This window comes from Perlabentimonas gracilis (assembly GCF_011174675.1).
GTDB classification, from domain to species: Bacteria; Bacteroidota; Bacteroidia; order Bacteroidales; family Tenuifilaceae; genus Perlabentimonas; species Perlabentimonas gracilis.
Window position 1 is genome coordinate 1 of the sequence record NZ_JAANIG010000014.1, and the last position, 90847, is coordinate 90847.

Genomic DNA, 90847 nt, shown 5'->3' on the forward strand with positions numbered 1-90847 from the left:
TCTCATTCACCCCGTTTTCGGAAGCTTCCTTGATAATTCGCAGCTTCTCTTCCTTGGTAAAACTTCGTTTTTTCATCATCATAAAAGTACAGATTTTAATCTATATCCTCGTCCGATGATTTAAGGGGCTAATACAATAGTTACTAGAAATAAATCCGACTTTTTGAATTCAGGTTTAGAAATTCTGACCCCCAAAGAATTAATTGATAATCAGAATTAAAAACGTGCTACACCCACAGCCGGTAAAAGCACTAACTAAACGACATTGAATTATAAATGCTTACATATTTTTCTTAATCAGCTTGTCCCGATTTATCGGGAGGGGTAAACCCAGATAAGCCATTAGCTTGCAGAACTCTAAAGTTTAATCTGGGTTAAATATGATTTTGAAAAACCACCAGCGGACCAGGCTCAAACTCCAACTCAAAGTATTCGCCCAAGCTCTCGTTCAGCGTCCCCATCCAGGGTTCGGGTAATGGACTATCGGCTATAGGATACTTTAGGTTGTGGGTTGTAATTCTAGTTGCATTGTTGAACGAAAAGATGGAGACCTGTTGCCCCTCATAGCTCTCGAGCCGTGCGCTGGTGAGCAGTGGTATAAACGTACCAAAATCCGTTACCATTTTCACATAGAGGCCCATTCTGCGGTAGCGGGTTAGCAGCCCTATGTTGCCAATGGTGTGGTCGTCGCGCTTGCCCGTGCCGGCCAGTATGGTAATGTTTTTAAAGTCTCTCTCGTTGCACCAATAAATGGCTTTGGTGAGGTCGTTAGTGTTCTGATCGGGGTTGAAAAAAATTCTATCGGCATACTTCTGCTTAAGATTTTCGGGAACTGAATCTAAGTCGCCAACAATAGCTGTGGGCTTTAACCCGAAGTTTTCTAGCTGCTCCACCGAGCCGTCGCAGCAAATAATGCGCAAGGCGTCCCTAAGCACCCCAAGCGGAATGGGGTGGGAGGGAAATCGACCGTTGGCGAGTATTACCGTTGACATTTTAAGTTAGTTCAGTTGTGTTTTGTTGCTGGTAGTGTAACTCCTCATAGTTCTTTTCCATTGTACATATCCAACAATACTCATAGCAAAGTTGAATATAAACAGCACCGATGTTGGATATAGCCCCTTGTATATGTATAGTCCAAAGGCTACACCATTTGCCAAAATCCAAAGCCACCACATTTCCAGTATTTTGCGGGCAAGCATCCAGGTTGCTACAATGCTAAGTGCTGTGGTAAACGAGTCGCCAATGGGAACGGGCGAGTCGGTGAAGTTCTTCAGCACGTAAATCAACCCCACAAATATAGCAATTGTTGCCAACGATAAATTTAATACTTGCGCTGAGGTGATGTGGGTAACCGGTAGCGAGTTCGTTTCCTCCTTTTTGCCACCGTAAAGCCAGTGCCACCATCCGTAAAGGCTGATGCCTAGGTAGTAGAATTGAAGTCCCATATCGGCATAAAACTTTGAGGTGTAAAAGATGTAGATATAAAATGCCGATGTGATGAACCCCACAGGCCACAGCCAAATCTTTTGCTTAATCTCGAGGTAAAGGTAGATTATACCCGTAACTGCGCCAATAACCTCGATGTAATTTTTTAGTAACCAGTCAATCATTGTTTGTTGATTTGTTAGAAGACAGAAGACAGAAGACGCCTGCCTCGTAAACCGACTCTTTTTGGAGGTTGACGAGGGAAGACCGAAGTTGGACTTTTCTTTTCTTCCCGCTTCGGTCTTCAAACTTCAGACTTCAACCTAAAACTCCAGCGCTATGCGCCCCATAAAGTTTATGCCCGCTTGTGGAAAGAATCCATCCTCGCGGTACTCGGGGCTGCCATCGTTAAACTCGGCTCGCCAAACCCAACCATTGGCAATATAATCGTTATTGAATATATTGTTGACAAAGAGCTGTAGGTTGATGGCCTTAAAACCTTTAGGTTTAAATGTGTAATCAACCTTAAGGTTGTTTACTAGATATGCATCTAGCATACGCTCCTTGCTGCTGGTGTTATCGATATACTGCGCCCCAACATACTTGGTGATAAAGGTAACGCCAAGCCCTGTCAGTGGCTCAACCCTAATTTGGCTTGAGGCCACCACGGGTGGGGAGAACGATATGTCGGTTGTGCCCAGCTCGTACTTGTTTTGCCCAACGTAGTCCCAGTTGGCATCGTACAGATCAACGTATGATACAAAGTTCTCAATTTTGTTCTGGCTAAGGGTTAGGTTGGCATCCCACCTAAGCCACTGGGTTGGCATTAGCCCCGTGGCTAGCTCAATACCCCTGCGGTAGCTTTTGTCCACGTTGGCCATAAGTGGATATCCAACCTCGCTAAGCTTACCCGTAAGTACCAGCTGATCCTCAAAATCCATATAGAAAAGATTTATACCCAAGGCAAAACTTTGCGACTTGAAATTGTAGCCCAGCTCGTAATCAATAAGTTTTTCTTCGCGTGGCGTATTGTTGGTGCCATACTTCATGGCATCCTTTATATCGGCACGGCTAGGCTCGCGATGCGCCACGGCAACCGAGAAAAACGCCTCCTGATTGGCCGATAGTTGATAGAAAACACCTCCCTTGGGGTTAAAGAATTTCCAATCATGCTTCTGTTTTAGGCTTTGTAAGTCATCGTCGTATCCATCCAGCTCATAGTCAATTTCTCTATACTGTAAGTCGCCAAATAGCGAGAGGTTGTCAATTACCTCGTATGTGGCTTTTAAAAAGATATTGTAATCGGTTTTAAGCCCACTATTTCTGTACCACTCGTAATTTCTGGGGATACCGATATTGGTTTTGGTCCAAAGCACATTGCCAAAGTGGTGGTTGTCGTACTGGTTCCAACCTCCACCCAGTATGGCGTTTAGGTTGTTCTCTGTGTACGATAGCGAGTAGGTAAAACCATATAAATCGTTATCGAGCCACTTTTGGCGTACCATATCCACCCGCGAGACGGTCTCCTCGCCAATAACAAATGGGGTTAGGCCATAGTCGGTTAGCTTCCTATTGCGCTTGTACTGCTCGTAAAACCCTTCGCCCGCAATCCAGTAACCAGCAAGGTTTAGCGATAGTTTTTTACTTAGCTCATGGCTAAAAATAAGATGGTAGTGTGTTTGCGTGTAGTTGTCGGACTCGTTAGGGTAGAATAGTTCCACGCCATCGCCATCAGTTCCCATATATCCAGCGGGGTTATACCGTCGGTTTTGGTCGAGCATATAGCTTGGGGTGCCTTCCCAGGTGATTCCGGTATGCTGTTCACCGTGGATAAGGTTAAACCTTAGTAGGCTACGCTCGCTATGCCAAGCCCCCGTGATAAATAGCGATTCATGGTCGGACCAACCCCGCTCAATGTAACCATCCGATTTAACCCGCGAGTATCGTGTTTCGAAGCTAAACATATCGTTTACTAGCCCCGTACCTGCTTTAATAGAGGTACGTAGCGTATTGAACGAGCCAGCCATGGCCTCGGCCTGAGCAAAGGGTTCGGGCGTGAGGGTGCTGGTTTGGAAATTTACGGTTGCACCAAATGCACCAGCCCCGTGGGTCGATGTGCCAACGCCCCGTTGAACCTGAATATTCTCCACGGAGTTGGCAAAGTCGGGCATATTTACCCAGTATACACCCTGCGATTCGGGGTCGTTTAGCGGTATACCGTTTACGGTAACGTTAATGCGGGTCATATCGGTTCCGCGGATGCGGAATGTTGTGTTGCCCACCCCTGTTCCTCCTTCGGAAACAGCCACAACCGATGGCACCATCTCCAGAAGGTAGGGGATATCAAACCCCGATTTTTGCCTCTCCAGCTCCTCAGCATTGATATTGGTTTGGGCTATGGGCATTCTGCTGCTAGCGCGGGTTGCGCTTACAATTACAGCTTCGCTCATAATGCTTTCGGGTACAAGGGAGAACTCAACAGTGATATCAGCATCAACGTAAATTTCCTTTACGGCTTTTCCGTACCCCATGAATGAGGCGAAAATTTGGTAGTTTCCACTCCTGCGGAGGGTTAGGCTAAACCTACCATCGGCAGTAGACGATGTCCCCAGCATTGAGTTTTCGATGGCAACAACGGCTCCGGCAAGGGGGTTTCCCTGCTCATCGATTACACGCCCAGTTACCTTAAAAATCCCCTCGCCTTCGGTTGGCATTCCGTTGGTAATCCATCCAATCGGCAGTAAAAAAAGTAACAATACAATTTTTTTCATCTCAAAAAGATCCTTTTAATGGTTAATGAATATCCTGCTCAAACACCATGTGATAGGGAAAGGGTGTGCACCGTCCGCTTACCATCATACACAAGGCATTCAGCAACCAGAAAAAGGGGTTTAATACGTGTAGGTTGAATTAAGAAGACTCTTTTTCCCTTCGCCGGTACTACCCAGATCAGGTTCCAAGGGTGTGATCTCAGCCCGTTGTATTAAGGCACCCCTAAAAGTTTACGCTGCAAAGATAGGGTTAATAGTTCTGATTTTGCAAATCAAAAGGGATAATTCGGAACGTAGGGCTGGGTGTTATGGGGCATTAAACCTTGGTAAAACGCATATCTATAACTTGTTGTGCTCAAGTTTTGGGAAGTTGTATTTTACAAAGAAGATGTAGCTTGTGCCTGCCAGTACAATGAAAATAAGTCCGGCAATTATAATTGCTCCACCAAGGCTAAATGCATCGGTATACCAGCCGTAGAAAGGCCCCCACAGGGCAAATATAATGCGGATTACAAAGTTACGTACCGACAGGATTGTTGCTCTGATATCGGAAGTGGTGATGCGGTTTATGTAGTCTTTTAGAACGGGAGTGGCAATCCCTCTAGCTAGGTAAAAGATAAGCAAGAATAATAGCCCCCAGTAGCTTTCTAGTATAGCTGCTCCCATAAAACCTAATGCCAGCGATATGGTAATTACAACAACTGTGGTTCTGGCGCCAAAGAGTCGTTCGAATTTGTATGCAAAAAGTGCCGATATACCCACCGATAGGTTTAGTAGAGTCCAAAGCACCCCAAACATTGTAACGGGTAGTTCTGCCCTTATAAACCATGGTTGAACAAACCAGGCCATGGTAAGGGTAGAGGCACCTACTATTGATGAGTAGAGGATATTTGAACGTAACTTTTTATTCTCGATAAGCGCATACTTTACAACCCCCACAATTTTGCCAAAGGTCATCTTTACCATTTCCCCATATACCTTGGGCTCGTATAGGGTTAATGAGGCAGGCACAGCCATAAAGGCTATGACCGTTTGAAAGTAGTAGGGGTAGCGAAGGCTAATGGCTGCTAGCAATCCGCCGGCAACGCCAGCCAGGGCCTCGGCAAAGTTTCCTGCAGATATCATGCGCCCCTCATGCTTCATGTAGTCCTTTTCGCGCTTGCTTTGCAGAAGGGTATCGTAAAGCAGGGCCGAGTCGGCACCCGAAATAAGGCTTTGACCAAAACCCAACACCACCTCGGCAACTAAAAATCCCCAGAAACCAAATGAGAAGGAGTACACTAGGTAGCCCAGGAAACCTAAAACACTACCAATAATAAGCGTGTTTTTACGTCCCAGGGCATCGGCAAAGTATCCCGATGGTATTTCGAGCACCACAATGGAGATGGAGTAGATGGCCTGCAGGATAAATACCTCCTTCATCCCCAGTCCATTCTCCTGATAAAAAAGGACAACAATGGGCATGATTAGCATGAACCATTTGGCTGCTTTAATGATGTATAGCCTTATGATATTGTGAAGTGGATTTTCTGCCATGGCGGCGCAAAGATAAGGTTTTAGATGTTTTTCGAATTGTAAAACAGGTGAATTTAGAGTTCAATTTAAAAAAAACAACCCGTTCTGCAAAAACCAGAACGGGCTGAATATTTAGGCTAAGGTGCTAATTAAGAAACACCTTGGAGCGGATTGCTATCTACTGTTTAACCATTTTCTTTACCTCTACAACGCCACGGTCGTTTTTAAAGGTTACAAGATATACACCGCTTGTTAGCTTATCTGTAGCAATGGTTTCAGTGTTCAATCCGTTTAGTTGAATTTCCATTACCTTTTGCCCAATCAAGTTGTTAATGACAATGTATTTAACAGCTGAAGCATTTTCGATAGTAATGCTAGTTGTGAATGGGTTGGGGTAGGCTTTTACGGTTGAAAGTGGTTCTGTTTCAATACCTGTTGTATTGATTGCAACATCTATAGCAACATCTTGGCCAGCTACGGTAAAGTCGTCGGCATACTTTTCGTATCCATCCTTAGCTACAGTGAACGAGTAGTTTCCATTTATCAATTCAATGGTAGCAGTACCCGAAGCATCGGTGGTTAAGTTGTGCGTTTCGTTAATTACAATCTCTGCACCTTCAACAGGCTCTTCGCTTTGGCTGGTTACAGCGAAACTTACGGTGTAAGTTGTTAGAACCATAGTGACATTTTCGGTAACATTGGCATTACCAACCGTTACTGATCCGGTAGCATTGTTGTAACCAGCAGCTGTTACGGTGTAGGCCATTGCTGCCTCTGGAAGCACATCTACAAAGATGGCGATACCGGTTGCATCAGTAGTTTGAGTCCCGTAGCCTGTAAGGGCTACTTCAGCTCCGCTGATTGGGTCGGTTCCATCGGTAACGGTGAAGGTCACATTGTAGGTGGTCAGCACCATGGTAACACCTTCGGCCACATCTGCATCAACCACGGTAACGGTTCCGCTTGCATCATCGTAATCAGCTGCGGTAACGGTGTAGGCCATTGCTGCCTCTGGAAGCACATCTGCAAAGATGGCGATACCGGTTGCGTCAGTGGTTTGAGTCCCGTAACCCGTGAGGGCTACTTCAGCTCCGCTGATTGGGTCGGTACCATCGGTAACATTAAAGGTAACTGCATAAGTCTCAAGCGATATACCCGAAACCGCCACCAACTTGGTAGTTGCGCCAGTGCTTAAATGCTCAATATCAGCAACGTATGTATCAAGGGCACTAGGCGTAAACTTCACAAATACTGTTGAGGTTGGTACAATACCATCCGCTGGAGTATAAGACAAGGTATTTCCAAAATCACCACCTGAGGTGTTGGAGATAACAAATCCATCAGGAGCAGTAACGATAAGATCTTCCGCTAAACCACTGGCAGAGATGTTGTAAGTTTGCTCTGCCGACTGGTAGTTCACAAACACATCGTCAAAGGTTAATGTTTGAACAGATGTGTAAATATTCGGAGAAACAATTCCATTCCCTGTAACGGCTACATCCTTCTGTGCAGCACCAGCACTTACGTGGCTAACTAGTTCACTATAGGCTTTTCGAGCCGTTGGTGCAAAACGAACATAAATGATTCTCTCCGTTACAACACCACCAACCTGAACTAAAGACATTGAATTAACAAAGTCTCCGCCACTATTCACTGAGATCTGGAACCCGTAGGGTACCGAAATTGCTATATCTTCAGTTAAATTAGCACCCGAAACGGTGAACTGCTGAACTGCTGAAACCTCTCCAAGGTAAACATCACCAAAATTAAGTGGGTTAGCAATTACTTGAACAATTGGAGTACCAGCAGATAAAGCCTCACCAACCAGAGCAACCGTTTGCTCCGCATCGTTACTTGTAATTGTTAGCGTTCCTGTATGCTCACCTTCAGTAACTGGTGAATATGTTACAGTTACAACCTCCGTATTTCCAGGAGTCACTGTGAAAACGGTGCCGCTGATGGTAAATATTGCATTATCACTCTCAATATTAGTAACCTCAAGATCAGCACACCCATTGTTTGATATCTCGATATCGATCTGGTAGCTATCACCATCATTTACCTGTCCAAAGTCCAAAGCTATTGGAGACACAACAATCGCTGGAGTTCCTTCAACTGTAAGTGAAACCGGAATGGAAACTGATGGGTTAGCGGGATCGTTAGACCCAATCACAATGTTTGAAGAGTATACACCTGTAATTAGACCAGCAGCATCAATTAGTAACTCTATTTCAATTGAACCGCTTGCATTTACTGTTCCAACATAACTTGACATGGTTAACCAAGTGGGGATGCCAGCAACTGGATCAACTTCCCAGTTAAGATCGCTTACCCCAATATTCGAGATTGTTAACGTTTCAGCAATTTGCTCATCGCAATTAACAGCTGTAAGGGTAAAGCTGGCAGGAACTGCTGAAATTTCTGGAGCACCTATTCCTGATCCAGTAAGCGTTATCACCTGCTCAACGTCATCATTAACAATTGTAAGTGTTCCGTTGTAAGTAAGCACATCGACTGGAGTAAAGGTTACCTCAACTTCAACTGTCTCATCGGGTAGTATAGTAAATACCGTGTTATTAACCGTAAACTCAGCAGCCGAGCTAACAATATCGGTAATGTTAAGCTCTTTGCAACCCGTATTAGTTATTACCAGTGTTTTTGTAGAGGGTTGATCTTTAATTACCTCACCAAAATCGAATGCCTCATCAGACATAAGTATCTCGGGTTTGCCAACAACAGTAACGGAAACAGGAATTTCGATTATTGGATTGGCTGGGTCGTTAGATTTCAAGAAGTAACTATTTAAATCAGTACCATCGCCGTAGTCTTTTGAGTTAAAAGTAAAGGATACTTCTTGAGAACCACTTGCCGCTATTGTTCCACTTATAGAACTGGAATAGATTGGATAAATATTTGAAATCTTAATGGCCAAGTTGTTTTCCAAATAGTCCTGATAGGAGGCAATTTGCAGCCCCTCAGTACCATCACTGTTTTCAATTCCAACGGTTGACTCATTTAAAGTTCCATTTAAATTTTGATAGTAAAAATATATTTCACCATTAGCATACAAATGAATTTGGAAATCGTATGTGCCAGAACCATTTCGATTCGGCCAATCAGAATACTGAACTATAAAGCGAGCTTTGGGTGAGTCGTAATAGTAATAGTTTGTTCCGTCTCCATCTCCTTCTAAATCATCCCACAAAGGAGCAATATAGTCATTAGGAATATTGGTATTTGGAATATCCTCGTTTGAATATTCAGTACCATCTCCACCAAATGTCACATAACCATTTGTTGAAACTAGCATAGAGTTCTTATCCTGCCCATAGAAATTAAAAGTGAAAGGCAGATCAACCACAACAAAGTTATCATCACCCTGCAGATTGGTAAAAGTCCCTATTTCAGAAATATCAAACCATTCAAAAACAGGACCATCTGGCTGTTTGCTATCCTTCCAGTAATAGTCTTGGAAAGCCACCAACTCCCAGTTTAGGTCTCCAGTACCACTATTAATTATACTCATAGATTGCACTTGAATATCATCACATCCTTCGAGTGTAACAGCAAGAGAAACAGGATCAACTTCTGCTTTAGGAGAAGGTAATCCCACCCCAATAACCTCGATTAATTCTTCAGAATCATCGTTCACAATTGTCAAGGTGCCATTATAGCTGATGTTTGATAGTGGAGAAAATGTAACCTCAACATCTCTTGACTCGTCAGGTAGTAGGGAGAAGTTAGTGATATCCACTGTAAATTCAGGAAGTGTGCTTGTAATATCAGTTACATTTAGCGTTTCACATCCATCGTTGGTGATTGTAAATTTCTCAACACTCTGATCGTTGGCCAGCACATCACCAAAATTAATGCTGGTGGGCGAAACGGTAATGTCGGGTAATCCGTTTACCGTAAGAGTGTACGATACTGCAATGGACGGGTTGGCTGGATCGTTGGAGTTTACGTACAATGTGTAATTGTAATCACCCGAGTTTAGCCCCGTGGCATCAACCTCAATATTCTCAATTACACTTCCACTAGGGGCAACTGTTCCTGAGTGAAGAGTAACTAATTCGCCACCTTGGTTTTGAACAATTTCGTAGTTCAGATTGGCTAATCCAGTAGTGTTGGAGATTGTTAATGGATAAGTCTGAGCCTCGTCACAAATATCTGAAGTTACTGCAAACGAGTTTTCTGATAAAGTTATAGCTGGTGCCTCGGCTACTCCTTCGCCCGAGAGGGTTACAACCTTCTCCTCATCGTTATTGGTTATTGTTAGGGTTCCCTCGTAAACCAGTTCATCTGCAGGAGTAAAAGTTACCACAATTTCAATAGATTCATTGGGTTCGAGGGTAAATGGTAATACAGCATCCGTTGTAAATTCAGCTAATAAACTTGTAATTGCTGTAACCTCAAGGGTTTCGCATCCAATATTTCTAATAGCAAGGGTTTTGTAATGTTCATCTCCTGTCACAACATTCAAGAAATCAATGCTTGCTTTGGATAGTTCAATTGTTGGGGTTTTTATAACTGTAAATGAGATAGGTACTTCTACTATAGGATTGACAGGATCGTTAGACTTTAGGTAGTAACTACTTAGATCTGTACCAGCTATTTCGTTTTTGGAATCAAAAGTTAAAGTTACTTCTTGAGAACCACCCGCTGCAATTGAACCACTACTTGGATTGGAATCGAATGGATAAAGATTTGAAATCTTAATGGCCAAGTTGTTTTCCAAATAGTCCTGATTATAAGCAATCTTTAGACCCTCAGTACCATCAGCATTCTCTATTCCAATTGTTGAACCATTTAGAGTTCCATTTAAATTTTGGTAGTAAAAATAGATCTCTCCATTGGCATATAAATGAATTTGAAAATCGTACGTACCTGAACCATTAAGATTAGGCCAATCAGAATACTGAACTATAAAGCGAGCATTGGGTGTGTCGTGATAGTAATAGTTTTTACCAACTCCAACCCCTTCTAAATCATCCCACAAAGGGGCAATATAGTCATTAGGAATATTGGTATTTGGAATATCCTCGTTTGAATATTCAGTACCATCTCCACCAAATGTCACATAACCATTTGTTGAGACTAGCATAGAGTTCTTATCCTGCCCATAGAAATTAAAAGTGAAAGGCAGTTCAACCGCAACAGAGTTATCATCACCCTGCAGATAGGTAAAAGTCCCTATTTCAGAAATATCAAACCAGCTGAAAACAGGACCATCTGGCTGTTTGCTATCCTTCCAGTAATAGTCTTGGAAAGTTATCAACTCCCAGTTTAGGTCTCCTTTACCACTATTACTTATTGTTAATGTTTCGCTTTGTATCACATCACAACCTGTTATAGTAACATCAAAAAATGTAGGATCAATAGAAACTTCAGGCGCAGCAATTCCATTTCCCGAAAGGGCTATTGTAATCACATTCTCATCGGCATCATCGGAGTTTATTGTAAGCGTACCGGTGTATTCCTTAACTTCGGTAGGATTAAAGCTAACTATTACCTTTTGGGCAGAGCTTGGTTCAATTATGAAAGAAGATAGATTTGCTTCAAAAGCAGCCTCATCCGAAACAATGCTTGCGATATTTAGCACATCGGTACCTGTGTTCTCAATGTTAAGTTCGTAGGTTGAGTTGCCATTAACAAATACATCGCCAAAATTGATAGCGGTTTCCGCAATGTTAATTTCGGGCTCGCCAACAACCGTTAGCAAAACAGGTATTGATGCTATAGGGGCCTCCGGATCGTTTGTGTAGAACTGTATCTGTGAGTGGTGTTCGCCAGCAACTAAATTGCTGGCATCAAAGGTAACATTCACCACCTGGCTGGCACCAGAGGCAATTGAGCCCAACTGTACCGAGGTAGTAATCCACGGTGCTTGCGCAAGGGTGTAATCCAAGCTAAATCCGCCACCATTACCACCCTGGGTCCAGGAACTGAAAACAATATCAAAATAGATGTCAGTATCAATAATATGCATTGACAAATCTTTTCCAACTTGCGCTGGGGGATTATTGTTAATTGCTTCGACCCAAACCTGATAATCACCCATCGAAATTTCATGGGATAGTCCATAAGACCATAGTGTCCCTATAGGCGAAGCGTAGTTATAGCCAGTTTCCTGAGCAATGTTAAACAATCCCTGGCTATTCTTTCTAGTGATCGACACCTCGTTGGTAAGCCAAAGCTGATTTTCTTCCAACTCCCAATCGGCATGGTTTGCTTTGGTGAACGATTTGGCCGACCTCTCCCATGCTAGAACTCCACCACCAATGTTTGATATTGTAAATGTTTTATTTACAACACTTCCCGCCTCAACCTCTTCGATGAAAGTTGCTGGGTTAACCCAAACCTTTGCATCTTGCGATATTTTAATATCATCAATTTGAATAATTGTTGTAGCCGACGGATCGCCACCAGTGTATTTGAATGCAATACATACATTTAATCCGGCATAGCTTTCGAGGTTTACCCCCGATGCTTGCCAGTTGCCAAACGAGGTACCATCGTCGGTGGGCTTGCTAAATGATAGTTCAGCCCAAGTGGCTGCGCTAACATCGTCCGAAAAATTGGACGATATCCAAAGGCTCAGCGCATCGGCATTGGTAAAACCCGATTTGCTCCGGAAGTTAAGCACATAACCCGGGGTTATGTAAACCGAAGGAGTAACAAGCCAGGCTATATTACTGGTTTCGCCTGAGCCAGATGCAGATATCTGCATATAGGTGTTGTCGTCAGTATCAGAGTATTTACCCTGAAAGACAACCGTCCCTTCTTCGGCAAAATTGGTCCAACCAATTTTACTAAAGTTCTCGTTAGTTAACGCCGAACTAAAATCCTCATAGAGAATTTGTCCGAACGAAAAGCTAACCCAAAGAAGCGATACAATAAGTAACGAGTACTTTTTCATCATAGATTTTGATTTTAAGTTAAAATGTAAGGTTGAGTGTAGCTGGGGATAAATTGTTTTCCCACTTAAAAAAATGTAACATGGCTGATAAATAAATGGTTGTGTTGTGAAAAGTTACTTTTTTGAGGTATTTGAACCTATACATAAAGTTATAGTTTTTTTATATTCGAGTTGTAGGTTAATGGAAATTTGTCGTACTTTTTTACAAATAAGCTAAAAAACTAGGCGATGAATTTATTATCATTCACATAATAACTTTATGATGCTAACAATGGAGTGTGTTTGGTAAGCCCATTATTACTTGTGAAAGTTCTTTTTTTGGATATGGTAATTGAAGTAATTCTGAGTTTAATTAATCGATGTCAGTAACTGTTTAAGAACATAAAAAAAGCCCTACTCTTTACGAATAGGGCTTTTTGGTTTGTTTAGGTTATCACTACATTGGGATGTAAAGCGGTCCGTCGGGGCCAAGAGGTATACCTAGTAGCATCCATAGAACTAGCAGAAGTATCCAACCTATAGTAAGCATTACCGTGTAGGGGAGCATGGTGGAAATAATGGTTCCTATGCCATACTTCTCGTCGTATTTCTGTGCAAAGGTTACAATCAGTGCAAAGTAGCTCATCATGGGGGTGATAAGGTTGGTAACCGAGTCGCCAATACGGAATGCGGCCTGTGTTAAGCCAGGGTGGTAGGGCGGATCAATAAGCATAAGCATGGGGATGAAAACTGGCGCCATGATGGCCCACTTGGCCGAGGCACTACCCATAAACATATTGATAAATGCCGAGAGTAGCACAAAGGCAACAATTAGCGTTACTCCGGTAAGCCCAATGCTTTGTAGCGTGGTTGCACCCTTAATGGCGAATATAATCCCCAGGTTGCTGTAGTTGAAGAAGTATACAAACTGCGCTGCAAAAAATACCAGCACTATGTAGCTACCCATTCCGCTCATCGACTGGCCAAGGTATTTGGCAACCTCCTTATCGTTCTTAATGGTGCCAACAATAATACCGTATACCAAGCCTGGGATAAAGAACATCAGCAGGATGGCGATGATAATTCCATTGAAAAAAGGTGAGTGAAGAACCGAACCAGTGTCTGGATCTCTGAAAATTCCATTCTCGGGAATCACGGTGTAAGCCAGCAAACCCAAGGTGATTAGTAGAGCAATACCCGCCCAACGTAATCCTTTTTTCTCCTTTGGCGTTAGCTGCACAATGGGCAGTTTCTCGGCTGTTCCTTCGTATTTACCTAAGCGAGGCTCTACAATTTTCTCGGTTACCCATGTACCTACTATGATTACCAAGAAACTTGAGATGAACATGAAGTAGTAGTTAACCGCAGGGTTAACCGTCATGTCGGGCATAATCATTTGTGCTGCCGACTCCGAAATACCTGCAAGAATTGGGTCGATGGAGCCAACAAAGAAGTTGGAGCCAAATCCACCGCTTACTCCGCAGAATGCTGCTGCCAGACCTGCCATAGGGTGTCTGCCCAAGGCATGAAAGATCATAGCACCCAGAGGAATAAGAATAACATAACCCGCTTCTGAAGCTAGGTGCGAAAGGATACCGGCCAGTACAATAGCTCCTGTAACCAGCTTGGGGGGAGCGCTTAGTACAAGTGATCTGATTAGCGTGGTGAAGAGTCCCGACCCTTCGGCCACACCAATACCAATCATTACAACCAGCACGTAGCCCAAGGGTGGGAAGCGCAGGAAGTTGTTAATTAGATTGGTGTACATCCAGCGAATTCCATCGCCGCTAAGCAGGTTTTTTGCCTCAATAAGGCTACCATCCACCGGATGGGTTGCCTGTGCTCCTAGGGTATGGCCAAGCCATGATAGGAGTGCAACAATAACTGCAAGCAAAAAGAATAGCGTTGCTGGGTGCGGTAGCTTGTTGCCGATAATTTCAACATAGTCGAGCGAGCGAACAAACGCTTTTGATGACCACTCGCGAATCTTGCCAAATATCCTTTTCATTGTGTGTAAGGTTGTTTATTTTGTTTTTACTGATTAGGCTGTAGGAATTTATCTCCCGTTTCCTCAATAATGGTTTTCTTCCAGCTGTCGGGGTACTCCGGATGCCTTGGGCTTAGCGGGAATCCCCATGGGTTGCGGAGAAACTCTCCATTCTCCTCCTGCTTAACATTACCATCGAGGTATTTTACCAGTAGGAAGTTTCCAAGGTCGCGCCACTCGTTTACGGTATTGATGGCCGTATTGTGCGAGAATTCTTTTAAGAATTGCGTGGCTAGCTTGGGATCCTGCTCGTAAAGCATCATTGCTGCTTTATCGATAGCTGGGATAAAGGCTTCGAACTTATCGCGAAGCTCGTTTTGCTTCTTACGGATATCAACAATGGCTCTGTCGTAGAAAAGGTAGGTGAAATGCGACACCCTTTGGAATACCCAGAATGCCGATGTTTCGCTGTACGATAGTATATCGCCATTACTCTCGGAGTGGGTGTAGGGTACGCTCTCCATTCCAATGTAGAATGGCACATGAAGCGATAGGTTGGCATCGTCGAGACCATACCATAAAATACCTCCAATGGGGTTTGGCATATCTTTACGTACCTGAGCTACCCATGAGAAAGCGGTTTGCTGCGTGGCGGTGGTGCGCTCGTGGAAATACTTCTTGCCTTGGTATTCCCAGGTCATTGGGCGCCAGCGGTAGGGCATTCCTTGGGGGCCCGCGCCAACATCCTTGCTCATATCGAGTTTAGTTCCCTCAAGGTGATTGCCCTTGAATTCCATCAAATCGCGGGGCGTAAGCTTCTTGCTAGGCTTTATCCAAAGGGGCATACGTGGCCCTTGCGCCATTCCGGTTGCGTAATCCCAGTACTGTCCCATATCGTCGCTTACCTGATCGAACATAGCCCAAACTCGAAGCTCGCAAAAACGAGCCGATCCGAAATCGAGGGGTGCGTAAGTGTCGGAGAAGCTAAAGTCCGTACCATCGCCGTTGTAGTATCCCTTTGCGCGGGCAAAATCAACCACATCGTGCGAGTATACCACCTCCACCTCGGGGTTAGTAATTTTTTCAAGATTTTTTGAGTTGATTGACTTTACGCCATCCTCCTTGGGGAAAGTGGTGATGCGAGCGTGGTTGGCGTGCGCACTGATATAACCATCGGGAACTCGCATAGCAACCCATACAGCTCCCTTATTGGCGTTGTAGGTTTTTTTAGAACGGCGTTCGGTTTTAATATCCATCCCTTTGCCAATAATTTCGAGTATCCAAACCTCGTTGGGATCGGCAATGGAGTAGGACTGTCCTGAACTATAGTAGCCGTGCTCTTCAACTAGTTCAACCATAGCCTTAATGGCCTCGCGGGCAGTTTTGCCCCTCTCAAGGCCAAGAAACATGATACTACCCCAGTCGATTATGCCAGTGGTGTCCACAAGTTCCCTGCGGCCTCCAAAGGTACTCTCGCCAATGGCCACCTGATGCTCGTTCATGAAGCCAATCACCTGGTAGGTTTCCCTAGGGTAGGGGATTTGCCCTAGTGCGCGATTCGAACTACGATCGTAAATAGTTTGCATGGCACCCTCGGGCCAAATGGCTCTAGGACGGTAGTACAGCTGTCCGTAGCGAATGTGCGAGTCGCCAGCGTAGGAAATCATATTGGATCCATCGGCTGAGGCACCGTTGGTAACCAAGTAGCTGGTGCATGCACTGGCCTCTATGGTGGCCAATACTAGCAATGCAAATAGAGATAAAACTAATTTTCTCATAGTATAATATATTTTGATTTTCAATAGGAATTGGCAAATATATGATAATTGCCTAAAAAACTAATGGAATACCAACAAGTTGTAGGGCATAGTTTGATGTATTGTTTGTTCTTTCACAGATATTGCCATATGTTTTTCCAGTAATTTTAAGCAGTATACATAGCAAAAAGCCTTGTGGAAAACCACAAGGCTTTTTTGAAAGTCAGCAGGCATTGCTATATGGATTCGGGTAACTTCATAGGCTCACCATTAACCAGTACGTTCTCAACATTAAAGTCTTTCACGTGGTTTATTCTATCCTCCTTTTTTACGTTGTTAAATGAGGAGTTTTTGATGGTTATACCCTTAACAGGAGCACGCTCGTAGGCATTTATAAACACAGCCCTATCGCTACTTTGGCTCGTTACGTTTTCGATATTGATATTGCGAACAATTGGGGTAAATGTTCCGGCATCACCCTCTTCGTAGTCAAAGTCGATATGTAGGATGGCTTGCCTTACTTTTCCCACATTTATATTGCGGACAAAGATATTTTCAATTGTTCCGCCTCGTAGCGAGTTGGTTTTAATCCTGATGATTCTGTCGAGATTTGGGCTATCCATAATACAATCCTCGGCAAATACGTTGCGTACATTCCCAGAGATCTCACTACCCATTACCACTCCACCATGGCCATCGCGCATGGTGCATCGGCGAACGATTATATTTTCGGCAGGTACGTTAAGCCGACGGCCATCGGCATTACGACCCGACTTTATGGCAATACAATCGTCTCCTGTATCGAAGTAGCAGTCCTGAATTAGAATGTTTCTGCTCGATTCGGGGTTGCAACCATCGTTGTTGGGGCCATGGCTTTTTACCGATACGTTGGAGATGGTGATGTTCTCCGAGAGTACAGGATGAATAACCCACATGGGTGAGTTAATGATTGTTATTCCATCCATAAGGATGTTTTTACACCTGTAGAATTGCACGAACTTAGGGCGCAGGTAGTGCCCCGGGCCAAAAACACGCTCCTCAACCGGCACGTTATCTTCAGCCATCTGTCTAAGCATGGCTACAGCATCTGCTTGATTTTCGGGACCAACCTCCCATGTTTTTCGGCTCCACTCACCCTTCCAGTGCCACCAGTTTGCCGAGTCGGAATTTCCATCCAACGTTCCACTACCTGTTATGGCCACGTTCTCCTGCTCAAAGGCGTAAATGAATGGGGAGTAGTTGTAGCACTCCGTTCCTTCCCAACGGGTAAAAACCATGGGGAGATAATCGGAATCGTTTCGGCTAAACCTAAGGGTTGCCTCTTCAGCAAGGTGGAGGTTCACGTTTGACTTCAGGTGAATTGCTCCCGTAAGATACACCCCTTTGGGGATTAGCACCGTACCACCCCCTGCCTCAGAGCACTCTACAATGGCAGTGTTAATAGCCACTGTTGATTTTGTATTTCCCGTATTGTCTGCACCGTAATCGATAACATCAAAGGTTCGCTCGGGAAAGGTTGGGGCGGAGATTTGGGAAAGAATCTGTTGCATATACTCCCAGCCTACCTCCCCCTCACCTTTGCTAGGGGCTGTACTGCACGCCCCTAGCGAAAGGATAAAGGATATAGCTGCGAGTATGAACAGACCAAAGATTGATCGTTTTGTCATACTATGTGGTTTTGGACCCACTTGGGTCTGGTTTATATTAAGAATTCAATAGAAACCTACTGCTTAATAAATATCTTCCTGTCGCGCTTACCTTGGGTTTCTATTTGGATAATGTATGTACCTTGAGTTAAATTGCTGATGTCAATAACCTCTTTGGTACTATTGAGCTGTATCTGCATTATAACCCTACCAGTGATACCAATTATTTTTACCTGCGTACCAAGAGCAATGTCATCAATACTAACATTTATATAGCTGGTTGCTGGGTTGGGGTAAACGTTAAACTTTTGGCTTTCGGTTATTCCAACGCTGGTTGCAATGGTAAAGTTAACCACATACTCTAGGGTGGTTTCGTCATCCTCCGCGGTAACGGTTACAGTTGCTGTACCGGGTAGTGCGTCGGCCTGCGCTATTTCAACCTCAGCATTCTCATCGGTTGCCACGGCAGTTACGGTTGGGATTGTTACTGTGCCGTATGGCAGCTCAATGTCGTACGCAAGAACCTCTGGGTCGAAATCGTCAACAGGAATCCCATCTACAATCAGGTTCTCAAGAGTTGCATCTGTAGAAACCAATCTGAAAATTACGGAGTAGGTAATGGTGGTAAACCCATTTAGTGCTGTTACCTCAACAAATGCTGTGTCGGGGAGGGTAGTGGTTGCCTGAATAATATCGATGATAGCATCCTCGTTGTTTGCTACTGCTGAAACTACAGGTATTGTTGTAGGCTCTTCGGTGTATAGCACTTGGTATTCAGTAACCTCAGGATCGAATCCTTCAATTAGTACATCATCAAGCTTAAGCTCAGCAAGGGTTGCATCCCAATTTGTAGTTTCAACCTTAGAGGGGATAAATAGTCCCTCACCTGGGGCATACGCACCAGTTTCGTCCCAAACTATCCAATCGATAAGGGCAGCAATGTTGTGAGAACTGTTACCACCTCCAAATCGGAAGTATTGGTTTGTTGTTGTGGTGGCAGTTGTACCTGTGGCAATTGGCTCAGGATTCTCGTTGAGATAGAGATTTATTGATCCCTCCTCTTTGGTTATCCTATAAATGTTCCAATCGCTAAATAATACTCCCTCAGGTGCTACTATTTCTCCGCCATCTCCACCTCCGATACCTTCGTTCAGTCGAACTCTGTTATCTTCACGATTGATATACATTCTTTCGCGTATTCCATTATGATGTATATCAAATTCAAGAACCCTTCTTGCTTCATCGTTAGCCGCTTTTACCTTGAAAACAAATGTAACTGCAGGGGTTTCGGCTTGTAATGGAGTGCTCCACATAAAGGTAGTTCCAACAGTTTCAGTAATTAGTTCAAGGAAACTATTTGATTCATCCTCGTCATCGGTGATGATAGTGTTTGAATGGGCTGTGCCGTTAACGTTACTTGTGCTAAATTTTGGCTCTTGTGCATCGGGGAGCACGCTAGCATCATAGTATCTCCAGTTGTAATCGGCCTCAACAAACTCTATGGTGTAGGTAAGCTCTGTAACCTCATCCTCAGCAGTAACCAGTATCAAAGTTTGGCCCGGGATTTCGGCTGCAGGGGTAATGTCAACAGTTGCCAGTGCATCGGCAGCAGCTGCAGTTACCTCAGGAACTACTACGCTATTGATAGGCATATTAATGGTGTAACTTGTTACTTCAGGGTCGAACCCAATTAATGGTGCTCCATTAATATGTAGCTCTTCTAGCTTGGTGTTATCGGATTTATACCTAAATGCAACGGAGTATACAAGTTTAGTAAAACTATCCTCGGCTGTAACCGTTACTGTGGTAACACCAGGTATTTCTGTAGCTTCAACAATGGCAACTGTTGCGTTTTCATGGTTTGCTTCGGCTGTTACAACAGGGATATCGGTTTCGCCAGTAGGTATTATGACCTCGTACTCGGTTACCTCTGGGTCAAACCCACCGATGGTCACTCCGTCCAGCATCAAGTCGCTCAAAGTAGCGTCATCATCTCCTTGAAGGAAAGTGACAGAGTATGTATTTTCGGTAACTCCATCCTCTGCAGTAACCACAACGGTTGCTTCGCCTGGAATATCCGCTGCTTGCGTAATCTCCATTGATGCCAGCTCAGTATTGAGAACAGCAGTAACTGTTGGAGGAGTAGTGGCCTCAGCTGGAAGTAAAACGAAGTACTCCAATTCTTCGGGATCAAAACCATCAACTGTAACACCGTCAATAAGCAGGTCGGATAGGGTGGCATCTACTGAAATCAATTCAAAATTAACCGTGTAGGTTAGTTCAGTAGTGCCATCCTCAGCAGTAACTAGAATTGTTGCCTCACCATCTATCTCAGTTGCTTGGGTGATGTCGACTACCGCATTTTTATGTGTTGCTGTTGCTGTAACTTCTGCAGCTTGCTCGGTTGTCTCAAGGGGCAAAAACACAGTATAGCTTAGTGTTTCTGGGTCGAAGTCGGCAATTGGGTCGCCATTAACTGAAATGCTCGTTAGGGTAGCGTCCTCAGAAACCTCCCTAAACAGAATAGAGTAGGTTTTTGTACTGATACCGTTCTCGGCAGTAACTTGTACCTCTGTAGTTCCTGGGATTTCTGTGGCTGGGGTGATATCAACTTTAGCCTCAGAATCGTCAGAAACAGCTGTTACGGTTGGCACAATTGTGGTACCCTTTGGAAGCACAACCTCATAGTTAAGGGTGCTTGCTGAGAAGCCTTCGATTAGGGAGCCATCAACATTCAGCTCTGCCAGGTCGGCATTCCAGCTGGGGGTAACCACTGGGTCGGGAATTGCAGCACCCTCACCGGGGGCATAGGCACCGGTTATATCCCAAATAATCCAGTCCATTGTGTAACCTACGCTTCTATTACTGTCGCCGTTGCCAAACCTGAAGTAGTTGTTTGAACCTGAAGCTGGGGTAGCCTCAATAAATGGAGTGGCCGACTCATTGAGGTAAACCTTCACGGTTTTGGGTTCAGCATCGTTATCAATCACAAAGCGGAAGGTGTTCCATTCTGTTAAATCAAATTCTGTAGGTAAGTCATGGGTTACGTCGGTACCACGTCTAACCCTAATTTGATCTGAATTCATAATAAAGAACTGCTCTCTTGCTCCCCCAAAATCAATGTCAAGATCGAGGGTCCAGTCTAAATTTTCATAATCAAATGCTTTAATCCTTGTAACAAGAGTTAGCTTTGATGTTCCCGAAGGAATGTTTGAACGCCACATTCCACGTTGAGCAGCAGCATCATCATTGAACTGTAAAAGGAAATTACTTCCATCCTCAGGATCAACAATAATCGTACTCCAGGAGTCAAAAACCTCATTGGTAACACCCGAAACGTTAGATCGGGAGAATTGAGGAAGTCCATTTTCAATTGGATGAGTACTCCCATCATAAATTGTCCATTCCTGCGCCTGCAGGTTCCCGGCAAATAGAACCATCAGTACGATGGTCGATAGGTACCTGCAAATTCGTTGTAGTGTAGATTTTTTCCTCATAGTGATTTGTTTTTAAGGGTTTGTAATTAGGTGTTTATTGGGTATTATGTAAGAACCTATTTCTGCTTGGTAAGGTTTATACCAGCCTTATCCATCTCCATACTGAGGAGGATGAACGGCCCAACGCCTTTGGGGTCGTTGCTGCGGATAATCTCGTTGATGTAGTACTCGTAGGAACCATCGCGATAGGGATTGCCCCCCAGGCCTGCAACACCGCACACCTGATTAAGGTTTATATTTCCCTCCCCATCGTAGCTAATTAAGTGGTCTAGAATTCCTTGAAATGCCTTTTGTGCCTTTTCGGCATAGCTATCGTTGAGGTACTGGTTGTTTACTCCCTTTATCATGGTGTAGGCAAACATGCACGATGCCGATGCCTCGAGGTAGTTACCCTCTCGATCCATCTGATCGACTACTTGGTACCACAACCCTGTTTCTGCATCCTGATAGTTTGAGATGGCTTCCATTAGCCTGTTCAATATTTCAACAATCTGATTTCGGCCAGCATGATCAGTAGGGAAGTAATCGAGAACATCAACCAACGCCATGGCGTACCAGCCCATTGCCCTGCCCCAAAAATGCGGCGAATGCCCTGTTTCTGGGTCACTCCAAGCCTGTTCGCGGCTATCGTCGTATGCATGGTAAAGGAGGCCTGTAGCTTCGTCGCGGGTTTTCTGCTCCACCAGAGTAACCTGTAACAGCACGTCATCAAAATTCTCGGGCTGGTTGAATATCTTTCCATACCGAGTGTAGAATGGTGTATTCATATATACACCATCGAGCCAAAGTTGGTGGGGGTATACCTTTTTGTGCCAGAACCCTCCCTCGGGGATTCGTGGGTGCGATTCGAGCTGCTCACGAAGGGTTTCCAGTGCTGTAAGATATCGCTTATCCTTTGTGTGCTCGTACAGATCGAAAAGGTTTATCCCTGGCTTAATATGATCGATATTGTAGTTGGGTAGGTTGTAGTTAAACATAATTTTCCCATCGCTATCAATCATGGTGTCGTAGTACCCCTTGATGTAATCGAAATACTTTTGCTCACCGGTTTGTTCCCACACCTTTCTGATTGCCATTAGCATAAGCCCATGGGTGTAGTTCCATTTTGGTTTTTTCTCAAAGTCGAACATCCAAGCCTCGGGATTTCGTTTCATCTCCGATTCGACCATTTGCATATGCCATGAAGTTTGTTCCTTTTCGGACGTGCGGCAAAAGGTTAGCGTAAGGGCAAGTACCACCACAAATATGGGTATGCTTACTGCTATCTGTTTTCTTACTGATTTTGGGTTGTACGGTGTCATATTGGTAATAAATTTGGCCCAACTGAAATGGGCGATTCTACTGAACTAATAATCTTCGGGTGATGCTTTTGCCTTTGAATTCAATTTGAACAATGTAGATTCCTGAACGGAGGTCGCCCCTTTGGAGCTGTATCTCATTTTGGCCGGCGGGGTAAGTACCGTGTGTTACAACCTGTGTAACCTGCCCAATAAGATTGTATAGCTTAACTGTAGCAGTTCCCGATGTGGGGAGGGTGAACACAATATTGGTGTAATGAACCAAGGGGTTGGGATAACATTTAAGATCGATAGCTAAGCTATTGAACATTGGATTCGCAGAGTTAACCGGGTTGTCGTATGTTCCTGCATTGGCCATTACAAATTCTTTAACCGCTTCAGCATCATCAAGGGAGTACTCGTAGTAATCGGAAGGATCCCACTCTATACCTTCGGGTTTTGTCGATATGTCACCGCTTTCAACAGTTACACTTCCAATGTCAACAATATATCCAGGCTGCGATGTGTTATCGTAAAACTGAACCGGGTAAACTACCTTCTCGAAGTAGTTGTGCTCTGAGTAGATTTTTGCGCTAGCACCAACTCCAACGCCATAGCCATTGCTAATAGCGTAGTCCATTTCGCGGCCATAGCCGCCCATATTGTAGTAGTAGTTGTTGAAAAGATGCACCATGCCAAACCTTACCCTTGGGTGCCGTTGGGTGGTTTCGTTGAACCAGTTGTGGTGCATGGTAACCTTGTAGCTCTCGGTGTAGGTATCGGAGTCGCTACTCCCAATTAGGCTGGCCTTATTGTTTTGCCCAAATAGGCAGTTCGATACGGTAACGTAGCTTGCACCATTGGTAATATCAACAGCCCCATCGCCCTGGCGAAGGAAGGTGCAATGATCGACCCATATGTGGCTACATGTTCCCTTAATTTGAATGCCATCCCAGTCTTGCTCCTTACCATCCCAGTCGCCTTCAAGGAAAGTGTCTGAAATAACTAAGTTTTTGAAGATTATGTTTTTAACATTGTTGCCAACGGAAAAGCCTCCTTCAACAATACCCGATTGTGCATTGAGCCCAATAATAGTTTTGTTGGAGCCCACGGAAATATGCCGCCCCTTTGGCGTAATGGTAATTAGCCCATCTATTTGTATGATATAGGGTTGTGGGTCGGTGCTGTATATCATAAGGTCGGTCATATTATCAACTGTAACTACATTACCGCCTGCCCCTCCAGTTGTTCCATCTTGGCCATCGGCATTAACCGAAGCCCAACCAATAGGGCCAGTTTGCCCCATGGCGTATACAGCAAATAAAGTAAGTATTGTAAAGTGTGTAAAAAGTTTTCTCATATAGTGTATTTATTTGTAAGGCATATTTTCAGGCTCCAATTAGCTGGCTAATACTTTGTGGTTACTTGGTTAAAACCTGAAGCATTGCTGGGGAAATACCCCAGCAATACTAGGTTGTGTGCTTACTGTAACCAGCGTGGATCGCCAATCTCGTAAAGAATTAGCTCCTCATTGGTTACTTTAAAGTTCCCTGCCTCAGGGTTAATAAACCCTGGATTGTAGGTAGTGTAGTTTCCGCTATCGTATACAGTAAGTTCAGGGTTGGTAAGCACCGGAGCGTTAAAGTAGTTGTTACTGCTCATCTCCACCACTGTAGTGGCCGACTGGTTTGAGTAGCTGCCCAGTGTTTCCACAAAAATGTTTCGGTTTACATGAATTTCATGCGATGCCAACCTGATGTAAAGAATTCGTCGAGTAGTACCTTCTGTTGATATGATATTATAGAAGGTATTGTTCTCAATGGTTATCACCACGTGGTGATCTTCAGAGAAGGTAACAGCATTATCTAACCTGAAAAGATCTCGATTATTGGCGCTGTTGTATACCGTATTATTAATAAAATCGAATTTCTTGGGCATACCGCTGCGGAAGTCGATGAAATCACCACCATCGCAAATTACGTTATGAATAATATTGCCCTTATAGGTAACCGATTCAACCAGCACCGCATTGCTTCCGTACACAATACCCTTGGTGTAGTGCCTTATAATACAGTCCTCAACAAGCAAATCGCCATAGGTTTCGCCTGCCGCTATTACCTCGTTGTAAACCACGGTTTGATTCCCATCCGAAGTGGTTCCATCTAGAATTAAATCTTTAAGCCTTAGTCCTGCACCAGCGTTTAGCCTAATTACAGCGCCATTAATAACAGGCCTATCGTAAGGTAGTGCACCAATAATCTCAACTGTAGCAGGAATTAGTATGCTCGATGCCACGTTGTACTCGCCCGGCATAACGGCAAAGCGTTGGTTTGCAGTAGCTGCTTCCAGAAGGCTAACAATATCGTCAGTAGGCCTAACCACAATGGCGTTGCTAATGTCGATGTATGTGGTGAAAACTGCTGTTCCTCTCGTTTTACCGTTGTATATAAGCTTTGCAGTATACTCGGTTTCTCCATCTAGCCCATCAATTACAACTATACCATTCTGAATTTCGCTACCCAAAAGGGTGCGAGTGATATCACCGGGTGTGATGACAACTTTTGTGGCAGGTTCGCCAGCTGGCCATCGAAGGGTTACACCGGTGTTGGTTATATCCTCAAGGGCAACAGGGAAGAATATCTGTTCAGGGCGTGTTTTGGTTACAATGGCTGTCCATTTCGACTCATCAATTTGTTCGCCAAATGCCTTTACCCTTATGGAGTAAAAGGTTTCGCCTGCAAAGCCGGGGATAGTGAGAGGAAGGTCGTCAATTGAAACTCCCGTTAGCTCTCTTACTAGTTCACCATCGAATGTGGGCTCTAGGTCGTCAAGAGAGGCCTCCTGATCCTGAACAGCATTTTCAAAAATCTCTACTTTATAGTGTTCGGCATTTTTTACCGGCTTCCAGCTAAGCCTTATAGAGGTTTGATTTACTATCATTGCCTCAATATCGGTGGGGGAGAACAAGCGACTAACTTCGAGTTCGGTAATCTCAACAAGTTCGTCTTTGCATCCAGCAGTAAACAGAACCGCCGCAATGCCTGCTATGTATAGAATGTGCTTGAATATCTTTTTCATTGTTGTAGTTTTTTTTGATTTCTAACAGACAATTAAATCACTAGTTGTTGGTTAATTGACCATTGCTTGAATCGATGAATACCTGCCAAATGGGCCAGTACTGTTGCGAGTTGGGATCGTTTACATAAAGTGCATCCCAGAATGTAGATGTTTCGGATGATGAGGTGATGACCCACCCCTTATCCTCTGGGTATCCAAGGCCAGCGCCAATAGCATCCGTATCGCCGTAGTTAAGTCCGTATATTATCACTGTTTCGCCATCCTCAGCAGTGGTGTAATAAATCCTTTCAGGTAGGTCAGCATATTTCCCAGCTCTATTCTCAAGCTGAATTAGCTTTATTCTTGCCTCGTTTAGCTTCTCGCTAAGAAGGTTCCAGCGGATTAGGTCGCCTTTACGGAGCATTTCGCCAGTAAACTCTAATGCACGCTCATCAACTATGGCATTAAAGAAGTCTTCCTGGCTAGCAATGGCTTGGGCCATGAAGGCATCAACCTTAGCTGTGTTGCTAGGGAACGCTCTTTCGCGAACCTCCCGAAGGTATGGTGCAGCAGCTGCAGGTCCATCCAGCTCGTTAATGGCCTCAGCAGCCATAAGTAGAACGTCGGAGTAGCGCATGTATACCCAGTTTAACCCATCGTCGTTGGTTGAGGTTACCCTGCGACCAGCTTCTTCGAAAAGCCACTCGTAACGATACTTGCCGAATTGCCATCTACCATTGTTGGTTGGCACCTGAACACCATCAATCCATTCGTAGGGAACGCAGGTAACATCGCGGCGCTCATCGTCAATATCATATTCGTAAAACATTATAGGGTTGGGACCATTGGTTCCACCCTTGGCCTGCCCAGTGTACTTGTCAACCGTGGTATGCCTTACACCAAGGTCGAAAATTACGCGGCCACGTCCCTCGCTAAAGGGGATTTCCCAAAGAATTTCCTGACCAGCAATTAGCTTCTCGCCGTGTAATGCCCTGAAAACCTCTTCAAATCCTTGAAGACGTGCGGTACCGCTGTTGATAATATCTAAGCATTCATTCTTGGCAATGGTATACATTTCGGTGCGATCGAGGGTTTGGCTAAGCCTAATCTCTCCATCCATACGTTGCGCATATCCGCCAGCAGCAAGTGCAATTCGGGCACGCAAACCCTTTACAAAGCCCTTGTTAATTCGTTCTGTCGTTTTGGTGTAATCGGACTCTCCCGGCCAGGCCACAAGCTCGGCGGCCTCTTCAAGGTCGTTGAGTAGCTGTTGGTAAATAACATCACGGTCGGCACGAGGGAGGTATGCCGTTTCGTTGGTAACCGGTTCAAAGCGGGCAGGAACATCGCCCCAACCTTTAATTAGATCGTGGTAAACCACAGCCCTAAGCGTTAGCACTTCGCCCAAGATATGAGCAAGCTGTGGGTTATTCTCCACATCGCCCCAGTTACGCAGGCCTCTAATAGCTATGTTGGCTCTCTCTATTCCCTCGTAAAATTTTGCCCAAGCATTATTCTCCGAGTTCATTTGGGTGTTATTAGCATTGGTGTTGTAGTTCGACAGCAATGCCTTGTCGTCATTCACATTCCGAAGTGAGTTGAAAACTTCAGTGTCTGTGTTAATGCCGTAGTACACAAGGTATCTGCCTCGGTACGAATTGGTCTCGCAAAATGACTGGATGATACCGGCAATGGCTCCTTCGGCCAGCGATGGGTTGGAGAAAACCACAGACTCATCGAGTGACGATTTCTCTGGTGCGTCCAGTAAATCTTCGCAAGAACTTATTGCGCCGGTTAGCAATAAGGCAAAAAAGATATAGAGTATTTTTTTCATAACAAGCATTTTAATGCATTAGAAACTAAAGTTTAAACCAAACACAATCGAACGGCTCCTTGGGTAAGCGGAGTAGTCGACCCCTGGGGTTAGTGGGGTGCTACGACGAGTAGAAACCTCTGGGTCGAACCCCGAGTAATTGGTCCATAGGAACACGTTGTATCCACTAACATAAACCCTTAAATTATCGATACTTACCCTACTCAGTAATTCTTTGGGAATGGTGTATCCAAGGGTTAGCGTGTTTAGGCGGAGGAATGACCCATCCTCTACAGCCCAATCGGTAAATACAAAGCGCGACATGAATGGCGACCACATCGTAGTGTTGGCATTCATTGCCGTTAGCTCTTCGGGGTCGTTGCTTATGGTTCCATCCTCGCGCAGGTTATTCCAGCGCTCACCGCTCTCCATAATGGTAAGCATATTCCGTGAGTGGTACTTACTGGTTGAGGTGTACTCAATTTTATTGGCATTGTAAATATCGTTGCCATAGCTCCAGTTTAGGGCAGCCAAAAAGTCAAATCCAAATGCACGGGCGTTGATGGTAAAACCACCTGTATGCAAAGGGTTGGCATCACCAATTATAACACGGTCATCAGCATTTACCAAATTATCTTCATCCGTCATGTTTCTCAGCTTTAATGAACCCGGGCGAAGCGTTCCAACAACGGGCGAAGAGTCTACAACACCATCCTTAAGGATCCAGTTGGTTCCATCAAACGATTCAAAATCGGATACCTCGTAACGGCCATCATTAATGTAGCCATACATCTTACCTACTGAACCACCCGTGGCTATCAGAAAGTCGGCACCAACTTCGGTTGAGGCCCAACCAGATGTTGCTGTAAAGTCATCCATTAGTCCAAGGGAGATTATCTCGTTTTGGTTAAAGCCTATGTTTCCACTAATGGTTAGGCCGTACTTGGGTTTGTCTATAGCGATCCATGTTACCATGGCCTCAATACCACGGTTTTGAGTTTCGCCCATATTGCGATACTGGTAATCGTATCCAGTACCTGGTGTTGGGAAACGGATCAATAGATCATTCGTGTTGTTGATGTAACCTTCCAAGGAGCCTGTTAAACGCCCCCTTAGGGCAGTAAAATCGAGCCCTATGTTTCGTGTAACGGTGGTTTCCCATTTCAGGTCGGGGTTGGCCATGGTTTTGGTGGCAGCCCAGTAGCTATCGAAGTCGTTCACCCATGTGGTGTTGCTAACCTGTAGGGCTTGCACCAACTGACCAGTGGGTATATTGTTATTTCCGGCGGTTCCGTAGCTTAAGCGTAGCTTAATATCATTGAACCATCTACGGGTGAACTCCATGAAGCTCTCGTCGGAAAGACGCCATGCAAAGGCTGCCGATGGGAAGTAACCCCAGCGATTTCCTTCGGAGAATTTTGAGGATCCGTCGGCTCTAAATGTTGCACTGAAAAGATATCTACTCTGAAAATCATAGTTAGCACGCCCGAAGAACGAGAGGAGAATCTCGTCGGGGGAAAAGAAGTTATCAACAGAGTTGGCCACAGCATTGGCCGATAGGCTTCTTGCATCCTGAAAGTTAAACCCAGAGTTAATGCCATGCACAGTAGATGTTAGCCTTTCCTGCTGCCGGAGAATGTATTCTTGACCTACCAGGAGGTTCAGGCTATGGTTAGGCGATAGGATGTTCCTGAAATTGTAGGCTACCGTGTTAGTGTTCCGGTATGTTTCGCGGGCTGTTTTACTTAGTATAAGTGCAGGTTTCCCTTGGTTATCGCCCGATGGAATATTGTTGATGTAGTAGGTTGTTAACCCATAGAAACGATCGTTATTGTACCGGTAATCATCCATCCCAACATCGGAGCGCAGGCGAAGGTTGTCAATTGCCTCCCAAGTGATGCTGGCATTTAGGTTGTATGTAATCCGTTTTTGGAATCGATCGTTATCGGCCAATGAGACAAGCGGGTTTCGGAGGTTAAATTCTTGATCAGTTTCCGATGCATCTGTAAGCCCGCTTACAGGAATTGATGGGTAAATCATGGCATCCTTTAGGCGCGAGTCGGCCGATGAGACCTCGTTCTGCTCGTTGGCACCACCTCCCTCAATCTGGGTGTTTGAGTAGCGTAATGCAAAATCGAGGGTAACCCTTTTGTGGGGCTTATTGGTTAGGTTTAGGTTGATGTTATCGCGCCTAAAGCCCGACATCTGCATAATGGCCTTGTCGGTAATATTGCTGTAGCTGAACGAGTACCTGTTTATTTCAGTTCCACCAGAGATGTTAAGGTTGTGGTTAAAAGTGGTACCAATTCGACCAAAGGTAAGCTCTTGCCAATCGTTACCCGTAAGATCGCGGTAAAGATCAATGTCCTGATAGTTGCCAAAAAAATCGGTATACTTATTTGGCTGGTTGGCTAGGAGCGAGCGTTCATATTGCCAAGTGGCGTAATCGTAAAGCGACAGCACCTCCAACTTATTGGCCAGCTTTTTAAAGCTGGTGTAGGCATCGTACCGAACAGATACTTTGCCTTCGGCACCGCGCTTGGTGGTTACAATAATTACCCCATTAGCGCCTCTAGAACCATAAATAGCTGTTGATGATGCATCCTTTAGCACATCAATGGACTCGATGTCGGTGGGGGCAATGTCGGAGATTGACTCCACAGGGAATCCATCAACGATGAATAGGGGGGTGTTATAGCCAGTGATTGAACCACCACCACGCACTCTAATCTTTACCTCAGCATCGGGCGAACCCTCGGTGGTTAGAATTTGCACTCCGGCCAGCTTCCCGGTAAGCGCCTCGTTGATGTTCGATACGGGTAGCGCTTGGATATCATCGCCTCGAACCGAGGCAACCGAACCTGTAATATCTCTACGCTGCTGAGTGCCGTAACCAATAACCACTACTTCGTCGAGCCCCAGCATATCCGATTCGAGCTCAACATTAATTTCTCGCCTACTATCAACGGGCACAGTCAGCGTTTTGTACCCTATGAAGGAGAAAACCAAACTGCCTGAGGCGGGGACATCAATTACATAGCTTCCGTTTTCATCGGTAACAGTACCAGTTTGAGTTCCCTGAATGATCACGTTCACTCCGGGCAACTGCTCGCCAAACTCATCAATTACAACTCCTCTAACGCTTATGGTTTGAGCCCATAAGCTGAAACTCGAGAAAAGCATTGCAATGAGCAATGGTGTTAGCCTAGCGGCCTTTTTAAGGTCAAGTAATTTCATATTGCAACTTTTTTGTTAGTACACTGTAAATGTTTGTAGTTTAGGTTTTAAAAAGTATTTAGCTATTAAATAGAATCAACAAGAGAATTCAAGTACACTTCTAAGTTGGTGTATGACCCATCAAGAGAAGTTGAATTACCATCTTTTGGGTTATTTGGATTTAATCCGTGGTTCAATTCCCACTCATCTGGAATGCCATCGCCATCGGAATCGAGAAGGGGCGGCAAACTCTCAAGAGCAGGCCACCCCTCGGTGTCGTTTTGGCTATCGATAATACCCATATTACCGTAGGTAAATGAGCGGTTTGTAATGTTGTTAATAATTCGTTGGTCAACCGCATCGCGCCTATGACTAACTCCTGCGCGCTTTAGCAACAGGTTGTATGCTGTTTCTGAATCCATGGCATTGGTTGAGATGTTTAAGCAGAAAGGTATAGCTGTTAAATGCTTAGTATATTCCTCGTTGGGAAGACTTATGTTTTTTTCTGATGCATTGTACCATCCTTCTGTACCCCAAATTTGGTTACCATCCATATGAAATTGGCCATATGGTTTGTATGGTTCTAGTATCTCAACTATTTTATCATCGGGAGAGGCAGGGCCTGGTATAAATAGGTTGTTAATTAAGTTGTATCTGCCATTCTCGCCACCATAAATGGCCTTGCTGCCCCAGTTGTATATTATGTTATTGACTATCTCAGCCTTTTCCATTCCGTCTTCAAGTTGGTAACGAGTGCCCTGCAGGCGTGGGTTTCGGCTGGAGTGGTGTGCGAGGATATTATTGATGAAGGATGCATTTTTGCCACCCCATATTCCACCATAGCCGTGTGCCCCTTTACTATGAACGGAATTGTTAAGGCTTTCGCTAATTATTGACCATTGAAGGGTAAAGTTCTCATTATCGTAAAGGGATACCGTTTCGTCGGTTGACCAGCTAAAGCTGCAGTGATCGATAATGATATCGCGGTTTCGCATTCCTGTAAGGGCATCGTACTCAGTGTTGGCAATATCACCAGGTCTGAAGCGGAGGTAACGAATTATAACATTATTTGCGTTGATGCGTACCTCATGACCTTTAATACAAATGCCATCGCCAGGTGCGGTTTGGCCGGCAATGGTAATATGGTCGTTATTTATTGCAAGTTGTGATTTTAGCTCAATGGTGCCGGAGATATCAAAAACAATGGTTCTTGATCCCTTTGCCTTAATCGCTTTTCTGAGGCTGCCAGGGCCATCGTCGTTAAGGTTGGTAACCTTAATAACTTTGCCACCACGACCGCCTGTGGTGTACTTTCCTCCTCCCATGGCGCCAGGAAAAGCAGTAATATCATCTTTTTGTTGGGCCGATACTGTGGGCACGCAGTGAAGAAGGCATACCAATGTACAAAGAATGAATGGTTTAATTCCTTTGAAGCTAATCGAAATATTTTGTGCAAAAGCCATATTTAAATCGTTTTCGATAATATTCCAATTGCTAATTACGGCTAATTAGGATACACCGAATATTCAAAATGTGCTTTTATGCAAACAAAAAGTGACCTAGCTTAAGTTTTGTGAAATGTACTCGGTGGGCGACATGCTGTGGTGTTTCTTAAACGCTCTGGTAAAGGAGTTTGGGTGGTCGAACCCAACCATATAGGCTACCTCCGATATGGAAATTTTTTGCTGAAGAAGGATTTGACCCGCCCTTTTTAGTCGGAATGAGTCGATAATTTCTTTGGGGTTGAGGCCTGTGAGCTGCTTAATTTTGCGAGAGAAATGAAAACGGCTTAGGCAGAAAAGTTGGCTCATAGTTTCCACATCAAAATCGGAGTTGGAAATATTCTCCTCAAGGACCTCCCTTATTCTGCTTAGCATCTTGTCGTCCTCGGAGTGAACCTTAATCTCTTCGGGTTGGGTTGTTAGCTCGCGCAGAATCTTTTCGCGTGTTTTGTCCTTGGCCAGCAGCAAGTTGTTAATCCTGATTTTTAGGTACTCCCTGTTGAAGGGCTTCTCGATATAGGCATCGGCACCAACTTGGTACCCCTCTAGCTTATGCTCTGGAGCCGTTCGGGCGGTTAGTATGATAACCGGGATATGGTTGGTTATTAAATTTTTCTTAAGCATTCCACACAGCTCAATGCCATTCATCTGGGGCATCATAACATCGCTAATAATTATATCGGGTTGGAACTTGAGTGCTTGGTTGTACCCATCAGCCCCATTCACCGCCTCAATAACCTCAAAATCTTCGTTTAGTATGTCACGTAGGAATTTTCGGAATTCAAATTCATCCTCAACAATGAGTGCTGAGAGCTTATCGCCCTGTAAACAATTTTCTTCATTGCTGGTCCTAGTTTCTTCTTCAATTGGTTTTTGCTGAGCAAGGGTAATGTTAATACTTTCAATCTCATGGCGTATGCTATCGGTAATTTTCTCCGATGGGGAAAGAACGGGTTGTTCTTGTTCCACCTGATTGGAATCTGTAGGCAGGGTAACTGGAATGAAGAAGGTAAATGTGCTACCTATCCCCATTTCGCTTTCTACATAGATGTTCCCGTTGTGAGTAGTAACAAGATCCTTGACGTATGATAGTCCAATACCAGAGCTGTCTTGATTCTGTTGGCTATAGTTTTCTTTCAGCTGATAGAACCGATCGAAGATATGCTCAACGAATTGTTTTGGTATGCCTTTCCCTGTGTCTACAACCTTAATGTAAATAGCATCACTATTGGTATTGGGCTCGACCCTTTGCTCAACCGAAACTTCAATCCGTCCGTTTGGTGGAGTGAATTTGAATGCGTTGGAAACCAGGTTGGAGACAATCTTTTCAATGATATCGGGATCGAACATCACCTCAAGGTTATTATCTTTGCTGTTAAACAATAGATTGATGCTGTACTTGCTAGCTAAATCGTTGAACAGCGAAACGATATCCTTTGTAAAAGAAACAATATCACCCCGATGCATCCTAAGCTGTAGCTTTCCCAGCTCAATTTTGCGTACCTCTAGAATTTGGTTGATAAGCCTTAGGATTCGCCTTGAGTTTCGTTGAATAATTTCATAAGCTTGGGTTAGCTTAGCCTTCTCGGTGCGTGCTGGAGAGTTTATGAGCTGCTCGATGGAGCCAAGGATAAGCGTTAGGGGAGTTCTAAACTCATGCGATATGTTTGTGAAGAAGCGTTGCTTAACATTCGAGAGCTCCTCAACCTTTTCAATCATCTCCTGTAGCCTGTCGCGTTGCTGAACTATCTCCTCATTCTTTTCCTCAAGAACAAGGTTTTTCTTTTCAAGCTCTTCCTTCTGTTCCTGAATTTGTTCCTTCTGTAGTTCAATCTTTTGCTTTCTGCTCTCCAGCTTTTCGAATGCTTCCTTAAGCGACTCGTTCAGCTTAAATAAGCTTCTGTTTCGGTTTATCAGTTTGGCTTCGTAGTAGCCTATGGTGATTAGAAATGATAGCACAAGAGCAATGAACCAGGGTTGTTTCCATATTGGGGGCTTAACCGAGAAGTCAATTTGGGCAGAAACCTTTTCGATGTTGTGATCCAGATCTCTTGCCCTTACCCTAAAGGTGTGCTTACCGCTTTTTAGGTTGGTGAGCACCACGCTGGTTTCGGTTGTAAAATCGGACCACTCCTCGTCGTTTAGCTTGTAGGAGTACGTTAGCCTTTTGGTGGGGGTAACCTCCCAGTGGTCAACCCCAGTCCACCCAATCAGCGTGTTGCCAGACTGGTCTACCCGCTCTGTAAATACATTTATTTTGGTGATAGGCGGCATGGTGTCGCACTGGTATCGTACGGTCCAAAAGTCCTCGAACGATTCGGGTGATGCAACGCTAAAGGGGAATGCCCTTCGTTTCCATTCGCGTAGCGACTTGTTTATCCAAATGGTGCCATCGCTGGTGCCTGTAATTTCACCTCCCTCGCGGGGAATTTTAAACTCTTCGTTGAACAGCCCCGATACCCAATTCTTACCATCGTACCAAGCTATATCTTTATCGGTAATAACCCACACCTTGTTGGGCTCTTCTTCGTAGATGCTGATGATTGTATTGCTAGGTAATCCGCTGTTCTTAGTGAATTGTACCCATTTTTCTCCATCGTAGCGGAATAATCCGTAGTATCTCGATCCTACCCATAGGTTGTGCCTACTGTAAACTATGTCGACAAATTCATTAAAATGTTCAATGCCTGTAACAACTTGCCATCGTGGTGGTTTGTGCATCAGTAGGTTAGTGCCACCAGCCCAAATCTTTCCATCGCTCGATTGTCCAATGCCATACACATTGTGCTGGACAATACCATCGGCTTGGGTATGATGCTTCCACTCCAGTGAGTCAGAATCGGGGTTGAATAGCTGGAGTATCCCTGAAATTTGCCCCAAATTATCTTGCCTGTCAACACTGGCTCCAAACCAGAGGGAACCATCCTTGTCCTGAAATACCGAGCGAGGGTCGATACCCCATGATACCTTAGGATGGAGTTGCTTAATCCACTTTCCTTCTTTAAGGTAGGCTGTTGCTGCAATTCCATTGTGGCTGCCCGCAATCCATATTCTACCATTCTTGGTGGCGACTAATCGTACTGGTGAGTCAATAACACCATCACTAGCCGAATAGGAGTACCATTCATCATCATGATTGAATACTATTTGGCTGTTGGCTGAGATGAACCAATTTTGTCCCTCTGAATCCTGAGTTTGGAAGTTAAGACCATTTATTCGGAGCCATTTGTCCTGCTGGTATACAACCCTAAACACATCGCCCTGGATACCTGCTATCCAAATGTTTCCATCGGCTGCTTCATGGAAAATGATTCGAGACGAAGGAATGGGCAGGTTGGGTGCCGTGTAAATATTCCATACTTTGTTCTTATAAACAAAGAATTTACCCAAACCACCAATCCATAGCGAGCCATCAGAAACCTCCATGATATCAGTATGAAGCTCGTCGCCCCCGAAGTTATCGCTAAGCTTAATTTGTTTCCAAGCCTTACCGTCGTGCTTAAAAATTCCACGTTTATAAAATCCATTAATTATCCACTTCTCACCCTTTTGCGTTTCGATCATCTGGTTTCGATTGGCCAATTTTACTCCTGCCAACTCCTGCGTAATTTTGTGCTTGGTAAGCAGACCGTTAAGAGTATCGCTGGGGTTAAACCGAAGTAGCTTGCCATCGTTATTTCTCGATATGAAAAGCCACACCTCTTCATTGTTTATGAAAATTTCATCGACTCGTCCAAAGTTACGTTGAAGCAGAATTTCGTCGGGTAGTACAACAATTGTTGCTTGGGGATGTGCCTCTTTAAAAGAGCGAGTTCGTGACAGAACAGTGTAAATGGTGTGCTTTCCATCTTGTAAACGCAACAACCCATTCTGAATGCCAACCCAAAGGTCGCCATTGTTTGATTCTGTGATTGATGTTACCGCAATCTTTAATGAATCGTCAGATGGAAATATTTTTCTCCACCCATTACTGCTATAGGTTAGCAGGCCCGACTCGCTACCCGCATAAAGATTGCCCATGCTTGAATTAAGCAGAGTACCAATGGGCGATTTGAGGCAGGGTTGGTCATCGAAAAGTTCCCAGTGGTATCCATCGTACTTCATCACCCCCTTGTTAAGGCCAAACCACATATTCCCTTCGGAATCGTCCACCATGCTTCGCACTCCTTTGGCCGAGAGTTCCTCAAGGGAGTGCCATCTCCAGGGTTCGGTTAACGGCTGCGATATGTTGGGTGTATATCGTGTTTGGCTCCAACCCTGGTGGGGGTAAACACTGCAAATTATTGCCGATATTATGGTAACTCGGAGCAAACGGATGATAAGCTGTTTGTAAGGAGACCAACAATAATCCATACCTAATATACTTGATGAAAATCTGCTTATCAAATATAGCGAATATTACAGAACCGTTGGACTTTAGAAACCAAATAACCCAGGTAGCCATAGGCTAATTTTTGGGAAGTAGGTTACCAATAGTAGAACCACAATCATGGCTGCAAAAAACGGAAGAAGGGGCTTAATTACCTTTTCTATACGAATTTTCGAAACACTACAGCCTATGAATAGAACTGATCCTACAGGTGGAGTGCAAAGCCCAACGCTTAGGTTCATCACCATTATTATTCCAAAGTGCACAGGATCCATCCCCATACCCACTACAACGGGAAGGAAGATAGGGGTGAATATCAGCACGGCAGGGGTCATATCCATAAAAATCCCTACGAAAAGTAGGATAAAGTTGATTATAAGAAGGATGGTGAATGGGTTTGAACTGAGCGACAGTAAGCCCTCGCTAACGCTTTGCGGAATGTTGGCGTACGACATCACCCATGATAGACCCATTGAGGTTCCCACAAGGAATAGTACAATTGCCGTGGTTCCTACGGTGCGTAAAAGAATTGCTGGGAGTTGATTAAACTTAATCTGTTTGTATATGAATGAAAGGATAAGCGTGTACAGTACTGCAATTGCCGAGGCCTCTGTGGCGGTAAAGTATCCGGCAATAATTCCTCCTATCACTATTACCAACAGTAGTAGGCTAGGTGTTGCATCTAGAAACTTGATTATGCCTGTTTTAAGGCTTACAACCTCACCAACTGGGTATTTTTTTCTGTGGGCAAACACACCAGCAACTCCCATGAGAATTAAACCGGTTAGTATCCCGGGAATATAACCAGCGAGGAATAGGGCGGCTATGGATACCCCTCCACTAGCTAGGCTGTATACAATTAGAATATTACTGGGCGGAATCACAAGGCCAGTTGTGGCCGAGGTAATATTCACAGCGGTGCTGTATGCTGTATCGTATCCCTCTTCGTTCATCTTGGGGGTCATGATACTGCCAATGGCCGAGGCCGATGCAGCTGCCGATCCCGAGATGGCTCCAAATAGCATATTGGCAATAATATTTACAAACGCTAGGCCTCCGGGTAAGCGACCAACCAATACTTTGGCAAAATCGATAAGCCGAATGGCAATCCCCCCCTGATTCATTAGCTGCCCTGCCAGTATGAAGAATGGAATTGCCAATAGCGCAAAGCTGTCGAGCGCCGTGGCCATACGTTGTGCAAAAGTTGTGAAGGCTGGCCCAGGCATTACACTTAAAAGAAGTGTTATACTGCCCGAAATCCCAATACTATAGGCAATAGGAACTCCAAGTGCCAGTAGGGCTACAAATGTTACTACAAGTACAATTATCTCAAAATATTCCATTTCTCAAAATTTTATACTTCAATAATACAAGGAAGCTATTCGGCAATAGGGGTTTCAATACTCTTTTTCCATATGATAATTATATCAGTTATGGCGTAGTATATAATGAATGCCCCGCTAACGGGAATCACAAGGTAAACATACCCAACAGGAAGTTGTAGCGCCGATGAAATTTGATTTAAGTGGAAGGTGATATACACCAAGTTTGAGCCACCAATTATTAGAATAAAAACAGCAAATGTGATGATAAGAGAGTTGATAGTCGTATCTAATATCCTTTTCCTATGTTCAGTTAATCTTTTTGAAATCAGGTCGATGGCCAGATGTTGCTTTTGTCCAGTGGCATAGGCTGCACCCAATAGTCCAACCCAAATAAGTAGATAACCGGCCAGCTCATCGGTAAATGAGCTGGGGTGGCCAATAACAAAGCGGCTGGTCACCTGCCAGAGAACGTTTATAACAAGTACTCCCATGAAGATGGTGACAAGCCAACCCAAAAGTTTATCAATAATCGCTCTGTGTTTCATATGCTTTTTCTTTTTATTGAGTGCGCCTACTCTAGCTCTCTAATTCTATTTATCAGATTATAGGTTCTTTCATCCTCTTTATACTGCTCGTAAATGCTTTGTACTCGCTCAATGAATGGTGCCTTATCGGGATATATAATCTTAACCCCGGCCTCCTCGGCTAATTGTAACGATTGGCTCTCCGACTCCTTCCAAAGTTTCCGTTGGTAGGGAACGCTTTCGTTTGCAGCCTCCTGAAGCCATTTTTGTTCCTGCTCCGTAAGGCCGTTCCAAATTTTGGTCGACATGAGCAGCACGTCAGGAATTGTGGAGTGTTCATTTATTGAGTAGTATCTACAAACCTCATAGTGATACGACAGGAAGAAGCTTGGAGGGTTGTTTTCGGCCCCATCAACCACGCCACCCTGTAGGGCGGTGTATAGTTCTCCCCATGAAATGGGAGTGGGCGAACCACCAAATGCACGTATCATAGCAACTGCCGAGGGGCTTTGCATTACCCTAATCTTTAATCCGCGTAAATCGTCGGGATGCTCAATAGGCTTATCTTTTGTGTAAAAGCTACGGCTTCCGGCATCATAAAAGGCTAAGCCGCGTAGCCAAAAATCCTCACCATCCTGAAGTATCTCTTTCCCAATCTCGCTATCGAGCACACGGTGTGCATGCTGACTGCTGGAGAAGATATAGGGTATGCCAAATATTTTGTACGAAGGGGCAAACCCCTCCATGATTGCTGCAGATACCTTCGTGATGGCTAGGCTACCAATTTGCAGCATCTCCACATTCTCGCGCTCAGAACCCAACTGCCCACTGGGGTAGATGTCAATTCGCATATGACCATCTGATTTCTTGTGAACCTGTTCGGCCATATATTCCATTGCTTTGTGAACGGAGTGGCTTCTGTCTAGCCCATGGGCTAACTTTAGCACGGTTACATTTTCTCGCTCAATGCATGAACTGTTAAGCAGTAGAAAACTTACCGATATTAGTGTAGAAATTAAAAATCTAATTCTTTTCATTGCAATGTGTTTAGTTGCGTTTGGCCAATGCAATTACATATATCTTACCTTACTAAAGGGTTTGCCGTATGTTTTTTAGGATTTCGCAAGCGGTGCGTACATTTTCCTCAAGCAGCGTGAAGTTACGGGTGTTAACAATCTCCTTGCTAATCAGCTGCGAGCCCATACCAACACATGTTACTCCTGCTTTAAACCAGGCCGATAAATTTTCCTCAGTGGGTTCAACCCCTCCTGTGGGCATAATGCTAGTCCATGGCATGGGGCCTTTTACCGCTTGTACAAATTTTGGCCCGCCAACCTGTGTACCAGGGAATATCTTTACAATTTCTGCTCCCAACTCTTCAGCTCTCGATATCTCAGTAACCGATCCGCAGCCAGGCGACCATAATATTTTGCGCCGATTGCAAGCCATGGCTATATCCTCCTTTATTACTGGAGATACAATGAAATTGGTTCCAACCTGAATGTATAGCGATGCTGTACCAGCATCCATAACCGAGCCTGTACCAATTATTACCTCGGGAAGTTCTTGCGCTAGCCGTTTGTTTACAATAGAAAAAACCTCGTGTGCGTAATCGCCACGGTTTGTAAATTCAAAAACTCTTAGGCCCCCCTTGAAGCATGCTTTTATTACTTCGAAGCAAATTTCTGGGTCGGGATGGTAGAAGACGGGTATCATTCCAGCTTGCTCCATCGCCATTGCGGTTTGTAATCTGGTGTATCGTGCCATAAAAAAGTCTCTTTAGAGTACAATCGATTGCACAAATTTAATTATCTTTGTGGAAATCTAAAGAAAACGATTGCATTTTTTGTTGATATTTTTTAATAGTTGGGGTTAAGTAGTTGAAAAATATATAAATACACCTTTTTCCCTTACACCTTATTATTATAGTGATAGCGATATGGTGAATGAACTCAGAATAAAATAACTGAATTTTTGCATGAAATCTCCAAAACAAAAATATACCATTGCCGATATTGCGCGTGAGCTTGGCACAACAACATCCACTGTATCAAGGGCATTGCAAGATAATCCCCGTATTAGCTTAAAGATGCGGAAGGCTGTGCAAGAGCTAGCGCAAAAGAACAACTATCAGCCCGACTATAGGGCTGCAAGCCTACGGCGTGGAAGTGCAAAAACCATTGGTGTGCTTGTGCCAAAGGTAGATAGGCATTTCTTTGCTACTGTGCTAAGTGGCATTGATGATGTGATGGCCGGAGAGGGGTACAGCGTAATAATTTGCCAGTCGTTCGAGTCGTTCGAGAAGGAGCAGCAGTTGGTGCAGAGCCTTATGTACGGTAAGGTTGATGGGCTTATAGCATCAATATCTACAGAAACAAAGGATGTTACCCATTTTGAAACGCTGGTGAGCAAAGGGCTACCTCTGGTTTTTTTCGATAGGGTGTGGGAGTCCCTTAGGGTAAGCAAGGTGTTAGTCGACGACTATCAAGGAGCAGTAATGGCGGTTGAGCATTTGATTGAGAATGGTTGTAAAACGATAGCCCATTTTGCTGGTCCTCAGCATATCAACGTTTACCGGAACCGGACTAAGGGGTACCTTAATACTCTTAAGAAGCATGGTTTGGAGGTTGATGAGAAGTTAATATTTCACGATGTAATTACCCGAGATACTGGTTGCAAAGCAATGCAAAAGATACTTAACATGAGCAGCTTGCCCGATGCAATTTTTTCGTCGGGCGATTATTCTGCTCTAGGCGCCATACTGTGTGCCAAGGAAGCGGGCGTTAGTATTCCAGAGCAACTTGCAATTACAGGTTTTGCCAACGAGCCATGGGACTCGTTCTTTGAACCATCGCTTACCTCTGTCGATCAGCATGCATTTGATATTGGCCGTCAGGCAGCTAGCTTGCTTCTCGATGAGTTGAAGAATAAAAAACCATCATTTGTACCAAAGACAATAGTTTTGAGCCCCGAGCTTATCGTTCGGAAATCCTCAATAAAAACTTTGTAGCCATTTTACTTGAAATTGGTGTAAGAATGGCCTAAATTTGTGCAATCGATTGTACGTAAATTTAAATAGATATAATTATGAACTATACTATTCGTTATGCAACGCATCCCCGCGATTTTACTAGCTACGATACAGCTAGAATCCGTGAGGAGTTTTTAGTAAGCGACTTTCTGCGAGTCGATGAGATTAACCTTGTTTACTCCATGTACGACAGGTACATTGTGGGCGGAGCAGTGCCTGTGAACAATAAGTTGAAGTTGGACACCATCGACCCCATTAAGGCCGATTTCTTTCTGCATCGCCGTGAACTTGGCGTAATCAATGTGGGTGGATCCGGTAAGATTTATGTTGATGGGAAAGTTTACGAGATTAAGAACAAGGAGGCTATGTACGTAGGTTTGGGCAATAAATTAGTAGAGTTTGAAAGCAAGGATTCTAAGAACCCTGCCTACTTTTACTTCAACAGCGCACCTGCACATCGTGCATACCCCGATAAGCATGTAACCCTCGATGATGCGCAGAAAGCTGATATGGGTTCGCTGGAAACCTCCAATGCACGAACCATTAACAAACTTATTGTTAATGGAGTGGTGGAGACTTGCCAGCTCCAAATGGGGATGACTATTCTTAAGCCTGGCAGCGTATGGAACACAATGCCACCTCACGTACACTCGCGCCGGATGGAAGCGTATTTCTACTTCGAGGTGCCCGAGAATCAGGCTATCTGTCACTTTATGGGGCAACCCACCGAAACCCGTCCAATTTGGATGAAGAACCACGAAGCGGTACTTTCACCATCATGGTCAATTCACGCTGCTGCAGGAACATCAAACTATATTTTTATATGGGGGATGGCGGGAGAGAATCTCGACTATGGCGATATGGATATTGCCAAGATTAGCGATATCAAATAGAAATCAATCAGTCAATCAACCTGTCCGCTCTACCTGCCGCCTGCCGGTAGGCAGGGTAGACAGGCCACTGGCGGATCAACCAATCTTTCTAAAACAAAATATGTATGTCACTAAACCTGTTTAGCTTAAAAGGAAAAACCGCGCTGATTACCGGTGCAACCCACGGTTTGGGTATGGCTATGGCTAAGGGATTGGCTTCGGCAGGAGCAACAATTGTTATCAACGATCGCTCAAGCGAAAGAATTGACAGCGCTCTTGAGGAGTATCGCAAGGATGGCTATAATGCCTTTGGATACATTTTCGATGTTACCAAGGAGGACGAGGTAAATGAGTGTCTTAACCGCATTGAGAAGGAGGTTGCCCCGTTGGATATACTTGTAAATAATGCTGGAATCATTAAGCGGATTCCCATCCTCGAAATGGGCGTTGATGAATTTAGGGAGGTAATTGATGTCGATTTGGTTGGCCCATTTATTATGGGGAAAGCTTTTGCCAGCCGTGTAATTGCCCGTGGCGCAAACGGAAAAATTATCAATATCTGCTCAATGATGAGCGAGTTGGGACGCAACACTGTTTCAGCCTACGCATCGGCAAAAGGGGGACTTAAGATGCTTACGCGCAGCATGGCCACCGAGTGGGCTAGGTTTAATATTCAGGCCAATGGCATTGGCCCGGGCTACTTTGCCACGTCGCAAACGGCGCCAATTAGGGTCGATGGTCATCCATTCAACGATTTTATTGTGAACCGTACTCCTGCTGGACGCTGGGGTGAGCCAAATGAATTACAGGGTGCAGCCATATTCTTAGCATCGGCAGCCTCCGATTTTGTGAATGGTCACATCCTCTACGTTGATGGTGGAATTCTTGCCACCATTGGCAAGCCAAGTAACGAGAAGTAATCTTAACCTAATATTTCAAAGGTATGAAAACCCTAAAAATTAGCGCATTGGTATTGCTTTTGGCCACGGTTTTTATGGCTTGCCAAAAGAGCGAATCATTAATCATATTAACTAACGATACTTCCATTGAGCGAATTGATGAGGCTATTACCATCAGTCGTGCCGATTTGGAAAAGCAAATTGGAAAGATTTCCAAAGGGCTTGTTCCAATGCTAACTTCCAAGAATGGAGAGGTACTCCCATCACAGGTTGACGATTTGGATGGCGATGGACAGTGGGATGAGCTATTTCTACTAGCCGACATTGCTGCAAATACAACCATCAACCTTAAACTTTCGTTGGTGAAGCCCAATGACCTACCAACTTTTACCCTGAGGAGCAACGTTTGGTTGGCAAGCCCTCAGGAAGATGGGACATATAAAGAGGTTAAATCTGTTAAGCGTCCAGAAATCACACGAGAGAACCACGGACAGACCAAGAAGTATTTTCAGTTCGAGGGACCAGGATGGGAGAACGATAGGGTTGGATTTCGAAATTACTTTGACGAGCGTAACGGGATAGACATATTCGGAAAAACTACCGCCGATATGGTTCTGCAGAATGTTGGGATAGATGAGGACTACCATGCTCTTCAGGATTGGGGTATGGATATTCTAAAAGTAGGCGCATCACTTGGAGCTGGATCAATAGCACTAGAGATTGATGGTAAGCTACATAGGGTTGCACCCGGTTCCGAGGGTTCCTACGAGTTGGTTGCCAATGGTCCTTTGCGTTCGATCTTCCGTTTTAGGTTCAACAATTGGGTTATCAACGAAAACACCTATTCAGTTGTGCATGAAATAACCATTTACGGTGGGGCTTGGTACTACGTGAGTAAGGTTTCTGTTGAGGGCAGTGCAAACATAGTAACAGGTATTACCACTATTGATCTTGAGGATAAGCAGGCTACTTTCTCCGATTTCGATAACGGCATTGTGGCCATATCAACCCACGGACAGCAGGCCATTGAGGGCGAGTACCTTGGAATGGCCGTAATGCTTTGTAAGGATAGTTATATTGATTTTGAGTACCTCGATGGAAAGGCAGAGGACATAAACCATACTTTCATTGTTAGGATGAAGCAAAGCGAAAAGCCCTCAACGTTCAGATTTTACTCTGCATGGGAATTGTCCGATACAAAATTTACTGAGGCCGAAAGCTTTCAAGATCTTCTTAAGCACGATGCTCAAAAAATTGGAAGTCCATTAAGGGTTGAAATCAAGTAGAAGCTTATGAAAGCCTTCAAGTTGTATGCGCTGTTATCAATCTCATTGACATTCATCGCTTGTAATGAGCCAAAGGTTTCAACCCTTTGGCTCATGGGCGATTCCACCATGACCGATTACGCCAACTATGGCGAGGACTATATGACCGAACGATACCCACAAATGGGCTGGGGACAAGCATTACCAAAATTTTTAGTTCCTGATAGTCTTAAAAACATATCCATTTTTGATGTTGATAGTTTGGTAGTAGTTAACAAGGCTCGCGGTGGTAGAAGTACCCGTTCATTCTTTGAGGAGGGCCGATGGGATGAGATATACAATCAGTTGAAGCCCGGCGATTTTGTTATTATTCAGTTTGGGCATAACGATGCCTCCGAGAGTAAGCAGGAGAGGTATGTAAGCCTTCCCGGTTATAAGGAGTTTCTTAGACTTTATGTAAATCAAACTCGCCAGAAGGGTGCAACCCCAATTCTTATTACCTCGGTTTGTCGTAACTACCCTTGGGAAAACGATAGGCTAGGCAATTCACACGGCGATTATCCACAGGCTATGATGGAAGTTGCTGAGGAGTTGGATGTTTATCTTATCGGCCTAACAGAAATATCGGCCAACCATTTTACCCTAATGGGACGCGATTACGTTACTGTAAACTATTTTATGAACTTACCTCCCGGAAAGTTTGTGGCCTATCCCGAGGGTTTAACCGACAATACCCACTTTCAACCCGAGGGTGCTGATGCCGTTGCCCGCTTGGTTTATGAGGGGTTGCAAGGTCTTAAGTAACATTTTTCTTTTTATCTCCAACCTTATGAAAAATAGAATTGTTTTTTGTCTGAACCAATGGGTTAACCCTTTGGTTACTAGTGTTTAATCCCTTGGCGTTTAATTACAAAACCGTAGTGATTGTGAAAAAATTTGCAATTATCATTTTAATTGGAGTGGCCCTTAATGGCTGCACCAACAGCCAGTCCCTTGAGCAAAAACTTTTGAAGCATATCACTTTGGTTGTGTCAAAAGATGGTACAGGTACTGTAGCCACTGTTCAGGAGGCAATTGATATGGTTCCGGAAAATAACACTGAACGCTTTGTAATCTTTATCCGCAATGGGGAGTACAAGGAGAAGATTGTGCTACCTCGCGCAAAAACCAATGTTACTATGATTGGCGAGAGTGCCGAGGGTGTAATTCTAACCTACGACGATTATTCTGGAAAAGTGGTTGAGGGCGATACAATTACCACCTACACTTCCCACAGTTTTGCCGCCGATGCCGATGATTTTGTGGCAATGAATATTACCTTTGCCAACTCGGCAGGTCCTGTTGGACAGGCTGTTGCTATCCGAACCACTGGCGATAGGCAAATATTCTACAACTGTAGGTTTATAGGTCATCAGGATACCTACTACACCCAAGGTCACTACAGAAACTACCTGAAGAATTGCTTTATTGAGGGTACAACCGACTATATTTTTGGACGCTCAACGGTGGTGTTCGATAGCTGCCATATCAACAGCCTTAAAACAGGATCGTACATCACGGCAGCATCAACCGAGCAGGATGTGAAGTTTGGTTACGTATTTTTCAATTGTCGTTTTACCGCTGCACCCGGCATTGAGCGTGTGTCCCATGGTCGCCCTTGGCGCCCTTTTGCTCGCACTGTGATTATAAACTCATTTCTCGATGGTTTTGTAAATCCTGAGGGTTGGTCCATTTGGCGTGGCCGAGAGAATCATCACGATTGCTACTATGCCGAGTATCAAAACTATGGCCCCGGTGCTGACATTTCAAATCGCATCCATTGGTCGCATCAGCTAACCGAGGCTGAGAGAGAAGTGTATACCATCCAGAATATATTTGCAAAAAGTACAAGTCCTGAATACTTTGAGGATGATTGGATACCCAACCTTGAGGCTGACCCAATTTACAGTATACTTATATCTAATTTAAACTAAGCACACCAGAGATTGTTTTATTGAATGTACAAGAATTATTGAATTCACGTATATTGAAAAAACAAATTATGTTAAAGGTGAGAAGCATTAGGTTAATAATAATTCTATCGGTAATTGCGGTATTTCTGCTTATCCCATTGGTTGCAATGCAGTTCACAAGTGAAGTGGACTGGAATACAATGGATTTTATAATTATGGGAATTCTATTGCTAAGTACAGGTTTAGGTTGTGAACTTTTATTGCGCAAAGTAAAAAGTACGAGAAATAGAATTATTCTATGTGGATTAGTTTTACTCGCATTCTTTCTAATCTGGGCAGAACTTGCGGTTGGATTATTTGGGACCCCCTTTGCAGGATCGTAGAGTTAGCTTAAATCTTACAAGAATTACTATCATTTTTCAAAACTATACTTCAATTTTCTTTTTTTTCGCACATAGTTGGTTCAATTTTGTTTAGCACATAAACTACTTGTTTCACGAACAATAGTATTATGTCAAATAGCAGAACAAAAAAGGAGTTGCCAACTGAGCAACACAACGAACTTCTCCGGGTTTTAAAATCCCGATTTGAGACGCATATGAATAGGCACAAGGGTATTGAATGGGCCAAAGTGCAAGCAAAGCTAATGGCTAATGTTGATAAGCTTTGGTCGCTAAACGAAATGGAACAAACGGGTGGAGAGCCCGATATGATTGGTTACGATAAGTTTACCGACGAGTACATTTTTGTTGATTGCTCACCTGAGAGTCCAAAGGGTCGCCGAAGCCTATGCTACGATGGCGAGGCACGAAATTCACGCAAAGAGCACAAACCTCAAAGTAGTGCTTTAGAAATGGCAACCGATATGGGCGTTGAAATCTTAAGCGAAGAGCAGTACCGGGAGCTACAGATGCTGGGTGAGTTCGATTTGAAAACGTCCTCTTGGGTGAAAACGCCAGAAGATGTAAGGAAACTTGGGGGAGCCTTTTTTTGCGATCAACGCTACGGAAAGATTTTTGTTTACCACAATGGAGCAGAATCATACTACGGCTCAAGAGGATTTAGGGGTATACTTAAGGTTTAAATTGATAAAAAAACCTACATTTAAAGCCTAACCCAAACTTCAATCTTGTTATGAAACTCACTCTATCAATTCTTGCCCTTATCATATCCCAAGTTACCATTGCCCAAAGGGATTTCCCTGATTTTTTACAGGGGACTTGGAAAGTTGAAAACAAAGAAATGTACGAGCATTGGGATAAACTCAACGACAATTCCTTGAAAGGATTTTCCTACAATACAAAGGATGGTGCACTAAATATTTCAGAGTATCTCGACATTACTCAAACAAAAAAAGATATAATCTATACAGCCACAGTTCTTAATCAAAACCAGGGGAGGGGAATCAGCTTTAAGCTAAATAAGGATGGCGATACCTATTCGTTTGAAAATCCAAAGCACGATTTCCCTAAAAAGATTTCCTATAAAAAGGTATCTGAAACCGAAGTGTTTGTTGAGGTATCCGATGGAAAGCAAAATGAGTTTTCCTACAAGATGACAAAGCAGATACCAAAGTCAAATGAAGAGGACACAACTGTTTCGAACCCAAACTACGACCCAATACTTGCCGAGAAGCTGAGTGCCGACGATTACGGGATGAAGAGTTTTATCCTGGTCATCCTAAAAACGGGTACAAACCAAACCACCGATAGAGATTTTATCAGCGCTTGTTTCAGGGGGCATCTCGATAACATAAACCGATTGGAAGAGGAAGATAAATTGGTTGTGGCAGGCCCCCTTGCAAAAAATGAAAATACCTATAGAGGAATTTTTATTCTTAATGTTGCTACAGTAGAAGAAGCACAATTGCTATTGGAAACCGATCCCGCCATTAAGGAGGGATTGCTTGATGCCGATATATACAATTGGTATGGGTCAGCCGCACTTCCAGAGTATTTGAATTCATCTGATAAGATTTGGAAATTGAAACCCTAAAAATCCTTCAAGAATGAGTAATACAAAAATCTTTAAAATGTCCTTTGCAAGTGTTTATCCCTACTATATCCAGAAAGCCGAGAAAAAGGGGCGCACAAAAGCAGAGGTTGATGAGATTATTTTCTGGCTAACAGGTTATGATGAAAGTACATTCAAAAAGCATCTCGATAGTAATACCGATTTTGAGAACTTTTTTGCCCATGCCCCACAAATCAATCCGAATGTTTCAAAAATTACGGGTGTCGTTTGCGGTGTTAGGGTCGAGAATATTGAGGATAAGCTAATGCAACAGATTCGTTATCTCGATAAACTTGTTGATGAGCTTGCTAAAGGCAAAGCAATGGAGAAGATTTTAAGAAAGTAATTTAACCAACAACACTTTACCTTTACCGTCGGCAGGTATACTTAAACTTAAAACCTTAAACCTTTTTAATATGGCCGAACTAAAAACAAAGCAAACCAACGCAGATGTTATAGAGTTCATCAACTCATTTGCCGATACCGAGCAAAAGCGAGAGGATAGCTTCGAACTGCTTAAGTTGATGCAAGAGTTTACAGGTTATGAACCCAAGATGTGGGGTCCTTCCATTATCGGCTTTGGTAGTTACCATTACAAATCGGAGAGAAGTAGGCAGGAGGGCGATTGGCCATTGGTGGGATTCTCGCCCCGAAAAGCAGCCATCTCCCTTTATGTATTTACAGGAATGCCCGAACACGAGTATCTTCTAAAAGATTTAGGCAAGTTCAAAATGGGTAAGGCCTGTATTTATGTAAAGAAGCTATCCGATATTAATTTGGATGCACTAAAAAGGATAATGGGTGAGACCATAAAGTTTTTGCAAGCGAAATATCAGTAAGTGTTAACGAAATAATTATTGGTTATGATTTCTACTAAAATAATAATTAAAGAATCTGCCGCAAAAGTGTGGCAGGCTTTAACGGATAAGAGCCAAATGAAGGAGTGGTATTTCGATATTGCTGATTTTGAGCTAAGAGCGGGTGCAATTTTCAATTTTTATGAGCCGGGAGGTGAGAATCTTTTTCATCATCGCTGCCAGATTATTGAGATTATTCCAAAAACAAAACTTGCCCATACTTGGTCACATCCCAGCCATAGCAAAGGTGTGAGTACGGTTACTTGGTTGTTAAGCGAAGTCAACGGCATCACCGAGGTTACCCTAAAGCACGAGGGAATTGAAAACTTTGCCGATGCGGGTCCCGAATTTGCACCTGAGAATTACCAGATGGGATGGGAGGGGTTAATGTCAGCTCTAAAGAACTACATCTATGGAATTCGTAAGCAAACCTACCAAATTGAGATAAATGCATCACCCGAAGTTGTGTGGGATGTTCTTTTGAACGATGATACTTACCGTAAGTGGACTAACGTATTTTGCGAAGGTTCCTTTTACAAGGGAGAGTTGAAACCCGGTGGACGGGTTCATTTTTTAACACCAAATGGGGATGGAATGTATTCAAACATAGTTTTTTACACTCCCCATTCAAACATTCTTTTTCAACATATTGGCGAGATAGTAAACTTTGTTGAACAACCCTTGGATGATGCTACTGAGAAATGGACTGGAGCTTTTGAAAGCTACACATTGAAGAGCAATGGCAAAACAACAACACTTGTTGCAGAGGTTGATTTAACCCCAGATCACCTTGATTCTTTCAACAAAGCATTCCCAAAAGGGTTAGATAAAATTAAGGAACTCTCAGAGTTAAGTGAAATCACTAAAAACTAAGGTATTATGACTACTGCAAATATCTATTTAAATTTCAACGGTAATTGCGAGGAGGCGTTTAACTTCTACAAATCCGTTTTTGGTGGTGAGTTTAGCTACTTTAGTCGTTTTGGCTCAGTTCCCGAAGGAGATCGGTATAAAGTTTCCGATGCATACAAAAACAGAGTAATGCATGTTGCTTTACCAATCGGAAATACAGAGTTAATGGGCAGTGATTGCCATGAGGATCAGTCAGATTCCTTTATTCTGGGGAATAACTTCTCAGTATCCATTACTGCTGATAGCAAGGGGGATGTAGATAGAATATTCAATGCTCTTTTAAAGGGAGGAGTTGTGACTATGGCTGTGAACTCCACCTTTTGGGGCGACTATATTGGGATGCTAACCGATAAGTTTGGAGTGAACTGGATGGTTAGCTTTCCTGAGCAGCAACAGCAATAAGAGAAATACTTATTATCTAAAAATCTATGATTTTTTCTAAAATCATTGAAACTCCAATTGGCAAAATGCTTGCCTGTTCAGTTGATGAGGGTATATGTTTACTTGAATATTACGATAATCCCAAGCTAGAGTTTAAGTTAAATAAACTAGCTGATGAACTGAACGATTCAGTAGCTGAACAAAGCAACAATGCTATTGAGTTACTCGAAAATCAACTTGGTGAATATTTCGAGGGCAACCGAAAAGCCTTCTCCGTTCCACTTCACCTTGTTGGTACCGATTTTCAGCAAAAGGTTTGGAATTATCTTCTAACCATTGGTTATGGCAAAACTATAACCTATAAGGAGCAAGCATTGGCAATGGGAGATATTAAATCGATTAGGGCTGTTGCCACAGCAAACGGTGCTAATAAAATTCCCATTTTAGTACCTTGCCATAGGGTTGTTGGCTCAAAAGGTAGTCTAACAGGTTATAGCGGTGGACTTTGGCGAAAAGAGTTTCTGCTTGATCTAGAAAGCCATCAGTATAAAATATTTAACGGTCAGGCTTAAAATGACATAATGAAATTGAGATGACACCAAAAGAAATTTTACAAAAATGGATTGACGCATTTAACAAGGCTGACTTAGAAACACTTTCAGACTTGTATGCTGACAAGGCAATTAATCATCAAGTGGCAAACGAGCCTATTGAAGGGAGAAGTGCAATTAAGAAAATGTTTGAAGACGAATTTGCGACAGCAGAAATGACTTGTATTCCTGAAAATATTTTTGAAGACGGAGAATGGGCAATTTTGGAATGGAAAGACCCAAGCGGACTTCGTGGATGTGGATTCTTTCAAATTCAGCACGATAAAATTATTTTTCAACGTGGTTATTGGGATAAGCTGTCATTTTTGAAACTGCACAATTTACCAATAAAGTAAAATGGAGAATAAATATATTTTTCTTTTGATTGGACAAAAAGGGAGTGGAAAATCCTTCATCGGAACTCTTTTTGAAAAAGAGTTTGGGATAAAATTCATTCGAGTGGAAGATTGGGCTAAAAAAATCAAGAAAGACAGAGATGTTGATAATGAAGCGTACCTAAAGCAAGTTTTTGAAGAAATTGAAAAGGGAATTCGAGATAGCTTAACTGATAAGGATAAAATTGTATTTGAGTCCACAGTACTGACTGAATATTTTGATAAAATGCTTGAAAATTTAAGAAGAGATTTTCAAGTAATAACAATTGGTGTTATTGCAGACAACACAATTTGTTTAGAGAGAGTTAAATCCAGAGACCAAGAAATACACATCAACATTTCTGATGACCAAATATTAAGGATAAATGAGAAGGTCAGAGAAAGAAATTTTGAAACAGACTTTTCATTAATCAATGAAAATAAATCTGAGAAGGAACTTACAACTGAAATTGGTAATTTTATTGTACAGACTATTGACGAATAAGACTGAAATTAATGCCCGAACCACTTCAAGGGGTTTAACTAATCAGCCTGCCAGCCGATCTATAGCAATTGCATTAAAAACACAACCAAATGATACAAATAGGTAATACCCCAATTTTCAAGCTTGAAAGAATTGTTGAACCAGGAATGGCAGACATTTATGTAAAATACGAGGGTGCAAACCCAACCGGAAGTATGAAGGATAGAATGGCCCTTTCAATGATTGAGGGTGCTGAGCGGAGGGGAGAGTTGAAGAAAGGTGGGACAGTTGTTGAGTATACGGGTGGAAGCACAGGAAGCTCATTGGCAATGGTTTGTGCAGTGAAGGGTTACAAGGCGCATTTTGTATCGTCCGATGCATTTTCCGATGAGAAATTGCAAACAATGCGTGCATTTGGTGCCCAACTGGAGATTATTCCTAGTGAAAATGGGAAAATCACTGCTAAGCTAATCGGCGATATGGTGAAAAGAGCAAAAGAGATTAGCAAAAATCCCAACACTTTCTGGACAGATCAGTTTAACAATATTGATAATAGGAACGCATACCATAAAATGGCACAAGAGTTTATTGATGAGCTTGGTACCGATATAGATGAGTTTATTACAGGCGTGGGAACTGGTGGTTCATTCTCGGGCAATGCAGAGGTTTTTAAACAAGAAATACCAAAGATTCGCTGTATTGCCATAGAGCCCTACTACGTTCGTTCACTTTCAGGAGGTGACACATCTGGTAAGCATAAGCTCGAGGGGATTGGTGCAGGTTTTGTCCCGTCAATTTGTCGCCTCGACTTGGCAGATGAAATTATTGCAGTTAAAGATGAGGATGCCATTGAAACAGCACGAAAACTGGCTAGGTTGGAGGGTGTTTTTGGAGGAACAACTTCCGGGGCAAATGTTTGGGCTGCTATTCAAAGGGCAAAGGAATTGGGAACAGGAAAAAAGATTGTTACAATTATAGTAGATTCGGGGTTGAAATACCTTAGGGGCGACTTATTTCGATAGTTCAATATCAACAATGCAAAGTTTTCTATCCATTTATCTAAAACATAAAAGAATGATTACAAGGGGAGTTTTTCTACTAATTAGCCTACTAATTGGTACGGTTTCCACACTTGCCCAACCCGATAGTAGAATTGAAATTGACGATGATATTCAATTGGTTCATCTTAAGGATTCTGTATATGTTCATGTTAGTTGGCATTATATTGAAAACTATGGTCGTTTCCCTTCAAACGGACTCATTGTTATAAAGCGTGGACAAGCCTTGATGGTTGATACACCTATGGATAATGACAAGACAGAGAGGATTGTAAGGTTTCTAAAGGATTCAATGTCGGTTGAACTAACTCAATTGATAATTGGTCATTTTCACGATGATTGTTTGGGCGGTCTTCAGTATCTGCAAAGTATTGGGGTTGAGTCAATAGCAAATACAAGAACTATTGATAAATGCAAGGAGCTGCAGTTGCCTATTCCAACAACATCTTTCACCGATTCCTTAGCTATTGATTTTAATGGAGAACTCATTGAGTGTAGATTCTTTGGTGCAGGCCACTCATTTGACAATATCACCGTTTGGTTACCGAGCCAAAAAATATTATTTGGTGGTTGCCTTATTAAGTCAATGGATTCAAAAGGACTTGGAAATCTATCGGAAGCAGTGGTTCCTGAATGGGATTTTACGGTAAAAAAACTTATGGCAAAATATCCTGATATTGAAAAGGTCGTTCCTGGTCATGGCGATATTGGTGGCTCCGAACTGCTAAACCATACCATTAATTTGGTCGAAAATGAACGTGCAAAATAAAACCTATCTACTATGCCCGACTATAACAAGCAATGGGAGAGTGAGTTGGCAATGCTCAAGTCAATAATTCAGAAAACAGGTTTGCAAATGGCCATAAAGTGGGGTGCCGAAGTGTACACCCATAAGGGAAAGAATGTGGTTAGCTACTACGGCTTTAAAAATTACTTTGCAATTTGGTTCTACAATGGGGTTTTTCTGGAGGATAAGCACAAAGTTTTAGTAAATGCACAGGACAATAAAACCAAGGCATTGCGCCAGTGGCGATTTACATCGAAGGAAGAGATTGACGAGAATCTTATTCTTGAGTATATACGCAAAGCCATTAAGAATGAGGATGACGGAAAGGTTTGGAAACCCCTAAAATCAAATGAACTTTCAATACCAGAGGCATTGATTGAAGCCTTTAAAAGTGATAGGGAGATAGAAAACGCATTTAAAAAGCTCCCATTTTATAAGCAGAAGGAGTTTGTTGAGTACATCGATTCTGCAAAAAGGGAAGAGACCAAGCTGGCACGAATTGATAAGATTATTCCAATGATTCTCCAAGGTACAGGACTAAACGATAAGTACAAAAAATGCTGATGACCGAGGTTGAAAAGTACATCTTCTCTTTCCCCGAGGATGTTAGAAATATTCTTCTACAGATTAGGCAGATTATTAAAGAGGAAGCCCCCGATGCCGTTGAAGGGTTTGCATACCAAATGCCATCGTACAAAACCAACGGAAAACCTTTGGTTTACTTCGCTGCATTTAAAACCCACATAGGGTTTTATGCTACACCATCGGGACATGCTGCATTCGCTTGCGAACTGGCAAAGTATAAGCAGGGCAAAGGCTCGGTTCAGTTCCCCTTGGATAAGCCAATCCCCTTCGATGTGATTAGGCAGATGGTAGCCTTTAGGGTTGAGGAGAATAATAACAAATCTTAAAAAAACATCAAATGAAACAGCTTATAACAATAGTAATTCTTTCAATTACTCTAGCGAGTTGCAATCAAAATCAAAAAAGTATGAATGATAATCCTGAACAATTAGCCAACGACACTACCCCACGGGTAACTGGAATTGGAGGTATTTTCTTTTTCTCAGATAATCCTGAGGAAACCAGGGAATGGTACCGCATGAACCTCGGACTTGAGGTTAATGAGTGGGGGTCAAGTTTTGAGTTTAGGAATGCCAATAGGCCTGATGAAATTAACTATTTGCAATGGACCCCGTTCAAGAAGGGAAGCGAGTACTTTGCCCCATCGGAGAAAGAGTTTATGATAAACTATAGGGTTCAAAACATCGAAGGGCTTGTTAGAAATCTGAGAGCCAATGGAGTAACCATTCTCGATGAGATTGTAGCCTACGATTACGGTAAGTTTGTGCATATAATGGATTCCGAGGGCAACAAAATTGAGCTTTGGGAGCCTGTGGATAGCGTGTTTACCAATATGGGAGGGAAAACAACAAAGTAGCCGTTTTTTAAATTAATCTACCGTGTAGTATTCTAGTAAATAATCATTTAAGGTTATTGATATATTCATTAACAGCCAATTTGGCCTTGCTGTAATCTAAGTCCGATACAATTACCTTTACGTTTCCTGCGGGTCTCCAGCCTCCGCCGCGCGACCCAATAATTTCATCTTTTAAAGATGATTCGATCCCATTGTTCTCTAGTATATTCGCTATCATTTGACAGTCGAAAAGTGAACCATCGAAAACTTCAACCAAGGTATTACCTTTATCCGTTGTCATATAGTTTAGTTTTAAATATTTAGCCCCGAAAAGTTTTAACTTTCGGGGCTTTTTCTTAAAACTACACGTTGTAGGTTGTAGATGCTGTGGTTCCGCCGCGGCCGGTCCAGTTGGTGTGGAAAAACTCACCCCTGGGCTTATCAATACGTTCGTAGGTGTGGGCGCCAAAGTAGTCGCGTTGTGCCTGAAGCAGGTTGGCGGGAAGCCTCTTGCACCTGTACCCATCGAAGTACGATAGCGCGCTCGATAGGGCAGGTACAGGAATACCATTAACAGTTGCGGCGGCAACAACTCTTCGCCAGCTGGCATCGGCATCCATTATTTTAGCCTTAAAGTAGTCGTCGAGTAGAAGGTTGTTCAGCTCGGGGTTCTTATCGAATGCCTCCTTAATCTTACCAAGGAATACCGACCGGATAATGCATCCACCGCGCCACATCAGGGCAATACCACCATTATTCAAATGCCAACCAAACTCCTCGGCAGCGGCACGCATCAGCACGTAACCCTGCGCATACGATACAATCTTTGATGCCAGCAGCGCTTTGCGCAAATCCTCAATCATCTGCTTTTTATCGCCAGTGAATGATGGTTTAGGCCCTGTGAGTATTTTCGATGCCACAACCCGCTCATCCTTCTGCGCCGAAAGGCAGCGCGAGAATACCGATTCGCCAATTAGGGTAAGGGGAACGCCCAAATCGAGGGCGGTTACGCCTGTCCACTTGCCAGTTCCCTTCTGTCCGGCAGTATCGAGAATCTTGTCTACCATGGGTTTTCCATCGTCATCCTTAAAGCCAAGGATATCGCGGGTTATCTCAATAAGGTAGCTGTCCAACTCGCCCTTGTTCCACTCCTTAAATACCTCGTGCATCTCATCGGCACTCATTTCCAGCAAATCATTCATCACCTGGTATGCCTCGCAGATAAGCTGCATATCGCCGTACTCAATGCCGTTGTGTACCATCTTCACAAAGTGGCCGGCCCCGTTCTCACCAACCCAATCGCAGCAGGGAGTACCATCGTCAACCTTAGCGGCAATGCTTTGGAAGATATCCTTAACAAAAGGCCAAGCGGTCTTTGATCCACCCGGCATAATGGAAGGACCTAGCAAAGCGCCCTCCTCGCCACCCGAAACGCCGGTACCAATGTAGAGCAGCCCTTTGCTCTCGAGGTAAGCGGTTCGGCGGTTGGTATCGGGGAAGTGGGTGTTGCCACCGTCGATAATAATATCGCCCTTGTCCAGGTGGGGGATAAGCAACTCGATAAAGTCGTCAACAGGCTTGCCGGCCTTCACCATCAGCATTACCTTGCGGGGCGATTTTAGCGAGCCTACCAGCTCCTCGAGGCTACGGGTGCCAATAATATTTTTTCCCTTTCCGCGACCATTTACAAAGCTATCAACCTTGTTGGTTGAGCGGTTGAACACCGCCACGGAAAAGCCTTTGCTCTCCATATTCAGGACCAGGTTCTCGCCCATTACGGCCAGCCCAATTAGTCCAATATCTGCCTTTTTCTCCATAATGTTTGGGTTTTAAGATTCTTAATCAATTAGGGTTTTTTATACTTGGTATCCTAGATTTTTAACCAGCTCGACACAGTTTTTTTCTCCTTTGATTTTTATTCTTAGATTCTCAGGTTCCCTGCGGATTGGGTACGATTCCCTCTGCTGCTCAAAAGTTTCAGGAGATTTTTTTAGATTATCAGAATCGATATGGATGTTGTACGCAAAGCGGCAAATCTCGGTAAATATCTGCTCCCTAGGTTTTGATGTGCAATCCATTTCCAGCTCCAATTGTGGTGCCTGTGGTACGTTGGTGGGTTGCCAGCTATCCAATCCAAGGTTAAAGAATCTGCTGATAGCCTGAACGCTCATGGCCGTTCCGTTGGCCTTGCCATCGGCGGAGTAGCCTGCAATATGTGGGGTAGCCAAATGCGCTAGCTCAAGTAGCTTTAGGTCGATATCGGGCTCGTTTTCCCAAACATCAATTACTGCACCAGCCAGGTGTTTGCTCTTCAGTGCGCTAATCAGCGCTTGTGTTTCCATCACCTCGCCGCGCGAGGAGTTTATAAACCACGCTCCGCGTTTCATCTTGCCAAAGAAATCGGCATTGGCCAAGTGGAAGGTTTTGTCAATCCCTTGGTGGGAGAGGGGTACGTGCATTGTTATTATATCCGATTGGGCAATTAGGGTTTCAATATCTGTAAACTCACCTTTACCCTCGCTGTGCTCTCTGGGTGGGTCGTTTAGTATAACTTTAATTCCAAGCGTTTTGGCCATAGCGGCCACCTTGGAGCCCACGTTGCCAACTCCAATAATGCCAAGGGTAATATCTTCAAACGATCTATTCTCGAGCCTTATAATTTCGGCTAGCGCCGAAGCAATGTACTGCTTAACCGAACCAGAGTTGCAGCCGGGAGCGTTGGTCCACTTTATACCATTGGCCTCGCAGTATGCCGTGTCGATATGGTCGTAGCCAATGGTTGCCGAGGCAATTATCTTAACCGATGTCCCCTTTAGCAATGCTTCGTTGCACTTAGTGCGGGTACGGGTAATAAGCGCATCGGCATCGGTAAGGTGATCGCGGGTAATCTTGCCACCCGGCAGATAAACCACCTGGGCCACATTCTCAAGCGCACCCTCCAGAAAAGGAATCTTACTATCAGCAACAATTTTTAGCATAGAATAAGAGTTATTGGTTGCCTATCTCGTAAACCGTTAGGTTGACGATATCGGTTATCGGTTATCGGTTATCAGTTATCGGTTGTCGGTTGTCGGCCTGACTTTCGCCAGACAGGATTTCAGTATTCATTTTAAGATTAAACCCTTTTTCCGTATTCCCTCATTATCTCGTCAAGTAATGACGTGATCCGAGGCAGGCGTCTACTGTCTTCTGTCTTCTCTCGTTATCTCGTCAAGTATTGACGAGACCCGAGACAGGTGTCTTCCGACTTCCGACTTCCGACTTCCGACTCTGTCTTTTTACTTTTTACTTTTGACTTTCAGACTTTCGACTTTCGACTTTCGACTTTCAGTCAATCAATCCTTAAATCTCTCTCTACTCGCCCACAACCCAATGGCGGGATTCGATATGTAAAAGATCTCCTCGCCCGAGGGGAGGGTATTATATCCATCCCTCAGCTTTTCGGGATTGTAAATTTGCATCATTTCGTCGAGATTGGCGTAGCTAAAGTTCACCGATTTAATCTCCTGTTCGGTTAAATGCCCAGGACAGTAGGTTATTTTAAACCGATCCTCTGCCGATCCGTGTATTAGGTGCGCTGTTGCGCTTAAATTATTCTGCAAATCCTCGTTCTTTCGAGTTAGCTCAAGAATCTCGGGAGTTGTGAGATAACCATACTTTCTGATTAGCGCATCAATCTGCTTATCCTCGCCAAACTCCTTTAGTCCGGGTGCAAGCACAATTAGCTCGCCCTTGTCGGCAATGGCCATACGGGTTCGGTACACGCTCTTGTTGCCCAGCCAGGTGCTCTTGAACTCCTCGGGATCGAGGTAAACCACAACCTTCGGCAAGGGTTTGTCGAGCATAATAAAATTCACCTTTAGCGATAGTTCAGCGGCTTTAAAGTAGCACTCGTGATCGTCGCCAATATATAGGCCGCGAACCTTCAGCTTGCCTTCATCGTCCTTGGCCACAACTGTAAGGATGTAGACAATAGGCAAATGCTGGGCGAAATGCTCCGAGGCGTAGTTTAGCACCTTTCGCACGGGTGAGTTGGAACGACCCAGAATTCGCTCAATACCATAGGCTGCACCAAGGAAATGGCTCTTGTTAATGCCCTCGGCACCACCCGTTCCCACAAAGATATTCTTGTTGTAGTTGGCCATGCCAATCACCTCGTGGGGCACAACCTGCCCGGGCGAAAGAATTAGATCGTAACCCCCATTCACTAGCATCTTGTTAACCTGTGCAGGCCAGGTGTAATCGACTCTATTATCGGAGACTTCCTTAACATAATCGGCAGGAACCTCGCCAAGGGTAACAATATCGGTGCGCCACTTATGCTCGCGGAATAGCGATAGGGGAACTCCCTTAAACATCTTGCTGATCTCCCTTTCGGTCATTGGAGCGTGGGTGCCCAGCGCCGGAAGAATATCGGTCATCGCTTTACCATAGTACTCGTAGGCCAGACTGGTGATTAGTCCTGCTTGCGAGTGGTAGCGGGTGAAGTCGGGCGGAAGGGCAAGAACCTTCTTACGCCTACCCATATTCTCAAAAGCTTCGAAGAGGGCTTTCTTAATGTCCTCGGGGCTTAGGTCTGCTGTTTCTGATCCGTGAGCGAAGTAGAGCATAGCGAAGTTATTTGTTGTTTAGCGTTAAGCGTTCTATGTTTAGCGCTGTGTCTCGGGAGATTGGCGTTCTTTGCCAAGCTAACGAGATTTTGCGTTCAGCGTTTTGCGTTCAGCGTTTTGCGTTTAGGGTTTGTGTGAACCTTTAACTTTAAACTTTCAACTACCTCCTAACCCTCGCATTCCCCTCCCAGATACTCCAAATCATATCCTCGTCGGCAGGTTGGCCGTAGTCGGTTTCGAAGGTTGTGGCAATCGCTCCTGAAGCCCATCCAAACTGAGGCCATTTTTCAACAGGCCAGTCCTTAAGGATGGCGTATAGTAGTCCTCCCACAAACCCATCGCCACCACCAATGCGGTCGAGAACGCGGATTGTTCTGGGTTTAATAACCTCCCACTGATTGCCCGCCAGCATAATGGCACCCCATAGGTGCTCGTTTACGCTAACAACCTCGCGCAGCGTGGTGGCAAAAACCGATGCGTTGGGGAACGATTCCTTTACCCTCCCAATCATCGCCTTAAAGCCTTCAATCTCGGCCTCTATATCCTTCCCGCCAGCTTCAGGACCCTCAATACCGAGGCAAAGTTGATAATCTTCCTCGTTGCCTATCAAAATATCTGAAACCGATGCTATTTCGGCAAAGATTTCTCTTAGCTCCTTCTCGCGATTTTTCCAAAATGTGGCTCTATAATTTAGGTCGAAAGAGATGCGTGTCCCGTGCTTTTTAGCCGCACGTGCCAATTCAAGGCAGAACTTGCTGGTATCTTCCGATAGCGCAGCAATTAGCCCCGATAGGTGCATTATTTGAACGCCCTCGATTCCGAAGATTCGCTCCAGATCAAAATCCTTAACGTTTAGGGTACGACCAACTTCTCCGGCGCGGTCGTTCTGTACGCGAGGGCCACGGGTACCAAAACCGCTATCGGCAATGTTGAACTGGTGGCGATAGCCCCAGGGGTTGCCCTGTGGAACTTCGGGACCCTCGTACTCCATATTCCTTGCCCTAAGATTGGCTTTGATGAACAGAGCAACTGGACTCCCCTTTACAAAGGTGGTTAGCACCTTTACGGGTAAACCCAGGTACGACGAAACGCTGGCTACGTTTGTTTCGGCGCTGGTGGCCTGCATCTTGAATAGCTCGCTGGAGTGAACGGGTTGTCCATTTAGCGGCGTAATGCGAACTCCCATACTGGTGGGTACCACCAAGGCGTACTTGCAGTTTTTTCGTAGTTCCATAGCGGTAGGTTTTATGGTCTTTAATCTTATTTAATTCAAAATACAATGTTCTTTAAAATAATATTCAAATCATTAGAATTGAATTGCCTCGGAATGGTTACTGAGCCTGTCGAAGTAACCAACTCTTGCCTATAGAAATACTATCTAGCAACTCTTCCCGATGCATCGCCACCCATAAGCTTTTCAACTTCATCAACAGTAACTAGGTTGTAGTCGCCATAAATGGTATGCTTTAGGCACGATGCTGCCACGGCAAAATCCAGTGCTTTTTGGTCGTTATCCTGGTAGGTTAATAATCCATAGATTAATCCGCCCATGAATGAGTCGCCACCACCCACGCGGTCAACAATATGGGTGATTTGATATTGGCTCGACTCGTAAAGCTTTTTACCATCCCAAAGTACGCCAGCCCAGCTATTGTGGTTTGCATTTATTGATCCACGTAGCGTGGTTATAACCTTTTTGCATCGTGGGAATGCCTTCATTATCTGCTTCGAAACCGACTCGTAGGCAGCTGCCTCCACGTGACCCTTGGTAACATCAACCCCTTCGGGGTGAATGCCAAGTACCATAGTTGCATCCTCCTCGTTGCCAAGCACCACATCGGTTCCAGCAACCAGCTCGGGCATTACTTCGCCAGCTTTTTTGCCGTATTTCCAGAGATTTTTGCGGTAGTTCAAATCGCACGAAACGGTGATTCCCTTCTCGTTGGCCTTCTTAATGGCCTCAAGGCAAACATCGGCTGCCCCCTGCGAAATGGCAGGAGTAATGCCAGTCCAATGAAACCAGGTTGCACCTTCAAACACTTTATCCCAATCAATCATACCCTTCTCTATCTCAGCAATGGATGAGTTTGCCCTATCGTAAATAACCTTGCTTCCGCGGCTCACCGCACCGGTTTCCAAAAAGTAGATACCCATACGGTTGCCACCCTTCACAATATTGCTAACCCCAACGCCAAAGCGTTTCAGATCCATAATACACGATTGGGCAATGTCGTTCTCGGGTAGGCGGGTAACAAAATCAACAGGAAGACCATAATTTGCCAGCGAAACGGCTACGTTGGCTTCGCCACCACCAAAGGTTGCGTTGAGCGAGGTCAATTGGCTGAAGCGTAAATATCCTGGGGTTGCAAGGCGCAACATTATCTCTCCAAAGGTTACAACTTTCTTTTCCATTGCTTTTGATGTTTAATCAGTTTCAGATTTAATGGGTTTAATTACATCTCTTTTAGCTTTCGGCTCCTAATAATTCCTAGCTCAAGGCCACGCAGTTCGGCCATTCCCTTTAACAGGCCAATGGCAGAGTAGCCAGGGTTTGTTTTTTTGTGTAGATCATCAAGAATTACATGACCGTGATCGGCACGCATGGGTATGCGGTAGTCGTGGCGATCGTTGGCCATTCGGCGCAGCTGCTCGTCGAGAATGGCAGCCACCACGCCGTACATATCCACATCGCCCTTTAGGTGTGCATCCTCAAGGAAACAGCCATCGGCATAACGCTTCACGCTGCGGAGGTGGGCAAAATGGATGTGATGCCCAAATTTCTTCACAAACTGAACAAGATTATTGTCCTCGCGGGCACCAAGTGACCCGGTGCAAAGGGTGAACCCATTGGCCAGCGAGTTGGTGATATCGAGGATGTACTGAAAATCCTCAATGGTGCTAACAATGCGTGGCAAACCAAACAGTGGGCGTGGGGGGTCATCGGGATGGATGGCCAGCCTTATGCCCAGTTCCTCGGCAACGGGTACAACCTTGCGAAGGAAGTATGTAAGGTTCTCGCGGTACTTCTTGTTATCAATATGCTTGTACTCCTTAAGTCGAAGTTTAAACTCTAGGAGTGAGTAGCCTTCCTGCGCACCGGGGAGTCCGGCAATAATGTTATCCTGAAGTTTTTGTTTATCCTGTTCGGTCATTTTCGAGTAGCAAAGTACAGCCTTGTCAATCTCTTCATCGGTGTACTCCTCGGCAGCACCTTCCCTGTTAAGGATAAATAGGTCGAACGCAATAAACTCGCTGATATCGAATGCCAGGGCCTTGGCGCCGTCCTCTAGTTCCAGATCGAGGTTGGTGCGTGTCCAATCCACAACGGGCATAAAATTGTACACAATGGTTTTTATACCAATTGCAGCAACGTTACGCATGCTCTGTATGTAGTTCTCAATATACTTGTCCCTTTCGGGTTTTGCCAGCTTAATGCTGTCGTGTACAGGGATACTCTCAACCACTTCCCATTTTAATCCGGTGGGTTTTGGAGGGTGAACGGAGTCATCCCACTCTATGGTTCTCTTGCGCTCAATGAGTTGGTCGAGATGCCAAACTTCGCCAATGGGTAGTTCGTGTAGAGCGTGAACAATGCCCGTAGCGCCGGCCTGGCGAATGTCGCGAAGCGATACGGGGTCGTTGGGGCCATACCATCTCCAGGTTTCAATCATTCTTGTCATATGTGCCTCGTGTAAAAAGTGTTTATGTATTGAAATTAATAATTGATTTTGTAATATGTCATTTTAAGTTTTTTTCGAGTCCCCGCCTTCTGCGGGCAGGTTTTGTGCTACTTTGAGTTCTTTGTGTCATAGCTATATCACAAAGGGAAGAACGAATTGTGTTAAACTCCTCCAAATGCGCTAAATCCGCCATCAACAGGAACTACAATTCCGGTGATAAACTCCGACAGATCGGAGAGCAGGAATAGCAGTGTCCCCGACAGATCCTCGGGATTTCCAAACTTGCCCATTGGAGTGCTCGAGATAATCTTTTCGCCCCGAGGGGTAAGCTTACCTGTTTTCTCATCAGTAAGTAAAAATCTATTCTGATTGGTAAGGAAAAATCCCGGTGCAATGGCGTTAACCCTAATGCCCGTTTTGCCTAAATGCACGGCAAGCCATTCGGTGAAATTGTTAATTGCCGATTTTGCGGCTGAGTAGGCCGGTATTTTAGTTAGCGGTTTTATGGCGTTCATCGATGATATATTGATAACACCACCCTTGCCTGCCTCAAGCATATCGGTAGTGAAGACCATGGTGGGAAGCAAGGTTCCCAGGAAGTTTAGGTCGAACACAAAGCGAAATCCCTCCATATCCAAGCCGTAGAAACTCTCAGTCCAAATATCACCCTTACCTGGAATTAGCTGCTCTACCTTGGTGGTTGCCTTGGGCGAGTTTCCCCCAGCGCCATTCACCAGGTAGTGAATTGGACCAAACTTATCGTTGATGGTTTTCTTTGCCTCCTCAAGCGATTTTTTATCGAGCACATTGGCGGCAAGCCCAAGCGCTTCAACGCTGTACTTTTCCGATATTTGCTTGACTAGCTTTTCGGCAGCCCCCGGGTTAAGGTCAAGAATTACAACCTTCATCCCAACGCTGGCCAGCGCATCGGCCATTGAGGTGCCCAGTACGCCTCCTCCGCCTGTGATTACACAGGTTTTTCCCTTTAGGTGATCAAAATTCATCGCCATCATAGTTTAGTTATTTAAATAGTAATCAATATTTTCCTTGGTAATTATATCAATGGGAAGAAACTGGTTCTTCACAATCTCCTTCTTCATTATGCGCGAGTTGAAAAGTGCCATAAGGCTTTTGTAACCCTGTTCCCAAGGATTTTGGCTAATCAAAAAATCTATGTAATTGTTCCTTAGATAGTCGATATTACACTCCAAAAGATCGTAGCCAATTAGTATTACATTCTGTATGTTATGCTTTTTTAAATAATTGGCCACTTTAAATACCCTAGAATTAGTAACAAATACTCCTTTTGTTATAGCTCTTGGCGAATCTGTGCCTATTGCTTTGGTGAGCACTTCCTCAATTTTTTGCTCTTCCTGTGTATAAATATTGGTGGTGTTAATTTGCCTATTGCTTGTAGTCGGTTCAAAGTAGTACCTAAAGCCCTCTTCACGACTTAGGATATGGTGATTACCACCAGTTTCGCTAATAAAGTTGATAATTGAGATTGACTCGCCAGAGTTTAGGCTGTAGTCAAGTAAGCGAGCAGCAACCATACCGCTCTGGCGGGTGTCTTGTCCTACAAAGGCTATGTTTTGCTGATCTTCGATATTGCTATTTATAAAGACAACAGGAATGTCCAAGTCTTTCAAAGTAAACAGTCTCTTTTTTGCCTGATCGGCAAAAATGGGGCTTACCAGCAAACCATCGGGTTCTATTCCTATTATTCGGTCAAATTGCTTTTCGAACGATAGCACATCGTCATGCTTAAAGAAAAAGGTGTCTAACGAAACTCCAAAGTGCTTAATCTCTCTCCATGCCTCTTGGAGTCCAGCCAAGGGTGCATTCCAGAAAAGGTTAGTAGTTCCTGCTTCAGGTATAAGGGCTGCTATTCTAAATACCTTTTTCGAAGCCAATGTACTAGCTAAGATATCGGGTTGGTAGTTAAGCTCCTCGAGAATCCTTAGAACCTTATCGCGGGTTTTTTTCGATACCTCACCTCGATTGTGAATCACACGGTCGACTGTACCAGTGGATACTCCAGCTCGCTGAGCGATATCTGAAATTTTTACCCTTGATAAATTGTTGTTCATATTGATAATCAGCAGTTAATATACAACAAAGAAAAACCCTTTAAAATTATTTTACAAAGTAAAGCATTTTTTTTTAATTTCCGTGTGCGCACACGGAAATATTTTTTTACCTTTACCAAAAATTTTATACTATGGAGTTAACAAAATATTCGTTTGGCGTAGGCGACAGGTTCTCGATGCAGGGCGAAGCCCAGCTTAGGGCCATTATGAAAGCCTCGGAGTGTGGCGTTGAGTTCGCCCCGGTGTGGAACAAGTCGAACCGCGAGCATATGACCATTCACTCGGAGCCAGCCATGACCCGCAGGGAGGCCGATGCTGCTGTAAAGTCGCTGGGTTGGACAAAACCCTACTTTGTGGATGCCGACCATATTAATATGGGGAATGTGGATAAATTTATAGACCATTCCGATTTCTATACCCTCGACGTGGCCGATTTCATTGGCAAAAGCGCTACCGAGGAGGAGATTGCCAAATTCGTTGGCGATAACTCAAATTATCTTGGCGATTTCACTATCCCTGGAGTTGATGAGGCTTTTCATATCGATAAGGATATGCTAACGGCTATTGCCCACAAATTCTTATACGCTGTTAAGCAGGCTGGCACCATCTACAGGCATATCGAGAGCAAAAAGGGTAGAGGTAACTTTGTGGCCGAGGTGAGCATGGACGAAGTAAGCGAGGCACAGAGTCCAATAGAGATGTTCTTTATCCTAAGCGCCATTGCTGCCGAGGGCATCCCAGCGCAAACCATCGCCCCAAAGTTTACAGGTCGTTTCAATAAGGGGGTCGATTACGTGGGCGATTTAAGCCAGTTTGCCAAAGAGTTTGAGCAGGATCTGCTAGTTATCGACTTTGCCATTAAGGAGTTTGGCCTACCCAGAAATCTGAAGCTAAGCGTACACAGTGGTAGCGATAAATTCAGCATTTACCCAATAATGGGTAAGCAAATTAGAAAGTACGATAAGGGAATTCACGTTAAAACTGCTGGCACCACCTGGCTCGAGGAGGCCATTGGATTGGCCATGGCGGGTGGTGATGCACTACAGCTGGTGAAGGATATATACAAAGGTGGATTAAGCCGTTTCGAAGAGCTGTGTGGCCCTTACTCTTCAGTTATTGATATTGATAAGAGCAAGCTGCCCACCGTTGCAGAGGTCGAAAAGTGGGATGCGGACGCTTTGGCTAGCACCCTGCGCCATATCCCCGATCATCCAAAGTATAATTTACATTTTAGGCAGCTAATGCACGTTTCGTACAAGCTGGCAGCTGAGCAGGGCGATCGGTACATCAACCTGCTTAAACAACATAAGGACTTGGTTGGGCAACAGGTAACCGAGAACATTTTCGACAGGCATATCAAAAGGCTTTTCGATTTATAGCGGTTGATAATAGTAAGAATTTTAAAAATAAATCAGTATGAAAGCATTTATGGATGAAAATTTCTTGCTCCAGAATAAGACGGCAGAAGAGCTTTACCATCAGTATGCTAAGGATATGCCCATAATCGATTATCACTGTCATCTTCCTCCGCAGGAGATTGGCAACGATCATCAGTTTTCCAATATGACCAAGATTTGGCTCGATGGCGACCACTACAAGTGGCGAGCAATGCGTGCGCTAGGAGTCGACGAGAAGTATTGCACTGGTGATGCCAGCGATTACGAGAAGTTTGAGAAGTGGGCCTATACCGTTCCCTATACGCTTCGAAATCCGTTGTACCACTGGACACTCATGGAGCTTCGTCGTCCGTTTGGGGTAACAAAGTTATTAAACCCAAGCACAGCCCGTGAGATTTACGACCAGACAACGGCTATGCTAAATACACCCGCGTTTAGTGCACGTGGCATTATGCGAAGGATGAACGTGGAGCTGGTTTGTACCACCGACGATCCCATCGATAATCTTGAACATCATATTAAAACCCGCAACGATGGTTTCGAGGTTAAGGTGTTGCCCACCTGGCGTCCCGACAAGGCCATGATGGTTGAAGATACCGAAACGTTCAATTTATATCTGGAAAAAATCGAGGAGGTAGCGAATATCAACATTCGTAATTTCGATGATTTTGTGAGCGCACTAAAAGCGCGCCACGATTTTTTCCATGAGCAGGGTTGCCGGCTTTCCGACCATGGAATTGAAACCATAATTGCTGAGGATTATACCGATTATGAGATAAAGGAGATATTTGCCCGAGTGAGGATGAAGATTGATTTGTCGGTTGAGGAGGTGCTGAAGTTCAAATCGGCAATGCTCTACCATTTTGCCATCATGGATCATTCCAAAGGATGGGTGCAACAGTTCCACCTGGGAGCATTGCGCAACAACTCGTCACGGATGTTTAAAAAGCTGGGTGCCGATAAGGGTTTCGATTCCATTGGGGATTTTGAGATGGCAAAACCGCTATCGCGGTTTTTAGATCGACTGGATTCGACCAATCAGCTGGCCAAAACCATACTATACAATCTGAATCCAAGGGATAATGAGCTGTTGGCTACAATGGCTGGCAACTTCAACGATGGCAGCGTGGCAGGTAAAATACAATTTGGCAGTGGTTGGTGGTTCCTCGATCAGAAGGATGGAATGCAAAAGCAGATGAATGCCCTATCGAGTTTGGGTTTGCTAAGCCAATTTGTTGGAATGCTTACCGACTCGCGCAGCTTCCTTTCGTATCCACGGCATGACTACTTCCGCAGGATACTTTGCAACCTGTTGGGAACCGATATTGAGAATGGGGAAATTCCAAACGATATGGAACTTGTGGGGGGGATGGTTAAGGATATCTGCTACAATAATGCAAAAAAGTATTTCGGATTTTAAAATAGTTTTTTTGTTTTTTCATAAGTTAGGTTAGGAGTGAGGCTCAGCGCCATTAGGTTGGCGCTGAGTTTTTTTAAGCCTATCTACACAAACAGAAGAAAGAGGGAGAAACCTAGTACAATGGTTATCACAAAAGCTTCGTTGTAAAAATTGGTGCTTTTTACTTTGTCCTTCTCCTTTGCAGCCTGAAGGTACTTAATGGGGATAAGGGCAAGTAGTGCAACATTACTAACGTAAATAATTACACCCGCACCAGGCCAATGCTGCATTTTAAATAGGAATCCTACCGAAATAAGAACCATTGCAAGCAACACGAACAGATTGCTAGTTTTCGCGATGGATGATTTTAAACTTTTTTGCCTGTCGATAAAAAGCAGAATGGCGTAAATTGCTGCAAAGGCAACAATTCCTAGCATAAGGATTACCCCTGCGCCAGGCCAATGCTGCGTTTTAAAAATTACCCCAACTAGGATTAGCAGTGATGAAATGATGCCAAAAAGTTTTGTTGTTTGTTTCATGGTTTAAGGTTTTTTATGTGCCTACTCTGTTTACCTTTTCAGGAGGGATTTTGGGCATTAGTCCTTAAAGAATTATAGCTATAGAGCAGAAAGGCCAAAAAGGATTTATGAAGAAACAAAAAATAATAACAGAAGGTGCTCTTCTCTTTATAAGAGAAAGTTACGATTATTTTAATTAAATATGTATGGTTGTATAAAAAAAACTTTTTGATGCTCAATTAGCTTGTGAGGATTTGCTAATTATTTGAAGTTTCAAAAAGTTTTGCAATCTCCTCGGGGCAATCCGTTGTGGCATCAACCACTGTTGCATTTTGCAAATGCCACCTCTCTACAACATCGTTAAGGTAGGTTTTTCTTACGGTGATAATTACTGAGTTTGTGTTTCGGTGTAGTAACCTCTCAAGTGTATTCGCCCAGATAGAGCCATCAAGCTCCTGCTTGCCAATTTCATCCATTGCAACAATGCTGTCCTTTGGCGATTCATCAATTTGCTTTTGTCCAGCTGCTAGTGCCTGTGGATTGTAGTAAAATGGGCAAAATTGCTCCCAGCTGGTATTGTGCCTATCGCTTAAAGGCATGATGACGTTCTGAGGTAGGGTCACAAGGTTAAAGCCAGCCCTTTTGCCATCGTTATCCCAAAAGCCTTCGGCAAAAAAGCCAGCACATTGCACCCCTTTTGCCATGAGGTGGGCAATCATCTCTTTCAGAAAAGTAGTTTTGCCCGAGTGCTTATAGCCAGTAATAATAACAACCTTTGGCTGCCTACCTTCGGACTGGCTTGTGTGAGCAAAATTTGAGAATAGCCGCTCGATTAGTGGCATTGGTTTATGTATCTGCCCTTTGCTTAGCTTTAAATCTTTTAAAAGCTTTGGTAGAGCCTTATGTGCAAATTGGTATGAATGGGAGAATGACGCAAATGCTTTGACTGAAAAATATTGCGACACACCCTTGCTCATCATCTCAATGCCAATACAGGTAAACGAGATGATAACCACCGAGGCTCTTATAAAAATGGTTAACCCATGGTGTATTACCTGCTGTGCCGATTCAATGGCTCCATCTATCCCTAGCGAAATGGTGATGCTTGAAGCGACGGAAACCAGAAAGATTATAATCAAAAAGGATGGTCTTGAAATCATTGCCCGAATCCTCCCGTAGCGGAAGATACATAGGGTGATATATACCAATCCGCCTGATATCCAGAGTCCCATTGGCACATTTTCCTTAAGGGTAATAAATACAGTAAGCCACAGGATGTGAAAGATAAGGAATGCAATCCCACCTTTGTGCTGACCCCTTCTCATTGGGGGTTTATACCCGTCGGGGCTTTGTTGTAAGTTGGGTAAAACCTTACCATTCATCCTTGCTTTAATGCTTATTCCGCCCTTAAAACCTGTGTATGCGGCAAAGCCTCCAATAGCCATATATATTACTATCAGCAGTAGGATAGGTAAAAGGTAGCCATAGCTAGTAAGCGTTTCAGTGCTAAATGCAAAGCTAAAAACCGATTTGTATGCTTCAACCAAGTCGGTTCCGTATATCATTATTAGCCTTACAAACTTAAAGCCTAGTATTGATAGTAAGGCTAAACCTCCTCCTAGTATGTAGCCCACCAAATTGTGGCCAAGGATTAGTACACCCAGCTCCATGAGCACACCCTCAAGGGCAATACCTATCATTGGTGAGAGTATAACCGGGCTGGGCGAAACTGTTTTTAGGGCAGCACATACTAGAGCCGAACGCCAAAAGATACCCTTATCGCCATAAATTCTGGCTCCTGTAACCATAACCACAACCCCAATGGCCGATAGTATGGTACCCGCAACCATAGGAACGGCAAGGTTGTGCAGCAGGCTACCTGCCACAATTTCAAATGCGCCCCAAACGCTGCCAATAATGGTGGCAACTTGCCAGGGTCTCGATATGGTTTTAAGTTGTACCATCAAAAAAAAACGCTAAGGTAACAAAATGCTAATTTTGCAGCACTTTAGTACCTTAGCGTTACAGCTAAATTTATTTCTGTGCGTAAAGCTCAATAATCTTAAGCATTACCTCTGTGGCTTTTACCATGCTTTCCACGGCAACATACTCCTGCTTACCGTGAAAGTTCTCGCCTCCGGCAAATAGGTTGGGACAGGGTAGGCCCATGTACGATAGACGAGCTCCATCGGTTCCACCACGTATGGGCTTAACCTTAGGCTTAACACCAACCAGTTCCATAGCTTTAACGGCTGTTTCAACCACGTGGTACACTGGCTCAACTTGCTTGCGCATATTGTAGTACTGATCCTTAACCTCCAGGGTAACCACACCCTCGCCATACTTCATATTGATGAATTCGGCAACCTTTGTGATATAGGCCTTACGAGCTTCAAACTTTTCGCTGTTATGGTCGCGGATAATGTACTGGAAGGTTGCGTTCTCAACCGAGCCATCCATTTTTATAAGATGATAAAACCCGTCGTACCCCTCGGTATGCTCGGGACGCTCGTTGGCTGGCAGCAAGCTGTTGAACTCCATCGCTACGTGGATTGAATTAATCATCTTATCCTTGGCGTAGCCCGGGTGTATGTTACGACCCTGGATAGTTACCTTGGCTCCGGCAGCGTTGAAGTTTTCGTACTCCATCTCGCCAATGGCTCCGCCATCGAGGGTGTATCCAAATTCGGCGTTGAATTTCTTCACGTCAAAATGGTCAACTCCACGTCCAACCTCCTCATCAACTGTAAAACCAATGCGTATTGGGCCGTGCTTAAACTCGGGGGTGCTCATCATATACTCAACGGCTGTCATAATCTCAGCAACACCAGCCTTATCGTCTGCCCCAAGCAGGGTAGTGCCATCGGTAACAATTAGGGTTTGTCCCTTGTAGCCATTGAGTTCAGGGAACTCGGTTGGCGACAGGGTTACGTTTAGCTCCTTGTTAAGGATGATTTCAGAACCATCGTAGTTCTCAATAAAGCGAGGCTTTACATCCTTTCCGCTCATATCGGGGGCGGTATCAACGTGGGCAAGGAAACCAATGGTTGGCACCTTTTTGTCGATATTGCCCGGCACGGTGGCCATAACGTAGCCGTACTCGTCGATGGTTACATCCTTTAACCCCAGGTCTTGGAGTTCCTTTACCAGCATATTGGAAAGGTCCAACTGCTTTTTGGTGCTAGGGAAGATATCCGTAACCGTATCATCGGCTTGGGTATCAACCTTAACGTAGCGCAAAAAGCGATCGATTAGTAATTTTTGGTTTATCATAGTTTTGAACGTTTAAATGAATTCCCTGCTTGCCAGCAGGTGTGTTGATAGAATGATTGTTTAAGGTTTAGAGTTTATTGTTCAATGTTTAAGGTGGTGACATATCGCTCTAGTCACTTTATGAACTCTAAACTCTAAACATTAAACTCTAAACTTTATGAACTCTAAACTCTTTTACTCTTCCTCAGGCTTACCCCTAAGCGATTCCCAAACAAGGTATCCGCAGATAACAAGGAACATTCCAAGGCCAAGGATTTGTGCAGGATTTGAGTCGGCCCACTCGGGGTTAACAAAGTTGATGCCGCCAAATTTAAGCACAGCGCTAATAACACCCATCAGTGCACCACCAGCAATAAATCCAGATGCAATAAGCGTTCCTCGCTCACGACGCGACTTATTAACTGCTGCATCCTTACTACGAGTAGAAACTATATGGGCGATAATACCACCAACAAGTAGTGGCGTATTTAGGTGAAGCGGAATAAACATACCAAGGGCAAATGCCAATGCCGAAACATTAATGGATGTTAGAATAAGCGATAGCATTGCTCCAGCAATGTATAGTAGCCATGGGGCTGGTTGTCCGCTCATCATGGGCTCAATAACGGCTGCCATGGCGTTTGCCTGTGGAGCAACCATAGCACCCTCGCCAGTAAACCCGTAGGTTTTGTTAAGGATAATAATAACACCACCCACAGTAGCTGCAGAAACCAGAGTACCTAAAAATTTCCACGATTGCTGCTTGTATGGCGACGCACCTAACCAGTATCCAATTTTTAGGTCGGTTATAAAACCACCTGCCATTGCCAGAGCAGTACAAACCACACCGCCAATAATAAGTGCAGCAACCATTCCCGATTCGCCAGACAATCCAGCCGACGCCATTACCAGCGAGGTTAGAATAAGGGTCATAAGAGTCATTCCCGATACGGGGTTAGTACCCACAATGGCTATTGCGTTTGCAGCAACTGTTGTAAACAGGAACGAAATCACCATAACAATACCAATGGCGATTAGGGCATGCGTTAAATTATGTACAACACCAAACTGGAAGAAGATGAAGATTAGTATTGTAGTAGCAAGCAGACCAAACCCAATAATCTTCATAGGTAAATCGCGACGGGTACGCAGTTCTTCTTTGCTAGCACCGCCTTTGCGACCAACGGTTTCGCTAACAGCTAGCCCAACGGCATTCTTAATTATTCGCCATGAACGAATAATACCAATTACCCCAGCCATGGCAATACCTCCAATACCAATGGGGCGAATATAATGAGTAAACATCTCCTCGGGGGTCATATCCCCAATTAGAGTAAGAACGTTTGATCCAACAGGCGAGGTCATTCCCTCAGCAAAAAAGTTAAGGAATGGAATAAGTACAAACCAGCCCACGAACGATCCGGCGCAAATAATGGCAGCAAACTTAAGCCCAACGATGTAGCCAAGCCCAACAATTGCAGCTCCTACGTTGATTTGGAAAACCATTTTGGCTTTGTCGGCAAGCTGCTCACCGATGGGGATAACGCGTGTGGTGAAAACCTCGCTCCACCATCCAAAGGTTGCGATAATAAAGTCGTAAACACCCCCAACAAGTCCGCTAACTAAAAGTAGTTTTGCCTGCTTTCCGCCTTTTTCACCTGAGACGAGAACCTCGGTGGTTGCTGTCGCTTCGGGGAATGGATATTTGCCGTGCATATCGTGAACAAAAAATTTGCGGAACGGGATAAGGAAAAGAATCCCGAGAAAACCTCCTAGCAATGAAGATAGGAATACTTGGTAAAAATGCGCTTCAAGGTTAAGTATGTACAACGCAGGAAGGGTGAAGATTGCCCCAGCAACAATTACGCCTGAACTGGCGCCAATGGATTGGATAATGATATTCTCACCCAGTGCGTTTTTTCGCTTAGTAACCGTTGAAAGCCCAATGGCGATAATAGCTATTGGAATGGCTGCTTCAAAAACCTGCCCAATTTTTAACCCTAAGTAAGCAGCAGCAGCCGAGAAAACAACTGCCATAATCAATCCCCAAGCAACAGAATAGGTGCTAACTTCGGGGACAATTTTTAGGGGCGACATAATTGGTTGGTACTCCTCGCCTGGGTTCAGCTCCCGATACGCATTTTCGGGTAAACCCATAATCTTTTCGTTTTCGGTGTGATGTGACATGTGAGTTTAGGTTAATAGGTTTAACGAAATGAATTGATTCAATATGAAAAAGTGCATGCAAAATACAAAAACCAAATGTATTTGTAGGTTAGGTTAGGAATATTCCAGCCACAAATCGGCCATCATCGCCACGACGGGCCGAGAAAAATGTTTCATTCTGAGAGATTGTACACAGGTCCGACACTTCAATATTAGCAGGCCTTACACCCGATTCAATTAGGGTGGTTTTGTTGGCTTCCCACATATCGAATATGGTTTTGCCTTTTATGTTTTTAATCACCATATTCAGGTCGAAACTTTTTTCTACCTCCGCTATTACATCATCTCCCACCTCGTAGCAGCAGGGGCCACCCGATGGACCTATACCCACAATCAAATCTTTTGGATTTGTACCAAACTCTTCGGACATCGAATCAACCAGACTCGCAGGAACTCTCATGGTGGTTCCTTTCCATCCGGCATGCGCCACACCAATGGCTTTGTGAACTGGGTCGAAGAAGACAATGGGTACACAATCGGCGGCAAGGGTTATTAGGCAAAGCCTAGGCACGTTGGTTATAAAGCCATCAGTATCTTTAAATGCATTACTTGGACTTTGAGTGCCTCTGCCTCTATCGGCTTCGTAAACTCTTGGAGTATTGGTACCGTGAACCTGTATTGGGTAAACAAAATCGTTGGTTGTTAAGCCTATTGTATCTGCTAGTTTCTGCCTGTTATTCAAAACATTACTAGGGTTGTCATCTCCGTTTAAGCTAAGATTAAAGCTGTTGTAAGCACCAGTACTCACACCACCATGCCGGGTGGTTACAAAGTGAGTAATGTGGTTGTTATGCTTTAGCAAGTTCTCGAATTGCCCCAGCATTAAACCGTTGATGTTTTCTAATCTCATTGCTTCAGTTTTTTACATTCACATCGGACTACAGTTGGCAAAAATATGAAATTGATTGCTGATGGATGCAAAAAACCCGACCTAAAGTCGGGTTAGAATATTTATAGATGAGATTTCTGGATTGTTATACTAATCCCACTCAATGGTAATTAAAGTTTCTAATTCGGTACCAGCTTCATTGTTCTCAACAACTACGCTTAGCGCACGTTTAAGGGTAATTTCGAGTGTTTGCTCTACCCAACCTGCAATTCTATTCATAATTAGCTTCTCGTTGGTCTTAAACTGTTTAAGCTCAAGTACACAACGCCTATCTTTGCTCTCAATAACTCTTATCACCGAGGGGTTGTAGTATGCCGAGAAGATGCTCGATGCCCTGCTAAGCACAAAGTGTGGGCTACTTACCCTAACAAATATCTTGTAAATACCTTTGAGCGCAACTTCGGCGCTGTAGCGGCCAAGCATATGAGCAGCTTCGGTATGGTTTCCATCGAAAAAAAGGTCTCCAACCTTTTGGGTAGGAATAATAACCGACTCGATAAGATCGTACCAGCTGGTGGCGTATATGGGCTGTTCAAAAATTGTTCGTGATGAACTGGGCATCGACTGTAACCATTCCATATATCGACCGGGGAAACGTTCCTTAACAAATTCTGGCGTTGTTTTTACGGCTGTTCCTTTTATTTCCATAGGACATATTTTAGGGTTGAAATTTAAGGCAAATTAGGAAAAAAAATGTATTCTTGATAATTTTTTGAAACTTTGTGATAATAAAACAGTATTTAAGAGTTGATATGCTGAAGTTGAATAGATGTGCTATAGATTGTTCCTTTTTACTAATCGGAAATTGCTAACCTTAACATGGGATCATTGAGTAGAATTTATGTATTGCTCGTAATGCTTATATTACCCTTTGTATCCCTTTCGCAAACGGATGTAACAACCACTGGTAGTAACGATAAGGTAGAGTATGCCCAGAAGCTATATAGCTTGGCCGAAGAGTTATATAGAACAGGAGATATTCAGGAAGCCATTGATTGCTCCAAAAGGGCAATTGTTGCATGCGAAGAGGCAGGCATGCTGCAAGGGGTAGCCAGCATGCTACTTAATATAGGCATTTTACATCGAATTAATAGCGACTATACCCAAGCCCTTAAGTACCTATACTCCAGCCTTGAAAACTACTCTGCCTTGAGCAACCTTGGAGGGCAGGCTATGGCCTTAAATCAAATCGGATCAATATATCGCATACAAGGCAACTACCCCGGTGCGCTTGAGCACCTTCTCAGCACCTTATCGCTCTTTGAACAGGTTGACGATACCCTGGGTAAAGCCAGTGCACTGAATAATATTGGTATAGTCTATTTCTATCAGAATGATTTGCCCAAAGCCCTAGAGTACTACATGGCCTCATTGGAACTTGAAGAGTTGGCTGGCAGTGAGTACGGTGTATCCATATCATACATCAACATTGGTGAGGTTCACAAAAAAATGGGCAATTTTAACGAAGCTCTCGATTTTTTTCTCAAAGCATTAGTTCTGGCTAAAAAGTACGAAGAGTCAGATATTGATGGTGATAGCGTTGGAATTCTGTACAACGAGATAGGTTCGATTTATACTGAACTTGGTAATTTTGAACTAAGCAACAACTATCTTCATAGGGCAATCGAAATCTTTAGGAGCTTAGGCAATCACCAGCGATTGTCGGAATGCAAAATTTATTTGGGCAACCTTGCCTTTAAGCAGGGGAGGTATTCACAGGCTACACAACATTATCTGGATGCCTTACAGCATGCAAAAACTATATCGGCAACCGATTTAATTTCGGAGAGTAATAAAAAGCTCAGTGAGCTTTACGAGCGACAAAATAATCCTGCCAAAGCATTCGAGCATTACAAAAAGTACATTAGCGCTCGCGATAGCCTGTTCAACGAGGACAACATGAAGCAAATGGTGCAAACCGAGATGCTTTACAACTTTGAGAAACAGATGCACGAGGCGCGTATAGAGCAGGCAAAGCATGAGGTGCAGATGCAGGAAAAGGCAAATAGGCAGCGCGTAGTTAGGAACCTTTTGGTATTGATACTGACAATGGCCCTAGTGGTAATGGTAATTATTTACAGTGCATACCAAAACAAAAAACGATCGAATACTAGGTTAGCACTTCAGCAAGAACTAATTCTAGAGAAAAACGAGGAGTTGCTTCAGCAGCAGGAAGAGATTTTGGCGCAACGCGATGAGATTGAGTCGAAAAATAAAATATTGGAAAACTCGCAGCGGATTATTGAGGCAAAGAATGAGCGCATTATCAGCAGTATTGAGTACGCCCAAACCATCCAGCAAGCTATTTTACCCAACCAGGAGCAGCTCAACAAATTCTTTCCCAACCATGTGGTGCTATTCATGCCCAAGGACATTGTGTCGGGCGATTTTTACTGGTTCAGCAATGCCCACGACCAGCTATTTGCTGCAGTTGTAGACTGCACAGGCCATGGTGTGCCGGGGGCATTCATGTCGGTTATTGGCAACACTATGCTTAACCAGATTGTGAACGAGTGGCGAACCTACAACCCGGCGGTAATTCTAGAGCTTATGCATAAGCAGGTTCGGCGAGCTCTTAAGCAAGATATTAACGATTCTAAGGGGCATATTAGTATGGATGTATGCCTTGTGGCCATCGACCTGCACAAGCGTAAAGCAACATTTGCCGGGGCTAGTAGGCCTCTTTACATAGTGAATAATGGTAATGTTGAGCGAATTGCGGGGGATCCCCGTTCGGTGGGTGGGTATCAGCGTGAGGAGAAGCGTTACTTTACCAACCACTCCATCGATCTTAGCGAGAACCAGTCGATTTATTTAACAACCGATGGGTATATCGATCAAATGGACGGTAATTTCAAAAAGTTTGGACAACGAAACTTGATGGATCTGCTCCTGAAGATAGATGGAAAAGCAAATGATGTACAGCATGATATGCTCCTGTCGGCCTTAGAGCAACACCAAAAGGAGCAGGATCAAATTGACGATATTTGTATCTTGGGGTTTAAACTTTAGCTACTTTTGTAGTCAAAATAGTTGCCCTAATGAAAACTAAACCTTAAGCTAACTGCCTCTTTGAGCGAAGAGACAGTTTTTTTATTGGCATATATTAAAAATCAATTATAATGACAGAGACAAAAAAGAAAAAATCGCTTATCGACAAGTTCTTGAACATTGTCGAGCGGGGGGGGAACGCATTGCCTCACCCAGCATCGCTTTTTGGCATCTTTGCCCTACTGGCATTGGCATTTTCGGCTATTGGCCACTGGTTGGGGTGGGAGGTTATTCACCCTGCAACTGGTGAGGCAATCCGAACGGTGAACCTCTTATCTAAGGAGGGGCTAAACCGTATTATTGTCGATATGGTGCATAACTATACCAGCTTTGCCCCACTTGGCATTGTAATGGTAGCCATCATGGGGATTGGTATTGCCGAGGGTAGCGGTCTAATTGGCGCTCTAATTCGCAAGCTTGTGCTGGCCTCGCCTCGCCGCATACTAACCTTTGTGGTTGTGCTGGCGGGTATCCTTTCCAATACCGCCAGTGATATTGGTTACGTACTGCTAATTCCATTGGCTGCAGTAATATTTATTGCAGTGGGTCGACACCCCATAGTGGGTATGGCCGCCGCCTTTGCAGGTGTTTCCGGAGGTTTTAGCGCCAACCTGATTTTAGGAACCATCGACCCGTTAGTGGCTGGACTATCCGAGGAGGGCGCTCATATTATCGATGCGACTTACCACGTTAACCCAACAGCCAACTACTACTTCATGGTGGTGTCTACTTTTCTTATTGCATTCCTTGGAACATGGGTTACCGAAAAGTTTATAGCCCCTCGTTTTGGTAAGTACACTGGCGACGAGGTGGGGGAAACCATAGAGCCGCTTACCCCTCTTGAGCGTAAGGGTATCCGCTGGAGTTTCTACACTATGCTTATTTGGGTTGCCATTATCCTAATTGGAATTATTCCTGCCAGTGGTTACTTGCGTGGCGCCGATGGTGGGATACTATCATCTCCAGTAATTAAGGGTGTAATTGGTGTTCTATTCCTTGTTGCTGGTACTATGGGTATTGTTTACGGAGCAGTTACAGGAAAGTATAAAAACGATGGCGATGTGGTGAAGGGAATGACAGTTAGCCTTAAGTCCATTGCCAACTATATGGTGCTGGTGTTTTTTGCAGCCCAGTTCGTGGCCTATTTCAAGTGGAGCAACCTTGGGGTGATCTTTGCCATTAGTGGTGCCGAAATGTTGATTAAGGCTAACCTTGGGGTAATCCCTCTGATGCTGATGTTTATTTTATTGGCAGCCGTAATCAATATGTTTATGGGCAGTGCCTCGGCCAAGTGGGCCATCATGGCACCCATTTTTGTTCCCATGTTCATGCTGCTGGGCTACTCGCCTGAGCTCTCGCAGGTGGTTTATCGTATTGGCGACTCGGTAACCAATGTTATTTCACCCATGATGAGTTTCTTTGCGCTAATCATCGCCTACTTCCAAAAGTATGATGAAAAAGCTGGTATAGGCACAATAATATCAACCATGCTGCCCTACAGTATCTTCTTCTTTATAGGTTGGGCCATATTGCTAATTGCATGGATTCTCTTAGGCCTTCCCCTTGGTCCTGGTGCTGAGCTATTCTACGAACTACCAGCCGGGGTGCAAGGTTTCTAAAGCATCTTTTTGATATTACCGAGCCGTAAGCCAAGCAAAATTGCTTAAGTTTACGGCTCGTTTTCTTTACTGTGGATTTATTATATAAGTCTAAAGTCTAAAGTCTAAAGTCTAAAGTCTAAAGTCTAAAGTTTAAAGTCTAAAGTTTAAAGTCTAAAGTTTAAAGTCTAAAGTTTAAAGTCTAAAGTTTAAAGTCTAAAGTCTAAAGTCTAATGTTTAAGGTTAATAGTTAAATCGCAGACTGCTAAACCCTAAACCTTTACGCTGAGCTTGTCGAAGTGCTAAACCCTAAACCCTAAACCCTAAACCCTAAACCCTAAACCCTAAACCCTAAACCCTAAACCCTAAACGCTAAACCTTTACGCTGAGCTTGTCGAAGTGCTAAACCCTAAACCCTAAACCTTTACCCTGAGCTTGTCGAAGGGTCGAAGTGCTAAACCCTAAACAATAACTCCATATATGAATAATTTCCCCATAACCGATCCAGTAATCCAATCTATTGCAGTTGGTAATACACTTCCAGAAATTAAAAGAACTACCAATCTTTTTGTCGATTTGCTAGAGGATATTGTTGCGCAGCAACTATCAGGCAGGGTGGCCGACGTTATCTTTAAACGGTTTTGTAAACTTTTTCCTCACAACAAGCCTACACCAGAGCAACTTAATGGAATATCAATTGATGAGCTACGTGCTGTTGGACTATCGAATGCCAAGGCAAACTATGTGAGGAATATTGCTGAGTACGCTATGGGAAATACTCTTACGGTTGAGCATTTCGATCGCTTAAGCGATGATGAGATCATTAAGGAGTTAACAAGGATTAAAGGTGTTGGGGTATGGACAGCCCAAATGGTGCTAATCTTCTCGCTAAATCGACCCAATGTTTTTCCAATTGACGATTTAGCCATTCGGCTTGGGATGCAAAAGCTTTATGCCGTGGAGTTGGAAGGCAAAGCTCTAAAGCAAAAACTTGTTGATATTGCTGATGGTTGGCAGCCAAACAGAACCTTGGGAACTCGCCTAGTATGGGCGTGGGTAAATAGCCAAAAAAAGAGTGCGGTAAGGATGTAGCTACTAAACTATAACCCCCGATCCAATTAGCTCATCATCTAAATACCAAGCGGCAAATTGCCCCGAGGTTATGCCTCGCTGGGGTTGGGTAAAGGTTATGTACATTCCCTCTTCCTCTCTATGCAATCGGCCTTGTTGTAATGGCTGGCGGTAGCGAATTCTGATAAGAAAATCTTTGGCTTCGCCAATTTGCATAGCCATATCGGGTCGTACCCAGTGAATTTCATCCTTGGGTATTAACAATCCGCTGCGGTACAATCCGGGGTGATCTTGCCCTTGCCCAACGTAAACAATATTCTTGTCCACATCAATAGCCAAAACAAATAGGGGTTCGGGCGTTCCGCCAACATTCAGCCCCTTACGTTGCCCAATGGTATAAAAGTGTGCGCCTTGGTGTGTGCCTACCTTTTTCCCTGCCTGCGGATTATAATCGAAAGGAGCAGCCAAGTCCTTAAATGAGGATGAATTACCAGCAGTATCCTTGTTGATAAAATCTTTAGGAATTTCAATAATATCGCCTTTTTTGGCAACTAGCTTTTGCTGGAGGAAAACAGGAAGATCAACCTTCCCCACAAAGCATATTCCTTGCGAATCTTTTCGCTGTGCGGTGGCTAGCCCTAACTCGGTAGCAATGCGGCGTACCTCGGGTTTTATCACGTCGCCAATGGGAAATAACGCTTTGGTGAGCTGCTCCTGATTAAGCTGGCAAAGGAAGTAGCTTTGATCCTTGTTGGGATCGACACCCGCCAGCAGGCGGTAAACCGTTTTCCCGTTTACTTCTATTTCGTCCTTGCGGCAGTAATGGCCAGTAGCCACGTAATCTGCATCGAGCTTTAGGGCTGCTTTAAGAAATTCATCGAATTTGATCTCGCGGTTGCAAAGCACATCGGGGTTAGGGGTGCGCCCGCGCGAGTACTCATCGAACATATAATCGACCACACGCTTGCGATACTGCTCGCTTAGGTCAACCATTTCGAATGGAATGTTCAACTTGCGGGCAACCATCTGTGCAAAGTTGTAGTCATCGTCAAATGGGCAGTCGCCGTGTAGCACGCCAGTGGTGTCGTGCCAATTCTTCATGAATAGTCCAACCACATCGTAGCCCTGCTCTTTTAGCACGTATGCCGCAACGCTAGAGTCAACACCTCCCGATAATCCTACTACAACTCTTTTCACTCTTTGATATTTTTTTGCTGCGCAAAATTAGTATTTTTTTGTGTAGTTCCGAAAAAGCCTGTGCTGTCAACCTGTTTATATAAAAACATAAAACATTAAACAAAAGGGTTGGGATCTTTGTTTAAACAGAAAACTTATGCATTTTGAAAAAATGGTTATCTTCATCAACATATTTTAGCATGGATGTTTTTGACCTTTTCAATAGCAACTGATAGTTTTTTCTCTGCAATTAAAATGAGGTATAAATCAATATACTAATACATGAAAAAGGCTCTTGTAGTGGGAACAGGTTTGGGCGGATTAACCACCGCCATTCGCTTATCTGCGAAAGGGTATAAGGTTGAGATGCTCGAGAAGTATCATCAGGCCGGTGGACGTTTAAATCAGCTTAAGCAGGATGGGTTTACTTGGGATTTGGCGCCCACGTTCTTCTCCATGAGCTACGAGTTCGACGAGTTTGCTAAGAGCTGTAACCTGGAGCTTCCCTTCACCTTCTTCCCCCTCGATCCGCTTTACACCGTTAACTTTTCGGGAAACCCAAAAAAATATGTTATTCATAAAGATTTGGAAAAGCTGGCCAAGGAGTTTGAAGTGGTTGAGCCCGATTTTGAAAACAAGATGCGTGAGTATCTAAAAAAAACAGGCACTCTTTTTCACGATACGGAGAATAAGGTTATCCGTCGTAATTTCAGCTCACTAGTCGATTTTGCCGCCACGCTGGCAACGGTTCCGCTGAAGCACGGGCCACTGATGTTAAAGACCATGTGGAGTGAGATGAATAAGCATTTCTCATCGTATGAGGTGAAGGTGATTTTTTCGTTGGTGGCCTTTTTCCTAGGTGCAACTCCATTCGACACACCTGCAGTATACTCAATGCTTACCTACACCGAGCTGGTGCACGATGGGTATCACAACGTGCAGGGTGGAATGTACAAGATTGTTGAGGGGCTTGTGAAATTATTGGATGAAAGAGATATCAAAGTAAATTACAATACAGAAATTGTTGGCTATTCAGATAATGGTAAGGAGATTGATGGACTTATCGATAAGCAAGGGAAAAAATGGACAGCCGATTTGTATGTGGTTAATGGCGATGCCGCCTCGTTCCGTGGCGAGATACTGAAACGTAAAAGTCATAGTCCCGAAAAGTTGGATGGCAAAAAGTGGACTCTTGCTCCCCTTACAATGTACCTAGGGGTAAAGGGAAAGATTGATGGGCTGGAGGTTCATAACTATTTCCTTGGGCAAAATTTTGAGGAGTACAGCTCGGGAATCTTTAAGAACCGAGTAAGCCTCGAAAAACCTTATTACTACGTTAATGTGCCCAGTAGGGCAAATCCAGAGCACGCCCCCGAGGGTGCCGAGGCGCTTTTTATTCTGTGTCCAGTGCCCGACCTACGCTACAAGCCCAACTGGGACGATAGCGAAGAGATTGCCAATAATATTATAGCCGATCTATCGGAGCGAATAGATTTTGATATCCAAAGTAATCTGGTTTCAAAAACCATTCTAACTCCCCAAAATTGGGAAAAGATGTTTAACCTCTACCGAGGTAGCGGTTTGGGCTTGGCGCACGACCTGAACCAGATTGGTTACTTCCGTCCGCATAATACCGACGAGAAGTATAAAAATCTTTTTTACGTTGGGGCAAGTACCATTCCTGGTACAGGTTTACCTATGGCTGTAATAAGCTCGCGACTAACCACCGAACAAATTGTTAAGCGTTATGGATCTGTACAATAGCACAAGTTTAAGCTGCAGTAAGATTTTCACTACCGAGTACTCAACATCCTTTTCAAAGGCGGTATCGAGGCTGCATCCTTCCATACAGGATGATATATATGCTATATACGGATTTGTCCGCATTGCCGACGAGATTGTTGATACCTTTCACGATCATCCAAAGCGAGGTATGCTGGCCGATTTTAGGGAACAGGCATACCAATCCATAGATCAGAAGATTAGCACAAACCCAATACTTAACAGCTTTCAGCTGGTTGTAAATAGATACAATATCCCTCACGAGCTTATCGAGTCGTTTTTGGAGAGTATGCGTATGGATTTAGAGCAGCAGGAACACAACGACGAATCGTACAAAAAGTACATCTACGGTAGCGCCGAGGTGGTTGGCCTAATGTGCCTGAAAGTGTTTTGCAATGGCAACCAGCAGCTGTACGATGAGCTTACTCACCCCGCACGTAGCTTGGGAGAGGCATTTCAGAAGGTGAACTTTTTACGCGACCTAAAATCCGATTTTGAGGAGCGGGGACGCATCTATTTCCCTTCCGTTGATTTTACCAATTTCTCTGAGGAGGAAAAACGAAAGATTGAGGACGATATTGAGGCCGATTTGCAGAAATCGCTTGAGGGCATCCGTAAATTGCCCCGCAACGCCAAACTGGGTGTTTACATTGCTTATGTTTACTTTAGGGCTTTGCTTCTGAGGATAAAAAGGGTAAAAGCCTCAAACCTCATGAATGAGCGCATCCGCGTTTCTGACCTAAAAAAATATTTCTTGATGCTAAAAGCACGAATAGACGTAGCGCTTAGGATTGTGTAAAGTTAATAGAGTGTCTAAAGTTTAAAGTTTAAAGTTCAAGGTTCACCCTAAACACAAAACCTTTACGCTGAACTTGTCGAAGTGTTAACCCCTAACCCCTAACCCCTAACCCTAACCCCTAACCCTAACCCCTAACCCTAACCCCTAACCCTAACCCCTAACCCCTAAACCCTAAACCCTAAACCCTAAACCTTAAACAGTCATCTTCGCGCCCTAGCGTCTTAGCCTTCAAACTCAAAATCTACCTGCCACCCGTAACTCGTAACTCGCCACCCTTTTCCTTCCCAGTTTTCCATTTCTCTAAATTCTGCTACATTTGCAGAAAAATTTTTATGTTCGATTTTTCTGAAGCCACAATAAACGGAATTGCCATCCATAGGGTAGGCAGCAGAGCCCGCGAGGGCGAGCTGGTGCTGGCCAATAGCCTTGCGCACATTCACGATTCAAACCTGCTCAACCTGCTTAAGAATTACTTCTTAATGCCCTTTAAGCAGCCCGAGTTTTACAGCTTTGCGCACGGCTCGGACCTGTCGATGAACGAGGTGTACAGCTACTCGCAGCGACTGTTCGAGAATCAGGAACAGCTGTTGGAGCAGTCGGTAAATATTGCAAAGCACTTGTACCAAAGTAGCGGTCACCCTAACATTAAGGATGGTGAACTTTATGTGGTGTTGCTATCCGATTGCGTGGTGGAGGGCGAGCTGGTTGACGCCATCGGTCTTTTTAAGTCCGAAACCAAGGATACCTTTATCACCGTTCATCAGCTTTCCGATGCCTTTGAGGTGGAGCAGCATCAGGGTATCAGCATTCGCAAGTTGGATAAGGGGTGCTTGATATTTAATACCGAGCACGATTTTGGCTACAAGGTGGTGGCCATCGACAATATCAATAAAAATGATGAGGCTAGGTTCTGGAAGGAGGTTTTCCTTGGCGTTAAACCACGGGAGGACGATTTTTACCAAACCAGCAGCTACATTAACCTTTGCAAAGATTTTGTAAAGGACGTACTTGTGGAGGATCAAAAGGTCGAAAAAACTGAACAGGTGGCTTTGCTAAATAAAACCCGCGATTACTTTACCAAGAATGATTCATTCGATCAGCTGGAGTTTGAGGAGGAGATAATTCGTAAGCCCGAGGTGGTGGAGCAGTTCCGCGAGTACAAGGATAGCTATCAGGCCGAGATGGGGTGTAATCTTAAGGATTCGTTCACCATATCAACTGATGCTGCCAAGCAGGCCAAAAAGGTATTTAAAAGTGTGATAAAGCTCGATAAGAACTTTCATCTATACATTCACGGTGGCCGCGACAGGGTGGAGAAGGGGTACGATGATGATAGGGGTTTGAACTACTATAAGCTTTACTTTGATGCAGAGGGGTAAGAGGTAAAGTCGAAAGTCTAAAAGCACGCCCTGAGCTTGCCGAAGGGTCGAAAGTTAAAAGTCAAAGGTTTAAGGTTCAGTGTTTAAGGTTCAATGTTTAAGGTTCGTCCAAACTATAAACTATAAACTATAAACCATAAACCATAAACCATAAACCATAAACTATAATCCATAAACGCAGAACCCTAAACCGTCAAACAACCCTCGTTATACTTCGTATTCCGAGGCAACCAATCAACCAATCAACCAACCAATCAACTGTTAACGCGTATCGAATATGTCAACCAACGAAATAGTTTTTAGCCGAAACGTGGTGGAGTTTGCCGCGGTGGCAAAGGAGTACTGCGCATTTATCGAGAAGTGCACCGAGTTTAAGCGAAGCCAATTCATAAAGGTGGCCAATAGCTTACTGCCATTGCTATACTACAAGGCCTCGCTGCTTCCCGAAACTGAGCCTATTTACGAGGAGGGAAACCAGAAGTACGTAACCGAGGAGTACTACATAGCGCTCAACGAGCGCATTAAGCATTTTCTGGGCGAGCACGACGCATTTCCCGAGGTGTTCGACGAGCGCATTGCCGAAACCGATGAGCAGTTCTCTGCTAGCCTGGCCGAGTACCTGAGTGATGTGTATCAGGATTTGAAAGACTTTACAATGATATATCAGGGCGGACAGGCCGATGAGATGAACGATGCGCTGTGGGAGTGTCGCCTCAACTTTCAGGAGTTCTGGGGACTGCGCTTGGCCAACTCCATCAGACCAATTCACCAGCTAGCCTTTGGCGATATCGATTTGGATGAGGAGATGCCCGAAGAAACAAAACCCGAAACCGACGAAGATGTGGATACAAGCAATTGGTTCATCACACGTCGTCAGGACGAAATGGATAACGAGTAGGTATGGTATTTAAGGACGATATAACCAAGGAGGAGGTTAACCAGCTGCCCAAGGCAGTTTACAGTGGCGATATCTTTGTAATCAATTCCGAAGATGAGCTGCTTAAGCAGTTGCCCCGGCTGGCCAAGGAACGAATCATAGGTTTCGACACCGAAACCAAACCCAACTTTAAGAAGGGACAATCTAATGGAATTGCGCTTTTGCAGCTGGCCACACCCGAAATTGCACTTCTGATTAAGGTTAAGGAGACTGGTCTACCTAAAGATCTTGTTAAGATTTTGGAAGATAAATCTATTCTAAAGATTGGCGCCGCCATTCGCGACGATAATCGTGGTTTGCAAAAGGTAGGGCGTTTTATGCCAGCAGGTTTTATCGACCTGCAAAGTATAGTGTCCGAGTATGGTATCGAGAGCCTAAGCGTGCGCAAAATGGCAGCCATAGTGCTTGGACTTAAGGTCTCAAAATCGCAGCAACTTTCCAATTGGGATGCACCAGCTTACACCGAGGCACAGCAGCAGTATGCTGCCATCGATGCGTGGGTTTGCCGCGAAATTTATATAAAACTAATCACCAACAGAGTAAAATGATATACCCAAAGGTTTACCTTAAAAGCGGCAAGGAGCAGTCGTTGCAGCGCTTTCATCCCTGGATATTCTCGGGTGCAATTAAGCGAATTGATGGCGAGCCCGCCGAGGGCGATGTGGTGGAGGTTGTTAGCGCCAAGGGCGATTTTTTGGCTCTCGGCCATTTCCAGCCCGGCTCCATTACCGTTCGGGTGATATCGTTTGATAATCTTGAGATCAACAGGGAATTTTGGTTGACCAAGCTGCGCAATGCATTGAACTTGCGTAAATCGCTAGGTCTTTTCCCCAATCCAACTACCAATATTTTTCGCCTTGTACACGGCGAGGGCGATGGGCTACCGGGGCTTATTGTCGATATTTACGGCTCTACCGCCGTAATGCAGGCGCACAGCTCGGGAATGGCCCTAATGCGTAGCACTCTTGCCGAGCTTATTATTGAGGCGATGGGAGGAGCCGTTACATCGGTGTACGATAAAAGCTCTGGCACGCTTTCGCCCAAATCGCCTTCTGAGGCTGTGGATGGTTATTTGGTTGGTGAAGCAAAAAGTGATGAGCTTTTCGAAAATGGAAATCGTTTCCTAGTATCGTGGGAGGAAGGACAGAAAACTGGATTTTTTGTCGATCAGCGCGATAACAGGGCGTTAGTGGGACAGTATAGCAAGGATGCCAAGGTACTCAACGCGTTCTGCTACACAGGTGGATTCTCGGTTTACGCTGCCCGTGGCGGGGCCAGCAGCGTGGTGAGCGTGGATAGCTCGCAGAAGGCGATGGACTTAACCACGCAGAATATGTTGGCCAACTTTGGCCAAAACCCATCGCACGTTTCGGTTTGCGCCGATGTATTCGATTTCCTTAGAGATAATGATGAGGTTTACGATGTGATAATCCTCGACCCGCCAGCATTTGCCAAGCATCGAGGGGCGCTGAACAATGCCCTTCAGGCATACAAAAGACTTAATGCCGCTGCGTTCCGTAAGCTGAAACCCGGTGGGATTCTTTTCACCTTCTCGTGCTCGCAGGTGGTTACGCGCGAAAACTTCCGCAATGCGGTATTCTCGGGGTCAATTATTGCCAATCGGAATGTTCGGATTATGCATCAGCTAACACAACCTGCCGATCACCCAATAAATATTTATCATCCTGAGGGGGAGTATCTGAAAGGCTTGGTACTTTATGCAGAGTAGTTTACCTGACGAAAACCCAAGTATTTCCTTTGGTTTGCTCTGGGCTAAAAATGTAACCCTCCTCGGCAAAGGTTTTTAGGTGCTCTACCTTTTCCAACCGGTTTTTAATGGCAAAGCGGGTCATCAGCCCACGGGCTCGCTTGGCGTATATGGCAATGGTTTTTAGCTCGTTGCCTTTATGCTCCTTAAAAACCGGCGTAATCACATTCCCTTTCAACTTCTTTAGGCTGATGGCCTTGGCGTACTCGTTGGAAGCCAAGTTTACCAAGGTATTCTCGCTGTCGGTTTCCAGTAAGTTGTTAAAATAGTTGGTAAGTCTATCTTGCCAGTATTCGTAAAGGTTCTTGCTCCTTTTTATGTCGATTTTAGTACCCATCTCAAGCCTGTAGGGTTGCATCAAGTCCAATGGCCTAAGTACACCGTAAAGCCCCGAAAGTATGCGAACCATTTGCTGGGCAAACTCCAGATCGCCCAAGGTAAAATCCTTTACATCAATTCCTTCATAAACATCGCCCTTAAAGGTTAGCAGAGCTGGATAGCTATTCTTTTCGTCGAATGGTAACTGCCACTTTAGGTAGCGCTCGTAGTTTAACCGGGCCAAATCTTGGCTAATGCTCATAAGCTCTTTTAAATCGTCAATTTTGAGTTTACGTAGCCTGTTTACCAAAACTTCCGATTGCTCCAAAAAATCGGGTTGAGTAGTTCTTGGTTTATGGTTTACCTCAATGCTGTCGAGCGTTTTCGAAGGGGAGAGTATTATTATCATTTAAATCTATAGTTTACGAGTCTGTAATTCAATACGATGATAAAAGCCTTACCACGGCAAATTTAGCATCATCAGAATACAAACAAAACTCTACAATTTCAGTTCAACGCATGTAGTTGAATAATTCTAAGCAGCAACTACTGCTTGCCGTATGCTGGTCGGGTATTATATCTTTTCCGGGCTTCCTTTGGGTCAGCATCCAGAGCAATATAAATGGTGGTTCTGTTATCAATAACTACTGCCTGCATTTTGGTTAGGTCTGGTGCTTTGTTGATGTGCTGTTTCTTTTCATACATTTTAGTTTTCCTTTCGTTAGGTTACGATTTATATTTATATCATTTAATGTTAATCCAAGAATTGTTTTGCAGGCTAAAGCAGGGATAGTTTTGAGGCTATTTGCAATTCCTGTTTTGTCTTTGCCGGCTTTAATATTGGGCTTGAGCTATCACCTTGGTTAGAAAATGCTGATTTTAAGGCGAGAACTCACCAAATGTAATCATTTTATATCATTAAAACTAATTTATATTTTATGAATATCCGCTAATGTGCCTAAAATATTATATTTGTACAAAATTTATTGAAAATGAATTTTATAGATTTTGTAAAGCAGCATCCTGATGAGAAAAGTTGCATTCAACATTTCAGGAGAGTTAAGGAGGAGAAAGGCATTGTTTGTGCACGTTGCGGACATACTTCTCACTATTGGAACAAGGCTCATAAGTCTCACGATTGCAAGGAGTGTGGCTACAGAACCACGTTGCGAAGCGGAACAGTAATGGAATCCTCCAAGTTGCCATACCAGTACTGGCTCTACACGATTTACCTTATGTCTATGACCAAGAAAGGCATATCTGCTGCTGAAGTGCAGCGCCAGTTGGGTCATAAACGCTATGAGCCGATTTGGACGATGATGCATAAAATTAGAGCCATCATGGGACTAAGGGATGACAAGTACGAAATGGACGGCGTAGTGGAATTGGACGACGCTTTCTTCAAAACGCACAACGATGAATCTTCCGATGAA

The 90847-nt window shown here is 44.1% G+C and carries 71 protein-coding genes and 1 riboswitch; of the genes, 33 read left to right on the plus strand and 38 right to left on the minus strand.

What is annotated here, in order from left to right; genetic code table 11:
- Positions 1-374: 374 nt before the first annotated feature.
- The 20 genes from G8O23_RS07875 to G8O23_RS07970 form a co-directional block, all read right to left on the minus strand.
- The gene (locus G8O23_RS07875; RefSeq protein WP_166363516.1) at positions 375-992 is read right to left on the minus strand and encodes a thiamine diphosphokinase; all 618 of its coding nucleotides are present in this window, start codon (positions 990-992) and stop codon (positions 375-377) included.
- 6 nt (positions 993-998) lie between these two features.
- Entirely contained in the window at positions 999-1610 is a 612-nt protein-coding gene (pnuC, locus tag G8O23_RS07880) for a nicotinamide riboside transporter PnuC (protein WP_166363518.1), read from the minus strand.
- 138 nt (positions 1611-1748) lie between these two features.
- Entirely contained in the window at positions 1749-4196 is a 2448-nt protein-coding gene (locus tag G8O23_RS07885; protein ID WP_166363520.1) for a TonB-dependent receptor, read from the minus strand.
- A 138-nt stretch (positions 4197-4334) separates the two neighbouring features.
- Positions 4335-4431, minus strand: a riboswitch (TPP riboswitch).
- A gap of 104 nt (positions 4432-4535) precedes the next feature.
- A complete protein-coding gene (locus G8O23_RS07890; protein ID WP_166363522.1) occupies positions 4536-5732 on the minus strand; it encodes an MFS transporter in 1197 nt (398 codons plus the stop codon).
- A 157-nt stretch (positions 5733-5889) separates the two neighbouring features.
- Entirely contained in the window at positions 5890-12633 is a 6744-nt protein-coding gene (locus G8O23_RS07895; protein ID WP_166363524.1) for a choice-of-anchor D domain-containing protein, read from the minus strand.
- Positions 12634-13066: 433 nt separating this feature from the next.
- Entirely contained in the window at positions 13067-14617 is a 1551-nt protein-coding gene (locus tag G8O23_RS07900) for an AbgT family transporter (RefSeq protein WP_166363526.1), read from the minus strand.
- Between the two features lie 26 nt (positions 14618-14643).
- Positions 14644-16374, minus strand: coding sequence for a C69 family dipeptidase (locus G8O23_RS07905; protein WP_166363528.1), 1731 nt, complete (start codon positions 16372-16374; stop codon positions 14644-14646).
- Positions 16375-16589: 215 nt separating this feature from the next.
- Positions 16590-18020 (minus strand): glycoside hydrolase family 28 protein, encoded by a 1431-nt coding sequence (locus G8O23_RS07910; RefSeq protein ID WP_166363530.1) that lies wholly within the window; start codon positions 18018-18020, stop codon positions 16590-16592.
- A 56-nt stretch (positions 18021-18076) separates the two neighbouring features.
- Positions 18077-21496 carry a T9SS type A sorting domain-containing protein gene (locus tag G8O23_RS07915; protein ID WP_166363532.1) on the minus strand — a complete coding sequence of 1140 codons (3420 nt, stop codon included), beginning with the start codon at positions 21494-21496 and terminating at the stop codon, positions 18077-18079.
- A 56-nt stretch (positions 21497-21552) separates the two neighbouring features.
- Complete coding sequence (locus G8O23_RS07920; RefSeq protein WP_166363534.1) at positions 21553-22797, minus strand: glycoside hydrolase family 88/105 protein; 1245 nt, start codon at positions 22795-22797, stop codon at positions 21553-21555.
- Positions 22798-22834: 37 nt separating this feature from the next.
- Entirely contained in the window at positions 22835-24133 is a 1299-nt protein-coding gene (locus G8O23_RS07925) for a pectate lyase family protein (protein WP_166363536.1), read from the minus strand.
- 122 nt (positions 24134-24255) lie between these two features.
- On the minus strand, positions 24256-25851 hold the full coding sequence (locus tag G8O23_RS07930) for a DUF4957 domain-containing protein (RefSeq protein ID WP_166363538.1): 1596 nt from the start codon (positions 25849-25851) through the stop codon (positions 24256-24258).
- Between the two features lie 40 nt (positions 25852-25891).
- Entirely contained in the window at positions 25892-27664 is a 1773-nt protein-coding gene (locus tag G8O23_RS07935; protein ID WP_166363540.1) for a RagB/SusD family nutrient uptake outer membrane protein, read from the minus strand.
- Between the two features lie 18 nt (positions 27665-27682).
- Positions 27683-30880: a SusC/RagA family TonB-linked outer membrane protein gene (locus G8O23_RS07940; RefSeq protein WP_219932457.1), complete on the minus strand. Its 3198-nt coding sequence runs from the start codon at positions 30878-30880 to the stop codon at positions 27683-27685.
- Between the two features lie 65 nt (positions 30881-30945).
- The gene (locus G8O23_RS07945; protein ID WP_219932459.1) at positions 30946-32322 is read right to left on the minus strand and encodes a pectate lyase; all 1377 of its coding nucleotides are present in this window, start codon (positions 32320-32322) and stop codon (positions 30946-30948) included.
- Between the two features lie 96 nt (positions 32323-32418).
- Positions 32419-36714 (minus strand): hybrid sensor histidine kinase/response regulator transcription factor, encoded by a 4296-nt coding sequence (locus tag G8O23_RS07950; protein ID WP_166363542.1) that lies wholly within the window; start codon positions 36712-36714, stop codon positions 32419-32421.
- 63 nt (positions 36715-36777) lie between these two features.
- Positions 36778-38073 carry a TRAP transporter large permease gene (locus G8O23_RS07955; RefSeq protein ID WP_166363544.1) on the minus strand — a complete coding sequence of 432 codons (1296 nt, stop codon included), beginning with the start codon at positions 38071-38073 and terminating at the stop codon, positions 36778-36780.
- A gap of 35 nt (positions 38074-38108) precedes the next feature.
- Entirely contained in the window at positions 38109-38600 is a 492-nt protein-coding gene (locus tag G8O23_RS07960) for a TRAP transporter small permease (RefSeq protein WP_166363546.1), read from the minus strand.
- A gap of 26 nt (positions 38601-38626) precedes the next feature.
- Positions 38627-39616, minus strand: coding sequence for a TRAP transporter substrate-binding protein (locus G8O23_RS07965; RefSeq protein WP_166363548.1), 990 nt, complete (start codon positions 39614-39616; stop codon positions 38627-38629).
- Positions 39617-39668: 52 nt separating this feature from the next.
- Positions 39669-40346 carry a bifunctional 4-hydroxy-2-oxoglutarate aldolase/2-dehydro-3-deoxy-phosphogluconate aldolase gene (locus tag G8O23_RS07970; RefSeq protein WP_166363550.1) on the minus strand — a complete coding sequence of 226 codons (678 nt, stop codon included), beginning with the start codon at positions 40344-40346 and terminating at the stop codon, positions 39669-39671.
- A 211-nt stretch (positions 40347-40557) separates the two neighbouring features.
- Between G8O23_RS07970 and G8O23_RS07975 the strand changes: the two genes are divergently transcribed.
- The 21 genes from G8O23_RS07975 (at position 40558) to G8O23_RS08075 (ending at position 55495) form a co-directional block, all read left to right on the plus strand.
- Positions 40558-41589, plus strand: coding sequence for a LacI family DNA-binding transcriptional regulator (locus tag G8O23_RS07975; RefSeq protein ID WP_166363552.1), 1032 nt, complete (start codon positions 40558-40560; stop codon positions 41587-41589).
- Positions 41590-41660: 71 nt separating this feature from the next.
- Positions 41661-42503 carry a 5-dehydro-4-deoxy-D-glucuronate isomerase gene (kduI, locus tag G8O23_RS07980; RefSeq protein ID WP_166363647.1) on the plus strand — a complete coding sequence of 281 codons (843 nt, stop codon included), beginning with the start codon at positions 41661-41663 and terminating at the stop codon, positions 42501-42503.
- Between the two features lie 104 nt (positions 42504-42607).
- Positions 42608-43402: a gluconate 5-dehydrogenase gene (locus G8O23_RS07985; protein ID WP_166363554.1), complete on the plus strand. Its 795-nt coding sequence runs from the start codon at positions 42608-42610 to the stop codon at positions 43400-43402.
- A 23-nt stretch (positions 43403-43425) separates the two neighbouring features.
- Positions 43426-44667, plus strand: a complete 1242-nt coding sequence (locus G8O23_RS07990) for a DUF4861 domain-containing protein (RefSeq protein WP_166363556.1) — start codon at positions 43426-43428, stop codon at positions 44665-44667.
- Between the two features lie 6 nt (positions 44668-44673).
- On the plus strand, positions 44674-45450 hold the full coding sequence (locus tag G8O23_RS07995; RefSeq protein WP_166363558.1) for a rhamnogalacturonan acetylesterase: 777 nt from the start codon (positions 44674-44676) through the stop codon (positions 45448-45450).
- 122 nt (positions 45451-45572) lie between these two features.
- A complete protein-coding gene (locus G8O23_RS08000; protein ID WP_166363560.1) occupies positions 45573-46619 on the plus strand; it encodes a pectinesterase family protein in 1047 nt (348 codons plus the stop codon).
- 77 nt (positions 46620-46696) lie between these two features.
- Positions 46697-46981, plus strand: a complete 285-nt coding sequence (locus tag G8O23_RS08005; RefSeq protein WP_166363562.1) for a hypothetical protein — start codon at positions 46697-46699, stop codon at positions 46979-46981.
- Between the two features lie 128 nt (positions 46982-47109).
- On the plus strand, positions 47110-47682 hold the full coding sequence (locus tag G8O23_RS08010) for a DUF4256 domain-containing protein (protein ID WP_166363564.1): 573 nt from the start codon (positions 47110-47112) through the stop codon (positions 47680-47682).
- Positions 47683-47732: 50 nt separating this feature from the next.
- Positions 47733-48593, plus strand: a complete 861-nt coding sequence (locus G8O23_RS17275; RefSeq protein ID WP_219932462.1) for a DUF6265 family protein — start codon at positions 47733-47735, stop codon at positions 48591-48593.
- Positions 48594-48606: 13 nt separating this feature from the next.
- Entirely contained in the window at positions 48607-48957 is a 351-nt protein-coding gene (locus G8O23_RS08020) for a DUF2200 domain-containing protein (RefSeq protein WP_166363566.1), read from the plus strand.
- Between the two features lie 70 nt (positions 48958-49027).
- On the plus strand, positions 49028-49450 hold the full coding sequence (locus G8O23_RS08025) for a DUF1801 domain-containing protein (RefSeq protein ID WP_166363568.1): 423 nt from the start codon (positions 49028-49030) through the stop codon (positions 49448-49450).
- A gap of 24 nt (positions 49451-49474) precedes the next feature.
- A complete protein-coding gene (locus tag G8O23_RS08030) occupies positions 49475-50341 on the plus strand; it encodes an SRPBCC family protein (protein ID WP_166363570.1) in 867 nt (288 codons plus the stop codon).
- A 6-nt stretch (positions 50342-50347) separates the two neighbouring features.
- Positions 50348-50782 carry a VOC family protein gene (locus tag G8O23_RS08035; protein WP_166363572.1) on the plus strand — a complete coding sequence of 145 codons (435 nt, stop codon included), beginning with the start codon at positions 50348-50350 and terminating at the stop codon, positions 50780-50782.
- 26 nt (positions 50783-50808) lie between these two features.
- Positions 50809-51333, plus strand: a complete 525-nt coding sequence (locus tag G8O23_RS08040; protein ID WP_166363574.1) for a methylated-DNA--[protein]-cysteine S-methyltransferase — start codon at positions 50809-50811, stop codon at positions 51331-51333.
- A gap of 20 nt (positions 51334-51353) precedes the next feature.
- Positions 51354-51707, plus strand: coding sequence for a nuclear transport factor 2 family protein (locus G8O23_RS08045; protein WP_166363576.1), 354 nt, complete (start codon positions 51354-51356; stop codon positions 51705-51707).
- A gap of 1 nt (position 51708) precedes the next feature.
- A complete protein-coding gene (locus tag G8O23_RS08050; RefSeq protein WP_166363578.1) occupies positions 51709-52230 on the plus strand; it encodes an AAA family ATPase in 522 nt (173 codons plus the stop codon).
- A gap of 89 nt (positions 52231-52319) precedes the next feature.
- Positions 52320-53231, plus strand: coding sequence for a PLP-dependent cysteine synthase family protein (locus tag G8O23_RS08055; protein WP_166363580.1), 912 nt, complete (start codon positions 52320-52322; stop codon positions 53229-53231).
- A gap of 52 nt (positions 53232-53283) precedes the next feature.
- The gene (bla, locus tag G8O23_RS08060; RefSeq protein ID WP_166363582.1) at positions 53284-54036 is read left to right on the plus strand and encodes a subclass B1 metallo-beta-lactamase; all 753 of its coding nucleotides are present in this window, start codon (positions 53284-53286) and stop codon (positions 54034-54036) included.
- 12 nt (positions 54037-54048) lie between these two features.
- Entirely contained in the window at positions 54049-54618 is a 570-nt protein-coding gene (locus tag G8O23_RS08065; RefSeq protein WP_166363584.1) for a YdeI/OmpD-associated family protein, read from the plus strand.
- The gene (locus G8O23_RS08070) at positions 54618-54965 is read left to right on the plus strand and encodes an iron chaperone (protein ID WP_166363586.1); all 348 of its coding nucleotides are present in this window, start codon (positions 54618-54620) and stop codon (positions 54963-54965) included. The genes G8O23_RS08065 and G8O23_RS08070 overlap by 1 nt, the downstream gene beginning before the upstream one ends.
- Before the next feature lie 80 nt (positions 54966-55045).
- Positions 55046-55495 (plus strand): VOC family protein, encoded by a 450-nt coding sequence (locus G8O23_RS08075; RefSeq protein WP_166363588.1) that lies wholly within the window; start codon positions 55046-55048, stop codon positions 55493-55495.
- Between the two features lie 43 nt (positions 55496-55538).
- Here G8O23_RS08075 and G8O23_RS08080 read toward each other — a convergent pair whose 3' ends face one another.
- The 9 genes from G8O23_RS08080 to G8O23_RS08120 form a co-directional block, all read right to left on the minus strand.
- Positions 55539-55775: a putative signal transducing protein gene (locus G8O23_RS08080; protein WP_166363590.1), complete on the minus strand. Its 237-nt coding sequence runs from the start codon at positions 55773-55775 to the stop codon at positions 55539-55541.
- A 61-nt stretch (positions 55776-55836) separates the two neighbouring features.
- Positions 55837-57291, minus strand: a complete 1455-nt coding sequence (gene gnd, locus G8O23_RS08085; RefSeq protein ID WP_166363592.1) for a decarboxylating NADP(+)-dependent phosphogluconate dehydrogenase — start codon at positions 57289-57291, stop codon at positions 55837-55839.
- 39 nt (positions 57292-57330) lie between these two features.
- On the minus strand, positions 57331-58452 hold the full coding sequence (gene pdxB / locus G8O23_RS08090) for a 4-phosphoerythronate dehydrogenase PdxB (RefSeq protein ID WP_166363594.1): 1122 nt from the start codon (positions 58450-58452) through the stop codon (positions 57331-57333).
- Positions 58453-58809: 357 nt separating this feature from the next.
- On the minus strand, positions 58810-60084 hold the full coding sequence (locus tag G8O23_RS08095; RefSeq protein WP_166363596.1) for a lactate racemase domain-containing protein: 1275 nt from the start codon (positions 60082-60084) through the stop codon (positions 58810-58812).
- A 160-nt stretch (positions 60085-60244) separates the two neighbouring features.
- The gene (locus G8O23_RS08100) at positions 60245-61318 is read right to left on the minus strand and encodes a PfkB family carbohydrate kinase (protein WP_166363598.1); all 1074 of its coding nucleotides are present in this window, start codon (positions 61316-61318) and stop codon (positions 60245-60247) included.
- A 140-nt stretch (positions 61319-61458) separates the two neighbouring features.
- A complete protein-coding gene (locus G8O23_RS08105) occupies positions 61459-62496 on the minus strand; it encodes a sugar kinase (RefSeq protein ID WP_166363600.1) in 1038 nt (345 codons plus the stop codon).
- 41 nt (positions 62497-62537) lie between these two features.
- A complete protein-coding gene (uxuA, locus tag G8O23_RS08110; protein WP_219932470.1) occupies positions 62538-63764 on the minus strand; it encodes a mannonate dehydratase in 1227 nt (408 codons plus the stop codon).
- Between the two features lie 161 nt (positions 63765-63925).
- Entirely contained in the window at positions 63926-64768 is an 843-nt protein-coding gene (locus G8O23_RS08115; protein ID WP_219932471.1) for an SDR family oxidoreductase, read from the minus strand.
- A gap of 12 nt (positions 64769-64780) precedes the next feature.
- Complete coding sequence (locus G8O23_RS08120) at positions 64781-65854, minus strand: LacI family DNA-binding transcriptional regulator (protein WP_166363602.1); 1074 nt, start codon at positions 65852-65854, stop codon at positions 64781-64783.
- Between the two features lie 131 nt (positions 65855-65985).
- Between G8O23_RS08120 and G8O23_RS08125 the strand changes: the two genes are divergently transcribed.
- Together G8O23_RS08125 and uxaC are read left to right on the plus strand one after the other, a co-directional pair.
- Positions 65986-67233 carry a tagaturonate epimerase family protein gene (locus G8O23_RS08125; protein ID WP_166363604.1) on the plus strand — a complete coding sequence of 416 codons (1248 nt, stop codon included), beginning with the start codon at positions 65986-65988 and terminating at the stop codon, positions 67231-67233.
- A gap of 37 nt (positions 67234-67270) precedes the next feature.
- Positions 67271-68671, plus strand: coding sequence for a glucuronate isomerase (gene uxaC / locus G8O23_RS08130; RefSeq protein WP_166363606.1), 1401 nt, complete (start codon positions 67271-67273; stop codon positions 68669-68671).
- An 83-nt stretch (positions 68672-68754) separates the two neighbouring features.
- Here uxaC and G8O23_RS08135 read toward each other — a convergent pair whose 3' ends face one another.
- The 6 genes from G8O23_RS08135 to G8O23_RS08160 form a co-directional block, all read right to left on the minus strand.
- On the minus strand, positions 68755-69189 hold the full coding sequence (locus G8O23_RS08135; protein WP_166363608.1) for a GldL-related protein: 435 nt from the start codon (positions 69187-69189) through the stop codon (positions 68755-68757).
- A 236-nt stretch (positions 69190-69425) separates the two neighbouring features.
- Positions 69426-71132, minus strand: coding sequence for a nucleoside-triphosphatase (locus tag G8O23_RS08140; RefSeq protein ID WP_166363610.1), 1707 nt, complete (start codon positions 71130-71132; stop codon positions 69426-69428).
- A 70-nt stretch (positions 71133-71202) separates the two neighbouring features.
- Positions 71203-72441 (minus strand): peptidase T, encoded by a 1239-nt coding sequence (gene pepT / locus G8O23_RS08145; protein WP_166363612.1) that lies wholly within the window; start codon positions 72439-72441, stop codon positions 71203-71205.
- 174 nt (positions 72442-72615) lie between these two features.
- On the minus strand, positions 72616-74607 hold the full coding sequence (locus G8O23_RS08150; RefSeq protein WP_166363614.1) for an OPT family oligopeptide transporter: 1992 nt from the start codon (positions 74605-74607) through the stop codon (positions 72616-72618).
- 88 nt (positions 74608-74695) lie between these two features.
- On the minus strand, positions 74696-75496 hold the full coding sequence (pgeF, locus tag G8O23_RS08155) for a peptidoglycan editing factor PgeF (protein ID WP_166363616.1): 801 nt from the start codon (positions 75494-75496) through the stop codon (positions 74696-74698).
- A 129-nt stretch (positions 75497-75625) separates the two neighbouring features.
- Complete coding sequence (locus tag G8O23_RS08160; RefSeq protein ID WP_166363618.1) at positions 75626-76183, minus strand: hypothetical protein; 558 nt, start codon at positions 76181-76183, stop codon at positions 75626-75628.
- Positions 76184-76363: 180 nt separating this feature from the next.
- Between G8O23_RS08160 and G8O23_RS08165 the strand changes: the two genes are divergently transcribed.
- The 3 genes from G8O23_RS08165 to G8O23_RS08175 all read left to right on the plus strand — a co-directional run bounded on the left by G8O23_RS08165 (position 76364) and on the right by G8O23_RS08175 (position 81276).
- A complete protein-coding gene (locus G8O23_RS08165) occupies positions 76364-78547 on the plus strand; it encodes a tetratricopeptide repeat protein (protein ID WP_166363620.1) in 2184 nt (727 codons plus the stop codon).
- Between the two features lie 110 nt (positions 78548-78657).
- On the plus strand, positions 78658-80205 hold the full coding sequence (locus tag G8O23_RS08170; protein WP_166363622.1) for an AbgT family transporter: 1548 nt from the start codon (positions 78658-78660) through the stop codon (positions 80203-80205).
- Between the two features lie 459 nt (positions 80206-80664).
- Positions 80665-81276, plus strand: a complete 612-nt coding sequence (locus G8O23_RS08175) for a DNA-3-methyladenine glycosylase family protein (protein WP_166363624.1) — start codon at positions 80665-80667, stop codon at positions 81274-81276.
- A gap of 3 nt (positions 81277-81279) precedes the next feature.
- Here G8O23_RS08175 and mnmA read toward each other — a convergent pair whose 3' ends face one another.
- Positions 81280-82452 (minus strand): tRNA 2-thiouridine(34) synthase MnmA, encoded by a 1173-nt coding sequence (gene mnmA, locus G8O23_RS08180; protein ID WP_166363626.1) that lies wholly within the window; start codon positions 82450-82452, stop codon positions 81280-81282.
- A 261-nt stretch (positions 82453-82713) separates the two neighbouring features.
- Between mnmA and G8O23_RS08185 the strand changes: the two genes are divergently transcribed.
- The 6 genes from G8O23_RS08185 to G8O23_RS08210 all read left to right on the plus strand — a co-directional run bounded on the left by G8O23_RS08185 (position 82714) and on the right by G8O23_RS08210 (position 89057).
- Positions 82714-84195, plus strand: coding sequence for a phytoene desaturase family protein (locus G8O23_RS08185; RefSeq protein ID WP_166363628.1), 1482 nt, complete (start codon positions 82714-82716; stop codon positions 84193-84195).
- Complete coding sequence (locus G8O23_RS08190; protein WP_166363630.1) at positions 84179-85012, plus strand: phytoene/squalene synthase family protein; 834 nt, start codon at positions 84179-84181, stop codon at positions 85010-85012. Before G8O23_RS08185 ends, G8O23_RS08190 begins: the two co-directional genes overlap by 17 nt.
- A 332-nt stretch (positions 85013-85344) precedes the next feature.
- Positions 85345-86391, plus strand: coding sequence for a nucleoid-associated protein (locus G8O23_RS08195; protein ID WP_166363632.1), 1047 nt, complete (start codon positions 85345-85347; stop codon positions 86389-86391).
- A 277-nt stretch (positions 86392-86668) separates the two neighbouring features.
- On the plus strand, positions 86669-87289 hold the full coding sequence (locus G8O23_RS08200; protein WP_166363634.1) for a DUF5063 domain-containing protein: 621 nt from the start codon (positions 86669-86671) through the stop codon (positions 87287-87289).
- Between the two features lie 2 nt (positions 87290-87291).
- Positions 87292-87876, plus strand: a complete 585-nt coding sequence (locus G8O23_RS08205) for a 3'-5' exonuclease (RefSeq protein WP_166363636.1) — start codon at positions 87292-87294, stop codon at positions 87874-87876.
- The gene (locus G8O23_RS08210; protein WP_219932472.1) at positions 87873-89057 is read left to right on the plus strand and encodes a class I SAM-dependent rRNA methyltransferase; all 1185 of its coding nucleotides are present in this window, start codon (positions 87873-87875) and stop codon (positions 89055-89057) included. The genes G8O23_RS08205 and G8O23_RS08210 overlap by 4 nt, the downstream gene beginning before the upstream one ends.
- 1 nt (position 89058) lies before the next feature.
- On the opposite strand, the gene yaaA is transcribed toward G8O23_RS08210, so the two are convergent.
- Together yaaA and G8O23_RS08220 are read right to left on the minus strand one after the other, a co-directional pair.
- Complete coding sequence (yaaA, locus tag G8O23_RS08215; RefSeq protein WP_166363637.1) at positions 89059-89823, minus strand: peroxide stress protein YaaA; 765 nt, start codon at positions 89821-89823, stop codon at positions 89059-89061.
- Positions 89824-89960: 137 nt separating this feature from the next.
- Entirely contained in the window at positions 89961-90119 is a 159-nt protein-coding gene (locus tag G8O23_RS08220) for a hypothetical protein (RefSeq protein ID WP_166363639.1), read from the minus strand.
- 479 nt (positions 90120-90598) lie between these two features.
- Between G8O23_RS08220 and G8O23_RS17695 the strand changes: the two genes are divergently transcribed.
- On the plus strand, positions 90599-90847 hold a 249-nt coding region (locus tag G8O23_RS17695), incomplete at its 3' end, for an IS1595 family transposase (protein WP_394351920.1).

Excerpts from the sequence above, each read along its gene's own strand:
- G8O23_RS08100 (WP_166363598.1), bottom strand. The coding sequence starts at position 61,318 with ATGGAACTACGAAAAAACTGCAAGTACGCCTTGGTGGTACCCACCAGT.
- bla (WP_166363582.1), top strand. The coding sequence starts at position 53,284 with ATGATTACAAGGGGAGTTTTTCTACTAATTAGCCTACTAATTGGTACG.
- G8O23_RS08010 (WP_166363564.1), top strand. The coding sequence starts at position 47,110 with ATGTCAAATAGCAGAACAAAAAAGGAGTTGCCAACTGAGCAACACAAC.
- G8O23_RS07945 (WP_219932459.1), bottom strand. The coding sequence starts at position 32,322 with ATGGCTTTTGCACAAAATATTTCGATTAGCTTCAAAGGAATTAAACCA.
- G8O23_RS07950 (WP_166363542.1), bottom strand. The coding sequence starts at position 36,714 with ATGGATTATTGTTGGTCTCCTTACAAACAGCTTATCATCCGTTTGCTC.
- G8O23_RS08050 (WP_166363578.1), top strand. The coding sequence starts at position 51,709 with ATGGAGAATAAATATATTTTTCTTTTGATTGGACAAAAAGGGAGTGGA.
- G8O23_RS07930 (WP_166363538.1), bottom strand. The coding sequence starts at position 25,851 with ATGAAAAAGATATTCAAGCACATTCTATACATAGCAGGCATTGCGGCG.
- G8O23_RS07985 (WP_166363554.1), top strand. The coding sequence starts at position 42,608 with ATGTCACTAAACCTGTTTAGCTTAAAAGGAAAAACCGCGCTGATTACC.
- uxaC (WP_166363606.1), top strand. The coding sequence starts at position 67,271 with ATGAAAGCATTTATGGATGAAAATTTCTTGCTCCAGAATAAGACGGCA.
- G8O23_RS08150 (WP_166363614.1), bottom strand. The coding sequence starts at position 74,607 with ATGTCACATCACACCGAAAACGAAAAGATTATGGGTTTACCCGAAAAT.
- G8O23_RS08070 (WP_166363586.1), top strand. The coding sequence starts at position 54,618 with ATGACCGAGGTTGAAAAGTACATCTTCTCTTTCCCCGAGGATGTTAGA.
- G8O23_RS08040 (WP_166363574.1), top strand. The coding sequence starts at position 50,809 with ATGATTTTTTCTAAAATCATTGAAACTCCAATTGGCAAAATGCTTGCC.
- G8O23_RS08200 (WP_166363634.1), top strand. The coding sequence starts at position 86,669 with ATGTCAACCAACGAAATAGTTTTTAGCCGAAACGTGGTGGAGTTTGCC.
- G8O23_RS08160 (WP_166363618.1), bottom strand. The coding sequence starts at position 76,183 with ATGGAAATAAAAGGAACAGCCGTAAAAACAACGCCAGAATTTGTTAAG.
- G8O23_RS08105 (WP_166363600.1), bottom strand. The coding sequence starts at position 62,496 with ATGGAAAAGAAAGTTGTAACCTTTGGAGAGATAATGTTGCGCCTTGCA.
- G8O23_RS07940 (WP_219932457.1), bottom strand. The coding sequence starts at position 30,880 with ATGAAATTACTTGACCTTAAAAAGGCCGCTAGGCTAACACCATTGCTC.
- G8O23_RS08210 (WP_219932472.1), top strand. The coding sequence starts at position 87,873 with ATGATATACCCAAAGGTTTACCTTAAAAGCGGCAAGGAGCAGTCGTTG.
- pdxB (WP_166363594.1), bottom strand. The coding sequence starts at position 58,452 with ATGCTAAAAATTGTTGCTGATAGTAAGATTCCTTTTCTGGAGGGTGCG.
- G8O23_RS08075 (WP_166363588.1), top strand. The coding sequence starts at position 55,046 with ATGAATGATAATCCTGAACAATTAGCCAACGACACTACCCCACGGGTA.
- pepT (WP_166363612.1), bottom strand. The coding sequence starts at position 72,441 with ATGATAAACCAAAAATTACTAATCGATCGCTTTTTGCGCTACGTTAAG.
- G8O23_RS07895 (WP_166363524.1), bottom strand. The coding sequence starts at position 12,633 with ATGATGAAAAAGTACTCGTTACTTATTGTATCGCTTCTTTGGGTTAGC.
- G8O23_RS08175 (WP_166363624.1), top strand. The coding sequence starts at position 80,665 with ATGAATAATTTCCCCATAACCGATCCAGTAATCCAATCTATTGCAGTT.
- G8O23_RS07925 (WP_166363536.1), bottom strand. The coding sequence starts at position 24,133 with ATGAGAAAACTTTTTACACACTTTACAATACTTACTTTATTTGCTGTA.
- pnuC (WP_166363518.1), bottom strand. The coding sequence starts at position 1,610 with ATGATTGACTGGTTACTAAAAAATTACATCGAGGTTATTGGCGCAGTT.
- G8O23_RS07920 (WP_166363534.1), bottom strand. The coding sequence starts at position 22,797 with ATGACACCGTACAACCCAAAATCAGTAAGAAAACAGATAGCAGTAAGC.
- G8O23_RS07935 (WP_166363540.1), bottom strand. The coding sequence starts at position 27,664 with ATGAAAAAAATACTCTATATCTTTTTTGCCTTATTGCTAACCGGCGCA.
- G8O23_RS08065 (WP_166363584.1), top strand. The coding sequence starts at position 54,049 with ATGCCCGACTATAACAAGCAATGGGAGAGTGAGTTGGCAATGCTCAAG.
- G8O23_RS08220 (WP_166363639.1), bottom strand. The coding sequence starts at position 90,119 with ATGTATGAAAAGAAACAGCACATCAACAAAGCACCAGACCTAACCAAA.
- G8O23_RS08025 (WP_166363568.1), top strand. The coding sequence starts at position 49,028 with ATGGCCGAACTAAAAACAAAGCAAACCAACGCAGATGTTATAGAGTTC.
- G8O23_RS07965 (WP_166363548.1), bottom strand. The coding sequence starts at position 39,616 with ATGAAAAGAATTAGATTTTTAATTTCTACACTAATATCGGTAAGTTTT.
- G8O23_RS08095 (WP_166363596.1), bottom strand. The coding sequence starts at position 60,084 with ATGCTCTACTTCGCTCACGGATCAGAAACAGCAGACCTAAGCCCCGAG.
- gnd (WP_166363592.1), bottom strand. The coding sequence starts at position 57,291 with ATGGAGAAAAAGGCAGATATTGGACTAATTGGGCTGGCCGTAATGGGC.
- G8O23_RS07910 (WP_166363530.1), bottom strand. The coding sequence starts at position 18,020 with ATGACAAAACGATCAATCTTTGGTCTGTTCATACTCGCAGCTATATCC.
- G8O23_RS08055 (WP_166363580.1), top strand. The coding sequence starts at position 52,320 with ATGATACAAATAGGTAATACCCCAATTTTCAAGCTTGAAAGAATTGTT.
- uxuA (WP_219932470.1), bottom strand. The coding sequence starts at position 63,764 with ATGACAAGAATGATTGAAACCTGGAGATGGTATGGCCCCAACGACCCC.
- G8O23_RS08140 (WP_166363610.1), bottom strand. The coding sequence starts at position 71,132 with ATGGTACAACTTAAAACCATATCGAGACCCTGGCAAGTTGCCACCATT.
- G8O23_RS07960 (WP_166363546.1), bottom strand. The coding sequence starts at position 38,600 with ATGAAACACAGAGCGATTATTGATAAACTTTTGGGTTGGCTTGTCACC.
- G8O23_RS08020 (WP_166363566.1), top strand. The coding sequence starts at position 48,607 with ATGAGTAATACAAAAATCTTTAAAATGTCCTTTGCAAGTGTTTATCCC.
- G8O23_RS08170 (WP_166363622.1), top strand. The coding sequence starts at position 78,658 with ATGACAGAGACAAAAAAGAAAAAATCGCTTATCGACAAGTTCTTGAAC.
- G8O23_RS07995 (WP_166363558.1), top strand. The coding sequence starts at position 44,674 with ATGAAAGCCTTCAAGTTGTATGCGCTGTTATCAATCTCATTGACATTC.
- yaaA (WP_166363637.1), bottom strand. The coding sequence starts at position 89,823 with ATGATAATAATACTCTCCCCTTCGAAAACGCTCGACAGCATTGAGGTA.
- G8O23_RS08195 (WP_166363632.1), top strand. The coding sequence starts at position 85,345 with ATGTTCGATTTTTCTGAAGCCACAATAAACGGAATTGCCATCCATAGG.
- G8O23_RS07890 (WP_166363522.1), bottom strand. The coding sequence starts at position 5,732 with ATGGCAGAAAATCCACTTCACAATATCATAAGGCTATACATCATTAAA.
- G8O23_RS08125 (WP_166363604.1), top strand. The coding sequence starts at position 65,986 with ATGGAGTTAACAAAATATTCGTTTGGCGTAGGCGACAGGTTCTCGATG.
- G8O23_RS07905 (WP_166363528.1), bottom strand. The coding sequence starts at position 16,374 with ATGAGAAAATTAGTTTTATCTCTATTTGCATTGCTAGTATTGGCCACC.
- G8O23_RS08135 (WP_166363608.1), bottom strand. The coding sequence starts at position 69,189 with ATGAAACAAACAACAAAACTTTTTGGCATCATTTCATCACTGCTAATC.
- G8O23_RS08080 (WP_166363590.1), bottom strand. The coding sequence starts at position 55,775 with ATGACAACGGATAAAGGTAATACCTTGGTTGAAGTTTTCGATGGTTCA.
- G8O23_RS08030 (WP_166363570.1), top strand. The coding sequence starts at position 49,475 with ATGATTTCTACTAAAATAATAATTAAAGAATCTGCCGCAAAAGTGTGG.
- G8O23_RS07885 (WP_166363520.1), bottom strand. The coding sequence starts at position 4,196 with ATGAAAAAAATTGTATTGTTACTTTTTTTACTGCCGATTGGATGGATT.
- G8O23_RS08045 (WP_166363576.1), top strand. The coding sequence starts at position 51,354 with ATGACACCAAAAGAAATTTTACAAAAATGGATTGACGCATTTAACAAG.
- pgeF (WP_166363616.1), bottom strand. The coding sequence starts at position 75,496 with ATGAGATTAGAAAACATCAACGGTTTAATGCTGGGGCAATTCGAGAAC.
- G8O23_RS07875 (WP_166363516.1), bottom strand. The coding sequence starts at position 992 with ATGTCAACGGTAATACTCGCCAACGGTCGATTTCCCTCCCACCCCATT.
- G8O23_RS08190 (WP_166363630.1), top strand. The coding sequence starts at position 84,179 with ATGGATCTGTACAATAGCACAAGTTTAAGCTGCAGTAAGATTTTCACT.
- G8O23_RS07990 (WP_166363556.1), top strand. The coding sequence starts at position 43,426 with ATGAAAACCCTAAAAATTAGCGCATTGGTATTGCTTTTGGCCACGGTT.
- G8O23_RS08035 (WP_166363572.1), top strand. The coding sequence starts at position 50,348 with ATGACTACTGCAAATATCTATTTAAATTTCAACGGTAATTGCGAGGAG.
- G8O23_RS07915 (WP_166363532.1), bottom strand. The coding sequence starts at position 21,496 with ATGAGGAAAAAATCTACACTACAACGAATTTGCAGGTACCTATCGACC.
- G8O23_RS07900 (WP_166363526.1), bottom strand. The coding sequence starts at position 14,617 with ATGAAAAGGATATTTGGCAAGATTCGCGAGTGGTCATCAAAAGCGTTT.
- G8O23_RS08120 (WP_166363602.1), bottom strand. The coding sequence starts at position 65,854 with ATGAACAACAATTTATCAAGGGTAAAAATTTCAGATATCGCTCAGCGA.
- G8O23_RS08205 (WP_166363636.1), top strand. The coding sequence starts at position 87,292 with ATGGTATTTAAGGACGATATAACCAAGGAGGAGGTTAACCAGCTGCCC.
- G8O23_RS07975 (WP_166363552.1), top strand. The coding sequence starts at position 40,558 with ATGAAATCTCCAAAACAAAAATATACCATTGCCGATATTGCGCGTGAG.
- G8O23_RS08115 (WP_219932471.1), bottom strand. The coding sequence starts at position 64,768 with ATGAATTTTGATCACCTAAAGGGAAAAACCTGTGTAATCACAGGCGGA.
- G8O23_RS08185 (WP_166363628.1), top strand. The coding sequence starts at position 82,714 with ATGAAAAAGGCTCTTGTAGTGGGAACAGGTTTGGGCGGATTAACCACC.
- G8O23_RS07970 (WP_166363550.1), bottom strand. The coding sequence starts at position 40,346 with ATGGCACGATACACCAGATTACAAACCGCAATGGCGATGGAGCAAGCT.
- G8O23_RS07955 (WP_166363544.1), bottom strand. The coding sequence starts at position 38,073 with ATGGAATATTTTGAGATAATTGTACTTGTAGTAACATTTGTAGCCCTA.
- G8O23_RS17275 (WP_219932462.1), top strand. The coding sequence starts at position 47,733 with ATGAAACTCACTCTATCAATTCTTGCCCTTATCATATCCCAAGTTACC.